The sequence below is a fragment of the Streptomyces sp. NPDC015345 genome (assembly GCF_043078805.1).
GTDB lineage: Bacteria > Actinomycetota > Actinomycetes > Streptomycetales > Streptomycetaceae > Streptomyces.
Genome location: NZ_JBIBTX010000004.1, coordinates 564,157 through 679,499 on the forward strand (window position 1 = coordinate 564,157; position 115,343 = coordinate 679,499).

The 115,343-nt window shown below is 72.0% G+C and carries 82 protein-coding genes and 1 tRNA gene (2 of these 83 only partly in view); 42 read left to right on the plus strand and 41 right to left on the minus strand.

The genetic code is table 11. From position 1 onward, the window contains the following. Nucleotides 1-157, plus strand: the 3' end of a protein-coding gene (locus tag ACF062_RS19790) for a class I SAM-dependent methyltransferase (RefSeq protein WP_392139769.1). The gene continues 695 nt to the left of window position 1, outside the view; the window shows 157 of its 852 coding nt (coding positions 696-852); its start codon lies off the left edge, out of view; its stop codon occupies nt 155-157. Nucleotides 158-166: 9 nt separating this feature from the next. Here ACF062_RS19790 and ACF062_RS19795 read toward each other — a convergent pair whose 3' ends face one another. Continuing rightward, a complete protein-coding gene (locus ACF062_RS19795) occupies nt 167-1,513 on the minus strand; it encodes an erythromycin esterase family protein (protein ID WP_392139771.1) in 1,347 nt (448 codons plus the stop codon). Between the two features lie 220 nt (nt 1,514-1,733). On the opposite strand from ACF062_RS19795, the gene ACF062_RS19800 reads away from it, so the two are divergent. Beyond that, entirely contained in the window at nt 1,734-2,906 is a 1,173-nt protein-coding gene (locus ACF062_RS19800; RefSeq protein ID WP_392139773.1) for a serine hydrolase domain-containing protein, read from the plus strand. A gap of 224 nt (nt 2,907-3,130) precedes the next feature. Here ACF062_RS19800 and ACF062_RS19805 read toward each other — a convergent pair whose 3' ends face one another. The 3 genes from ACF062_RS19805 to ACF062_RS19815 all read right to left on the minus strand — a co-directional run bounded on the left by ACF062_RS19805 (nt 3,131) and on the right by ACF062_RS19815 (nt 6,117). Continuing rightward, nucleotides 3,131-4,396: a cytochrome P450 gene (locus tag ACF062_RS19805; RefSeq protein WP_392139775.1), complete on the minus strand. Its 1,266-nt coding sequence runs from the start codon at nt 4,394-4,396 to the stop codon at nt 3,131-3,133. 44 nt (nt 4,397-4,440) lie between these two features. Then, nucleotides 4,441-4,950, minus strand: a complete 510-nt coding sequence (locus ACF062_RS19810; RefSeq protein ID WP_392139777.1) for a flavin reductase family protein — start codon at nt 4,948-4,950, stop codon at nt 4,441-4,443. A gap of 63 nt (nt 4,951-5,013) precedes the next feature. Then, nucleotides 5,014-6,117 carry a DUF6421 family protein gene (locus tag ACF062_RS19815; RefSeq protein WP_392139779.1) on the minus strand — a complete coding sequence of 368 codons (1,104 nt, stop codon included), beginning with the start codon at nt 6,115-6,117 and terminating at the stop codon, nt 5,014-5,016. A 298-nt stretch (nt 6,118-6,415) separates the two neighbouring features. Between ACF062_RS19815 and ACF062_RS19820 the strand changes: the two genes are divergently transcribed. Beyond that, complete coding sequence (locus tag ACF062_RS19820; protein ID WP_392139781.1) at nt 6,416-6,616, plus strand: MbtH family protein; 201 nt, start codon at nt 6,416-6,418, stop codon at nt 6,614-6,616. A gap of 4 nt (nt 6,617-6,620) precedes the next feature. Continuing rightward, complete coding sequence (locus ACF062_RS19825) at nt 6,621-7,415, plus strand: thioesterase II family protein (protein WP_392139783.1); 795 nt, start codon at nt 6,621-6,623, stop codon at nt 7,413-7,415. A 64-nt stretch (nt 7,416-7,479) separates the two neighbouring features. On the opposite strand, the gene ACF062_RS19830 is transcribed toward ACF062_RS19825, so the two are convergent. From ACF062_RS19830 to ACF062_RS19850, 5 genes are read right to left on the minus strand one after another with little or no spacing between them, the layout of a single operon-like run. Next, a complete protein-coding gene (locus tag ACF062_RS19830; protein ID WP_392139785.1) occupies nt 7,480-12,198 on the minus strand; it encodes an amino acid adenylation domain-containing protein in 4,719 nt (1,572 codons plus the stop codon). Nucleotides 12,199-12,209: 11 nt separating this feature from the next. Then, nucleotides 12,210-14,858: a MupA/Atu3671 family FMN-dependent luciferase-like monooxygenase gene (locus ACF062_RS19835; protein ID WP_392139787.1), complete on the minus strand. Its 2,649-nt coding sequence runs from the start codon at nt 14,856-14,858 to the stop codon at nt 12,210-12,212. Beyond that, entirely contained in the window at nt 14,855-17,950 is a 3,096-nt protein-coding gene (locus ACF062_RS19840; RefSeq protein WP_392139789.1) for a type I polyketide synthase, read from the minus strand. The genes ACF062_RS19835 and ACF062_RS19840 overlap by 4 nt, the downstream gene beginning before the upstream one ends. Before the next feature lie 28 nt (nt 17,951-17,978). Next, nucleotides 17,979-23,057, minus strand: coding sequence for a MupA/Atu3671 family FMN-dependent luciferase-like monooxygenase (locus ACF062_RS19845; protein ID WP_392139790.1), 5,079 nt, complete (start codon nt 23,055-23,057; stop codon nt 17,979-17,981). A 3-nt stretch (nt 23,058-23,060) separates the two neighbouring features. Further along, nucleotides 23,061-28,112: an amino acid adenylation domain-containing protein gene (locus tag ACF062_RS19850; RefSeq protein ID WP_392139792.1), complete on the minus strand. Its 5,052-nt coding sequence runs from the start codon at nt 28,110-28,112 to the stop codon at nt 23,061-23,063. A gap of 248 nt (nt 28,113-28,360) precedes the next feature. On the opposite strand from ACF062_RS19850, the gene ACF062_RS19855 reads away from it, so the two are divergent. The 3 genes from ACF062_RS19855 (at nt 28,361) to ACF062_RS19865 (ending at nt 31,554) form a co-directional block, all read left to right on the plus strand. After that, the gene (locus ACF062_RS19855; protein ID WP_392140249.1) at nt 28,361-29,707 is read left to right on the plus strand and encodes a DHA2 family efflux MFS transporter permease subunit; all 1,347 of its coding nucleotides are present in this window, start codon (nt 28,361-28,363) and stop codon (nt 29,705-29,707) included. A 117-nt stretch (nt 29,708-29,824) separates the two neighbouring features. Next, the gene (locus ACF062_RS19860) at nt 29,825-29,974 is read left to right on the plus strand and encodes a hypothetical protein (protein WP_392139794.1); all 150 of its coding nucleotides are present in this window, start codon (nt 29,825-29,827) and stop codon (nt 29,972-29,974) included. Between the two features lie 146 nt (nt 29,975-30,120). After that, nucleotides 30,121-31,554: an FG-GAP repeat domain-containing protein gene (locus ACF062_RS19865; RefSeq protein ID WP_392139796.1), complete on the plus strand. Its 1,434-nt coding sequence runs from the start codon at nt 30,121-30,123 to the stop codon at nt 31,552-31,554. A 21-nt stretch (nt 31,555-31,575) separates the two neighbouring features. On the opposite strand, the gene ACF062_RS19870 is transcribed toward ACF062_RS19865, so the two are convergent. Next, the gene (locus tag ACF062_RS19870) at nt 31,576-31,956 is read right to left on the minus strand and encodes a DUF664 domain-containing protein (RefSeq protein WP_392139798.1); all 381 of its coding nucleotides are present in this window, start codon (nt 31,954-31,956) and stop codon (nt 31,576-31,578) included. Nucleotides 31,957-32,033: 77 nt separating this feature from the next. Between ACF062_RS19870 and ACF062_RS19875 the strand changes: the two genes are divergently transcribed. The 3 genes from ACF062_RS19875 (at nt 32,034) to ACF062_RS19885 (ending at nt 35,069) form a co-directional block, all read left to right on the plus strand. Beyond that, nucleotides 32,034-32,615, plus strand: coding sequence for a helix-turn-helix domain-containing protein (locus ACF062_RS19875; protein ID WP_392139800.1), 582 nt, complete (start codon nt 32,034-32,036; stop codon nt 32,613-32,615). 148 nt (nt 32,616-32,763) lie between these two features. Further along, nucleotides 32,764-33,621: an alpha/beta fold hydrolase gene (locus ACF062_RS19880; protein WP_392139802.1), complete on the plus strand. Its 858-nt coding sequence runs from the start codon at nt 32,764-32,766 to the stop codon at nt 33,619-33,621. Nucleotides 33,622-34,097: 476 nt separating this feature from the next. After that, nucleotides 34,098-35,069, plus strand: coding sequence for an RICIN domain-containing protein (locus tag ACF062_RS19885; RefSeq protein ID WP_392139803.1), 972 nt, complete (start codon nt 34,098-34,100; stop codon nt 35,067-35,069). A gap of 45 nt (nt 35,070-35,114) precedes the next feature. Here the strand turns inward: ACF062_RS19885 and proP are convergent, their stop codons facing one another. Both proP and ACF062_RS19895 read right to left on the minus strand, forming a co-directional pair. Continuing rightward, on the minus strand, nt 35,115-36,659 hold the full coding sequence (gene proP / locus ACF062_RS19890; protein ID WP_392139805.1) for a glycine betaine/L-proline transporter ProP: 1,545 nt from the start codon (nt 36,657-36,659) through the stop codon (nt 35,115-35,117). A gap of 397 nt (nt 36,660-37,056) precedes the next feature. Further along, complete coding sequence (locus tag ACF062_RS19895; RefSeq protein WP_392139807.1) at nt 37,057-37,509, minus strand: SRPBCC family protein; 453 nt, start codon at nt 37,507-37,509, stop codon at nt 37,057-37,059. 226 nt (nt 37,510-37,735) lie between these two features. Between ACF062_RS19895 and ACF062_RS19900 the strand changes: the two genes are divergently transcribed. Further along, entirely contained in the window at nt 37,736-38,944 is a 1,209-nt protein-coding gene (locus tag ACF062_RS19900; protein ID WP_392139809.1) for an ABC transporter substrate-binding protein, read from the plus strand. A gap of 84 nt (nt 38,945-39,028) precedes the next feature. Here the strand turns inward: ACF062_RS19900 and ACF062_RS19905 are convergent, their stop codons facing one another. The 4 genes from ACF062_RS19905 to ACF062_RS19920 all read right to left on the minus strand — a co-directional run bounded on the left by ACF062_RS19905 (nt 39,029) and on the right by ACF062_RS19920 (nt 42,515). Further along, nucleotides 39,029-39,775, minus strand: a complete 747-nt coding sequence (locus tag ACF062_RS19905; protein ID WP_392139811.1) for a DUF1838 family protein — start codon at nt 39,773-39,775, stop codon at nt 39,029-39,031. Nucleotides 39,776-39,850: 75 nt separating this feature from the next. After that, entirely contained in the window at nt 39,851-40,246 is a 396-nt protein-coding gene (locus tag ACF062_RS19910) for a hypothetical protein (RefSeq protein WP_392139813.1), read from the minus strand. 136 nt (nt 40,247-40,382) lie between these two features. Next, a complete protein-coding gene (locus tag ACF062_RS19915; protein ID WP_392139815.1) occupies nt 40,383-40,940 on the minus strand; it encodes a carboxymuconolactone decarboxylase family protein in 558 nt (185 codons plus the stop codon). Nucleotides 40,941-41,060: 120 nt separating this feature from the next. Next, complete coding sequence (locus ACF062_RS19920) at nt 41,061-42,515, minus strand: CoA transferase (protein WP_320592298.1); 1,455 nt, start codon at nt 42,513-42,515, stop codon at nt 41,061-41,063. 174 nt (nt 42,516-42,689) lie between these two features. On the opposite strand from ACF062_RS19920, the gene ACF062_RS19925 reads away from it, so the two are divergent. The 3 genes from ACF062_RS19925 to ACF062_RS19935 are packed head-to-tail and all read left to right on the plus strand — an operon-like array spanning nt 42,690 to nt 49,195. Further along, entirely contained in the window at nt 42,690-42,953 is a 264-nt protein-coding gene (locus ACF062_RS19925) for an acyl carrier protein (protein WP_392139817.1), read from the plus strand. Nucleotides 42,954-42,980: 27 nt separating this feature from the next. Continuing rightward, a complete protein-coding gene (locus ACF062_RS19930; protein ID WP_392139819.1) occupies nt 42,981-47,576 on the plus strand; it encodes a beta-ketoacyl synthase N-terminal-like domain-containing protein in 4,596 nt (1,531 codons plus the stop codon). 38 nt (nt 47,577-47,614) lie between these two features. Further along, nucleotides 47,615-49,195 (plus strand): long-chain-fatty-acid--CoA ligase, encoded by a 1,581-nt coding sequence (locus ACF062_RS19935; protein WP_392140251.1) that lies wholly within the window; start codon nt 47,615-47,617, stop codon nt 49,193-49,195. A gap of 96 nt (nt 49,196-49,291) precedes the next feature. On the opposite strand, the gene ACF062_RS19940 is transcribed toward ACF062_RS19935, so the two are convergent. After that, entirely contained in the window at nt 49,292-50,764 is a 1,473-nt protein-coding gene (locus tag ACF062_RS19940) for a flavin-containing monooxygenase (RefSeq protein ID WP_392139821.1), read from the minus strand. Nucleotides 50,765-51,200: 436 nt separating this feature from the next. Next, nucleotides 51,201-52,070, minus strand: coding sequence for an AfsR/SARP family transcriptional regulator (locus ACF062_RS19945; RefSeq protein ID WP_223772672.1), 870 nt, complete (start codon nt 52,068-52,070; stop codon nt 51,201-51,203). Nucleotides 52,071-52,455: 385 nt separating this feature from the next. Between ACF062_RS19945 and ACF062_RS19950 the strand changes: the two genes are divergently transcribed. Both ACF062_RS19950 and ACF062_RS19955 read left to right on the plus strand, forming a co-directional pair. Then, nucleotides 52,456-53,469, plus strand: coding sequence for an LLM class flavin-dependent oxidoreductase (locus tag ACF062_RS19950; RefSeq protein ID WP_392139823.1), 1,014 nt, complete (start codon nt 52,456-52,458; stop codon nt 53,467-53,469). Continuing rightward, nucleotides 53,466-54,242: a thioesterase II family protein gene (locus ACF062_RS19955; RefSeq protein ID WP_392139825.1), complete on the plus strand. Its 777-nt coding sequence runs from the start codon at nt 53,466-53,468 to the stop codon at nt 54,240-54,242. The genes ACF062_RS19950 and ACF062_RS19955 overlap by 4 nt, the downstream gene beginning before the upstream one ends. An 8-nt stretch (nt 54,243-54,250) precedes the next feature. On the opposite strand, the gene ACF062_RS19960 is transcribed toward ACF062_RS19955, so the two are convergent. After that, on the minus strand, nt 54,251-55,099 hold the full coding sequence (locus ACF062_RS19960; protein WP_392139827.1) for an alpha/beta fold hydrolase: 849 nt from the start codon (nt 55,097-55,099) through the stop codon (nt 54,251-54,253). Continuing rightward, entirely contained in the window at nt 55,096-55,689 is a 594-nt protein-coding gene (locus ACF062_RS19965; RefSeq protein WP_392139829.1) for a TetR/AcrR family transcriptional regulator, read from the minus strand. The genes ACF062_RS19960 and ACF062_RS19965 overlap by 4 nt, the downstream gene beginning before the upstream one ends. A 191-nt stretch (nt 55,690-55,880) precedes the next feature. Between ACF062_RS19965 and ACF062_RS19970 the strand changes: the two genes are divergently transcribed. Next, entirely contained in the window at nt 55,881-57,107 is a 1,227-nt protein-coding gene (locus tag ACF062_RS19970; RefSeq protein ID WP_392139831.1) for a cytochrome P450, read from the plus strand. Between the two features lie 48 nt (nt 57,108-57,155). Here the strand turns inward: ACF062_RS19970 and ACF062_RS19975 are convergent, their stop codons facing one another. The 6 genes from ACF062_RS19975 to ACF062_RS20000 form a co-directional block, all read right to left on the minus strand. Then, nucleotides 57,156-58,424: a cytochrome P450 gene (locus ACF062_RS19975; RefSeq protein ID WP_356570618.1), complete on the minus strand. Its 1,269-nt coding sequence runs from the start codon at nt 58,422-58,424 to the stop codon at nt 57,156-57,158. Further along, nucleotides 58,421-59,035: an ATP/GTP-binding protein gene (locus ACF062_RS19980; RefSeq protein WP_223772665.1), complete on the minus strand. Its 615-nt coding sequence runs from the start codon at nt 59,033-59,035 to the stop codon at nt 58,421-58,423. Before ACF062_RS19980 ends, ACF062_RS19975 begins: the two co-directional genes overlap by 4 nt. Then, a complete protein-coding gene (locus tag ACF062_RS19985) occupies nt 59,016-59,378 on the minus strand; it encodes a DUF742 domain-containing protein (protein WP_392139833.1) in 363 nt (120 codons plus the stop codon). Before ACF062_RS19985 ends, ACF062_RS19980 begins: the two co-directional genes overlap by 20 nt. After that, nucleotides 59,375-59,794 carry a roadblock/LC7 domain-containing protein gene (locus tag ACF062_RS19990; RefSeq protein ID WP_392139835.1) on the minus strand — a complete coding sequence of 140 codons (420 nt, stop codon included), beginning with the start codon at nt 59,792-59,794 and terminating at the stop codon, nt 59,375-59,377. The genes ACF062_RS19985 and ACF062_RS19990 overlap by 4 nt, the downstream gene beginning before the upstream one ends. A gap of 118 nt (nt 59,795-59,912) precedes the next feature. Continuing rightward, nucleotides 59,913-61,736, minus strand: a complete 1,824-nt coding sequence (locus ACF062_RS19995) for an ATP-binding protein (RefSeq protein WP_392139836.1) — start codon at nt 61,734-61,736, stop codon at nt 59,913-59,915. Between the two features lie 425 nt (nt 61,737-62,161). Then, nucleotides 62,162-62,383, minus strand: coding sequence for a hypothetical protein (locus ACF062_RS20000; protein WP_392139838.1), 222 nt, complete (start codon nt 62,381-62,383; stop codon nt 62,162-62,164). Nucleotides 62,384-62,550: 167 nt separating this feature from the next. On the opposite strand from ACF062_RS20000, the gene ACF062_RS20005 reads away from it, so the two are divergent. Further along, a complete protein-coding gene (locus ACF062_RS20005; RefSeq protein ID WP_392139840.1) occupies nt 62,551-63,462 on the plus strand; it encodes a glutaminase in 912 nt (303 codons plus the stop codon). A 190-nt stretch (nt 63,463-63,652) separates the two neighbouring features. On the opposite strand, the gene ACF062_RS20010 is transcribed toward ACF062_RS20005, so the two are convergent. Then, nucleotides 63,653-66,619 (minus strand): ABC transporter substrate-binding protein, encoded by a 2,967-nt coding sequence (locus ACF062_RS20010; protein ID WP_392139842.1) that lies wholly within the window; start codon nt 66,617-66,619, stop codon nt 63,653-63,655. A 267-nt stretch (nt 66,620-66,886) separates the two neighbouring features. Here ACF062_RS20010 and ACF062_RS20015 point away from each other — a divergent pair, with 267 nt between their 5' ends. The 6 genes from ACF062_RS20015 to ACF062_RS20040 all read left to right on the plus strand — a co-directional run bounded on the left by ACF062_RS20015 (nt 66,887) and on the right by ACF062_RS20040 (nt 72,416). Continuing rightward, entirely contained in the window at nt 66,887-68,164 is a 1,278-nt protein-coding gene (locus tag ACF062_RS20015) for a wax ester/triacylglycerol synthase domain-containing protein (RefSeq protein ID WP_392139844.1), read from the plus strand. A gap of 37 nt (nt 68,165-68,201) precedes the next feature. Then, nucleotides 68,202-68,483 carry an acyl carrier protein gene (locus ACF062_RS20020; protein WP_392139846.1) on the plus strand — a complete coding sequence of 94 codons (282 nt, stop codon included), beginning with the start codon at nt 68,202-68,204 and terminating at the stop codon, nt 68,481-68,483. Further along, the gene (locus ACF062_RS20025) at nt 68,480-69,688 is read left to right on the plus strand and encodes a beta-ketoacyl-[acyl-carrier-protein] synthase family protein (RefSeq protein WP_392139848.1); all 1,209 of its coding nucleotides are present in this window, start codon (nt 68,480-68,482) and stop codon (nt 69,686-69,688) included. The genes ACF062_RS20020 and ACF062_RS20025 overlap by 4 nt, the downstream gene beginning before the upstream one ends. Nucleotides 69,689-69,710: 22 nt before the next feature. Then, nucleotides 69,711-70,961: a wax ester/triacylglycerol synthase domain-containing protein gene (locus ACF062_RS20030; RefSeq protein ID WP_392139850.1), complete on the plus strand. Its 1,251-nt coding sequence runs from the start codon at nt 69,711-69,713 to the stop codon at nt 70,959-70,961. Nucleotides 70,962-71,163: 202 nt separating this feature from the next. After that, the gene (locus ACF062_RS20035) at nt 71,164-71,916 is read left to right on the plus strand and encodes an alpha/beta fold hydrolase (protein WP_392139851.1); all 753 of its coding nucleotides are present in this window, start codon (nt 71,164-71,166) and stop codon (nt 71,914-71,916) included. After that, nucleotides 71,913-72,416, plus strand: coding sequence for a hypothetical protein (locus tag ACF062_RS20040; RefSeq protein ID WP_392139853.1), 504 nt, complete (start codon nt 71,913-71,915; stop codon nt 72,414-72,416). Before ACF062_RS20035 ends, ACF062_RS20040 begins: the two co-directional genes overlap by 4 nt. Nucleotides 72,417-72,442: 26 nt before the next feature. Here ACF062_RS20040 and ACF062_RS20045 read toward each other — a convergent pair whose 3' ends face one another. Further along, a complete protein-coding gene (locus tag ACF062_RS20045; protein ID WP_392139855.1) occupies nt 72,443-73,060 on the minus strand; it encodes a TetR/AcrR family transcriptional regulator in 618 nt (205 codons plus the stop codon). Between the two features lie 138 nt (nt 73,061-73,198). On the opposite strand from ACF062_RS20045, the gene ACF062_RS20050 reads away from it, so the two are divergent. Next, nucleotides 73,199-74,650, plus strand: a complete 1,452-nt coding sequence (locus tag ACF062_RS20050) for an amidase (protein WP_392139857.1) — start codon at nt 73,199-73,201, stop codon at nt 74,648-74,650. 58 nt (nt 74,651-74,708) lie between these two features. On the opposite strand, the gene ACF062_RS20055 is transcribed toward ACF062_RS20050, so the two are convergent. Then, nucleotides 74,709-74,782: transfer RNA gene (locus ACF062_RS20055), tRNA-Met, on the minus strand. Between the two features lie 76 nt (nt 74,783-74,858). Continuing rightward, the gene (locus ACF062_RS20060) at nt 74,859-75,458 is read right to left on the minus strand and encodes a TetR family transcriptional regulator (RefSeq protein WP_392139859.1); all 600 of its coding nucleotides are present in this window, start codon (nt 75,456-75,458) and stop codon (nt 74,859-74,861) included. 62 nt (nt 75,459-75,520) lie between these two features. Between ACF062_RS20060 and ACF062_RS20065 the strand changes: the two genes are divergently transcribed. Next, the gene (locus tag ACF062_RS20065; protein WP_392139861.1) at nt 75,521-76,381 is read left to right on the plus strand and encodes a class I SAM-dependent methyltransferase; all 861 of its coding nucleotides are present in this window, start codon (nt 75,521-75,523) and stop codon (nt 76,379-76,381) included. Between the two features lie 14 nt (nt 76,382-76,395). Here ACF062_RS20065 and ACF062_RS20070 read toward each other — a convergent pair whose 3' ends face one another. Next, entirely contained in the window at nt 76,396-78,093 is a 1,698-nt protein-coding gene (locus tag ACF062_RS20070) for a carboxylesterase/lipase family protein (RefSeq protein ID WP_392139862.1), read from the minus strand. A gap of 202 nt (nt 78,094-78,295) precedes the next feature. Here ACF062_RS20070 and ACF062_RS20075 point away from each other — a divergent pair, with 202 nt between their 5' ends. Then, entirely contained in the window at nt 78,296-79,732 is a 1,437-nt protein-coding gene (locus ACF062_RS20075) for a hypothetical protein (protein ID WP_392139863.1), read from the plus strand. Nucleotides 79,733-79,803: 71 nt separating this feature from the next. Here ACF062_RS20075 and ACF062_RS20080 read toward each other — a convergent pair whose 3' ends face one another. Then, a complete protein-coding gene (locus ACF062_RS20080; protein ID WP_392139865.1) occupies nt 79,804-83,070 on the minus strand; it encodes an AAA family ATPase in 3,267 nt (1,088 codons plus the stop codon). 217 nt (nt 83,071-83,287) lie between these two features. Continuing rightward, a complete protein-coding gene (locus ACF062_RS20085) occupies nt 83,288-84,166 on the minus strand; it encodes an alpha/beta fold hydrolase (RefSeq protein WP_392139866.1) in 879 nt (292 codons plus the stop codon). A gap of 144 nt (nt 84,167-84,310) precedes the next feature. Between ACF062_RS20085 and ACF062_RS20090 the strand changes: the two genes are divergently transcribed. The 4 genes from ACF062_RS20090 (at nt 84,311) to ACF062_RS20105 (ending at nt 88,728) form a co-directional block, all read left to right on the plus strand. Beyond that, a complete protein-coding gene (locus ACF062_RS20090; RefSeq protein WP_392139868.1) occupies nt 84,311-86,284 on the plus strand; it encodes a BTAD domain-containing putative transcriptional regulator in 1,974 nt (657 codons plus the stop codon). A gap of 69 nt (nt 86,285-86,353) precedes the next feature. Then, a complete protein-coding gene (locus ACF062_RS20095; RefSeq protein ID WP_392139870.1) occupies nt 86,354-87,304 on the plus strand; it encodes an ABC transporter ATP-binding protein in 951 nt (316 codons plus the stop codon). After that, the gene (locus tag ACF062_RS20100; protein ID WP_392139871.1) at nt 87,301-88,275 is read left to right on the plus strand and encodes an ABC transporter permease; all 975 of its coding nucleotides are present in this window, start codon (nt 87,301-87,303) and stop codon (nt 88,273-88,275) included. The genes ACF062_RS20095 and ACF062_RS20100 overlap by 4 nt, the downstream gene beginning before the upstream one ends. Nucleotides 88,276-88,299: 24 nt before the next feature. Beyond that, nucleotides 88,300-88,728, plus strand: coding sequence for a GntR family transcriptional regulator (locus ACF062_RS20105; protein ID WP_392139873.1), 429 nt, complete (start codon nt 88,300-88,302; stop codon nt 88,726-88,728). Nucleotides 88,729-88,746: 18 nt separating this feature from the next. Here ACF062_RS20105 and ACF062_RS20110 read toward each other — a convergent pair whose 3' ends face one another. Further along, nucleotides 88,747-89,376: a DUF6629 family protein gene (locus tag ACF062_RS20110; RefSeq protein ID WP_392139875.1), complete on the minus strand. Its 630-nt coding sequence runs from the start codon at nt 89,374-89,376 to the stop codon at nt 88,747-88,749. A gap of 265 nt (nt 89,377-89,641) precedes the next feature. Between ACF062_RS20110 and ACF062_RS20115 the strand changes: the two genes are divergently transcribed. Further along, a complete protein-coding gene (locus tag ACF062_RS20115; protein ID WP_392139880.1) occupies nt 89,642-91,213 on the plus strand; it encodes an MFS transporter in 1,572 nt (523 codons plus the stop codon). Here ACF062_RS20115 and ACF062_RS20120 read toward each other — a convergent pair. The 3 genes from ACF062_RS20120 to ACF062_RS20130 form a co-directional block, all read right to left on the minus strand. Next, nucleotides 91,152-91,673, minus strand: a complete 522-nt coding sequence (locus tag ACF062_RS20120; protein WP_392139882.1) for a hypothetical protein — start codon at nt 91,671-91,673, stop codon at nt 91,152-91,154. The genes ACF062_RS20115 and ACF062_RS20120 overlap by 62 nt on opposite strands. A gap of 154 nt (nt 91,674-91,827) precedes the next feature. Continuing rightward, on the minus strand, nt 91,828-93,432 hold the full coding sequence (locus ACF062_RS20125; protein WP_392139884.1) for an FG-GAP-like repeat-containing protein: 1,605 nt from the start codon (nt 93,430-93,432) through the stop codon (nt 91,828-91,830). Between the two features lie 121 nt (nt 93,433-93,553). Next, nucleotides 93,554-94,327 (minus strand): polysaccharide deacetylase family protein, encoded by a 774-nt coding sequence (locus ACF062_RS20130; RefSeq protein WP_392139885.1) that lies wholly within the window; start codon nt 94,325-94,327, stop codon nt 93,554-93,556. A 323-nt stretch (nt 94,328-94,650) separates the two neighbouring features. Here ACF062_RS20130 and ACF062_RS20135 point away from each other — a divergent pair, with 323 nt between their 5' ends. Continuing rightward, entirely contained in the window at nt 94,651-94,923 is a 273-nt protein-coding gene (locus tag ACF062_RS20135) for a hypothetical protein (RefSeq protein ID WP_392139887.1), read from the plus strand. A 178-nt stretch (nt 94,924-95,101) separates the two neighbouring features. On the opposite strand, the gene thpR is transcribed toward ACF062_RS20135, so the two are convergent. Both thpR and ACF062_RS20145 read right to left on the minus strand, forming a co-directional pair. Then, nucleotides 95,102-95,725 (minus strand): RNA 2',3'-cyclic phosphodiesterase, encoded by a 624-nt coding sequence (gene thpR / locus ACF062_RS20140; protein ID WP_392139889.1) that lies wholly within the window; start codon nt 95,723-95,725, stop codon nt 95,102-95,104. Between the two features lie 66 nt (nt 95,726-95,791). Then, nucleotides 95,792-96,766, minus strand: coding sequence for a TIGR03557 family F420-dependent LLM class oxidoreductase (locus tag ACF062_RS20145; RefSeq protein WP_392139891.1), 975 nt, complete (start codon nt 96,764-96,766; stop codon nt 95,792-95,794). 219 nt (nt 96,767-96,985) lie between these two features. Between ACF062_RS20145 and ACF062_RS20150 the strand changes: the two genes are divergently transcribed. The 3 genes from ACF062_RS20150 to ACF062_RS20160 all read left to right on the plus strand — a co-directional run bounded on the left by ACF062_RS20150 (nt 96,986) and on the right by ACF062_RS20160 (nt 99,009). Beyond that, complete coding sequence (locus tag ACF062_RS20150; protein WP_392139893.1) at nt 96,986-98,011, plus strand: YncE family protein; 1,026 nt, start codon at nt 96,986-96,988, stop codon at nt 98,009-98,011. A 153-nt stretch (nt 98,012-98,164) separates the two neighbouring features. Further along, nucleotides 98,165-98,680 (plus strand): lytic polysaccharide monooxygenase auxiliary activity family 9 protein, encoded by a 516-nt coding sequence (locus ACF062_RS20155; RefSeq protein WP_392139895.1) that lies wholly within the window; start codon nt 98,165-98,167, stop codon nt 98,678-98,680. Nucleotides 98,681-98,799: 119 nt separating this feature from the next. Next, complete coding sequence (locus ACF062_RS20160) at nt 98,800-99,009, plus strand: hypothetical protein (protein WP_223772635.1); 210 nt, start codon at nt 98,800-98,802, stop codon at nt 99,007-99,009. 117 nt (nt 99,010-99,126) lie between these two features. On the opposite strand, the gene ACF062_RS20165 is transcribed toward ACF062_RS20160, so the two are convergent. Further along, nucleotides 99,127-99,591 (minus strand): DUF2199 domain-containing protein, encoded by a 465-nt coding sequence (locus tag ACF062_RS20165; protein ID WP_392140253.1) that lies wholly within the window; start codon nt 99,589-99,591, stop codon nt 99,127-99,129. A gap of 191 nt (nt 99,592-99,782) precedes the next feature. On the opposite strand from ACF062_RS20165, the gene ACF062_RS20170 reads away from it, so the two are divergent. Continuing rightward, nucleotides 99,783-100,688, plus strand: a complete 906-nt coding sequence (locus ACF062_RS20170) for a virginiamycin B lyase (protein WP_392139898.1) — start codon at nt 99,783-99,785, stop codon at nt 100,686-100,688. Between the two features lie 224 nt (nt 100,689-100,912). Continuing rightward, nucleotides 100,913-102,055: an FAD-dependent oxidoreductase gene (locus tag ACF062_RS20175; RefSeq protein WP_392139900.1), complete on the plus strand. Its 1,143-nt coding sequence runs from the start codon at nt 100,913-100,915 to the stop codon at nt 102,053-102,055. Between the two features lie 38 nt (nt 102,056-102,093). Here ACF062_RS20175 and ACF062_RS20180 read toward each other — a convergent pair whose 3' ends face one another. Next, on the minus strand, nt 102,094-102,501 hold the full coding sequence (locus ACF062_RS20180; RefSeq protein ID WP_392140255.1) for an ATP-binding protein: 408 nt from the start codon (nt 102,499-102,501) through the stop codon (nt 102,094-102,096). A gap of 176 nt (nt 102,502-102,677) precedes the next feature. Between ACF062_RS20180 and ACF062_RS20185 the strand changes: the two genes are divergently transcribed. The 4 genes from ACF062_RS20185 to ACF062_RS20200 form a co-directional block, all read left to right on the plus strand. Then, nucleotides 102,678-110,927, plus strand: a complete 8,250-nt coding sequence (locus ACF062_RS20185) for a type I polyketide synthase (protein WP_392139902.1) — start codon at nt 102,678-102,680, stop codon at nt 110,925-110,927. A 495-nt stretch (nt 110,928-111,422) separates the two neighbouring features. Then, the gene (locus ACF062_RS20190; RefSeq protein WP_392139903.1) at nt 111,423-112,901 is read left to right on the plus strand and encodes a sugar transferase; all 1,479 of its coding nucleotides are present in this window, start codon (nt 111,423-111,425) and stop codon (nt 112,899-112,901) included. A 73-nt stretch (nt 112,902-112,974) separates the two neighbouring features. Next, entirely contained in the window at nt 112,975-114,300 is a 1,326-nt protein-coding gene (locus ACF062_RS20195) for a nucleotide sugar dehydrogenase (RefSeq protein ID WP_392139905.1), read from the plus strand. After that, a protein-coding gene (locus ACF062_RS20200; protein ID WP_392139907.1) for a glycosyltransferase family 4 protein crosses the window boundary here: on the plus strand, nt 114,290-115,343 show its 5' portion. Its footprint extends 224 nt past the window's final position; the window shows 1,054 of its 1,278 coding nt (coding positions 1-1,054); its start codon is at nt 114,290-114,292; the stop codon falls past the right edge of the window. Before ACF062_RS20195 ends, ACF062_RS20200 begins: the two co-directional genes overlap by 11 nt.

The following is a 115,343-nucleotide window of genomic DNA, read 5'->3' on the forward strand; positions in this document are numbered from 1 at the left end:
GTTCTCGGCCCCGCACCTCTTCGGCCCGCACCGCGACGCGTTCGAGGCCGCCCTGCGCGAACTGCTGCGGCAGGCCTCACCGCGGGGCCGGTTCTCCGAACGCGGGCCGAGCACCGAAGTCTCCGTCTGGCGGACGGCGCCCGCCTCCCCGCCGTGAGGCCGCCGCTCAGAGCTTCTCGGCCTCGCGCACGCGGTGCAGGTGGACAAGGACGTCGTAGGCCCGGCCGAGGGCGAGCGTGGGCAGCGGATCCGCCTCGAAGACCGAGCCGGCGTCGTAGGTGGGGCGGGCGGTGTCCAGCCAGGCGCGGGCCGCGGGCGGGGCGGTGCGCAGATCGACGTAGTAGTCCCGGTGGCGGACCCGGTCGAGGGTGTGTTCGTTCATGCCCCGCGTGGCGGGCGGCACGGTGGTCTTCGTCCACTCGCCGCCGAGGGAGGTGTCCTTGGTGAGGAAGGAGCCGCCGGCGAAGGTGAAACCGATGGCCAGGTACGCCCGGCCGAGGGCGTCGCGCAGGTAGGACCCCTGCGTCTTGGGGTACATCCGCGGGTGCGTGGAGAGAAAGCCGACGTGGCCGTTGTGCGCGGACAGCAGCACCTTGCCGCCCGTCCGGCGGTGCCACCAGGCGACGTTGTCGGCCATCGCCCGGTCCCGCAGGTGCTCCGCGGCGGTCACCGACGCCGGGTCGGTGACATCCAAGGCGGCGAAGGCGAAGGTCTGCGCGATGTTCCGGGCGTGCTGCACCGCCCACTCGTACGCCTCGCCGTCCGTACCCGTGGCGGCGGTCACCGTCTCCAGCGCCCGCTCGGCCCTGACGGCGTTCTGCCGACGCTCCGCGAGCGGCTTCCCCAGGTACGCGAAGATGTCGTCCAGGGGGCGCAGGCCCGCGTACAGCTCGACCAGCCGCGGCAGCGACCGCGGGTGGGCCTCGCGTACGTAGGAGGTCACTCGCTCGAAGATCCGGTCGCCGAGCCCGGGGGCGCCGATGTCGTCACCCATGAAGCGGACCCTGTGCCGGGGCCGGCGGTGGTTGTGCTCCCGCATCCAGGCGATCAGGCTCACGAACTCCTCCCGCTCCCACGGCGATCCGGCGAGCGTCTCCTCGGCGATCTGCCGGGCCGTGCCCTCGCCGCCCCGGACGTACTCGTCGATCCGGAGACCCGCCGTCCAGCTCATCTCCAGGGCGAAGGTGGTGAAGCCCTTCTCCTCGACGAGGTGGCGGAAGACCCGCTCCTTCATGGCGAAGAACTCATGCGAGCCATGCGTGGCCTCACCGAGCCCGACCACCTCGGCAGCGCCGACCATCCTGCCCAGTGCGCGAAGGTCGGTGGTGCGGCCACCAGGGTCGGTGGCGCGCAGTGGGTGGGCGACCCGCTCAAGTGCCTTTACGACGGAGGGGCGTTGGCCGTCCGTCGGCGTGGCCGCTCCCGCCTTCGGCGCCCACAGGGCCGTCGCGGCTCCCGCCGCCGTGACCATCAACAGCTCCCGTCGGCCGGTCAGTTTCTTCTGCGCCGCCATCGTGATCGCTCCTCCACTCGGTTTCCGGGTCGGTGCAGCGATCATGGTCTGCGGGGGCACGGCGGCGCGCTGCGGTGCGCCTCCGACTTGACCGGGGGATAACCCCCCGCCCGGCCCGGCGGGAGGCCCTCCGCGAACACGAGCACACCCGGGAATGCCTGCTCAGGGACGGCTGTTGTGATGTCTCGACCAACACATGATCAAGGAATGGGGGCAGCGCATGTCAAGCGACGACGGCCGGGTTCAGGGGACTGTGGCGGAAGGGTTCGAGGGCGTTCGGGAGGCGTTCGCCGCGGTGCTCGACGAGGCGAGGGACGCGCCCGAGGCACAACTCGCCGTCGATGTCGACGGCCGCCGGGTGGTCGACCTGTGGGGCGGCCCCGGCACCGCCGCGGACACGCTGACCGGCCTCTACTCCATCACCAAGGGCGCCGCCCACCTCGTGGTCGCGCTCCTGGTGCAGGACGGCGTCCTCGACCTGGACCGCGAAGTGGCCGCCTACTGGCCGGAGTTCGCGGCGCACGGCAAGGACCGGCTGACGCTGCGCGAGCTGCTCGCGCACCGCTCCGGGGTCGTCGGCGTCGACGGCGGGTTCACCACCGAGGAGTTGGCCGACGACCGGCTGATAGCCGCGCGGCTCGCGGGGCAGCGGCCGTTCTGGGAGCCGGGCACCGCGTACGGCTACCACGGCTTCGTGATCGGCGCGCTGACCGGTGAGGTCGTGCGGCGGGTGACCGGCCGCTCCATCCAGGAGATCTACGAGGAGCGGATCAGGGCGCCCTACGGGCTCGACTTCCACCTGGGGCTGCCCGAGTCGCTCGAAGCGCGCCGTGCCGACGTGCTGCCGTTGGTGCCCACCCCGGAGGAGGCCGAACGGCTCGCGGCCGGTGCCGCTGCCCCACAGAGCGTCACAGGCGTCGCCTTCAACCAGAACGCGACGCCGCCGACCGACCTGGTGGCGTTCGCCAACACCCGTGCCGTACGGGCGCTCGGCCCCACCTCGGCCGGCGGGGTCGGCACCGCGCGGGGCGTGGCCGGAATGTACGCGGCGGCGATCAGCGAGGTGGACGGCCGGGCGCCGCTCCTGAAGCCGGAGACGATCACCGAGTTCGCCCGGGTCCAGTACCGCGGAACCGACCGGGTCACCGGCAACGAGGACGTCTTCGGCCTGGGCTTCGAGGAACTGAGCGGCCGCTACCCGTTCCTCGGACCGGACGCCTTCGGCCACAGCGGGGCGACAGGCTCACTCGGCTTCGCGGACCCGGACAGCGGCGTGGCCTACGCGTACACCCGCCGGCGCTTCGGCTTCCCGTCGGGCTACGGGGCGGGCCCCGAGAACCACCGGCTGGCCGAGGCCGCGGTACGGGCGGCCCTCGCACGCCGGGAGCGGTAGGGCCTGTCTGACAATTCCCGCCTGCCTCGCGACGCCATGCACGCACTCTCGCCGCACCGGGCGCAGAGCCAAGTACAGCCAGTACGAGGCCCTACGCCCGGCACGCCGAGAGCACGCACCTGACGCCGCGAGGCCGCCCTCCGGGCGACGACGGGAATTGTCAGACAGGCCCTAGCCCGCGGGGCGAGCGCGGCCGCCGGACCCCGGCGCCGATGACGCGCCCGTCACGGCTGGGCGCCCGCCACCACCAGGCGTTCCAGAGCGGTGATCCCGAAATGGGAGCGCGTCCTCGGCGGCTCCAGGAAGCGGAGTGTCTCCCACTTGTCGCGCAGCCCCTCCAGGGCCACCTGGGCCTCCAGCCGCGCGAGGCCCGCGCCCAGGCAGTAGTGGGCGCCGAAGCCGAAGCCGAGGTGGCGCTTGATCCGGCGGTCGTAGTCGAGATGGTCGGGCCGGTCGAAGACCTCGCCGTCGCGGTTGGCGGTGCCCAGCATGATGAGGACCAGGTCGCCGGCCGCGATCTTCTGGTCGGCGACATCGAACGTCTCCGTCGCGATCCTCGCCACCTGCTGGACCGAGGTGTCGAAGCGCAGCAGCTCCTCCACGGCGGGACCGAGGTCGGCCGTGCGCAGCCGCTCCCAGGAGCCCGTGTGCAGGATCGACCGCACGGCCTTGCCGATGAAGGTGGACGTCGTCTCGAAGCCGGCGTAGATGAGGAACGTCGCTGTGGCCCAGACGTCCTGCAGCTCGATCTCGCCGTCGCGGTGGGCCTGCCGGAGGAGGTACAGCGCCGAGTCCTCGGGCGGTTCGCCTTCGAGGGCCCGGTCGATGAGGGCGGTCATGTCCTGGAGGGCGGTGTGTCCCCTGGTGACCACCTCGGGGAGGTAGTCCGCCACCAGCAGGGCCGCGACGTCCAGGGCCCACGGTTCGAGGTGGGGTGCGACGGTCGCGTCCAGACCGAGGACGCGGCAGATGACCCGGCCCGAGAGAGGGATGGCGAGGCCTTCCATGATCTCCAGGCAATCGCCGCCCCCGGACAGCAGCTCGGCGACCAGTTCCTCGATGAACGGCCGGTGCGCGGCGACGCGTTCGGCGGAGAAGAGCGGGGCCACCAGCTTCCGGGCACGGTGGTGGGCCGGATTGTCGTTGAACATGAACCACTTGCGTACGAGTCCCGAGGTGCGTGCCCCGTCACCGCCCGCGCCGCCCGCCGCCGCGTGGAGAGGGGTGCTCGCCCGTTCCGGCCACGCGGAGGACAGCGCGGGGTGGCGCAGGAGCTCGGTCGCCGCACTGAAGCCGGTGACGAACCACAGTTCGAGATCCTCGTCCCAGCGGACCGGTTCCTCCTCCCGCAACCCCAGATAGTCACGGCACGGGTCGGTCGTCGTCCCGGAACCGCTCTGGTACGGACACCCGGTGGCGGGCGCGGGAGGCCCTGCCGGGTGCCGGTCGTTCGGGGCCGCCGCGCGGCTCACATGACTCGCTTGACTCACTGGGACTACCTCTGCTCGGAGTTCGTGCCGGCGCCGGGGCCGGCTCAGTCGTACGGTTCGAGATGGTGGAACGCGCGGCGGTACCAGGCCAGCGGGCGTGCCGCCGTGCGGAGCCGGGTGTCCGTCAGCTCGCCGATCAGCAGGTCGTGGTCGCCCACCGCGACGACTTCCTGCCGGGTGCACCGGTAGAGGGCGCTCGCGTCGGTGACCACGGGGAGCTCCGTGCCGGGGAGGGTGGAGACCTCGCCGCCCGCGAAGCGGTCGATGTCCCTGGTGGAGAAGCGCGTGGCGAGATGGCGCTGGTGGTCGCCGAGAACGTTGATCACGAACTCCGGGGCCCGGGACAGGGCTCCGTGGCAACTGGCCGATCTGGCCACGGAGACCGAGACGAGCGGCGGATCGAGCGAGACCCCCGTGACGGTGCTCGTCGTGAGGCCCCAGTCCTGTCCGTCGTGGCGCGTGGTGACGACACAGACCGGCACCGCGAGCAGCGACATGGCCTCCCGGTAGTCCTGTGCGCTCACCGGTGTGCGTCGCTGTGCGGGCACCGTCACGAAACAGCCTCCGACTCGGTCGCGTGGGGGTCCGGGGTGGGCGCGGGGGGCCCGCCCAGCCGGTCAGACACCGAGCCGCTGCTTGATCTCGGCGAAGTACGGGATGTGCTGGTAGTCGCGCACCTCGTGGTCGAAGACCGTGTAGGCGTTGGTGAATTCGAGCAGCTGCTTCTTGACCGCGTCCACCGGTTCCGTGCGGATGTGGCTCTCGATGGCCTGGATCTCGCCGAGGAAGGCCGCGAGGACGACGGGCAGGTCGGCGGAGAGCCTGATCCGCCCGCCGTCGAGGCGGATCCCCTTGTGCTCCGTGAGGTAGTTGAAGAGCAGCTGGGAGGCCACCGCGTCGTAGTTGGGGCGGGGGATTCCCTCCACGGCGTAGCGCAGCAGCCGCTCGGCGAGGATGAACTCGTAGGCCGTCATGGCCTCGTCCCGCGGCAGATTGTCGTCATGGATGCAGGCCAGCATTCCGGATACATCGACCCGCAGCTCCTCCAGGCCCGCCAGCGGCTTCATCTTCTTCGAGGAGAGGAAATCGGGGATGGGCATGTCGCCCTGCTGGTGGTGGTATTCATGCAGCCTGACCCACCATGAGGCGGCCTGCTCGACCTTCTTGTCCGACGCGCCCTGGATTCTCGGGAAACTGCCCGGTTCCATGACTGCGTCAATCATTTTCCGGGTTATTCGATTGTGCCGCTCGACGAATTTGTCAACGAAATAGAAGATGAGATCATCGGGCTTCTGGATGCCGTCGATATGGTTCTCCGGGAAGAGCGCCACCACGACCCGCGAGTGGAATCCCTTGGTGGCGCCGATGATGTTCACCGGCATGGTGTTGCTCGCGTACCTGTCGGCGAGATACGGGTCCGTGGGAAGCGTCTCGTAGGTGAGGTAGTCCAGGCTCAGCTTCGGGAAGTACGAGGCGTCGAAGAGCGAGAATATGTGGTTGTCCCTGCGGGTGTTGATGTGCTCCTTGACGGCTTCCAGGCGGTTGCCCTCCTTGAAGGAGCGCATGTCCTCCAGGAGTGCCTGAACGGCCGGCAGGCCCCGCATCGAGCCGCTGCTCCCAAGCTTCTTGGAGAGATGCGCGAGCGTCGCTCCATCCCGGAACAGGGCCCGCTCCGGAAGGGTTTGCCGGATCTCGTGGACCTCCGCGAATACCTCGTCCATTTCGTCCATCCCTTCACGCGTGAAGTGTGCGGCGCACGGAATCCGTACTTGAATGAGGTATTCCGCTTCGCCGCCGATCTGGCCCGTCGCGACATGGGTCGCAACGGGGGTGGAACAGCGGTGCAAGTCTAAAGATTCGACTGCGCGTTCTCAATGAATCCAGGCCCCGGGATTTCGATGGCCGACCCATGCTTCCCGCTGTCCGCGGAGCCTTGCCGTCCGAGGGTCGCGCTGTTAGCTTCTAGGTCAAGATCGGCTGTCCGCGACGGCTGCATTCATGCGTCATCTGGAGGTTCGTATGAGCGAGCAAGGTCTTTTTTCCGTGGTCCTCAACGAAGAGGAGCAGTACTCGATCTGGCCGCAGGGCAAGGATATACCGGACGGCTGGCGTGCGGACGGGATAACCGGCACCAAGGAAGAGTGCCTCCGTCATATCGACGAGGTGTGGACCGATATGCGGCCGCTGAGCCTTCGCCGCGAGATGGAGACGCAGAGCTAGCGATATGACCGGCACCGCGAAAGACAGGAAAGGCAAGAAGGACAAGTGGCTCGCCTACCGGCGGCCCGGGGACGAGACGGCCACCCGGCTGTTCTTCCTCCCCTACGCCGGCAAGGGAGCCTCCGGTTACCGGGAGCTCGCGGACAGCTTCGGCCCCGAGGTCGAACCCGTCCTGGTGCAGACCCCGGGACGGGAGGGCCGGCTCGCCGAGCCGGCCGTGCCCGACATCGACGAACTGGTGGGGCAGTTGGCCACAGCGCTGCGGGACCACCTGGACGTGCCGTTCGCCTTCTTCGGGCACAGCATGGGATCGCTGATCGCTTTCGAGTTGGCGGCCCACCTGGAGCGGACCGAGCCGGGACTTCCCGGCCCGGTCGGCCTGTTCGTCTCGGCCGAGAGTGCCCCGCATCTGCTTGTCCCTCCCGAGGTGACCGATGAGCAGCTCACCGACGAGCAGTTCCTCGCCGATCCGACACGAGTGCGGGACAACAGCCCGCTCAAGTCCGACCCGCTGTTCCTGGAGTTGATGCTGCCGAGCTACCGGGCGGACTGCCGGCTCGTCGAGCGCTACGCGGCCAGGGACACCTACTCCTCGGTGCGTTGCCCGATCTCCGCGTTCACCGGCGAGTACGACGAGGTCGTACCGCCGGAGTCCGTGGCCGCCTGGAAGCAGCACACCGAGGACCGGTTCCGGCTCCGAATGCTGCCCAGCGGCGAGGAGGCGTTCTTCGAGCCGGAGTCCTTCCCGCTGATCACGGCGGCGGTCGAGAGCGACCTGCGGGCCGCCCGGCAGTCCTGACACCTCCACCGGGGCCGGTGGGGGAGGCGAGCCGCCTCTCCCACCGGCTTCGGCCTTGCCGGGGCTAGCCGAGGAGATCACCGACCTTGCGGTCCCCGCCCGCCGTCATCCGCTCCAGCACCTCGGACAGTTCGGCCGCCAGCTCCCGCACCACCGGCTCCTCGGCCCTGGCCTCGTCATAGATCATGGCGAGCCGCAGCGGCCTGACGTCCACCGAGACGATCAGCGCGGCGCCGACCCGGGAGAAGCCCGCCGTATCCACCACCCTGAGCCCGCCCGCCGGCACGTCCTGGAAGTTGTGCGGGTAGTTGTGGATGATCAGCAGCGTGTCCCACAGGGCCCCGGCCGTCCCCGCCCGTTCCTGGAGGACCCCGAAGTCGGCCGTGGACAGCTCCTTCAGCCGGGCACCGCGCTGATGAAGCCCCTTCAACCAGTCGGCCACCGTCTCCCCGGCGTCGATCCGCAGGCCGGACGGCAGCGTGTTGATCATCAGGCCCAGCATCCGCTCCACGTCATGGACCTCCGCCTCACGGGCGGAGAAGACCAGGCCGTACCGGACGTCGGACGTGCCCGTGCGCCGGGCGAGCACGACCGCCCAGGCCGCCTCGATCAACGTACTGAGCGTCAGCCCGTGCTCCCGCACGAAAGCCTCCGTCGCCTGGGGGAGCGGGAAGCGGAGCTCCCCGTAGGGCAGGGGCGAGGGCTCCACTTCGGCAGAGAAGACCGTCCGCGGGGAGAGGCCACGCAGATGCTCCTCCCAGAACCGCTCCGCCGACGCCCGCTGCCGCGCGCCGAGCCACTCCACGTAGCTGCTGAAGCACTCGCGCGGCTCCGCCGCCGGCTCGGGGCCGCCGGCCCGCACCGCCGCGTGCAGCTCCAGCAGTTCGTCGTAGAGCTGGGCGAAGCTCCAGCCGTCGAGCAGCACGTTGTGCCGGGTCCACACCATGGCCCAGCGGCGCTCCCCGAGCCGCAGCAGGACCATGCGGCTCAGCTGTGTGGCCCCCGCCGGGAAGCCGGTGCGCCACTCCTCCTCCAACAGCTCGCGCCGCCTGCTCTCCTGCTCCTCGGGCGGGTACGCGCTCCAGTCCTCGTGGCGGAAGGACGGCTCGGTGGGCGGATGCACCGTCTGCTCGCTCAGCTCCGGCCGCTCGTGCAGCGCGACCGAGGTGCGCAACACAGGATTGCGCTCGACCAGGCGGCGGAAAGCGGTCCGCATCGCCTCCGGATCGATCTCGCCCTCGAGCAGCAGCTCGGCGGGCACGATGTACATCCCCCGGCCGGGAGCCGCCGCGGCCTCCCGCAGCATCTCCCGCTGGAGCGGTGTCAGCGGGAAGCGGGTGCGGCTCCCGGCGGGCACCTGGACCGCGCCGCTCCCGGCCCGCTCGCCGCCGTCGCCCTTCGTGCCGCCCTCGTCCTTCTCGGCGGCCGCGGCGAGCGCGGCGAGGGTCGGGTGCCTGAAGAGCACGGGAACCGTCACCTCGAAGCCCGCTTTGCGCGCCCTTGCGACCATCTGGATGCCCAGGATGGAATCGCCGCCCAGCTGGAAGAAGTCGTCCTCCCGGCCGATCCGGTCGACCTCAAGCACCTCGGCCCACAGAGCCGCGAGCATCAACTCGCGCGCCCCGAGCGGCGGCGTGCCACCGGTGGCCTCGACGGCGACGGGCTCCGGCCGCCCGGGAGCGGGCAGCGCACCGCGGTCCAGCTTTCCGCTGGCGAGCGTCGGCAGCCCGTCGGGCAGTTCCACGAACACCGCGGGCAGGGCGAACTCGGGCAGCCGCGCGGCGAGATGATCCCGCAGCTCCTGCTCGCCCCCCGCCGGGGTCCCGCAGTGGTAGGCGACGAGCCGGAGCCCACCGCTGCCCTCCGCCGCCACGACCGCCGCCTCACGGACCGCGGGGTGGGCGAGCAGAGCGGCCTCCGCCTCGCCCGGCTCCACCCGCACGCCACGGATCTTGACCTGCCGGTCGACGCGGTCCACGTACTCCAGCGCCCCGTCGGCACGCCAGCGCGCCCGGTCCCCGGTGCGGTAGAGCCGCCCGCCGGACGGGCCGAACGGGTCGGGGACGAACCGCTCGGCGGTCGTACCGGGCCGCCCGCGGTAGCCGCGGGCCAGCTGCACGCCGCCGAGATACAACTCGCCCGGGACGCCGATCGGCTGCGGGCGCATGCGCTCGTCCAGCACATAGCAGACCGTATTGGCCACGGGCCCGCCGATGGCCACCGAGGCGGGCCGCTCCGGCACCGCCCAGCAGGTGACGTCCACGGCGGCCTCCGTCGGACCGTACGCGTTGAACAGACGCGCGCCCGGCAGCGCTTCCCGCGCCCTGGCCGCCAGCGCCGGGTCCAACGGCTCCCCACCGCTGAACAGCACCCGCAGCCCCGTGCACCGCGCGACTTCCGGCTCCTCGACGAAGTGCCTCAGCAGCGACGGGACGAAGTGCGCCACGGTGACCCCGTGCTCGACGATGAGCCGGGTCAACTCGCTGAAGTCACGGTGGCCTTCTGAGCTGGGCAGCACCACCGTCGCACCCATGTGCAGCGGGCCGAAGAGCTCCCACACCGCGTAGTCGAAGGTGGGGACGGCGTTGTGGAGCACCACGTCCCGGGCGCCGAGCCCGCAGTCCTCGCGCATCCAGCGCAGGCGGTTGACGACGGCGCGGTGCGAGACCATGACGCCCTTGGGAGTGCCGGTGGAGCCCGAGGTGTAGAGCACGTAGGCGAGATTGCCGGGCCCGGGCCGGCCCTCCGTTGAGGCGGGCGCCCCGGCCGGCCGCTCGTCGAGGCGGCGGACGCCCGAGGTGTCCACCAGCAACTCGGCGCCCGCGTCGGACACCATGAGCTCCCGGCGCGCGGCGGGCCAGTCGGGGCCGAGCGGCAGGTACGCGCCGCCCGCCTTCAGCACGGCGAGCAGCGTGACCAGCAGCCGCACCGAACGCTCCAGGCAGACCGCGACCACCGTCTCGGGCCCGGTGCCCAGCTCGCGCAGCCGGGCCGCCAGTTCCTCGGCCTCCGCGTTCAGCTCGGCATAGCTGAGCCCGCGTTCCGCGCTGATCACGGCGGTGCGGTCCGGGGCCGCCCGCGCCTGCTCCTCGAACAGTTCGTGGACGCAGCGGTCGGGGCCGAGGTCCGCCGAGGTGTCGTTCCACTCGTGCAGCACCTGCCGCAGCTCCGCCGCGGGGACCGTTTCCAGCGCGGACAGCGGCCGGTCGGGGGCGGCCGTCACGGCCTCGAGCAGCGCGCCGAACCGGTCGGCGAAGCGGCGTACCGTCGTCTCGTCGAAAAGTGCCGTGGCGTACTCGACGTCGACGAGCAACTCCTGCGGCGCCTCCCAGACGTACAGGCTGAAGTCGTACGTCGCGTGCGGACGCGGCACCGGGAAGAAGACGGCCGAGACCTCGCCCAGGTCGGCGCTGATGGCGGGCGGGGTCGGCTGGGAGACCAGGGTGGTCGAGAACAGCGGCGGCCGCGATCCGTCCCGCTCCAGCTCCAGTTCGGCCAGCACGCGGCCGAACGGCACGTCGCTGTGGGCCATCGCGCCGAACCCGGCCTGCCGGGTCCGGTCGAGCAGCTCACGGAAGGTCGGATCGCCGCCGAGATCGCCGCGGAAGGCGACCATGTTGACCAGCGCGCCCACCATCCGCTCCAGGCCGGGCCGCGACCGCGAGGTCACCGGGGCCCCGACCACCACGTCCTCGCTGCCCGCCCAACGGCCAAGCAGCACCTGGAACGCCGCGAGCAGCACCATGAAGCGCGTCGCCCGCTGCTCGCGCGCCAGCGCGTCGAGGCCGTCCCTGACCGTGCCCGGCACGGCGAAGCGGAACCTGCGCCCCGCCGTGTCGCGCACCTCGGGGCGGGGCCGGTCAAGCGGCAGCTCCAGCTCGGCTGCGTCCGTCAACCGCTCTCGCCAGTAGAGAAGTTGCGCCTCCAGATCCTTGGACTGCTGCTGAAGGGTGTACTGCGCGTACGAGGGGGCGGGCCCGGGCAGCTCGCGGCCCGCGTAGAGAGCGGCCAGCTCCGCGCACAGCACCTCCATCGTCGGCCCGTCGGCGACGATGTGGTGGGAGTACAGCAGGAAGACGTGGTCGGTGGGGGAGAGCCGCACGAGATGCGGCCGCAGCAGCGGGCCCGCGCCCAGGTCGAAGGGCTCGGCCAGCCGGTCGAGGGCGTACGCGCGTGCCTCGTCCTCGCTCTTGGCGTCCCGCCGCACCAGCGTCAGCCGGGGCGCGGCGTCGGCCGGCCGGATCTCCTGCACCGGCCGCCCGTCCGGGCCGGCCGGGAAGCGGGTGCGCAGCGCCTCATGGCGCACCACGAGCGCGTCGACGGCCGACTGCAACCGCTCGGGGTCCAGCGGGCCGCTCAGACGCAGCGAGAGCAGTTCGATGTACGCGAGGTTGCCGGGGGCGACCTGCTCGGCGACCCACTGGGCCTCCTGCTCGGGAGAGAGCGGCAGTTCGTCCGGCACCGGCACCGGCTCCGCACGGCCGGTGGCCGCGGCGGGCTCCGGGGGCGGGGGCAGCTTCCGCACGGCCTCGACCAGGGCCTCGGTGAACTCCTCCAGCTCGGGGTGGAAGAAGAGCAGCGTGAGCGGCAGCCCGTCGCCGAACTGACCGCGCAGCGACGCCATCAGGCGGGCCCCGCCGATCGAGTCGCCGCCCAGCTCGAAGAAGTCCGCGTCGGCGTCGAGGTCCGTCCTGCCGAGCGCGGCCTCCCAGGCGCCGACGGCGGCGGCCCGGATGTCATCGGTGCGTCGGACGAGGTCCGCGGGTGTGGTCTGCGTGTCCATGGTCTCTCTCCTCATCGCCGGTCCTGCGAGGGTCCCTCGGAGCCGAGATGAGCCTCCAGCTCGTCGACGTCCACGTGGTAGCGGTGGGCGGAAGCGCCCGGCAGATCCCCGATGCGCGTCTCCGGGTCGGCGACGGCCGCCGAGAGCATCGTGGCGAAGGTCTCGATGGCCTGGACGACTGTGTCGTGGTCGAACAGGTCCAGCGCGTACTCGAACCGGCCGAAGGCGCCGAGTCTGCTGTCCCAGAGCGTCAGCGTGCTGTCGTAGAGGGACGTCTGCGGGTCGGTGTCGATGGGGTTCAGCTGGAGCCCCGACATCTCGAACGGGTCGTTCCAGGGCAGGAAGAGGTAACGGAGCCGGAACAGCGGCGTCCAGGAGATGTCGCGCTCCGGGGCCAGCCGGTCCACCAGCGACTGGTAGGGCGCCTCCGCGTGGGAGAGCGCGCCCGACACCGTCCGGCGCACGTCGGCGAGGGCGCCGCGGAAGGTCTGCTCGGGGCGCAGCCGGGTGCGCAGCAGCATCGGCCGCAGCAGCAGGCCCAGCAGATTGTCCGGCGAGCGGTCACGGTTGGCGGTCGGGGAGCCGAGCACCAGGTCGCTCTCGCCGGTGGTCCGGCCCAGCGAGGCGGCCAGCGCGGTGTAGGCCGTCATGAACGGCGTGACGCGCTCGGCCCTGCTCAGCGCGTTCAGCTGGGCGGTGGTCCGGTCAGGGAACAGCATCCAGGCCCGGTGCCCGGCGAAGGACGGCACGGCCGGGCGCTCGCCGCCCAGCGACTCCTTCAGCGGGAAGGTCGCCGGGTCCGGTGCGCCCGCCAACTCCCGCTCCCAGTACGCCAGCTGGTCGTCCAGCAGTCCGTCGCGCAGCCGGGCGCGCTCCTGCTCCGCGAAGACCCGGTAGGGCACGGACGGCGGCAGGTCGGCGCTGCGGCCATGCAGCAACGCCCCGTAGACGGTGAAGAGTTCCTTCAGGAAGACGGTGAAGGACACCCAGTCGGTGATCATATGGTTCTTGACGGCCGCGAGCTGGAACTCCTCGGCGCCCAGCGTGATCAGCGCGAGCCGCATCGGCGGCAGGCCGGCGGGGAAGGGCCGCCGGGCCAGCTCCGTACGGATGGCGCGCGCCGCGCGGACCCGCTCGGCCGGGGCGACATCCGTGACGTCGAAGCGCTCAAGGGCCACGGGGAACTCGTCGGGCGCACCGATCCTCTGGAAGGGCTCGCCCGTCGCCGACTCGCCGAAGGCGGTGCGCAGCACCTCGTGCCTGCCCACCACCGTCCGCAGCGCCTTCTCCAGCAGCTCGGGCCGGAGCGGGCCGCGGATCCGCAGTCCGGTGGTGACGTAGTTGGCGGGGCCCGGCGGCAGCGCCTTCTGCACCCGGAACATCCGCTCCTGGTCGATGCCGAGCGGGGCGGTGGTGACGGGCGAGGTGACGGCGGGCGCCACGAGGGAAGCGCTGCCCGAAGCGGTGGAGTCGGCGGGCTCGGCCCGGTACGACTCCTGCACACCCGCCAGCAGGTCGATGCTCCGCTGCGCCTGCTCCAGCGTGACACCGAAGTCCACGAGGCAGGCCGCCTCGTCGACGCCCGCCTCCGCGAGCCGGTCCAGCAGGCCGCGCACCGTTCGCGGCGAGCCGATCAGCGCCGTCTGGTGCGCGTAACGCTCGTAGGCGAAGTCGAGCTGCGCCTCGATGTCGGCGCCCCTGGCGTCCGTACCGGAGCCCTCGACCATGTCGCTCTGCTGCCCGAGGTAGCCGCGCAGGTACTCGCGCAGCGGCTCGCGACAGCGTTCGCGCGCGGCGGTCGCGTCCTCCTCCAGGTAGGTGTGCAGCATCACGCTGACGATGCCGGTGGCGGGATCGTGGCCGCCTGCGGCGCGCTCCTTGCGGTACAGCGTGATGTTGGCGGCGAGCTGCTCCGTCTCCGTGCCGATCAGCCCGGTCAGGATGTTCGCGCCCAGCCGGCCGGCCTGCACATAGGTGTCCGGGTTGCCGGAAGCGGTGATCCAGATGGGCAGTTCCGGGGTCACCGGCCGGGGATAGAGCGTCGGGGTGATCTCCGTGCCCTTGGGGCCGGGGAGGGTGACCTCCTCGCCCCGCCACAGCTTCCGCACCACGGGGATGGTGTCCCAGGTGTACTGGCGGCGGTCCTCGTACTTCTCCGGGGCGATGACGAAGTCGGTGCCGTGCCAGCCGGTGGCGAAGGAGATGCCGACCCGGCCGCCGGAGAGGTTGTCGATGACGGACCAGTCCTCCACCACCCGCACCGGGTGGTGCAGCGGCAGCACCAGGCTGCCCGCGCGGATCTGGACCCGTTCGGTGACGGCCGCCAGCGCGGAGCCGAGAACGGACGGGTTCGGGTAGATGCCGCCGAAGTCGTGGAAGTGCCGCTCGGGCGTCCACACCGCGGCGAACCCGAGGCGGTCGGCCTGACGGGCCGTCTCCATCAGGAAGCGGTACGGCCTGCCCGTGTCCCCGGCCGTGTTGGCGAAGTAGAAGAGGCTGAACTTCAGCGGCCGCCGGGGTGGCCTGGCGGCAGCGGCGCGCACACCGAGCCGTTCGGTGAGCGCGGCACGCTGCGCGGGGGAGAGGGCGGCCAGCCGGTCCCGCAGCGACGGGGTGAGCGCGCCCTTCGCGTCGTCGTGCAGGGGCGGGGTCGGGGTCATGCCTTCGCTCCTTCTGCTCCGCCGGTGCCGAGCAGCCGGACGAGTTCGTCCTCCGGAAGCCCTGCCAGCTGGGCCATCAGTTCGTCGAGCTCATCGGGCCCATCGGGTTCGGGGGGACCGGCGTGCGCGGTGCCCTCGCCGCCGCCGTCGATCAGCGCGGCGAGCTCCGACACCTGCGGCGCCTCGAAGAGGTAGCGCACGGGGAAGTCGGTGCCCAGCTGCTTGCGCAGCCGGTGCACGAGCTCGGCCGCGAGCAGCGAGGTCCCGCCGAGCCCGAAGAAGTCGTCCTCGGGGCTGACGTCGTCGATGCCGAAGGCCTCGGCGAAAGCGGCCAGCACGATCGCCTCGGTACGGCTGCCGGATCCGGCAGGGACAGGGGCGGCGGACGCCTCCCGCGCGGCCGTGGTGGCCTCCGCCTCGTCGGCGGCGGCCACGCCGCCCGCCTGCACGCGGGCCGGCGCGTCGAGCCAGTAGCGGTCCCGGGCGAAGGGGTAACCGGGCAGCTCCGCGTGCGAGCGCCGCTCCCCGGCGTAGTACGCGGCCCAGTCGATCTCGGCCCCGGCCTCCCACGCCTGGCCCAGCGCGCCCAGCAGTTGGGCGTCCGGCGCCTGGCCGCCGGTCAGCGGAAGCGACGCCACGGGCGCGTGCCGCAGCGCGCGCAGATGCCTGCGGGCCAGCTCCGACATGCCCTTGCCCGCGCCGACCTCCACGAAGAGGGTGTCCCGCCGCGCCGCCAGCAGATCCACCCCGGCGCCGAAGCGGACCGTGCCGCGCGCCTGCGCCGACCAGTACGCCGGGTCGCAGGCCTGCTCCGCGGTGATCGGCTGCCCCGTCAGACAAGAGATGAACGGCAGCGACGGCTCCCGCAGCCGCACGGCGCGCAGCTCCCGCTCGAACGCCGCCAGCATGGGGTCCAGCATCGCCGAGTGGAAGGCGTGCGAGGTGTGCAGCACCCGGCACTGCACGCCCTTCGCGGCCAGGCCGGCGCGCAGCTCCTCGACCGTCTCCACGGGCCCGGACAGCACGCACTGACGCGGGCCGTTCACCGCCGCGAGGTCCAGCTTCGCGTCCCGCGCGTGGGCGGCGGCCTCCTCCTCGGGCAGCGCCACGGCGAGCATGCTCCCGTGCGGCAGCGCGGCCATCAGGCGGCCGCGGGCGGCCACCAGGCGCAGCGCGTCCGGCAGCTCGAAAACCCCGGCCAGGCAGGCGGCGACGTACTCGCCGATGCTGTGCCCGGCCATCGCCCGCGGGAGGAGCCCCCACTCCTGCCACTGCCGGGCCAGCGCGTACGAGAACGCGAACAGCGCGGGCTGGGCCTTGTCGGTGCTGTCGAGCGCCTCGGCGTCGGCGCCGGGGTCGAGCAGCAGGCCCCGCAGCTCCACGCCCTCGCCCCGCAGCAGCTCCAGGCAGGTGTCGAGCTCCTCGCGGAACCGGGGCGCCACCTCGTGCAGTCCGGCGGCCATGCCCGGACGCTGCGCACCCTGCCCGGGGAAGAGGAACACCGGGGAGGGCGGCTCGCCGGCCACCCTGATCCGCCGCGTGTCCACGTCCCGCAGCCGGGCCCTCGCCTCCTTCGCGTCGGCGGCGACCACCGCGAGCCGGTGCGGCAGCAGCCGCCGGCCGGTGGCCAGCGTGTGGGCCGCGTCCGCCACCAGGTCGGCGGGGGCGTCCGGGAGGTCGAGCGCGTCGGCGACACGCAGCCGCCAACGCTCCAGCGCGTCCTCGTCGACGGCCGAGAGGACCAGCAGCTCACGCCCGCGCGGGCTCGGCGTCCCCGGGGCCTCGGCGGGGGCCTGCTCAAGCACCACGTGCGCGTTGGTCCCACCGACTCCGAACGAGCTGACCGCGGCGCGCCGGGGCGTGTCCCCGGACGGCCAGACCGCGCTCTTCACGGGTACGTAGAAGGGCGAATCCTCCAGCTCCAGCAGCGGGTTGGGCTTCTCGAAGTACGGGCTCGGCGGGATGATGCCGTCCCGCACGGCCAGCGCCGCGCGCATCAGCCCGGCCACGCCGGCCGCGGCGTCCAGGTGCCCGATGCCGGCCTTCGCCGAGCCGAGCGCGACACGCCGGTCCGCCCAGGCCTTCTCGTCACCCGTCCCATAGGCACTGCGCAGCGCCTCGATCTCGATGGGGTCGCCGATCCGCGTGCCGGTGCCGTGCGTCTCGACGTACCCGATGGTGTGCGGGGCCACGTCGCCGAGCGACATCGCGTCGCGGACGACGGCCGCCTGCCCCTCGACGCTGGGCGCCGTGAAGCCGACCTTGGCCGCGCCGTCGTTGTTGATCGCCGAGCCGCGGATCACGGCGTACACCCTGCGGCCCTCGGCCACGGCGTCGTCGTACCGCTGGAGGAGCACGGCGCCCGCGCCGCTGCCGCCCACGGTCCCCTCCGCGCGGTGGTCGAACGGACGGCAGTGGCCGTCCCGCGAGGAGATGCCGCCTTCCTTGTAGAGGTGGCCGACGCGGTGCGGCAGTTCGATGGTGGAGCCGCCCGCCAGCGCGATGTCGCTCTCGTGGGAGAGCAGGCTCTGTACGGCCATGTGGACGGCGACCAGCGACGCGGAGCAGGCGGTCTGCACGCTCACCGCGGGCCCGCGCAGGCCCAGGCGGTAGCTGGCCGCGGTGGCGAGGAAGTCCTTGTCGTTGAGGATCCGCCCTTCGAGCATATTGATCGAACCGCCCAGCGCGGGCACCGCGTTGAGCCACAGATAGCGGGTCATCCCGGCCGCGGCGAACACGGCGGCACGCTCGGCGTAGCGGTCGGGGTCGCAGCCGGCGTCCTCCAGCGCCTGCCAGGCGCACTCCAGGAAGATCCGCACCTGCGGGTCCATCAGCCGGGCCTCGCGCGCCGTGTAGCCGAACGCCTTGGCGTCGAACCGGTCGTAATCCGCGAGCGGCATGCCCGACCGGACGTAATCCGGGTCGTCCACCAGCGCCGGGTCCTCGCCCGCGGCGATCAGCTCGTCGCGGCCGTACTCCACGAGCGCCTCGGTGCCCGCCACCGCGTTCCGCCAGAACGCGGGGACGCTGTCGCTGCCGGGAAAGCGCCCGGCCATCCCCACGATCGCGATGAGATCCTCGGTGTCCGTCATGTCCGTACGCTCCGCCATGTGTCCCCCGTCAGCCATCCGTCCCCGCCTTTCTGCGCCGGTGGAACCGGCCCCGGGCCTTGCGTCGTTGGTCCTGGTCCGCGTAGTCCGCCGGGCCCGGGCCGCTCGCCTCTTCGGCCGGCCCGGTGTCTCCCATGTGCGCGGCGAGCGCGGCGATGGTCGGGTACGCGAACAGCTCCACCAGGCGGGGCGGGGTGATCCCGGCGCCCAGCTCGGCGAGGCGCGCGTGCACCCGGATGAGCAGCAGGGAGTTGCCTCCCGCGTCGAAGAAGTTCTCGTGGATCCCGATCCGGTCCACCCCGAGCACCGAGCACCACACCGCGGCCAGCCGCTGTTCCAGCTCGCTGCGCGGAAGCACCTGGGCGGCGGGCTCGGGCGCCGCGCTCTCCGGCCGCGCCGGGGCGGCGGCCAGCGCCCTGCGGTCCACCTTGCCGTTGGGAGTCAGCGGGAAGGCGGCCAGCGTGGAGAGGCGGTCCGGGACCATGTAGCCGGGCAGGCCGCGCGCCAGGTGCTCGCGGAGCCGGTCCAGGTCCGGCGGATCGCCGACCGGGGTGGCGGCCGGCAGCTCGGCGTCCGGCAGACCGGGCCTGCGGCCGTAGACGATGCCCACTTCCAGCTCGTCGAGGATGGTGCGGCTCGCGGTCTCGAAACCGTGCCGCTCCAGCACGGCCAGGACCTCGTCCCGCCGGTCGTCGCCCTCGATCTCGACGGCGACCTGCCGTACGCGCCGCCAGTCGGCGTCGCCGAGCCCCGCGAGCACGTCCAGCTCGGCCCGCTCCACATCGACCTTCAACAGCCCTACGTCCGCCAGCCCGTGCTCGGCCATCAGTTCGTGCAGCGTGGTGAGCCGGCAGGTGAACCGTTCGTTGCGGTACTGGTCGGCGAGGAAGTCCTCGACGTCCGCGGCGTCGGCCGTGGGCATCAGCACCGCCGCTCGCCTGCGGTCGGCCTCGGGGTCGGCGTAGCGCCCGGAGAGCCCGGTCAGCGCCGGGTAGTACGTGAACTCCGCCGTGCCGGGGGAGTCCGCGAGGCCCGCGTTGACCAGCACCGCGTCGATGCCGTTGGCCCGTACGGTACGGCTCAGCCGGTCGAAGGTCGGCGGGATCGGCTCCACGGAGACGATCCGCGCGGGCCGGCAACTGCGGTGCACCCACAGCGTGGTGCCGCCGACGTTGGCCCCCGCGTCGAGCACGGTCATGCCGTCCCACAGCCGCAGGAAGCCGTCGCCCAGGTAGTCGCCGTCCTCGAAGATCTCCTTGTGGATCTCGGCCGCGGCCCGGTGGTCCCCCGTGGCGACCACTCCGCCGGACGGCAGCGGGATCAGCTCCGGATCGTCGCCCTCCACGGCGTCGAGCACGGCGCCGCGAGGGCGTATCCACGCGGCGAGCGCCGCGCGGTCCCCCTCGCCGACCACACCGACGACCGCCCGGTCCACTCCCGGGAACGCCTCGATGTGCGCCTCGATCTCCCCGAGTTCGATGCGCCGCCCGCGCAGCTTGACCTGGTCGTCCAGGCGGCCCCGGTACTCAAGGACCCCGTCGGGGCGCAGCACCGCGAGGTCGCCCGTGCGGTACAGCCTGGCGCCGGGCGGCCCGAACGGATCGGGGACGAAGCGCTCCGCGGTCAGGTCCGGGCGCCGCCAGTAGCCGCGCACCACGCTGTCCCCGCCGATGAGCAGTTCGCCCGGGGTGCCCACCGGCACCGGCTCGCCCTCCGGGTCGACCAGGTGGAAGCGGGTGTTGGCCACCGGGCGCCCGATCGGCGGCGGGCCCTCACCCGTCACCGGGTGCGTGCTGGACCAGATGGTGGTCTCGGTGGGGCCGTACATGTTGAGCACCCGGCCGAGGAGCGCTTCGGAGAGACGGCCGGCGAGCGCGGCCGGGAAGGCCTCGCCGCCGATCACCAGCTGCTCCAGCTTCCCCAGCGCGGCGAGGCCGCCGTCCGTCTCGGCCAGCGCGAGCGCCAGCGACGGCGTGCACTGGAGGTGCGTCGCGCCGTGCCGGGCCAGCTGGGCGAGGACCGACTGGTCCTCCTGCGGTTCCCCGGCGCCGGCCGCCGTCGCCCACTGGGCGCGCAGGGCGTCGAGTTGGGGCAGCGAGGACAGGACCTGCTCCGGGTCGATGCCGAAGTCGATGAGACAGGCGATCTCGTCGACCCCGGAGGCCGCGATGCGCTCCACCATCGGCCCGCACGACTGCGGCGAGCCGATGAGCCCCGCCTCGTCGGCGAACCGGTCGTAGTAGCGCTCCAGGAGCACATCAAGCTCCTCCCGCGCCAGCGCCTCGATGTCCGCCGCGTCCGCACTGCTCAGGAGCCGCTTCACCAGCCCCAGCGAGCTGCGCAGGTAGTCGACGAACGGCTTCTTCGCCAGCTCCCGCACCGCCTGGGCGTCGCTGCCCACCGCCGTGTGCACCATCAGCGCCACCCGGCCCCGGCCGGGGTGTCCCGCCTCGTCCCAGGCCTTGCGGTAGCGGGCCACCTTCTCGGCCAGCTCCTCCAGGCTCTGGCCGAGCAGGTGGGTGAGGAGGTTGACGCCCGCGCGGCCCGCCGCCTCGAAGGTGGCCACATCACCGGAGGAGGTGAGCCAGGCGGGCAGTTCGCCGCGGGCCGGGCGCGGATACGACCCCACCTCGATGGTGGCGCCCGCTCCGTTGACCCGCTCGACCTTCTCGCCGCGCCACAGCGCGCGCACGGTGTCCATGCCCTCCATGAGGACCCGCTTGCGGTCGGCGTGCCGGTCGGGGGCGAGCACGAAGTCGTCGGCCAGCCAGCCGGAGGCGAAGGACACCTCGGCCCGGCCGCCCGAGATCCCGTCCACCACCGCCCACTCCTCGGCGACCCGCAACGGGTCCTGGAGCGGCAGCACCACACTGCCCGCGCGGACGGCGATCCGCCGGGTCACCGAGGCGACGGCGGCGCCGGTCACGGACGGGTTCGGGTAGAGCCCGCCGAAGGGGTTGAAGTGCCGCTCGGGCGTCCACACCCCGGCGAAGCCGTGCTCGTCCGCGAACTTGGCGCCCTCCAGGAGCAGCCGGTACGGCTCGGGGCCCTGCTCGCCCTCCGCGCTGGCGAAGTAGAACAGGCTGAAGTCCACCGAGGGGCGCGGCGCCCCCCGCTCCTCGCCCTGGAGGACGACGGTGACGCCGCGGGCCAGCGTCCAGAGCAGTTCGAGGCCGGCGATGTCGAACGAGATGCTGGTGGTCGCCAGCCACACCGAGCCCTCGGCCGCGGTGATGTGCTCGTCCATCGCGTACAGGAAGTTGGTCAGGGCCCGGTGCGGCACCGTGACGCCCTTGGGGGTGCCGGTGGAACCGGAGGTGTAGATGACGTACGCGGGGTTCTCCGGCAGCACCCCGGAGCCGGCGGCGCCGTCCACGGCGACGGCTTCGCCACCGGAGCCGTCCCCGTCGAGCGGCTCCGCTCCTGTCAGGACGATCGAGGCCCCGGAGTCACCGAGCATCTGCTGCCTGCGCCGCTCGGGGTAGTCCGGGTCCACCGGCACATAGGCGGCCCCCGACTTGAGTACGGCGAGCAGCGCGACCGGCAGCTCCTCGGTACGGCGCATCGCCACGGCGACCAGCTGCTCGGGACCGGCGCCCCTGGCGATCAGCGAGCGGGCCAGCCGGTCGGAGCGGGAGTCCAGTTCGGCGTAGGAGAGCCGGACGTCGCCGTGGACCACGGCGGTCGCCTCCGGGGTGCGCCGGGCCTGCTCGGCGATCCGCTCGTGCACGAGCTCGGCGCGAGGGTACTCCCGCGCGGTGTCGTTGAGCCGGCGGACGGCCTCGGCGTCGGCCCCGGTCGCCAGCGGCAACCGCGCGATCGGCGTCCCGGGCTCAGCGAGGGCGCCGGTCAGCAGGGTCGTCAACTGCTCGGCGTAGCGCCCGATCGTGCCCGCGTCGAACAGATCGGTGTTGTACTCCAGGACCCCGGTGGCACCGGAGGCGTGCCGCTCCACGGTCAGGATCAGATCGAGGGGCACCGTGCCGATGTCGAGCGGCACCTGCTCGGCGTCCAGACCCGGCAGCCGCAGGGTGCGGCCCTCGCTCTCGTACCACGCGAACATCAGCTGGACGATGGGGGAGTGGCTGAGCTGGCGGGACGGCTGGAGCTCGTCGACCAGCTTCTCGAAGGGCACGTCGGCGTACGGATAACAGGCGAGGGCATCGGCCCGCACCCGGTCGACGAGCTCACCGAACGAGAGGGCGCCGTCCACCTGACTGCGGATCGGCAGCGTGTTCGTGAAGGAGCCCACCACCCGCTCCAGGGCGGGGTCGGGCCGGTCCGTCACCGGGGTTCCCACGACCAGGTCGCCGCGCCCGGTGCCGCGGTGCACGAACGCCAGGAACGCGGCGAGCATCGTCATGAAGGGGGTGGCCCCGCGCTCCGCGCCGAACCGGACGAGCGCCGAGGCCAGCTCCTCGCTCAGCTCGAACCGGTGCGTGGCCCCCGCGTAGCTCTGCATGGCGGGGCGGGTGCGGTCGGCCGGGAGCTCAAGCAGTTCGGGCGCGCCCGCGAGGTACTCGCGCCAGAAACCGAGCCCCTCCTCCAGCGCCTGTGCCGTCAGCCGCTCGCGCTGCCACGTCGAGTAGTCCGCGTAGTGCAGGGCGGGCTCCTCGGCGGGCTCGCCACCGCCGTAGTGAGCGCTCACCTCCTCGGCGACGAGCTCCATCGACGCCCCGTCGGCGACGATGTGATGCACCGCCAGGAGCAGGACGTGATCCTCGGCGCCGAGCCGGACGAGCACCGCTCGCAGCAGCGGCGCACGGCTCAGATCGAACGGCCGTGCGACCGCGGCGCGCAGCAGGGAAGGCAACTCCTCCTCGGTGCCTTCCAGCCGCTCGAGCACCACGTCGACGGAGTCCTCCACCACCTGGAAGGCGGTCCCGGACACCTCGGCGAAGCGGGTGCGAAGCGCCTCGTGGCGGGCCACGACGGCCGCGATGGCCGACGTCAGCGCGGCCTCGTCCAGCGCGCCGCGCAGCCGTACCGCCACGTGCACCAGGGGGGACGCCTCGTCGGGCGCCATCTGGGCCAGGAACCAGAAGCGTTCCTGGGAGAAGGACATGCGGGCACTGCGTATTTCCGACATGCGTCAGCTCTCCTCTGCTCTGTCTTCGTCGAGCAGCTCGGCCAGGGTGCGTCGCGCCGCGGGGCGCAGCGGCGCGACGCCGGAAGACGGTCTGTCCTGCCCCGCACTCGCGGTGGCGGTGGCCAGGGCCGTGTCCACGGCCGCCGCCAGGTCGCCGATCGTCCCCGGCCGCAGGACCAGCGGGAGCAAGGTCGGCACGGGCAGCGCGCGGGCCTTGGAGAGCCTGCGGGCGAGCCGCGCCGCCTTCAGGGAATCGCCGCCCAGCTCGAAGAACTTGTCCTCCACGGTCAGTTCACGGATGTCGAGCAGCTCACCGAGGAGCTCCGCCACGAGCCGCTCGGTCCCGGTCCGCGGTGCCCGGCCGCGAGTGGCGCCCGGCTGTGCGGGGTCGGGCAGCCGGTCGGCGTCGAGCTTGCCGTTCGGCGACAGCGGCAGCTCGGGCAGGACCACGAACCGGCCCGGAACCAAGGACTGCGGCAACGTTTCGGCCAGGAAGGCGCGCAGCCCTTCGAGGTCGAAGCCGTCCGCGTCCGGGACCGCCACGTACGCGACCAGGCCGCCGTCGCGCACCCGGACATGGGCGGCGCTCACCGCGGGGTGCCGCTCGGCCACGGCCTCGATCTCGCCCGGCTCCACCCGCAGCCCGTTCAGCTTGATCTGCTTGTCGGCGCGGCCCGCGAAGACCAGATCGCCGTCGGCACGGCGGTACGCCAGATCCCCGGTGCGGTACATCCGGCTGCCGGGCGGGCCCAGCGGGTCGGGGCGGAACCTGTCGGCGGTCTGCGCGGGATCGCCGAGATAGCCGCGGGCAAGGCCGTCCCCGGCGATCCACAGCTCTCCCGTGACGCCCGCGGGGACAGGGGCGCCCGCCGCGTCCAGTACGTGCAGCCGTACGTTCTGAAGGGCCCGGCCGATCGGCAGGCTCTTGGCCTCGGCCAGCTCCTCGGGCAGGGGGACCGGCACGGCGTACATGCTGGCGCTGACGCTCGCCTCGGTCGGGCCGTAGGCGTTGACGACCAGGCAGTCCTGCCGCAGGCGTCCGGCCAGCCGGCGGTAGGCCTCGACGGAGACCGCCTCGGCGCCGACACTGATGCCGCGCAGCTCGAGGCCGGGCCGCCGGGCCGCCTCCGGCACCATGTACGGCGCGAGGAACGTGCTCTCGATGCGGTGCTCGGCCAGCCAGTCCAGATGGTCCTCGGGCGTGGTGCGGGCCCGGTCGGGCGCCAGATGCACCTCGGCGCCGCGCGCGAGCGCGGGGAACATCGCGTACACCGAGGCGTCGAAGCTGAAGCTCGCCCACACCGCGGCCCGGCAGCCACGGGGCACCAGCGCGTCGTAGTGCGGGTCGGTGACCAGGTTCACGACCCCGGCGTGCGGGATGACGACGCCCTTGGGCCGGCCGGTGGAGCCCGAGGTGTAGATCACGTACGCGGGATGGCGGGGATCGACCGGCGTGCGCAGGTCGTCGCCGGGCAGCTCGCGGGTGTCCGGCAGCCCTCCGGAGAGCACCACGGCCGCCTTGGAGTGCGACAGCATGAACTCCCGCCGCTCCCGCGGGTAGGTGGGGTCCACCGGAAGGTAGGCGCCGCCCGCCTTGAGCGTGGCGAGGATCGCGACCGGCACGTCCAGGCCGCGTTCGAGCGACAGGGCGACGATGCGCTCCGGGCCGACGCCGAGGGACTTGAGGTGGCGGGCGAGCCGGTTGGCCCGGGTGTTCAGTTCGGCATAGCTCAGCCGGTCGCCCTCGTGGACGAGCGCGGTGGCCCGCGGGGTGCGCCGGGCCTGCTCCTCGACGACCTCGTGCAGCAGCCGCGGGGCGTCCGGCGCCAGGTCCTTCGCGGTGGCGTTGAGTCGCCGCAGCTCCTCGTGCTCCGGTGCGGTGAGCAGCGGCAGCGCGGAGAGCGGGGTGCGCGGCGCCGAGACCGCGCCGCGCACCAGCGTGGTCAGGTGCCCGGTCAGCCGGTCGATGCTCTGTTCGTCGAAGAGGTCCGTGCCGTAGATCACGGCTCCCGCGATGCCGCCGTCGGGCCGGCGCTCCAGGGTGAAGGTCAGGTCGAACTGCGTGGCGCTGAAGCCCGAGGGGAGCGGCTCGCGCTCCACTCCGGGCAGGTCGAGCCCCTCGCCGGGCATGGTGTGCAGCGAGAACAGGACCTGGACCAGCGGGCTGTGGCTGAGGCTGCGGGACGGAGCCAGCTCCGCCGTCAGCCGCTCGAACGGCACCTCCTGGTGGGTGAACGCCGACAGCGAGGTCTCCCGCACCCGGCCGAGCAGCTCGGCGAAGGTCGGGTCGCCGCCCAGCGAGGTGCGCAGCGCCAGCGTGTTGACCAGGAAGCCGACGACTCGGTCCAGCTCCGGCCGCAGCCGGCCCGCGACGGGCGAGCCGACGACGAGGTCGTCGATCCCGGTGTACCGGTGCAGTACCGCCTTGACGCCGCTGAGCAGCACCATGAACAGGCTGGCCTCGTGCTCCCTGGCCAGCGCGTCGAGATCGGTGACCAGTTCGGCGGGCAGCGTGAAGTGGTGCGTGGCGCCGCGGAAGGACTGCACCGCGGGGCGCGGCCGGTCGGTGGGCAGCGGCAGCAGATCGGGCGCGCCCGCCAACTGCTCGCGCCAGTAGGCCATTTGATCGGCCAGGTCGCCGTCGCCGGAGCCCGTGCTCCCGCCGGGCGCCCCGGCCGCTCCCGCGCCCTCAAGCCGCCGGCGCTGCCACTCGGCGAAGTCGCGGTAGCTGAACGGGGGCTCAGCGGGCAGCGGGCGCCCCGCGTACAGCGCGCTCAGGTCCTCGAAGAGGATCCGCAGCGACCCGGCGTCCGCGATGATCTCGTGCACGGTGAGCTGGAGTACGTGGTCGTCCTCGCCCAACGGCACCAGGAGGGCCCGAAGCAGCGGCGCGCTGCCCAGGTCGAAGGGCCGGTACGCCTCCTCGTCCAGCGTGCTCCGCAGCCCGGTCTCGTCCTCGGGCAGGTGTGCCTCGGCCGTACGCAGCTCCAGCCGGACCTCGTCGGCCACGACCGCGAGCCGCGTCTCCCCGGAGCTGTCGAAGGAGGTGCGCAGCGCGTCGTGCCGTGCCGCGAGGGCGGTCAGCGCGCGGCGCAGCGCCTCGATGTCGAGCGGGCCGCGCAACCGGTAGGCGAAGGCGTTGTTGTAGGCCGTGTTGCCCGGCTTCAGCTCGTCCAGGAAGAGGAACTGCTCCTCGCCGAACGAGGGCAGGCCCCGCGTCGGGTCCGCGCGCCGGGGCACCGCCGCGGCCATCGCGGGGGCCTCGCCGTCGCCCTGGGCCTGCCGGACGGCCTCGGCCAGCTGCGCCACGGTCCGGCCTTCGAACATCAGCCGCATCGGGAGCTCGATGCCGTACGTCTCCCGGATGCGCGCGACGACTTGGGTGGCGATCAGGGAGTGGCCGCCCAGGTCGAAGAAGTTGCGGTCGGTGGCCACCTCGTCGACGCCCAGGGCCTCGGCCCACATCCCCGCGATCACCTCCTCGACGGAGTCGCGCGCCGCCCGCGCGCCGTCCGCGGCGGTGCGCGCCGAGGGCGCGGGCAGCGCGGCACGGTCGGCCTTGCCGTTGGGCGTAAGCGGAATGCGGTCCAGTACGACCAGGGAGCTCGGTACCAGCTGAGCGGGCAGCCTGCCACGTACGAACTCGCGTACGGCGTCGGGCAGTTCACCGGCGGCTTCGTCCGTCGTCTGCTCGGCAGGCACCACATAGCCGACAAGGCGCCGGTCGCCCGGCCGGTCCTCGCGCACGGTGGCGACGGCCGCGACCACCGCGGGGTGCGCCCGCAGCGCCTCCTCGACCTCGCCGAGCTCGATGCGGAAGCCGCGGATCTTCAGCTGGCCGTCCAGCCGCCCGCCGAACTCCAGGACTCCGTCCGGCCGCCTGGTCGCGCGGTCCCCGCTGCGGTACATCCGTGCCCCGCCACCCGCGAAGGGGTCGGGCAGGAAGGAGGCGGCGGTGCGGTCGGGCCGGCGCCAGTACCCGTAACTCAGGCCGGTACCGCCGATGTACAGCTCGCCCGGTGTGCCGTCGGGGACCGGCTCCAACCGCTCGTCCAGCACGTACAACCGCGTCTGGTCGATCTTGGTGCCGATCGGGACGGCGTCAGCCTCGGCCGGCAGCGCGGCCGTGTCGTAGACGGCGGAGAAGGTGCTGGCCTCGGTGGGGCCGTAGCCGCTGAGCAGGCGGCCGCCGGCCGGCAGGTGCTCACGGGCCGCCCGGACGCTGCCGGGGTCGGCCGCCTCGCCTCCGATGATCAGCTGGGGCACGGTGGCGAAGGCGCTCGGCTCGTTCCTGATCACCTCGTTGAACAGGGAGGTGGTGACGAACACCGTGCTGAGCCGCTGCTTTTGGACGAACTCCTTCAGGTGGCGCGGGGAGATCATCACCTCCCGGTCGATGGCCACCAGGCAGGCGCCGTTGAGCAGCCCCATCCAGATCTCAAGGACACTGGCGTCGAAGGAGAGGTTGCCGCCGAAGCCGACCCGGTCCTCGGGCGTGAGCCGCAGGTAGCAGGTGTCCACCACCAGCCTGATGACGGCCTTCTGGGTGGTGAGCACCCCCTTGGGGCGGCCCGTGGAGCCGGAGGTGTACATCATGCAGGCGGGCTGGGCCGCCGACTGCCGGCCGGGGCGCTCCCCGGTACCCGCCGCGATCAGCTCGGCGTCGCCGTCCAGCCGCACCACGGGGGTGGCGTCCCAGGGCAGCAGCTTGTCGTGCGGCTGACGCGTGACGACGAGGTCGAGCACGGCGTCCTCGGCCATCCAGGCGAGCCGCTCGGCCGGGTACGAAACGTCCAACGGGACACAGACCGCACCGCACTTGAGCGCGGCCAGCGTGGCCAGCACCATGTCGGACCGCCGGTCGGTGCAGACACCGACGAAGGCCCCCGGCCGCACTCCCCGATCGATCAAATGGGCGGCCAGCCGATTCGCGCGGACGTCGAGCTCCGCGTAACTCCACTCGTGCGTATCGAAGATGATGGCCGGCCGCGCGGGCGCGGAATCGACGTGTTTCTCGAAAAGCCCCGCGAGAGTGGGCAGGTGAGCCCGAAACATAACATCCGTCCGATCGTGGGGTGTTGAAGCAGTCGGTGTTTGAAGCCAGATGCTTACAGGGGCCGTTCGCCAGATCAAGATCTGGACTTCCCGGCTTGAACACTGCATGATCTCGGTCGAGACGGGGGTGGGGTGACAGCTCCACTCGCCGTAGTTCCGACCAATGGAGGACGCGTGTGACCAGTGCGGACAGTTCCGAGCAGGTCGATGCGCGACTGGACCGGCCGCTGCTGGTGCTGGGCGCTCTCATGGCCGCGGGCACGTTCGCGGCCGCCCTGGACGCGACCATCGTTTCGCTGGCACTGGACAGTATTCGTTCGGAATTCAACACTCCGATTGAGACGATCCAATGGATTATCACCGGTTATCTCCTGGGAATCGCGACAATAATCCCGGTAACTGGCTGGGCTGTCGACCGTTTCGGCGCACGGACCATGTGGTTGACGGCGATGGGGCTTTTTCTCGCCGCCTCACTGCTTTGCGGAATTGCTTGGTCCGCTCCCTCTCTGATCGTTTCCCGCGTGCTCCAGGGATTCGGCGGCGGAATGATCGTGCCGATAGCCCAGGCCGTCCTGGCCCGCGCGGCAGGGCCGTCCCGGGTGGGCCGGATCATGGCCCTGGTGACCATTCCCACCCAGTTCGCCTCCGTGATCGGCCCGACCCTGGGCGGCCTGCTGGTGGAGACGACGACCTGGCGCTGGATCTTCTTCCTCAACCTGCCCATCTGCCTGATCGCCGGTGTACTGGCGGCCAGGCTCCTGCCGCCCGACGAGCCCCAGCGCGAGGCACGCCTCGACCTCAGGGGCCTGCTGATGCTCTCCCCGGGCCTCGCCCTGCTGGTCTTCGGCGTCTCCCGGGTGGCCGACGGCACGACGGCGGTGCTCGTCCCGGTCGCCACGGGCGCCGTACTGCTGGCGGGCTACGTGGTGCACGCCCGCAGCACCCCGCATCCTCCGGTCATCGACCTGCGGCTCTTCTCCACCCGCTGGTTCCGGACACTGGCCGCGATCATGCTGGTGTACGGAGCCTTCTTCTTCGGCGCGGTCTATCTCTTCCCGCTCTACTTCCAACAGGCCAGGGGCCATTCGGCGCTCCAGGCCGGCCTTGAGGTGGCGCCCCAGGGCATCGGTCTGCTGCTGATGGTGTTCCTGGGCGGCTCCCTGGCCGACAAGCTGGGCCCCCGGCCGGCCATGCTGGGCGGCCTCGGCCTGCTGGCACTGGGGACGCTCGTGTACACGCAGCTGCCCGCCGACCCGCCGATGTGGCTCCTGCTGACCGCGCTGGCGGTACGCGGCGCGGGCGTGGGCCTGTGCGTCGGCCCGCTGATGGCCGCCGTCTTCCAGGGCGGTTTGCCGAAGGCGTCGATACCGCGGGCCACGACGGCCGTGAACATCCTGCAACGCGTGGGCGGTTCGTTCGGCACGGCCCTGTTCGCCGTGGTGCTGACGAGCCAGGCGGGTGACCAGCACGACGCCACGCCCGCGGACTTCAGCCACACCTTCTGGTGGGTGGCGGGCCTGATCGTCCTGGCCCTGGCGCTCACGCTGACGCTGCGGCGCGGGCATCCGGCCGGGGCGGCGGCGGGGGACGACTGAGCGGAGGCTTCGTGCGCTCGGAGGATGACGCCGCACGGAGCCAGTCGTTCAACCTCACGTGGTTGACGGGGTGAGGATGGGTCGGGCGAGTCCACACGGGTTCCCCGCCGACTCCCCGTGACCGTCGTCATCGACGATGATGAGGAGATCGTGGACACGGTCTTCCTCCCGCTCGTCCGCCAGAAGTCGGTTCCCGGTGCGGAAGGTCGGTGGTCGGTGTCCCGCCGGGGAGGTGACGCGGTCGGCCGCGGGCCGATTCGCTTCTGACGGCAACCTTTCCGCCCCGCCGGTGGTCAAGTGTGTGTTTTGGCGTCGGTGATGTGCGAGGTCCCGTGAAGCGGCTGGAGCAAGGGCAACGGAAGGCGCAGACGTCGCGGCCGGTGGCGGCGTCGAGGGCCGGGCGGGACAGAGCCATGGCCCGCGGACCTCGGACGCCGGCGCCCACGGCGGTGCGCGTCGCCGGGCGTCCGCTGGCGTACGCCGCCGCGGCGCTGGCCACCGTACTGCTGGCGTCAGGGTGCGGCAGCGCGGATCGTCCGGCCGAAGGCGGCGGCGACAAGGAGGGGCAGCACGCCGCCCGGTCGCGGGCCGAGCGGCCGCCGGCCGGGAAGCCATCGGCGCGCCCACGCCCCGGTGACCTCAACGGCGACGGCTACGACGACTTCGCGGCGATGGTGGCGGGCCGGAGCCTGGTGGTGGTGTACGGCTCGGCGGCCGGACTGGACCCGCGCCTGCGCACCGTGGTTCCACAGCAGGCCTCGAAGACGGGGCCAAAGGAGACGCGGCTGTTCCGCGCCGATCTGGACCACGACGGCTACACCGACCTCGTCCAGGCACCCGAGCACCGCGGAACGACCGTGCTCTGGGGCGGTCCGCGCGGCGTGGGAGATCCGCAGCCGCTCGCCGGGGCGCCGAGAAGCCCCACGGCCACCGGTGACTTCGACGGGGACGGCAACGCCGACCTGTTCGTCCCGGGCGGCGCCACGGGCCCGGAGGGCACGGTCTGGTACGGCCCCCTCAAGCGCGACGGCGCGCCCGCCCGCCGCCAGAATCTGGCCGACGGCCGTTGGCCGGACTCGATCCCGGCCCGCTCGCTGGCCGGTGACTTCGACGGGGACAAGGCCACCGACCTGGCACTGTGGTTCCACGGGAGCGACCCGCAGATGGAGGGCGACGGCGATGTGACGGTCAGAGGTCTGCACTATCTGCGCGGCGGGCCCCGAGGGCTGACGGCGCCCGAGCGCCGGGAGCGGCCGGACCTGGGCATGGAAGGACAGCCGGGCGACGTGGACGGCGACGGCATCGACGACCTGTACGGGGCGAGCTTCCTCGCGTCGAAGAAGAAGCTGAGCGCCGGGTACCGGCTCAGCACCCGCTCCGGACCCGAGAGCGGCGAGCGGGACTGGGTGAGCACCGGCCCCGCGCCGGGGCTGACCGACACGACGCAGTACGGCGGCATGGGCGGCACCGCCCTCGGCGACGTCACCGGTGACGGCAGGACCGATCTGGTCACTTCGGCGACCGGCGCCAACGACAGCAACGGCGTCGTCTGGCTGGTCCCCGACCTGCTCGCGGCGGACGCCGGGGCCGTGCGGGCGACCAGCCTGGACAGCCCGGGCGTACCGGGCAGCGACACCCCCGCCCCCGGCCGGGGCCCCACCCGCAACCGCATCACCGTCGTCGGCCCACTCCTGGACACCGACGGGGACGAGCACCTGGACGTGGTGGTCGGCGCCCCCGGCTTCCTGGACGCGAAGAAGCGGGGCCTGGACGCCTTCTGGGTGCTGCGCGGCACGGGGGAGGGGCTGCGGTACCAACGCCACTTCACCGCCCGGGAATTGGGATGAGCGACGGCGCCGTCGCAGGTCTCAGCGCCCGGCCGTGCCGTCGGCCAGTTCCCGCAGGACGTCGGCGTGGCCCGCGTGGCGTGCCGTCTCCTCGATGAGGTGGGTCAGTGTCCAGCGACGGGACGGGGGCTTGTCTGCCGTGTCCGGCCGGACGGGGGCCCGCTGCTCCGAGGTCGTCCCAGGACGCGATCTGTTCGTTCGTCGCGGCGTTGGTCTCCCGGCAGGCGGCGAGGACGGTCTCGGCGGTGTCACCCGGGGCGGTCCGGAACGTCGCCTGCCAGTCCCGGACGTGCTCACCGAGCAGCCAGTGGCGCTCCACGTAGGTGGGGTGCCTGACGAGCCCGAGCATCTCTTCTGCCTCCCTCTCTTCTCTCTCCTTCGCAAGGACTGTCGAGCCCCCACGGACTGTCAAGCGCCCAAGCTGGCGCGGGCCTTGGTGGGCCGCACGAAAAATTGCCGTCATGGCATGATCGGGCGGCGTGGCGGACGAGACGGATCAGGTGCTGGACGCGGTCGGGCCCCGCCTGCGCGCCCTGCGGAAGCAGCGTGGGCTGACCCTGGCCGACCTGTCGACGGCGACGGGGACTTCGGAGAGCACCCTGTCCCGGCTGGAGAGCGGCGGGCGACGGCCGACCCTGGAACTGCTGCTGCCGCTGGCACGCGTGTACGGGGTGCCCCTCGACGACCTCGTCGGCGCCCCTCGGACCGGCGACCCGCGCATCCACCTGCGGCCGGTGCACCGCCACGGCATGACGTACATCCCGCTCACGCGCCGGGCGGGCGGGGTGCAGGCGTTCAAGATGCTGATCCCGAGCCGCCCGGAACCGGCGTTCCCGACGCCGCAGACCCACGGTGGCCACGAATGGGTGTACGTCCTCAACGGACGGCTGCGGCTCCTGGTCGGCGACCGCGACGTCGTCCTGTCGCCCGGCGAGGCCGCGGAGTTCGACACGGCGCTGCCGCACTGGCTCGGCTCGGCCGACGGGCACGCGGTCGAAACGCTCGTCCTGTTCGGCCCGCAGGGCGAGCGGGCACACGTACGCGCGCACCCCACCCGGTAGCCGGGTACCGGGACGCCGCCGCAGGCTTCCGCGGTCCGAAGTCCGGCCGACGGTTGTCTCCGCCGGACGCATGGTTGTCGGCCGCCGGGGCAGGAGGAGGAACCTGCGGCAAGCAGCGGTGTGCTGGCCATGGCTGGAGGAGGCCGAGGTGTTCGAGGGGTTCCAGGAGACGCGGGTCGAAGTCGGTGAGGCGTCCCTCTTCGTCCGGTACGGCGGAGACGGCCCGCCGGTGGTGCTGCTGCACGGGCATCCCCGTACGTCGGCCACGTGGCACCGGGTCGCGCCGCGGCTCGTGGCGGCCGGTCACACGGTCGTCTGCCCGGACCTGCGCGGCTACGGACGCTCCAAAGGGCCGCGGTTCACGGCGGATCACGCGGGCTACTCCAAGCGCGCCGTGGCCGGTGACGTGGTGGCCGTCATGCGCCGCCTCGGGCACCCGCGGTTCGCGCTGGCCGGACACGACCGCGGAGGCAGCGTGGCGCTGCGCCTCGTGCTCGACCACCCCGACGCCGTCTCGCGAGTGGCGTTCCTGGACTGTCTGCCGCTGACGGAGCATCTGTCGCGCATCACCGCCGAGTTCGCCACGCAGTGGTGGCATTGGTTCTTCTTCGCGCAGCCGGACATCCCCGAACGGGTCATCACCGCCGATCCCGACAGCTGGTACCGCGGCGACCCCGAGGTCATGGGGGTGGAGAACCACGACGAGTGGCGGCGGGCCACCCGCGACCCCGACGTGGTGCGGGCGATGCTCGAGGACTACCGCGCCGGTCTCACCATCGACCGGCGGCACGAGGAAGCCGACCGGGAGGCCGGCACACGCGTCGACTGCCCGGCGCTGGTCCTCTGGTCGCTCAAGGACGACCTGGAGGACCTCTACGGCGATCCCCTCGCGATCTGGCGCCGGTGGGCGACGGACGTCCGCGGGCACGGCATCGACTCCGGGCACCATGTCGCCGAACAGGCACCCGAAGCCCTGGCATCCGCACTCGCCGATTTCCTTCGGTGAGGGCCAAAATCGCGACCCGGCGAAGGGGGTACTCGTCCCTGCGCCTCAGGGACCACCACCGGCGCAAGCACCGCCGTGCCCGCCCACAGCGCCGTCACCCCGAGACCCGCCCAGGGCGCGAGGTCGCTCGGAGGGTCCACGTACAGCACCTGCCGGCCGGCACGGTCGGGGAGGTGGTCGGCGAGGGAACCCGATGTCTCACACGACCGCACTGCACGGAAGCCGGAGCCGGCAGACCACTGGTCCTGATCCGCCGCCGGACGGTCACGGCCTTTCACACCGGTCACCGCGGCGAGACCTGAGCACGGTGCCGCCCGCCGCACAGACGGTGTCAGCGGCCCGTCAACGCCCTCCTCTACGCTCCGCGTCCGTCCGGGATAGTTCCGGGCCGACGAAGCCGACGGAGCCGAGGAAGGGACGTACAGATGCGCCGACAGACGTACGAGCACGGGAGGACGCCGTCCAGGTGGGCTTCCATGGCCGCCTGGATCGCCTGCGTCATACTGGCGGCCTCCACCGTGTCGGCGGGCCCGGCGGCCGCCGGGGACCGTGCCGCGCCCGCGGCCGACGGCGGCGCCGACATCAACATCGTCGCGCTGCACAGCGGGATGTGCCTGGAGGTCGGCTCGGCGGAGAGCGGCGAACCGGTGCGCCAGCGCAACTGCGCTGGAAAGCGCGGGGCCCTGTGGACCCTGCGACAGTCGCCCATGGGGTCGGACCTAGTGCACGTCGTCAATGGTTCCAGCGGACTGTGCATGACCGTCGCGGACTCCGGCCCCGCTGACGGCGCGCCGGTCCGGCAGGGCAGGTGCGGGGACCAACCCGGTGCCAGTTTCCGCATGGTGGACAGCGGGGAGGGCGCCTGGCTCCAGCCGGTGACGGCGAGCCCGCGCGCGTGCGCGGGCATCGCGGACGCGTCGACGGCCGACCGTGCGGAGCTGCGGCAGTTGACCTGCGCGGGCGCGGCGGGCATCCGGTTCCAGCAGCGCCGGCCACCGCACGAGTGGCGTACCACGATCGTGAACTCCGCGAGCGGGAAATGCCTGGGGATGCGCGACGCGGGCCACGCGGAACTGGAATGGGCCGTGCAGCGGACCTGTTCGGGCAGCACCGACGAGACCTGGCGCATCGTGGTGCTGGGCGGCGGAAGCGTCGCGATCGTCAACGTGAACAGCGACAAGTGCCTGATGGCGACGCGGGACACGAACGGGGCGGGCGGAAGCCAGGCCAAACAGGCCACGTGTGACGGCTACCCGTACCAGAGGTGGTCCATGGAGGAACAGAGCCCGGGCGTGTACGCGCTCAGCAACCACTTCCTGCGCCAGTACGTGGGGATCCGCCCGCCGGTCACGGCCGACGGGGCCCTCGCGGAGTTCTGGGAGCGCAGCCCCGAACGCGGTCAGGAATGGCGGATCGGCGGGGGAGGGGAGGGCAGGGCCACCGCGTAGGTGTGAGGGCGCGTCGGCGAGCGTGAGGGGCGAGGCCACTCCCCGTCAGTCCTCACGCCCGCCGGAACCCTTGCCGTGGTGCCGCCCGCCACGCGGATGCCACAGGCGCAGCCACACGTCACGCGCGTGACGCCCCGCCTCCGCCCGGCTGCGCGCCACCATCTCGCGGGCCTCGCCGTGCGTCTCCACCATGGGCCCGGAGCCGCGCAGCGGCCGTCCGGCCGTCTCGTGCAGGAAGAACGTGGACAGCAGGCCGATCGCGCCCGCAACCATCAGGTAGAAGGCGGGCACCAGCGTGTTGCCGGTGGAGTCGACCAGGTAGGAGGCGAGCAGCGGGGTGGTGCCGCCGAAGAGGGAGACGGAGATGTTGTACGAGATCGACAGAGCGCCGTAGCGCAGACGGGTGGGGAACAGGGCGGGCAGCGTGGCCGCGGCCGTGCCCGCGAAGCAGACCAGGAGCAGACCGAGGATCGCGCAGCCGAAGGCGGGCATCAGGATGCCGCCCTTCCGGATCAGCAGGAACGCCGGGACGGCGAGCACGATCAGGGCGATGCTGCCGGCCATGAACATCGGGCGTCTGCCCCACCGGTCCGAACTGCGGCCCACGGTGGTGATGGCGAGCGCCACCAGCAGCATGGTGCCGAGCACCAGCAGCTGCGCGGTCGAGTCGCTCTCTCCCAACGTCACCGTCATGAAGGTGGGGAGATACGACGTCACCATGTAGTTCGTGACGTTGTAGAGCAGTACCAGTCCCATGCAGATCAGGACCGCCTGCCAGTGGCGCGTGAAGATCTCCTTGAGGCGGCCCTTGCCGGACTGGCGGGCCTGCTCGACCGGGTCGTTCTCCCCGCGCTCGTGGACGGCTTCCCGCTCGGCCGCGGCGGACGCCGCCTCCTGCTGGAACGCGGGCGTCTCCTCCAGCTTCACGCGCATGTACAGGCCGATGAGTCCGAGCGGCCCCGCGACGAAGAAGGGAATGCGCCAGCCCCAGCTCTCGAGGCCATCCGTCCCGAGCGTCAGCGTGAGGACGGTGACCAGGCCGGAGCCCAGCGAATAGCCGATGAAGGTGCCGAAGTCGAGCCAGCTGCCGAGGAATCCGCGCCGCTGGTCGGGCGCGTACTCGGCGATGTAGGTGGTGGCGCCGGCGTACTCGCCGCCGGTGGAGAAGCCCTGGACCAGTCGGCATAGGAGGAGCAGCAGCGGGGCGGCGAACCCGATCGAGGCGTACGTGGGCAGCAAGCCGACCGCGAAGGTGCTCACGGCCATCATGATCATGGTGGCGGCGAGCACCCGCTGCCGGCCGATGCGGTCACCGAGCGGCCCGAACACGAGGCCGCCGAGGGGCCGGACGAGAAACGCCGCGGCGAACGTGGCGAAGGTGGCGACGACTTGGGCGCCCGGCGAGCTGGAGGGAAAGAAGACCTTGCCGATCGTGCCCGCCAGGTAGGCGTAGACGCCGAAGTCGAACCACTCCATGGTGTTGCCGAGCGCGGCGGCTGTCACCGCGCGCCGCACCTTGGGACGGTCCGAGACCATCACGTCCTCGGCACTGAGCGCCTTCTTCCGGCGGCGCAGCAACGTACGGGCCATACGGTCCGTCGCCGCACGTGACGAGCGCGCGGTGTCCGCCTCCGGCCCACGAGGCTGCCGGGCCTTTCCACGCGGAAGGCCTTTCACCATGGAGCTTTTCTCCTCTTGTCCGCCGAGAAAAAGCTGTATCCACGCAAAATTAGGCCGCACCGGAAAAACCGGCAAATCCGACGCTTCGGGCGGGCGGGTCCGTGTGGACCCGTGGCCGCGCTATAGTGGATCTTGAACTGGTCGCCGCGGCTCGCGGTGGCCGGCGATGCGTCGGTGGTCCAAGGAAAGACGCCCCGCTTCCTGCGGGGAAATGCAGGTGCAAGGCCTGCCCGGCGCTCGACTGAGGGGCCCGTCCGCGTACAGCGCGGACGGGCCCCTCACATGTGCGGCCGACAGGCGCGGGCGGTCAGACCTGGCCGCGCCAGGCTCCGGTCTCCACACCGCCTCGCTGCTCGATGAACTTCTTGAACCGCCCGAGGTCACCGGCGACCTGACGCTTGACGAAGCCGAGCTTGTCCCCGACCGTCTCGGCCAGGCCCTCGGGTGCGTACTCCATTTGCAGCATGACCTTCGTACGCGCGTCGTCCAGGCGGTGGAAGGTGACGACGCCCGCCTGCCTGGCCTGCCCGTCGACCGTGGTCCATGCCACGCGCTCGTCCGGGATCTGCTCGGTGACCGTGGCGTCGAATTCCCGCTCCACACCGTCGATCTTCGTCACCCAGTGGGTGAGCGTGTCGGTGCGCTGTTCGATCCGCTGCACGCCTTCCATGAACTCGGGGAACGTCTCGAACTGGGTCCACTGGTTGTACGCCGTACGGACCGGCACGTCGACTTCGATGGATTCCTCGACCTTCGACACGGATGACACCTTTCCTCGTGGAACTCGCCCGGCCGCTTCTCCGCCGGGCCGGGGTGTGCGTCGTTTCCTCTCCCCGCGAGTGCCCAGGGCCCGCGCTTTCACTCCCGTCGCGCCCGATCGGCCACCGCGTCGGGGCACCGCCTCGCGTCACTCGTTCGGCCCTCTTGCGCTCGCCGATCGCTGGGGAGTGTCGGCTCGGACGGTTCGTACACAGCGAGGACACAGGATGAGCGACAGCGATATCAACGGCGGGCGAGAGCGGGTCCTCACAGTAGGGGTCGTCGTCGCCCGCACCGGACGGCTGACCAGCCTTGGCGACCCCTTGGACTTCGTCATGACCTTGCTGGAACCAGAACTGGCGGCGGCGGGCCCCCGCGGCTTCCGGATCCGGCTGGTGGGCCGGGACAGCCGTTCGTCCGCCGACGGCGCACGGCAGGCGGTGAAAGAACTCGTCCAGGACGAGAACGCCGCGATCATCGTGACCCTGGCCGGAACCCAGGTCCTGCCGGCCGTCGCGGACACCTGCGAGATCATCGGGGTGCCGTGCCTGTCGAGCACCTTTCCCTGGCAGGTCTACTACTACGGGCGAGGAGCGGACCCGGCGCGCCCCTTCGACTGGACGTACCACTTCTGCTGGGGGCTGGACGACATCGCCGAGACCTTCGCAGACCTGTGGGCACAGGCCGGCGGCGCAGGACGGCAGACGGTGGGCTGCCTGTGGAACGACGGCCCGCAGGGCGCCTGGTCACGCCACCCCCAGCACGGATTCGCGCCGGCCGCCCGCGCGCGGGGACACCGGCTGGTGGAGCCCGGGCCCTACCAGGAGCCGGCCGTGGACCTCGACCGGCACATCACCGCGTTCCGGGACGCCGGCGCCACCCTCGTCACCAGCGCGGCCACGGGCCAGGACCTGGCGCTCTTCCGCGCCCAGGCCGCCGAGAGCGGCTGGCAGCCCCGTCTGATCACCTGCTCACGATGGCTGGCCTACCCGCCGTCCCCCGCCGTCAGCGGCCGCCAGTCCGCCCAGGCCGACGTGGCCACCCTCGTGTACTGGACCCCGGCCCACCCCTACCGCTCGTCCCTCGACGGAACCACCGCGGCCCAACTCGCCGAGACGTACGAGCAGACGACAGGACGACAGTGGTCGCAGCCTCTCGGCCTCGCCCACGCCCTGTTCGAGGTCGCCGCGCACGCGCTGACGACCGCCGACGACCCCACCGACCGCCGGTCCGTGGCCGCCGCCCTGAGCCGCGGCCACCTGGACACCATCGCCGGCCCTCTCGACTGGACCAGCGGGCCCGTACCCAACGTCGCCACCGTGTCCCTGGCCGGCGGCCAGTGGCAGCCCGGCACCCGGCACGACTACGAACTCGTCGTCGTCACCTCCGGCAGGACGGAGGGCGTCCGCGTCAACGGTGACCTCAGGACGGCCTGAACCGGGGGCGGGTGACACAGTGTCCGACACCACAACGGCGCGCCCGCGAAGAAGGTGTACGACCGGGCCCAGCGCGCCCAGCGGCTACTTCGGCGGGTGGAGCTTGCGGAAGTACGTCCAGCTGGTCTCGTTCGGCTCGCTCCACTTCTCCGGTGCCCGGGCGAACTCCGGGTGGCGCCCGGCGACGTAGGCCCTGGTCCGCTCGGGCACCTCGGCGTACGAGCCGAGCTTGCGGCCCCGGCAGTGGAAGGTGAGGCCGCCGGGCCGCTGGCCGCGGGCCATCCACGGGAGCCACGGCGACATCCGGCTCCACGACATGGTGGCCGGCACGCTCGGCGCCGGGCCGGCCAGGTCGGCGCGCTCGGCGAAGAACTGGAAGAGCTCAAGGGCCTTGTACGTGTCACCGGCCGAGTGCACGGGATACTGCGCCACCGGCAGCGGCGAAGGATAGGCGAGCGGGATCTCCAGGCTGAAGCAGACCTGTCCGCCGAGCTCGGTCGTCGGGATCGGGAAGGGGCGCCACTTCTGGTTCGCCGGGTCGTTCCATATGTGCACCACGGGCAGGTCCCGCCAGGTCTCCAGGATCTCGCGGCTGGTGGGGTCCAGATAGAAGCCGGCCTCGCGGGTGAGCAGTTGGTAGGCATCGGGGCCGGCTTCGGCGTCCTGGACCAGACGCGCGACGTTCAGCCCTTCGAAGCCGAAGACGTGCTGGTAGGGCTCGTCGGGGGCCCAGGAGTACACGTCTCCGGACCACCAGTACGTGACCTCCTCCCCATCGAGCGAGGCGCGGGTGCGGGCGAAGGAGCGGAGCAGCTCCGAGGGTGTCGTCATACGGAGTACTCTGCGCGATCAGCGCCCGGCCGGGCGGCCCGCGCCCGGCAAGGGCCGAAAAGCGACGGCCCGGACTCAGGCGCGCACGAAGTCCGCCCGGCCGAGCATGTCGAACCGGCTGACGCGAGCGGGCGCCTGCCGGGAGTCGCACCGGGGGACGAGGTCGGCCAGGCGCCTGCCGTTGTCGGCGAACGAGAGGCGGGCGCGCCAGTCGTCGTTCGCGTACTCGACCACCCGGAACGTGAAGGCGCGTACCTCTCCGCTGCGTGAGGTGAGGGTGGCCGTGCCGTTCTTCCGGAACTCGAAGGTGCCGCGCTGCGTCGCGTGCTTGTAGGTGCCGACCCAGGCGGCCTTGTGGCTTCCGCACTGCGCGGCCCTGGGGGCCGCCTGTGCCCGGTCCACAGCGGTGGCCGGCACCGCGGCCGCGAATGCCGACAGAACGGCGCAGGCGCTTACGAGAGTGCGACGCATGAGGATTTCCTTCGGAAGAGGCCGACGAGAGGGGCCCGGCCGGGATACTGACGGCAAGTCAGAGTACTACGCAAAGTCATTGGCTCGTCACTTCACGTATCGGCCCGGTCGGCGGCCGTCGTTTCGCCGCCCCGGATCAGTGGCTGTGCATCGTCTGTGCCATGCGCACCAGCTCGTCGGTCTCCGGTGCGTCGATCTCGACGTCCAGGACGGTGCAGACGCGGGCCAACAGGTAGTAGAAACCCGCCAGGACGAGGGTCTCGACGATCTGTTCCTCCGTGTAGTGGGCGGCCACGGCCGCGTGGCGGGCGTCGTCCACTAGGGGGGAGGCGGCCGCGGCCGCGGCGAAACCCAGGAGCGCCTGCTGGGCCGGGGTGAAGACCTCGGCGTCGTACCGCCTGTGGCGCACGGCCTCGCGCTGTGCGTCCGTGACGCCCACGGCACGGGAGATGGGGACGTGCTGTGCCCACTCGTACTCGGCCTCGAAGACGGTGGCGTAAGTGAGGATGAGCAGTTCGCGGTCCGTCGCGCTGAGGCTGGCGTCGGCGAAGAGCGCGGCGCCTAGGCGGGCTATCTGCGTGACGGACCGGGGCGCGTGACCGAGCATCCGGTACACGTTGATGATGCGTCCCTGGCTGAGAGAGCGCAGGGCTTCGGGCAGGGCCTCGGTGTCGAGGCAGGGGATGCGGGACATGTGAGGGCTCCTTGGCCGGGGTCGACGGGGGTGCGGGGTCGGCGCGGGGTGGGTGAGGCATGGACGGGCTGGGCGGGGACGGGGGGCGAGGAGGGGTGTGGCGGTCGCGGGCGCGGGGTGTCAGGCCGCCCGGTCGTCGTACCAGCGCGGCTGGGATGAGCCGCGGGGTACCAGGAGTTGGCCGCGCCAGGCAGGCGGGGTCTCGCTCAGGCTGACCGGCGGGGCGACCAGGGACAGGTCACCGAGCGGGGTGGTCCGGGTGAGGCGGCGGGGCGGCGGCAGCGGAGTCGGGGGCAGCAGCCGCTCGGACTCCGTGCGCGTGAAGGTACCCAGCTGCCAGGCCCAGTTGGCGACACCGGCAAGGGAGACCCGGACCCGGTAGCTGCCGCCTTCGCGGGCGCGGCGCAGCACCGCGCTCATCACGCCGGCGGCGGCGAGATAGGCGGCCAGGTAGTCGTTGAGCATGCGGCCGGGCGGCAGTTGGGGGCGTCCGTCCTGCCGTTCGCTCCAGTTGACGCCGGTCAGCGCCTGGGCGTGCTGGTCGAAGCCGCCGCGGTCCTGCCAGGGTCCGCTGTGGCCGTAGCAGCGTACGGATACGTGGATGATGCCCGGGGAGATCTCGGCGCACTCCTCGGGGGTCAGACCGAGCCGGGCCATCTTGGCGGGCCGGTGGTTGTGCACGAAGACGTCCGCGCCACGCAGCAGTTCGTCGAAGGCGCGGCGGCCGTCGCCGCCGGCGTCAAGGGCGAGCCGCGCCGAGCGCAGCCCGACGCCCGTCTCGTTCCAGCACAGGTCGTGGTCGAAGGCGTTCGGCTCGCACACGTGCAGGACGTCGGCGCCCTGTTCGGCGAGGACCCGGCCGGCCGCGGTGCCCGCGAAGACATGGGTGAACTGCAAGGAACGCAGACCGGACAGCGGCTGGTCACCGGCCGGCAGTGGACGCGGCGGGGCGTCGCCCACCCGCTCGACGGCCACTAGGGGTTCGCTGAGAACCGCCCGGCCCTGGGGGTGCGCGAGGAACTCCTCCCTGCTGCGGACGATCGCCAGGGGCACCCCACGAGCGGCCGCCTCCTCCTCCAGCTCCCAGGAGACCCGGCCCGCGATGGCCGCGCCGATGTGCTCGCGGGTGTGCGCGGTGCCGAGCAGGTCGAGGAAGGTGTCGCGGGTGTGCGGGTAGCAGGCGATCGGGATCGCCCAGCGGTCGTCCGCGGTGCGGTACAGGTCCCACAGGGCGGGGGCGGGGGCGCCGTCGAGGCCGAGGACGCTGCCCATGTTCGAGCCGTAGCCGTTCAGGGTGTTGCCGCCGCCTAGGTAGGGCGTGAGCTGGTGCAGCGCCTGCCCGAGGTCCAGGCCAAGGCGCTGGCGACGCCCTGTCGCGGCCTGCCAGATCTGTGCGGCGCCGACGGCGGAGGACAGCAGGGCTATGCCCATGGCCGAGCCCAGCCGGATCGTGGACGGCACCAGTGGGTCCTGTCCGCGCACGACGAGGTCGCTGACCGCGTCATGGCGCGAGAGGCCCAGCGTCTTGAGTGTCCTGTCTAATTCATCGACCAGATCGAATTCATTTTCGTTCATGCCGGAAACATAACACCGATTCGGCGTGGATAAACCAACCCGCAGAGATGCGTCGGCCGTCATCGGGAGTCATCAGTCGGCTATCAGGCCACTATCAGGAACGGCTGTTTCGATTTCGGTCAGCAGTCGATTCGCAGAGAGGCGGTGACGTGGGTGTCGCATGATTTTCCCGCCATGGAGGAGCTGAGGCTCCTGCCGGAGCACGAGCGTCGGGAGCTCGTGGAGACCTTGGTCGTGGGGGAGTTCAGAAGCGCTCTCTTCATGACCCCGCAGGACGAGTTCCCCCTGGACACGGGCTTCCTCGACCTGGGGATGACCTCGCTGAGACTGAGTGAGGTGAAGCTTTCCCTGGAGAAGAAACTGGAGTGCGAGATTTCGACGGCCGCTCTTTTCGGTCACCCGACCGCCGGTCAGTTGATAGACCACCTCTGCGCGTGAACCACACTTCCTGACCGGAGGGAATAAATGTCGGACGCATTGAACCCGACGGCGGCCGAGCTGGCTGCCGTACTCGCCGATCTGCGACGGAAGGAGGAAGCGCTCGCCGCACTCGAACGCGAGAAATACGAACCCATAGCCATCGTCGGCATGGGGCTGCGTATTCCGGGCGGGAACAATGACGCCGACACGTTCGCGCAATTCCTGCGCGAGGGACGCTCGGGCATCGGGCCCCTGCCGGCCGGTGAGCGTCGCCAGATGGCCCCGGACGGGTCTGCCCCGGACGGGTCTGCCCTGGAGGGGGAGAACTCCGGCGGCGGAGGCGGCGGAGGCGGCGGAGAGGACGGCGGCGACTGGCCGCGCGGCGGCTTCCTGCGCGACGTCGACCGCTTCGACGCCGCCTTCTTCTCGGTCTCGCCCAAAGAGGCCCCCTACATCGACCCGCAGCAGCGGCTGGCCCTCCAGACGGCCTGGGAGGCGCTGGAGCACGCGGGCATCGATCCCACCTCGCTGCGGCACGGCGACACCGGCGTGTTCATGGGCGTCACCACGCTCGACTACATCTTCGAGTCCACCGACCTCGCCCCCGCCGACGTCGACGGCTACCTCGCGCCCGGACTCACCCACAGCGCGGTCTCGGGCCGCCTGTCGTACTTCCTCGGGCTGCGCGGACCGTGCATGACCGTCGACACCACCTGCTCCTCGTCGCTGACCGCCACCCACCTGGCCGTGCAGGCCCTGCGCGGCGGCGAGTGCGGGGTCGCGCTCAGCGGGGGTGTCAACGTCATCCACAACGCGCACAACCACACCATCCTGTCCCTGGGCGGCGTGCTCTCCGCCGACGGGCAGTGCAAGACCTTCGACGAGCGGGCCGACGGCTACGCCCGCGCCGAGGGCTGCGGCGTACTCGTCCTCAAGCGGCTGTCCGACGCACGGCGGGACGGCGACACCGTCCACGCCCTGATCCGCGGCTCCGCGGTCGGCCAGGACGGCGAGAGCGCGGGCCTCGTGGCCCCCAACGGCGCCGCCCAGGAACAGGTGATGCGCTCCGCCCTGGCCCGCTGCCGCCTCGAACCAGGAGACATCCAGTACGTGGAGGCGCACGGCACCGGCACCGCGCTCGGCGACCCCACCGAGATGGACGCGATCAGCGACGTGTTCGCCCTCTCGCACACCAGCGCCCGGCCCGTGGTGGTGGGGTCGCTGAAGACGAACATCGGTCACATGGAAGGCGCGGCCGGTGTCGGCTCGATCATCAAGGCGGCGCTCCAACTGCGGGAGCGCACGGTCTTCCCGCACCTGAACCTCGTCACCCCCTCCCGGCGCATCGCCTGGGACGACGCGCCCGTCACCGTCCCGACCGAGTGCCGCCCCTGGCCCGGCACGGGCACCGGGCGCGCCATGGTGAACGGATTCGGGGTGACGGGCACGATCGCCTCCGTCGTCCTGGAGGAGGCGCCGGCCGAGACCGGCGGGGACGACGGCGCGGCAGATGCCGACGGGCGCCCCAGCGCCGTACTCACCCTGTCCGCCAAGAGCCGCACCTCGCTGCGGCGGCTCGCCGAGCGCTACCTCGACCACCTGGACCGGCACCCCGACACCCCGCTCGCCGATCTGTGCCGGACCTCCAACACCGGGCGCGCGCACTTCCGTTACCGGATCGCCGAGGTGGTGGGCGACCGGGACGACGCGGTCCGGGCGCTGGGCAGGCGCGCCGCCTCGCTGGCGGCCGGCACCACCCGCGGCGGCGGCTCGGCGAGCGTCCCTAAGGTGGCGTTCCTCTTCTCCGGCACGGGCACGCAGTACCCCGGCATGGGCGCCGCGCTCCACCGCCAGTACCCGGTCTTCCGCGCCGCCCTCGACGAGTGCGACGGCATCCTGACCCCGCTGCTCGGCGTGCCCCTCGGCGAGCTGGTCCGCGGCGAGTGCGAGGCGCCCGAGCGCGTCCACGAACCCCGGTATCTCCAGCCCGCGCTGTTCAGCCTCGAATACGCGATGGCCCGGCTGTGGCTGTCCTGGGGTGTGCGCCCCTCGGTGCTGATGGGCCACAGCCTGGGCGAGTTCGCCGCGGCCGCGGTGGCCGGTCTCTTCTCGCTCGAAGACGGGGCCCGGCTGGTGGCCGCCCGCGGACGGCTGAGCGAGGCGCTGCGCGACAAGGGCGGCATGGCGGCGGTCGGCGCACCGGCCACCGAAGTCGCCCCGCTCATCGAGCGTTACCCCGACCTGTCGATCGGCGCCGTCAACGGCCCCGGCCAGTGCCTGCTCACCGGCGGCGACGCGTCGCTGGCCGACGCGGGCCGCCGCCTGACCGAACGCGGCATCAAGGTCACCCCGCTGCGGGGTGCGGTGCCCTACCACTCGCCGCTGATGACCGAGATCGTCGACGAGTTCCGCGAGGTGCTCGACACCGTCGAGTTCCGCACGCCGACCATGGCCGTCGTATCCAATGTGACCGGACGCGTGGCGCGCGGACGGCAGATGGCGGACCCGGAGTACTGGATCCGGCATCTGCTCGAACCCGTGCGGTTCGAGGCCGGTGTGCAGGCGGTCGACCAGCGCGGGCGCCACGTCTTCGTCGAGCTCGGCCCCTCGGCCGCCCTCACCGCGCTGGCCAGGACGTCGGCCGGTGAGGCCGACCACGTCTGGCTGAGCAGCACCTTCCGCGACGACCACGACGGCGACATGATCCGCCGGTCCCTGGCCAAGGCGTACGAGGCGGGCGTACCGGTCTCCTGGGCCGGCTACCACGAGGGCGCGCCGCAGCGCCGGATCCCCCTGCCGTCGTACACCTTCGACGGCAAGCGGTACTGGCTGCCCACCCCGCAGCGCCGGGCCGCCGAGGCCGCCTGGCAGGCGGAGCGGACCCCCGAGGGCGAACGGGGCGCGAGCGGTGGCCTGTTCTACGAGCAGCACTGGATCTCCCAGGCCCTGCCCGACACCCGACGCGAAGGGCGGCGCGTGCTCGTCGTGGGGGACACGGCACGGCTGCCGCGCGGGCTCACCGAGACGGCCGCCTTTGAAGGTGTCGCGCTCGCCGTCGCCGCCGACCCGGCAGCCCTGGCCGACGCGCTGGACGGCGAACCGCCCACCGACGTGTGCTGGCTGTGGCGTACCGGCACGGCCGAGCGGGGCACGGAAAGCGGTGCGGCACGGCTGCGTGCCGAATGCGAGGCCAATTACCGGGAGTTGCTCGCCGTACTGGACACCCTGGCCCGCAAGGGCTTCGGCCGTGGCCAGCGGCTGTGGCTGGTCAGCGAGGGCGCGCAGCACCTGCCCGGAGACAAGGGCACCGAACCGGCACCCGCCGCCACCCTGTGGGGCTTCGGCCGGGCCCTCGCCATGGAGTACCCGGGATACCGGGCGACCCTCGTGGACCTGCAACCCGGCACCGGCAGCGGCACCGACGGCGCCGCCGGGCTGGTGGGGGAGTGGCTGGCCGCCGGAGAGAGCGAACCGGAGATCGTCCACCGCGACGGCGAGCGCTGGGTACGCCGACTACGCACGGCCGACCCCGTGCCCGCGGACTCCCGACCCCTCACCGTCCGCCCTGACCGCACCTACGTGGTGGCAGGCGCCACCGGCATGGTCGGCCGGGCTCTCGCGCGCTGCCTCGCCGCCCTGGGCGCCCGCCACTTGGTGCTGCTGAGCCGCACCGGCGGCCCGGCCCCCGCCCTCGGGGACGGCGTCACGGCGAGTGTCCACGCCTGCGACCTCGGCTCCGAGCGGGACGTGACCCGCGTCCTGGCCGAACTCGCCGACACCGCGCCCCCGGTGGGCGGCGTGATCCACGCCGCGCAGGAGGCCGCGCGGGACCTGCCGCTTGCCGAACTGACCTGGGAGAGCCTGGACGCCGTCTTCCGGACGAAGGTCTACGGCGCCTGGCTGCTGCACGAGGCGACCGCCCACCTGCCGGAGCTCGACTTCTTCCTCGGCTGCTCCACGGCCGGCGCCCTGCTCGGCGCCGCCACCCAGACCGGCGCCGGAGCGGGCAACGCCTTCCTCGACCACCTGATGGCACAGCGCGCCGGCGCGGGCCTGCCCGCAACCGCCGTCAACTGGGGGCCCTGGGCGCCCCGGCAGCCAGGACGGCAGCTCAGCTCCTCCCTGATCCGCAGCTGGGAGGGCCAGGGCATCACGCTCCTGGACGAGGACGAGGCCACCGGCGCACTGCCCCAACTCCTGGACGCCGGGCGCACCCACATCCTCATGGGCCACTGCGACTGGCACCGCTTCGTGGCCCGCAGGGCGCCGAGCGCGCTCTTCGCGGAGCTGGTCGCCGGCCCCGCCACGGACGGGGCACGGACCGACATCGGCGCGCTGACCGACACCTCCGGAGCCACCCGCTCGGCCAGGATCAACGCGATCGTACGCACCCGGCTCGCGGACGTCCTGCGCTTCGAGTCGGCCGACGACCTCGAACCCGACGCCGAACTGGCCGCCCTCGGCATGGACTCGCTCAACGCGGTCGAGATCCGCAGCTCGCTGGAGGCCGCCTTCAGGGTCACGCTGCCCGCCTCCGTCACCTTCGACCGGCCCAGCGTTGACCTCCTCACCGAATACATCGAACAGCTGCTGTCCGGGGCCGAGGCACCGGCGCACGAGGCAGGAACGGGAGCACCCTGATGACCGACGGAACCCGGACGACCAACGGCGGAACCCCGATGACCACGTCACCGCGATCGCGGACCCTTCAGGAAGTGATCGCACGGCAGGCCGCACTCCGGCCGGACCAGCCCGCCGTCGTCTGCTCCGGCCGGACGCTCACCTACCGGGAGCTGGACCGGGAGAGCGAGCGCACGGCCCGGGTGCTGCGCGCGTCCGGCGTCGGACCCGGCTCCCGCGTGGGCTACCTCGGCAAAGAGGCCGTGGAGTACTGGGAGCTGGCCTTCGCCTGCGCCCGGACGGGCGCGGTCCTCGTCCCCGTCAACTGGCGCCTGACCGCGCAGGAGGTGGACCACATCCTGCGCGACTCCACCACGGAGATGCTCCTGGTGGACGAGGAACACCTGCCCGTGGCCGCCCAAGTGCGCAAGGGGCTGTCCACCTTGCGGACCGTGCTGTGCCTGGACGCCGACGCCGCCGACGCCGAGTCCCTGGCCGCCCGCAAGAACGCGCTGTCGGCCAGGGCCGCCCCGGAGGCGCCCGGGAGCGGGGCGGACGACGACACGAACAGCCCCGTCGTGCAGATCTACACCAGCGGCACCAGCGGTCTGCCCAAGGGCGTCGTCCTCGCCCACCGCAGTTTCTTCAACGTCGCCGAGGCGATGGAGGACCACGGCCTCGACTGGCTCGACTGGCGGCCCGGCGACCGCAGCCTGATCGGCCTGCCCGGCTTCCACATCGGCGGCCTCTCCTATGGCATGCAGGCGTTCAACGCCGGCGCCACGGTGGTCTCCCTGCCCGCCTTCATCAGCTCCGACGCGGTACGGGTCGTCGAGGAGGAGCGGGTCACCACCGCCATCGTGGCCCCGGCCATGCTGGAACTGATGCTCGCCGAACCGGCCGCGGCCCGGGGCGCCCTCGCCTCCCTGCGCAAGGTGGTCTACGGCGGCTCCCCGATCGGCGAGGAGCTGCTGGGCCGGGCGATCGCCGTCCTGGACTGCGACTTCCTCCAGATCTACGGCAGCAGTGAGACCGGCAACTTCGCCGTCTGCCTGCCGCCCGCCGACCACGTCCCCGGCAGCCCCCTGCTGCGCGCCGCCGGCCGGCCGTACCCGGGTATCGAGGTGCGCGTCGAGGACCCCGAGGGCAACGAACTGCCGACCGGAGCGATCGGGGAGATCTGCGTGCGCACCCCTGCCCGGATGCTCGGCTACTGGCGGCTGCCCGAGGCCACCGAGCGCACCGTGGTCGACGGCTGGGTGCACATGGGGGACGCCGGCTACCTCGACGAGGACGGGTATGTCCACGTCCGTGACCGGGTCAACGACATGATCATCGTGGCGGGGGAGAACGTCTACCCGGCCGAGATCGAGGACGCCCTCGCACGGCACCCCGCCGTGGCCGGTGCCGCCGTGGTGGGTCTGCCGCACGAGCGGTGGGGGGAGTCCGTGCACGCCCGGGTGGTCCTGGCGGCGGGGCAGCAGGCCGGGGCCAGGGACCTGCTGCTGTTCCTGCGCGGCCGCCTCGCGGACTTCAAGATGCCCACGTCGTACGACTTCGCCGAGGCGCTGCCCCGCAACCCCAGCGGCAAGGTCCTGCGGCGCGCGGTGCGCGACGAACTCGCCGCCGCGAAGGGCTGACCGGCTCACGTAGGACATGGCGCGCATGGCGGTGGCCCGCCCCCTCGCCGAGGGGACGGGCCACCGCCATGCGCGGCCTCCGCGGCCGCAGGGGACTTATCCCTCGTAGGCTTCGTAGCCCTCGTAGTCCTGCGGAGCGAAGACCGCGGTGCGCTCCCGGTAACTCTCGATGCTGGAGGGCCAGTTGTTGACCACGCGGCCCTCGCTCGTCGTGTACCAGCTCCCACAGCCGGCGGCGAAGGCCGTGCCCGCCAGGTCCCGCTGGAGCTCCTCGTTGTAGCGCCGCTGCACCTGCGCGGCGACGTCCAGGGTGCGGTCCTGGCCGCCGTCCAGGGCTCCGAGCGCCTGGAGCACGTAGTCGATCTGGCACTCCACCATGAACAGGATCGAGTGATGGCCCAGGTTGGTGTTCGGGCCGTAGAGCATGAACATGTTGGGGAAGCCGCTGACCGCCACGCCGAGATACGCCTCGGGCCCCTCCTTCCACGCCTCGCGCAGCGTCAGCAGGTTCCGCCCGACGATCTCCACGCCGCCGGTGCGGTCGAGCGGCTGGAAGCCGGTGGCGTGCACGATCACGTCGACGTCGTGCCGCCGTCCGTCCGTGGTCCGGACGCCCTCCGGTTCGATCCCGGCGATGGGCTCCGTCACCAGCTCGACGTTGTCGCGGGACAGCGCCGGGTAATAGTCGTCGCTGATCAGCACCCGCTTGCAGCCGAAGGCGTAGTCGGGGGCCAGCCGATCGCGGAGCCCGTCGTCGGCGACCTGCGCGGCCAGGTGCTCGCCCGCCACCCGCTGGAACTCGTCCCGCACCGGATTGCCGTCGTCGCGCAGGCCGGCGGCCCAGCCGTCGCGCTCGCGGTACATGTCCTCGCGCAGAGCGGCGTAGCGGTGCGGTTCGGCGAGCAGCGCGGCACGCTCGTCGTCCGCCAGCGCCCGGTCCCGGCGCGGGAGCAGGTAGTTGGCGGACCGCTGGAACACCGTGAGGCGCTCGGCGGCCTCCGCGATGGCGGGCACCAACTGGACGGCGCTGGCCGCGCTGCCGATACAGGCGACCCGCTTGCCCGTCACCTCCAGGTCGTGGGGCCAGCGTGCCGTGTGCACCTGTGTCCCGGTGAAGCGGTCCGCGCCCTCGACCCGCGCCCACGCCGGCCGGTCGAGCTGCCCCCACGCCGTGATCAGCACGCGGGCCCGCAGCCGCTCACCGCGCGAGGTGCCCAGCAGCCAGCGGCCGGCCTCGTCCGACCACGTGGCCTGGGTGACTTCCACGCCGAAGCGGATGTGCTCGTCCAACCGGTGGCTCCTGGCGAACCGTTCGAGGTTGCGCAGGATCTCCGGCTGCCCGGCGTAGGTACGGCTCCAGTCGGGCTGCTCGCCGAAGGAGTACCAGTACAGGTGGGACTGCACGTCGCAGGCCGCGCCCGGGTACGTGTTGTCGCGCCAGGTCCCGCCGATCGAGTCGGCCTTCTCCAGCACCGTGAACGCGTTCCGCCCCGCCTCCTTGAGACGGGCGGCCATGCCGAGGCCCGACATCCCGGCGCCGATGATGACGACCTCAAAGTCCTCGTCCATAGTCGTTCGCCTTTCCCTCACAGTTGCTCTTCTGCTGTTGTCGCCCCACCCTGGCCAGCGGTGCTGATCGACGGCTGAAGAGCGGCTGATGGACGGCGGAGGTCGTGCGGAGAGGAATACGACACAGATGTCGACCAGGGCGTGAGGCAGGGATAACGCGCAGGGCGGGCAGCAATAAACGCCTTCAGTGCGTTTGCTGGAGAAAAGGTGACGAGAAAAGGTGGCGGAAAAAATCCTTCTCGTCCTGCCTTTGTTCTCGGGTCCGACTTCCTGCGTGGGAGTTTGTCCTTGGAATATTCTGACGCGGCGCGCTGACGCGCGGCTGACACGGCACAGGAAGCTGACACGGCATAGGAAGAGGCTGCGGCGGTACGCCCCCGGTGGTTTCCGGGCGTACCGCCGCAGCCTCGTGGTGCGGCGCGGCTCCTGGCCGTCTCTACGCCGGCACGGCCGCGTCCAGCGAAGGGGCCTGGTTGAGGATCTCCCGCAGCCGCTCGCGCAGCCTCAGCGAGGGCTCCACACCCAGCTCGTTCGAGAGCCTGTGCCGCGTGCTGTTGTACGTCTCCACCGCCTCGGCCTGCCGCCCGGTCCGGTACAGGGCCAGCATGAGCATCTCGGTGAGGCGCTCCCGCCAGGGGTGGATGGTGCGCATGCGTTTCAGCTCGCTGATGGTGTTCACCGGGTCCGCCAGCTGTATCTCCAGCCAGAGCTTGTCCTCGACGGCGGACAGCTGCTCCTCCTCCAGCGCCAGCGCCACGCTCTGCGACATCGGCCCCCGGGCGACGTCCTGGAAGGGCGCGCCGCGCCACAGGGCCAGCGCCTCGTCGAGCAGCCGGCGTGCCTGGGCGGGACTGTCCCGCGTGCAGGTGCGGGCCCGGGCGGTCAGCCGGCGGAAGGCCGCCGCGTCGGTCTCGGCGCCGCCCAGGTGCAGGACGTACCCCGACGAGCGTGTGAGCAGCTCGGGCGCCGGCGCGTCCGGGCCCGCCGCCTGCTGCAAGGTCCGGCGTAACCGGTACACGTGCGCCTGAAGCGAGTTCTCGAAGGTGGGCGGCGGGTTCTCCCCCCACAGTTCGTCGTACAGCTGCTCGGCGGAGAGCGGGCGGCCGGGGGTCACGAGCAGCGCCGCCAGCAGGGTGCGCTGCCGGTTCCCGCCGACGGTGTGGGCGCGGCCGCCCGCGCGCACTTCCAGGGGGCCCAGAAACGCGAAGACGGGACCGGTCCCGGAAGCGGCCGGTGCCTCGGGCTCGGACGGCTGCCGCCGGCCGTTCTTCCGGCGCGCATCCTCGAACTGTGAATAGGCGATCATTTTTCCTCCTGCTGGCGCGGTTCCTTTAATTGACTACGGCATCCTTCTCGGCCGCAAGTGCCCATGGGTGGCGGGCGTCGCTTCCACGCCAATGCGTGTTCCTGGTGGCAAAGCTGAATTCCTGGCGGTGATGTCGGGGTGGATGGGTGCATATCGGACGGCAAATGTGCGCGTTTCCTATCTCTGCGCACGGGTCATTCGGTTCCACTCATGGCTGGTTCGGTTGCGGTATCAACTGTTTTTCAATAACCCGGCGGGCTGCCACCCTCCTTTCATCGGACGATCAGGAACCTGTCAGGCGCGAGTGCTTGCATCGCAGAACCCCTGGAAACCCGAGAACCCGAGAAGCCCGAGAACCTGAGAAACCCGAGAGAGAAGGTGTGCGATGGGGGCTGCCCGTCAGCCGCTCCGCGTGGGCGTCCTGTTACCGACCCGGGAGCAGGCGATCCTCGGCGAGTACAGCGTGTCGGCCCTGCTGGACTTCGCGCGACGGGCCGAGCGGCTCGGCTTCGACTCCTTGTGGACGGGCGACTCGCTCACCGCGCGCCCCCGGCTCGACCCCCTCGTGGTGCTGTCCGCCGTGGGCACGGTGACCCGGCGGCTGCTCCTCGGCACCGCCACCCTCACCCCGGCGCTGCGCCACCCGCTCGTCGCCGCGAGCATGGTCAGCAGCCTGGACCACGTGAGCTCCGGCCGGCTCGTCCTCGGGGTGGGATCCGGTTTCCCGGGGCCGGAGACCGACGAGGAACTGGCCGCCGTGGGCGCCCCAACGGCCGACCGGGGCGACCCCGCCGACCGGGCCCACCAGCTGGACGAGACCACGGCGCTGTGGCGGACGGCCTGGAGCAGCACCCGGCCCGGCGCGCCGAACCGCTTCGCGGGCCGACACTGGCAGGCGGCGGGCCTGGACCGGCTGGTCCGCCCCGCGGCGCCCGACGGACCGCCGCTGTGGCTCGCCGCCGACGCCACCGCTCCGGTGCTCGAACGGACGGCCCGCCTCTACGACGGCTGGCTGCCGTTCCTCGCCTCGGCCGAGGCCTACGGCCGTGCCCGGCGCCGCCTGGAGGACCTGTGCCGGCGTGCCGGACGCCAGGCCGGGGCGGTGACCCCGGCCCTGTGCCTGACGGTCACGGTCGGTCCGGACGAGCGACGGGCCAGGGTCGAGCTGGACGACTACCTGGAGCACTGCCACGGCCGCGGCCTGGGGGAGATGTCGGCGACCCGGGCCTGCGCCTGGGGGCCGAGCGAGTACTGCGCGCAACGCCTCGCCGACTATGTGCGCGCGGGCGCCCGCCACATCGTGCTCCGCATCGGATCACTGCGACCGGAGACACACCTGCGGGAGATCGCGGACGTACTCGTGTCCAAGGCCCGCCAGACGGATCAGGAGAGCGCATGACGACCACCGGCAGCACCCGACGGGCCCGCTGGTTCACCACCGCCGGGGCGGACCCGAACGCCGACCACCAGGTGTTCCTGTTACCGCACGCCGGCGGCACGGCCCCCGCCTACCAGGCCTGGGCCGCCACCCTGCCCTCCACCATGGAGGTGCGCACGCTCCAGTTGCCCGGACGTCAGGAGCGGCTGGCCGAGGAGCCGTTCAGCGACGTGGAACCGCTGCTGGACGCGCTCCTGGAGGCGTTCGAGGCCGAACTCGACGGGCGGCCCTACGTGCTCTTCGGCCACAGCTTCGGAGGGCTGCTCGCCTACCGGCTGTCCGTGGCCGCCGTGTGGAACGGCCTGCCGGCGCCCGCGCTCCTCGCCGTCTCCGCCTGGGCCCCCGGGCTGGCACCGGCCGCCGAACTGGCCCAGGTCTCCGGCATGTCGGACGACGAACTCCTCGCCCGCGTGGCGCAGCTCGGCCTGATGTCGGAGGGCACGTCACTCGACCCGGCCACCCTGGCCTCGATCATGCCCGCGCTGCGCGGCGACTTCCTGGCCGCCGGGAGTCTGCGCGAGGACGGCGAACCGGCGCCCTGCCCGGTCGCCGCGTACTGCGGCGCCGCCGACCCGATCGCGCCGCCCTCCGGCATGGCCACCTGGGAGGACCACTGCGCGGACTTCCTCGGCACGGCCCAGTTCCCCGGCGGCCACTTCTACCTCTTCGAGCACGCCGCTGCGGTCCAGCACAGCCTCAACCGCCACCTGCGCCGACTCGCCGCGCGCCGCTGAGTACTCCCTCAAGCCCGGATCGGCGTACGGAAGCTCGCTTCGATGACCTCGCCGTACTCGACGGGGTGCGTGGTCAGGCCGACGTGTCCGCCCGGGAAGTGCTGGAGCGGGACGCCGAGACGTCCGGCGAGGAAAGCGGCCGCGCGGCACGGCAGTTCACCCGCCGAGTCCCGGCCACGGGCGAGCACGAGCCGGTCCGTGAGGGAGCTCAGCCGGTGGACGTCCGGGACGTACGCCATGAAGCTCGGCACGATGCGCCCGACGAAGTACGGCAGGCCGGCCATCGTCCGCTCGGCGCGCGCCGCCGCCCGCGGCGGAAGCCGCAGCTCGGCTTCCGCCGCGGTGGCCTCGCCGTCCTCCTTCAGCCCCGCGGCGAACACGCTCATCGCCGGCATGAGCCCCTGCGTAAGGAACGTCTCCCGCACACGCGTGAGCCACACCCGATGTGCGGCGACGTCCGGCAGGACCTCCACCACCGGCGGCTCGTGCGCCACGACGCGTTCGACGCGTTCGGGCCGGGTGGAGAGCAGATGCAGGGCCACTATCGCGCCGGAGCTGGTGCCGAACACCCTCGCGGGGGCATCGGGTGACAGCAGGTCCAGGAGGCGCAGGGCGTCGTCGGCGTGCTCGGCCACATGTTGCTCGGCCGCCGGGTCGTCCAACGTGCTTCGGGCCATGCCGCGCGGGTCATACGTCACCACCGTGTGCGTGGCGGCCAGGTGGTCCACGACGCCGTCGAAGGCGGCCGCGCCGCCCGTTCCTCCGGGGATCAGCAGCAGCAGCGGGCCGTCACCCCGTACTTCGTGGTGCAGGGTCGCGCCGTTCACACGCAGGCTGTCGGCGACAGGGGCGGTCATGAGGAGTCTCCGTCTCGGGACGTGGGCCAGTGCTCCAGGAGGGTGTGCAGTGCGTCGAGGGCGCGGACCCACGAGCGCTGCGGCGCGCGCTGGTGGGCGAACCCGCCGGCGGCTTCCAGGGCGACGAACCCGTGGAACGTGCTGCGCAGCAACCGGACCGCGTCGGTCAGGTCCGGCTCGGACAGTCCGTAGCCGCGCAACACGCCGTAGGTCAGCTCCACCGCACGTCGCGGACCGGGTGCCGCCGCGGCCAGTTCGGGGTCGATCCGGATCGCGGCCTGCGTCGCCGCGTAGCGCCCCGGGTGCCGATGGGCGTACTCCCGCCAGGCGTTCGCGTACGCGACCAGCGCGTCCTTGCCCGCGCGCCCGGCGGTCGCCTCCGCGATGCGGAGGGTCTTCTCGTCCGCGGCCAGCAGCGCGATCCGCCCGCGCAGGTCCTCCAGGCCGCGGACGTGCGTGTAGAGACTCGCGTCCTTCACGCCCAGCCTTCGCGCCACCTGAGACATGCTCAGTCGCTCCAGGCCGACCTCGTCCGCCAGTTCGGCGCCCGCGATCGTCACCCGCTCCGCCGTCAGCCCGGCCCGCACCATGCGCCCTCCACTTTCCTAGGGGACCTAGGAATAGCCTAGGACCCCTAGGAGCGGCAAACCGGTGGCACAGGAAAGGGGCGATTTTCGGCCAACGTTAGTGCAGTGCTCAACAGTCGGCCAGGACAAGGCTGGTTGGCCCTCGGGGTGATCAATAGCCTGGTGCGCGTTGCCTGTATCGACCAAGGAGCTCTATGTCCGCCGCGCAGCAGGTCCCCGACATCCTCTCGCCCGAGTTCGCCCGGGACCCCTACCCCGCCTACCGCGAGATGCGGGAGAGCGCGCCGCTCCTCTGGCACGAGGCGACCCAGAGCTGGATCATCTCGCGGTACGAGGACGTCGAGCGCGTGTTCAAGGACAAGGGCTCGCAATTCACCACCGACAACTACGACTGGCAGATCGAGCCCGTCCACGGCAAGACGATCCTCCAGCTCAGCGGCCGGGAACACGCCGTACGCCGTGCCCTCGTCGCGCCCGCCTTCCGCGGCAGCGATCTACAGGAGAAGTTCCTGCCCGTCATCGAGCGCAACTCCCGCGAACTCATCGACACCTTCCGGCACACCGGCACCGTGGACCTCGTCGAGGGGTACGCCACCCGCTTCCCCGTCAACGTCATCGCGGACATGCTCGGCCTCGACAAGGCCGACCACGCGCGGTTCCACCGCTGGTACACCACCGTCATCGCCTTCCTCGGCAACCTGGCGGGCGATCCCGAGGTCGCGGCGGCAGGCGAACGGACCCGGGCGGAGTTCGCGGAGTACATGATCCCGATCATCCGGGAGCGCCGTGACCACCTCGGGGACGACCTGCTGTCCACGCTGTGCGCCGCCGAGGTCGACGGCGTCCGCATGAGCGACGAGGACATCAAGGCCTTCTGCAGTCTGCTGCTCGCCGCCGGCGGCGAGACCACCGACAAGGCGATCGCCAGCATCTTCGCCAACCTCCTGCGCCACCCCGAACAGCTCGAAGCCGTCCGGCGGGACCACACGCTGATCGCCCGCGCGTTCGCCGAGACCCTGCGGTACACGCCGCCCGTCCACATGATCATGCGGCAGTCGGCGGCCGACGTGGAGCTGTCCGGTGGCACCGTCCCCGCCGGGGCCACCGTCACGTGCCTGATCGGCTCGGCCAACCGTGACGAGCGGCGCTACGCGGACCCGGACCGCTTCGACATCTTCCGGGACGACCTCACCACCACGACGGCGTTCTCCGCCGCCGCCGACCATCTCGCCTTCGCGCTCGGCCGGCACTTCTGCGTGGGCGCCCTGCTGGCCAAGGCCGAAGTGGAGATTGGCGTAGGCCAACTCCTCGACGCGATGCCCGATGTCCGGCTGGCCGACGGCTTCGACCCGGAGGAGCAGGGGGTGTTCACGCGGGGCCCGCAGTCCCTGCCGGTGCGGTTCACCCCCGCCGCCACCTGACCCCGGGCGGGGCGCCGACCACCTCCACAGGCGGCGCCCCGCCCGGACTCAGTGCGTCACAGGTGTGAACCGTACCGGCAGCGACGTCAGACCGCGCATCCAGATGGACGGGCGCCACCGCAGCTCCTCCGGCTCCACCGCGAGGACCAGATCGGGCAGCCGCTCCAGCAGCGTCTCGACCGCGGTCCGGGCGATGACATCGGCAAGCAGCGGCGCCGGATAGGGACAGCGGTGCTCTCCGTGGCTGAAGGAGAGGTGCGCGGAGTTCTCGGGGCCGACGTGTGACTCGGGCCAGATCTGCGGGTCCGTGTTGGCGGCGGCGAGACCGAGCACCAGGCAGTCACCCGCCCGGATCTGCCGCCCGCCGAGCTGCGTGTCGCGCACCGCCCAGCGGCCGATGAAGTTCTGGGTCGGCGTGTCGAGCCACAGCACTTCGTTGAGGGCCTCGCCGACGCTCAGCCGCCCGCCGGACACGTTCAGGGCGAACCGGTCGTCGGTCAGCATCAGCCGCAGCGTGTTGCAGATCCAGTTGGCCGTCGGCTGCTGGGCCGCCGCGATGACGGAGATCAGGTCCTGGACGATCTCCTCGTCGGTGAGGCCCGCCGGATGCAGCAGCATCCGCGAGGTGACGTCCGCGCCGGGCCTCTCCCGCTTCTCCTTGACCAGCCGCTGGATGCGCTCACCCACCCGCATGTACGCCGCCACGGGGTCGTCGCCCTCCGCCGCGTCGAGTGAGATCCGCAGGTCCTCCACGAGTTGCTGCGTATCGGTGCCCGTCTCCGGCATGCCGCACATCTGCACCGCGGCCCGCATCGGCAGGGCATGCGCGTACGCGCTCATCAGCTCCGCCTGGCCGCTGCCGGCGAACTCCCCGATCAGCCGGTCGGCGATCCGCCCGCTGTCCCGGGCCAGCTCGAACTGGTCAACCCCCTCCAGCGCCTCCGTGATCACCCCGGCCCGCCGCCGGTGCTCCTCGCCCTCGGTGAAAAGCACCGACGGCTGATAGCCGACGAACGGCATCAGCGGCCAGTCGGCGGGGATGTTCTCCCACTGGTTCCAGCGCCGCGAGTCACGGGCGAACAGCTCGTCATGGCTGGTCACATAGCTGACCTCGGAGTAGCCGAGCACCAGCCACGCGGGCACGTCCCCGTCCAGCAGCACCGGCGCCACCGCGCCGTGCTCACGGCGCAGGGCGCGGTACAACTGCGCGGGCGTCTGCTGGTACTCCAGTCCGCCCAGGCGTACGGCGCCCGCGTGAGCGGGGCACCCCGGCGGCGGGGCGCTCTGCTCGAAAGAGGATCCGGTCGGCTCGGTCACGGTGTCATCTCCTGGGCCATGGCCAGTTCATAGAGGTGGTCCACGAGGGTGATCAGGACGTCCTTGCCCGACGACCTCACCCGCGCGTCACAGTCGATCAGCGGCACATGGTCCGGCAGCGCGAGAGCCTGGCGGATCTCCTCCAGCGAGTGCGTGAAGGGATCGTCGTCGAACCGGTTCACGGCCACCAGGAACGGCGTCTTGTGGTGTTCGAGCCGGTCGATCGCGTACCAGGAATCGTCCATCCGCCGCGTGTCGACCAGGACGACCGCGCCGAGCGTGCCCGAGAAGAGCCGGTCCCACAGGAACCAGAACCGTTCCTGGCCCGGAGCGCCGAACAGGTAGAGGACCACCCGCTCGTTGAGGCTGATCCGGCCGAAGTCGAAGGCCACCGTCGTCGTGGTCTTGCCCGCCACCTCGGACGTCTCGTCGACGCCGACGCCGGCCTGCGTCATCACTTCCTCGGTGTTCAGCGGACGGATCTCGCTGACGGACCGGACCAGCGTGGTCTTGCCCACCCCGAACCCGCCTACGACGACGATCTTCAAGCCGGTCTCGGCCGTGTCGGACAGAGGGGTACGGGAGGGCAGCTCAGAGATTGCGGAGTCCATGGAGCACCTCCTTGAGAAGGGCGGAATCGGGCATCGAGGCGACCGAGTCGGCCGCGCGGGGGTGACGAGCGGTGATCCGGCCCATCGCGAGCAGGTCACCGAGGAGAATCCGCACCACGGTGATCGGCAGCTTGAGCTCCGCGGCGATCTCGACCACGGCCGACGGGTGCCGGCACAGTTCGAGGATCCGTACATGCTCCGACTGCATCCCGGCGGCGGGCTCGCACTCGCTCACCACCAGCGTGACCAGGTCGAAGGAGTCGTCGTCGGCACGACTGCGGCCACCGGTGACCGTGTAGAGCCGGTCCGGATCACCGGTGTCCACGGGCCTGCGCGGCGTCACGAGGCCCCGCTGTCCGTGTCCTGGGCGCGCGGCTCGGCGCGCAAGTGCTCCCCGATCTGCTCGACGAGCTCGGTCATCTGGTGGCCCACCACTCCCGGGTCGGCGTTCTCGTCCGCCACGACCGCCAGGTGCGCGCCGAGACCCGCCTCGACGATGAAGAGCAGCCCCCCGTGGAACTCGGTCATGGAGTGCCGGACGCCACCGGTTCCGTCGCCGAACTCCACGGACGCGCCCTGGGCCAGGGCCTGGATGCCGGAGCAGATGGCCGAGAGCTGGTCGGCCTGGTCGAGCGTCAGGTGATCGCTCCAGCACAGCTTCAGGCCGTCCCGGGAGAGCACCAGGGCGTGCCGCGTACCGGGAGTGCGCTTGAGGAGGTTCTGCAGGAGCCAGGTCAGGCTGTTGTCGGTGGTCTGCATGGTAGGTGGGGGCGCGGTGCGGCGGGCATGCCCGGGCACCGGCCCGTGCCTCCAATCTTACGATCTTGAGCGGGGGAAGAGGCGGCGCCGGACCCGGGCGCCGTGCGGGGGCTTGGCTCTACTCGGCGGGCGAAGGACCGGGCCCGGTGGGGGAGCCGGGCTCGGCGGGAGGTTCAGGCGCCGTCGGGAAGCCCGGCGCTCCGCCACCGGCACGCCGCGCGCGGTGGAAGGCGCCGAAGCGGGAGCCGGCGTCCCGGGGCTGCTGCCCGGCCTCGCCGGTCTCCGGCGCCGCGGCCGCGTCGGAAGCCGCCCTGCGCTGCCGGCGTTCGAGGTCCGCCTCGGCCATGGTGCGGCCGGGGGCGCGTACGGGCAGTCCGTTCGGGGTGGCGGCGGGGGCGGCCTGCGGCGGCTGCGGGGCGGCCTGAGCGGTGGTGGGCCGCACGGGAGGCGCCGCCGCGTCGGCCTGCGGCAGCTCGGCGGCGGCGGGGGCCTGCGGGTACACGGGGATCTCCTCGGCCGCCGGGGCGGGCTCGGCGGGGAGCGGCGCGGGCGTCGGGCCGGGGACCCGGCCCGCGGGCTGCTGCGGAGCGGGGTCACGCTGCTGGGCGAGGAGCTGCGGGGGCAGCAGGACCACCACGCCCGTACCGCCGCGCGAGGACGGGCGGAAGTTGACGCTCATGCCGTACTTGGCGGCGAGACGGCCGACCACGGCGAGACCGAGGCGGGTGCCCTGGAGCGAGGCCAGGTCCGTCACCTTCCCGGAGACGGCCTCCTCCGCCCGGCGCATCGCCGCGTCGGCCATCTTCAGACCGCTGTCCTCGATGGTCACGACGATCCCGGCGCTGCGCTCCTCCACATAGACATGCACCTCATCGATGGGCGGGGAGAAGTTCGCCGCGTTGTCCATGAGCTCGGCGAGCAGGTGCATGACGCTCTCGGCGGCGAATCCGGCGACCGCCACGGTCGTGGAGCAGTGCAGCCGCACCCGCTGGTAGGCGGAGATCCGGCCGACGGCGCCGCGCAGGATGCTCTCCATGACGATCGGCTTGTTCCACGCGCGACTGGACCGACCGCCCATCAGCAGCGCCAACCGGTCGGTCATGAGCCCCAGTTGGGACGTGCTGTGGTCCAGCCTCAGCAGATCGCCGAAGACCTCGACGCCGTGGCGCTCCTGCATGTCCCGCAGATCGGCGAGCATGCTCACGGACTTGGCCTGTACGCGGCTCAGCGCCTTGGCGGAGGCGGCCTGCGCGGCGGCGGCGCGGCGCTCGCTGTGGGCGAGTTCGCGGACGAACGATTCGGCGGGCACGCGCAGCAGGGGGTTTCGCGGCCACTGGAGCCCGGCCAGGACGGTGTCGGCGGAGGCCCCCTCGCGCAGCTGCGCGATCGCGGCGGGCAGCGTGACCGCGGTGAGTTCCTCGAACTCCTCGGTGGCCTGGGACAGCTGCCTCTGCGCCTCGTCCCGCTGCGACCGCACGGCGTCGGCCTGCCGCACCGACTCCTCCACCACCGACGCGAACACGTGGGTGAGCTGGCGCAGTTGGGCATCCGACGGCGGAGCCGTGTGCGCCAGGGCCTCGGTCGCGCCCGCACCGTCACGAAGCTGCTTCACGAGCATCGGGAGGGTGACGTTCACCAGATGCGCGGACTCGGCGCCCTGGCGCCCCAGTTGCGCCTTGAGGGCCTCGATGTCGGCGTGCTCGGCGTCGGCCGTCCGCCGGATCCGCCGGACGGCCGAGGAGCTGACGAGCAGACAGACGGCCAGGCACAGCCAGCCGACCAGGATCGAGGCCACGGTCCAGCCACGGGCCTCGGCGGGCGCCGCGACGCCCGCGACGGCACCGGCCCCACCGGTCACGGCCAGCACGACCAGGGGCACGGTCCACGCGGGGCGCCGCGCCTTCGCTATTCGGCGTGGGCTGGGAGGAGCAGGCACTGACATTCAGCGGTCCCTCGGTCCTTGAGTGCAGGAGAACAACGGGCCGACCGACTGCGCGTCGGTCGCAGGACCGGAGAGGAACGCCAAGAGGACGTCGATCTTCCGGACCACACAGCACGCCATGCTAGCGATGTCGGGGAGCGTGAAAGCCGGGGAGGTGGAACAGTGCGCTCCGGTGGCGAGTTCGTCGTGATCTCGCCCCCTCGAACATGGCTCGGTGGTAGAGGAGTTCGACTCATCATTCGACTCATCAGGGGCGCTCCCACGGCGATTCAGCTCCCGTGAGAGGGCGATAGCCGCCCCCTCCGCACACGTGAACGGTTCATCAAAGAAGCACTCTTTCTCCACGTGGCCCCAGCCGCGGATGCCCGGGACGCACGCGGGGCGCGTCCCGCCGGGCCGAGCCGCCGGTACCGCGGATGCTGCGCCTAGCCGTCTTCCGGCAAGTGGAAATAGACGGTCCCGGACCACCAGGGGCCGTGCTCGGTCGCCTCCGACTCGATCACCACGTCCTGGACCTCGGCGGGTCCCAACGCCTCGATGGCATCGGCCAGCCGCCGCAAGAGGGCGGGAACGCTGTCGCAGCCCGGGCCGGCGGGGTTGGCCTGAGAGAAATGCCGCACGGTCCAATGCCTCGGTGTCTCGATCACGGATAGATCGTAAGGCCGGTGACGGCACCCGCGGCCGCGCATGACGAGGCGCCGATCACCCGGGCCGCCCGAGGCGCTATCCTGTGGCCGCGGCCGCCGACATAGCCCCGTAACCTGCGGCTTTTCCGGTCGAAACGGCCGCGTCGCAGAGGCAGAAAGTACAGGTTGTGGACTACCAGGCCGTTCTCGAAGAAGTCGCCGCCTTCGCCCGGCCGCTGGTGGGCCGCGGCCAGGTGGCCCAGTACATCCCGGCGCTCGCGGACGTGGACGCCGAGCGCTTCGGCATGGCGGTCGCCGACGTCAACGGCGAGGTGCACGGGGTGGGCGACTGGGAGGAGCCGTTCTCCGTCCAGTCCATCTCGAAGGCCTTCAGCCTCGCCCTCGTCCTCGCGGAGGGCGGCGAGCGGATCTGGGACCGGGTCGGCACGGAGCCGTCCGGCAACCCCTTCAACTCGCTGGTCCAGCTCGAGTACGAGAACGGCATCCCGCGCAACCCCTTCATCAACGCCGGCGCCCTGGTCGTCACCGACCGGCTGCAGAGCCTCACCGGAGACGCCGGCACGACGATGCTGGAGTTCCTGCGCGCGGAGAGCGGCAACCCGCATGTCGCCTTCGATCCGGTGGTGGCGGCCTCCGAGGCAGAGCACGGCGACCGCAACGCGGCTCTCGCGCACTTCATGGCGAGCTACGGCAACCTCGACAATCCCGTGACCACGGTCCTTGAGCACTACTTCCGGCAGTGCGCGATCCGGATGAGCTGTCGCGACCTCGCGCTCGCGGCGGCCTTCCTGGCCCGGCACGGGCTGCGCCGCGACGGCACGCGCCTGCTGCCGGCGCGCGAGGCGAAGCAGGTCAACGCGGTCATGCTCACCTGCGGTACCTACGACGCGGCGGGCAGCTTCGCCTACCGCGTCGGCCTGCCGGGCAAGAGCGGCGTGGGCGGCGGCATCGTCGCGGTGATCCCGGGCCGCTGCACCCTGTGCGTCTGGAGCCCGGGCCTGGACACGTACGGCAACTCCGTGGCGGGCGTGGCGGCACTCGACCACTTCACCACGGTGACGGGCTGGTCGGTGTTCTAGGGCCTGTCTGACAATTCCCGCCTGCCTCGCGACGCCATGCACGCACTCTCGCCGCACCGGGCGCAGAGCCAAGTACATCCAGTACGAGGACCTACGCCCGGCACGCCGAGAGCACGCACCTGACGCCGCGAGGCCGCCCTCCGGGCGACGACGCGAATTGTCAGACAGGCCCTAGCCGGCGTCCCGCCGCTCATCGGATGCGGCAGTCCTCCTCCGTGAGCCGTGCGGTGTCGCCCGCCCTGCGGCTGCACACCTCCGCGGAGCGGTACGTGTCGCCGCCCTCCTGGCGCCGCACCTCCACCAGCGCGATGCTGTGCCCCGCGCGTGCCTCGTACAGTGGGGCCCTGGTGAAGTCGATGGTGCCCGTGGCCAGCGACTTCACGCTGACGTTGCGCAGATTCACCCAGGTCGACGCGCGGTTGTGCGGGGCTTTGCCTGCCGCGGTGTGCAGCGCTTTGGTCGCGTCGTGCGAGAGGGCCGCCTGTCCGCTGGCGAGTTGGGGACTGTCCGGGCCGATCGTGCCGGGGAAGGACTCGGGAAAAGCCTTCTGGGCGTCCGCGTAGAAGTCCGTGTCCCCCGGACCGCTCATCTTCGCCAGGGTCACGTGGTACAGCGTCACGTTGGGACCCACCCGCTCCTTGTCGGGAGCGAACCGCGCCTTGGAGAGGTCGTCCCCGGTGAGGATCGTCATGTCCTCCTTGCAGCCCTTCTCCTCGCCCAGCTCGCTCATCAGGGACCGGAGATCCTCGACACGCCCCGCGAAGTAGATGACCGCGGGAACGTCCTCGCGTTTGCAGATGGTTTCGGCCTGCTCGCCCATCTGCGGGGTGCCGTTCGGCACGTCGTACGCGAGGAGGTCCTGCATGGTGAAACCCTCTCGCGCCAGCATCCGCCCCCCGAACCTGGCCTGCGCCTGTGTGTAGGCGTCCGTACGCCCCTCCCTCTCCTTCTGCGTCCCCGTTCCCTTGTCGGGCTGCTTCCGCGCCAGGACGAGCGCGGACTGATCACTGCCGGGCGTACGCAACTGCCTGGCGATCAGCCCGAGTTGCTCCGCCTGCCAGTCGTCGGGTGCGGCGAGGCTGAACCAGTTCGCGAGCTTCTTCGGCAGCTCGGAGGAGGAATTGGTGCCCGACACCACGGGAAGCCCGGCTTCCGCGAGGCGTTCCACGGTCTCCTTGCCGGAGCGCAGATTCCGGCCGATGCCGACCACCCCGATCAGGGTGGGATCGGTGTCAGCGTAGGCGGCGATCTTGTCGGCCATCGTGACCTGGTGCTGCATGTCCACGCCGCCGTTGGCCACCAGCACGCGCAGCTTCCGCGACGACGTGTCGTTGATCGCCTTCTGGGCCACATGAACCCCGGCCAGTTCCTCGATGCCCTTCACGGGCGAGGGAGCGCCGTCCGGATCGGAACTCAGCGGGCCCGCGTACACCACCGTCACGAACGGGCCCGAGCCTTCCCGTACCTCCATGTTCTCGTCGTGTACGGCTTCCTCCAGTTCCGCGACGGTCCACGAGGAGGGCTCGGCCCCGGCGCTCATGGGCCGCTTCTCGTCCCGCTTGTCCGAGAGCCAGTCGGAGAAGCGCACACCGCCGGTGGCCAGCCCGATGCACTCCATCTGATCGCCCCGCCCGGACTCCTTCTTCTCCGTGTACGTGTTCGCCGTGAGGACTCCGGAGGCGCAGTGCTCCCTGTCAAGCGACAGGGCCCGCCAGCCCATCAGAGCCGCGGCAAGACACGCGACCAGCACCAGCGAATGCAGCGCCCAGACCACCCGGGCCACCGTGGGGCGGTTCGACGCCTTGACGCAGTGCCGGTCGCGTTCGCGCAGTGTCGTCAGCTCGTGCGACGGCAACGGCAGCGTCAGAACCCACGGCAGCGTGCTCTCCCCGCTCGGCGACTGCGTGCTCCGCAGGCTCCCCGCCCAGTCCCTGTACCGCATGCGCATCCGGCTCAGTCCCTCGGCCCGCGCCGGTCCGCGCCCCGGAGCCGCCGCGCTGCCCGCACGGGGCTTGAGGCGCTCGACGTCGCGGGCCGCGACCCCGGCCAGGACCAACAGGGGGTCCAGCTCGCTGCGCCTGCTGCGTACGTCGCTGATGGCGCGGATCAGTTCGATGCCACCGTTGGAGTTGCTGATCCGCGGCAGGAACAGCAGCGGCGGGCGCGAGCGCTTGAATCCGCGCAGGTCCCAGCTCCACCGGGTGTGACTGTCACGCAGGTCTTCCAGCATGGCAAGTACGTAGAGCTGAATCCTGGAACCCTCGCGCTCGTCGAGGAGCCACCCCGCGACGTCGTAGGCGCGCGACGCGATGGCCTTCCAGGAGCGGATCGGCCTCAGGATCGAGGTGTCGGTGGGCTGTTCACGCGAAGCGACCGAGAGGAAGGTGGTCGTCAGGAACCACTTGCTCTCCCTGCGCAGCCAGAGGAACAGCGGCGCACGGCCGGGCATGTGGTTGAGCAGGATCAGCGCCAGCAGGATGCCGAGGCCCCAGCCCAGCGAGGCGTACCACTCACTACGCGCGAACAGCGCCCCGAGCCCGGCCACCACGCTCGCCGGCAGAACGTTCCCCATGTCCACGAAGCGCAGCCCGAAGCCGGTGCGCAGGCCGGTCCGGGAACCGGGCACGGCGGCCGGGCGCCAACGCTGCTTCGCCAGTTGCTTGAGCAGCTTGCGCTGCGTCTCTTCCGCTTCGGTGTGCTGACGGCCGTCGTCGGTGCGCGGCCACGCGCCGCCCTCGCTCCGGGCGGCGTCCTCGATGGCCTGGATGAGGCCGAGCCGGGGGAAGGCGTAGCGGCGGTAGAGGGATGAGCGGCGACGCCCGGATGAGCGGGTGCCGTCCCAGCCGCTCAGGTCGCGCAGCAGCGAGGCCGCGCGTGCCGTCGGGTCGTCGCCCTCCCCGCACACCTCGGCGTCGACCACGGCACACCAGCTCCGGTGCTCGCGCTGCACCTCCGCCAGCTCTTTGACCAGGGCGAATACGGCACCGTCGGCCGCGTCGTCCTCGGCATGCACGACGACGACCGGCATGGGCGGCGCGCTGGTCCGGAACTCGTGGATCCGGTCCTCCAGCTCCTGCTGGACGTCGATACCGGCCTCGGTCGACATGGCATGCCCCGCCCGGCACTCCAGCGGTCTGTCGTTCTGCCCCCTGCTCATCTCAACCCTCCGTCAGAACGGACGAATTGTGAGAATAGCGGCTGGGGCACGAGGTGCGGCCCACGTCACCACGCGAGGCGCCGACGATCAGGGCGGGCCACTCGCCGAACGCACGTTCTGAGCCAACCGCGATACCCGGGGCCTGGCGCCGTCGTTGACGGCAGCCCTGCTCAACTGCCGTACCGCCGGGGAAGTTACTCCATGGATAAGCTCGGTAACGGTGCGTGTAGGGTGCTCTCGTTACCAGGAAGGAGGGCGACCTCTCGCATGAGACTGTCCTGTGCCGACGAGATGTTGTTGCTCAACGGATGCCCGGGCGTCATCGGGCTGGCGGTGGTCTTCTCCGGTGGGCAGCCCGACGTGGAACAGGTGCGGGCGCGCGTCGCCGAGAGATGGACCGGCCTGGAGCGGATGAACTGCGTGCTCGACCGCGCGCCGGGCGACGCCGGGACGCGGCGCGGAAGACTGTTCGCACGCCGTGGCCGCCTGCGGTGGACCGTGCCGGGGTCGTTCGATCCCGCCGTCCATGTGACTGTCGCCCGGAGCAAGTTGGACGACTTGTGGGCGCAGAGCGTGGACCGGCCGCTCGACGGCGAGGCCCCGCCCTGGCGGCTCTTCGTGGTTCCGGACGCGGCGCACGGCGGCGGTTTCGCCCTGGCGCTCGTGGCCCAGCACGAGCTGCTCGACGGACGTTCCCTGGCGACGCTGATGCGCTCGCTCATGGACAGCCCCGCGACGACGAGGGTGTCGGCGCGTCCGGCGCCGCTCACCCGTACCGGACTGCGCGCGGCGGGCAGGGAGCTCAGGGTGATGGCGGCCGCCGGACAGGCCCTCCCGATGCGGTCGCCCCGGGAGACGTACTCCTCGATCGCGGTGTGTGAACTGCCCGCGCAGACAGTGCGGTCCGCCCGTCGGCAGCCCCCCGACGGCCGCGGCGCCACCCTGAACGAACTGCTGGTCGGTGCGGTGGCCGGGGCGCTGCGCGCTGAGTACGGGCCGGTGCCGGGGTGGCGGCAGCGGGCGGAACCGGTGTACACGGCCGTCCCGTGCGACCTGCGTACCCGGGCGAACCCGAGGGAACTGGGCAACACCCTCACGGCGGTCCGGGTTCCGTTGCCCGTCGAGGTGGAAGGACCCGTGGCACGGCTGCGGGCGTGCCAGGCCGCGATGGCCACGGTCCCCGAGAGGGCCGCCGTCCACGCCGGTGTGCTGTTCCCCGCCGCGGAAGCGGTTCGGCGGACAGGGCCGTGGGTGACCAGGCTCCTGGCAGGCCGCGGCCGCCGCTCGTGCTTCGCGGCGGCCGCGACCACAGCCATGAAGTGGCCCGGCGGGGCGAGCACGTTCGAGGGTCGCCGACTCGTGCGCACCGTGGGGCTGCCGCCCTTGCGGTACCCGGGCACCGTCAGCTTCGCCCTGGCCCAGGCGGGGGACGCGTTCACGCTCACCGCGGTGGGCAACGCCCGCCCGGACGACGCGAGACGGCTCGCCGACGCGGTCCTCACGGAATTCGAGACATGGGCTCGGGCGGCGACGCCATCACTCTGAGCCGGCCCTGACAGCACCAGGAGATGGAGGCAGTTGCATGGATGTGGAACACGGCGACGCAGACGTATGGGAGACGCTGCGCCCGCTCTGCGCGCGGGTGATGTCGGTGCCGCCGGAGGCTGTTGTGCCGCAGGCCCGGCTCGTTGCCGACCTGGGTGCCGACAGCCTCGACATCACCGAACTGGAAGCGGCGTCCGAGGACGTATTCGGCGTCTCCCTCAAAGGCGCCGACAAGTCCGGGGTGTCCACCGCGGGTGACGTCGCCGACCTCATCGTGCGGCTGCGCGCCCACGAGGCCCACAGCCCTCTCGCCCGATGAGCGGCCGACCGGCCGTCGCCGTCACAGGGATGGGTGTCCGCTGCGCCGCCGGGGCGACTCCGGCGGCACTGTGGGAGAGCCTGATCACGCGCCGCCCCGCGATCTCGCCGCACGCCTTCGACGACGAAGGCACCGTCGTGGGCCCGGCGTCCGTCATGACCGGCTTCGACCCGACCGGCTACCTCTCGCCCAAGGAGGTGCGGCGGGCCGACCGGTCGGCACAGCTGGCGGTGTGCGCGGCCATGGACGCCGTGGAGGACGCAGGCGGGCTCCAAGTCCCGCCCGGGCGGCGGGCGGTGATCACCGGCACCGCCTACGGAGGGCTGGTCAGCCAGGAGAACGGCATCGGACATCCCGACGTGCTCTATGTGCCCCGGCTGATGAACAACGCGGGCGCGTACTGGGTCGGCGCCCGGCTCGGTATCACGGGCCCCAGCCTGACGGTCTCCACCGCCTGCGCGGCCGGTACCCACGCGGTGGGTGAGGCGATGCAGATGATCCGGTCCGGGTGCGCGGACGTGGTGGTGGCGGGAGGACACGAGAGCCCCCTGACCCCCACGACGGCACTCGCCTTCGGGCGGTCCGGCGCGATGGCCACCGACTTCGACGAGTCCGGCGCCGCGTCACGGCCGTTCGACGCCGCACGGCACGGATTCGTCCTCGCCGAAGGGGCCGGGTTCCTGGTCATCGAGCGGCTGGACCTCGCCCGGGCGCGGGGCGCCCGGATCCACGCCACACTGACCGGCTACGGGCGCAACTCCGACGCCCACCACCTCACGGCACCGCACCCCGACGGCGAGGGCGCCCGGGCGTGCATGGAGCAGGCGCTCGCCGACGCCGGTACGACGGCGCGCGCCGTCACCCACGTCGACGCGCACGGTACCGGCACCGAGCTGAACGACCTGGCGGAGGCGCGGGCCATCGCCGCGCTGTTCGGCCCCGGCGCGGTGCCGGTCACCGCTCCGAAGTCGGTGATCGGGCATGCCCTGGGGGCGGCTGGGGCACTGGAAGCCGTGATCACGGTCTTGTCCGTACGGGAAGGACTCGCGCCGCCGACCGCGTCCCTCACCCAGCTGGACCCCCGGTGCGACATCGACGTCGTCACCACCGAACCACGCAAGATCTCGAACGGGCCGGTGATCAGCAACAGCTTCGCCTTCGGCGGCCACAACGCCTGCGTCGTGTTCGACTCATCCCACGACTGAGTACTGAAGGAGGCTTCGGAGCATGAGGCTGACGGCCGTCGAAGAGGGGCACCTGCGCAATGGGCTGCCGGGGACGATCGGCATCGCCGCGGTGTTTCCCGGAGCGCGGTTCGACCTGGCGGAGGTGCGCTCCCGTGTCCGTGACCGGTGGGGCGGACTCGACCGGATGAAGTTGGTCGTCGAGGCCCCCACCGGGCCGACGGCACTGTTCGGCCACCGGTGGGCAGTGGGCCGGGCGTTCGATCCCGCCGCGCACGTCACCGCCACGGACCAGGAACTGGAATCCGTGTTCGCCGACGGCGTCGGTCACCCCCTGCCGCCCGGACGGCCCCCCTGGCGGCTCCTTGTCACGCCGCAGTCCCTCGTGCTGCTCGCCCATCACGCGCTGCTGGACGGCCGCTCCCTGGAGACCCTCTTCCGGCTGCTGATGGACGACGCGGCACCGCCGCCCCCTTCCGGACCGGCCGCGGCACACTCGCCCGCGATCGCCCGACAGCGCCCCGGCCTCCGCCCCGGCGGCATCGGCAGGGAGCTGCGCCGCATCGGGGCCCAGGGCCGGCGCCTCCCCGCGGTGCCTCACAGTGGAGCGCGGCCGTCGGTGGCCGTGGTCGAACTGGACCCGGAGATGATGCGTGCCGCTCGCCGCCGGCCGGCCGACGGACGCGGGGCGACGCTCAACGAACTGCTGCTCGGCTCGTACGCCGGTGCCCTCCGCGCCTGCTACGGCCCGCTGCCCTCCTGGCCCGCTGGACCGGCCCCCTTCTACGCCACCGTGCCGGTCGACCTGCGGACCCGCGCCGACGCCCAGCGGCTCGGCAACGGAGTGACCGCGCTGCGCATCCCGCTGCCCATCGACAGCGAGTCCCCGGTCACCCGGCTGAAGGTGTGCCAGGACCTGGTCGCGGCGTTCGACCACCGCAGCGACGCCCACCGCGCGATCCTTCCCGCGCTCAAGGCCGTCGCCCACGCCGTGCCGTGGCTGGCGGGGGTGATGGCCAGGAACCTGGCCCGCCCCGAGGCGACCACGAGTCTGTGCACCGCCTTCAAGTGGCGGGGCAGCCCCAGCCACTTCCTCGGCAGTCCCTTGGCGCGCGTCGTACCGATGCCCCAACTCGCCCCGCCGGGCACGGCGAACCTCTGCCTCGTCCACACCGCCGACGCCTACACCCTCACCGTCGTGAGCCACCTGGGGCCGGGGGACGCCGGGATGCTCGGCGAGGCCGTGGCCCAAGACCTCAAGGCGGTCGCGGCGTCCGGCACGTCCGCCGGTTAGCGTTGCCGCCGCGCGGCGCCGGTAGCGGTGCGCGGCCGGGGCCGGCGGATGAAGAGCGAGCTGGTCCCGCCGGATGCCGGCCCCGGAACGCCCAGCACACGCTCGGCTGGGCCGCTACGGTTGGGCATCAGCTCCGGTGCCGACCACGCCGACGCGTTCGGCGGTGCGGCGCACACGGGGCGGTACGGGTGATGGTGGGGGAGTGGAGCAGAGGACAGACACCGGGATTTTCACCCGCGGGTTCGGGGCGCCGCCGCGTGACGGCGCCCCGAACGCCGTACTCGTACACGGGCTCGGGCTCTCGGGGCGGTACCTCGTGCCCCTGGCGCGGCGGCTGGCCGCGAGCGGCACGACCGTCCTGGTACCCGACCTGCCGGGCAACGCGCGATCCCGCGCCGCCGCGCGCCGCGCACTCGACGTAGGGCAGCTCGCTGACGCCTTGGCGCACTGGCACCGGCAGCTGTCCCTGGGGCCGAGCTGCCTCGTGGCCAACTCGGTCGGCTGCCAGGTGACCGCGGCCCTCACCGCCCGCCACCCGGACCTGGTGAGCCGGATGGTCCTGGTCGGCCCGGCCCTCGAACCGAGGACATTCGGCCCGCGCCAGTTCGCACGGCTGCTCGCGGACGTGCCCCGGGAGCCCTTCTCACTGCTCCCGCTGGCCGCGGCGGACTATCTGGTGACCGGGCTGCCGCGCTGCGCCGCGTCCTTCCGCAGCGCCCTGCGCGACGCGGCCGAGTCGTTCGAGGGGAACCTGGCCCGGGTCCACGCGCCGACGCTCGTCGTACGGGGATCGGGTGACACCATCGCCTCCGCCGCCTGGATCAGGCACGTGGCGCGGGTCGTCGGCGACGGACGAACGGCCGAGATGCCAGGCGTGGCCCACGCGGCCCACTACAGCGCGCCGGACGCCATGGCGGCGCTCATCGAAAAGTTCACGGAGGGAGAGCTGTCATGAAGCGGCCGAGTACGACCGACTCCTCACGGCAGCCCCGGCACACGGAACGACCGTCGCCCTGGCTGCGCCTGCTGCCCGGCATCTCGCCGAAGCGCCGCGGCTTCGTGCTGGCCTGGTGGGGATTCGCGCTCACCTTCGGCGGGATGCGGCTGCTCACCTGGCTCATCCACATCGATGTGGCCGGGGTGGGCGACGTCCAGGCCGGTGGGCTGCACATCCACCACTACGTGTGGGGCATCCTGCTGCTCGCGGCGGTGGGCGCGGCGGGCCTCGCGGAGCGCTCGGCGCGGGCACGCGCCTGGATGGGGCTCGCCTACGGGGTGGGCCTCGCCCTCATCGTCGACGAGGCCGCGCTGCTGATCAGTCTGGAAGACGTGTACTGGGACACCGAGGGCGGCATCAGTATCGCCCTGGCCATCGCCGTGATCGCCGTCGCGGGCAGTGTGCTGGCGATGACGCGGGGGCGGCGCGCCTCCAGGCGGGACCGGGGCGAGAGCTGAGCCGGTGAAGCCCGGTCGCCCGGTGGTCAGGTAACCGGCGCGTCGGGGGCCGGGCGGCGCCGGTCCAGGATTCCCTCGACGATTCGCATCAGCCGATCCGGCACCTGATCGATGCTTCCGTTCTGCGTGCTGACCTGCGCGCCTTCGAGTACGAAGGTGATCTCGGCCGCGGCCTGTTCGGGATCGGGCAAGCCGGCCTCGGCGCACATGCCCACGAGTCTGCGGGTCTGCTCGGCCTTGTGCTTCTCGATCACTTGCCGTGCGGGATGGGAGCGGTCGGGCAGTTCGGCGAGGGAGTTGATGAACGGACAGCCCCGGTGCGAGATCGTCGGCAGTCCCTCGGCGATGAAGCGGGCCAGGCCGCGGATCTGTTCCCTGGGCCGGCCTGGATGGTCGGCCTCGACCCGGTCGAAGGCGGCCTGGTAATCGGCGGCGAGGATCCGCAACCACTCCGCCACCAGCGCGTCCTTGGTCTCGAAGTGCCGGTAGATGGCCATTTTGGTGGTCTCGGCCTTCTCAGCGATCGCCTGGACGCCTACCCGCCGGATCCCCTCGCTCTGGAAGAGCTCTTCCGCCGCGTCGAGGATGCGCTCACGAGGCGGCAGTTTCGCCACCCTGCCCGGCCTGCTGGTGGTCGATGCCATGACTGCTCCGTGACGTCCGTTCCGTCGTGGGCGGCTCCTGCCCGGCCACCGCCTGTTACGGTACCAGCCCAACCCATTCGATACCGCTCGGTATCGTCAGGGACTCAACGGTATCGACTTGCCCTTCTGGGAGTGACAGTGAGAATCACCGAGTACGTGAGCTTCGACGCGGTCGGACTCGCCGAGCTGGTGGCCCGGGGCGAAGTGACCCCCGCCGAACTGGAGGCCACCGCACGCGAGGCCGCGCGGGCGGTCAACCCGCGGATCAACGCCATCGTCGAGACCTGGCCGGCCGACGACGAACCCATACCCGGCAGCTCACCGCTGGCCGGGGTCCCTTTCCTGATCAAGGACATCGGAGTCTCCATGGCCGGGAGGCGGATGGAGCTGGGCAGCCGTCTCGCGGCAGGCAACGTCGCCGCCGCCGACTCCTCCCTGATGCTGCGCTTCCGCCGCGCCGGCCTCGTGACGTTCGGACGTACGTCGACACCGGAGATGGCCTACAGCAACACGACGGAACCCGTGCTGTACGGCGCGACCCGCAACCCGTGGGACCCGGCGCGCGGCGCGGGCGGATCCAGCGGGGGTGCGGGCGCGGCAGTCGCCGCCGGGGTGGTGCCGATCGCACACGCCACCGACGCCGCGGGCTCGATCCGCATCCCCGCGGCCTGCAACGGCCTCTTCGGGTTGAAGCCGACCCGTGGCCGGGTCTCCGCGGGCCCCTTCTTCGACGAGGTCTTCAACGGTCTCGCCGTGCAGGGCAGCGTCAGCCGCACGGTACGAGACAGCGCGGCGCTGCTCGACCAGATCCGCGGCCCGGAACCGGGCGACCCCTACTTCGCACAGGAGCCGTCCCGGCCGTACGCGGAGGAAGTCACCCGCCCTCCGGGCACGCTGCGGATCGGTGTCCTCGGCCAGGCATGGGGTGGACACCGCACCACCGCGCCCGTGGTCGACGCCCTCTCCCGCACCGTGCGCCTGCTCGAATCCCTCGGCCATCAGGTGGAGGAGGTCAAGGTCGACCTCGGGGTCGACTGGGAGGAGTTCGTCCTGGCGAGCTCCCACCAGTGGACGGCGAATCTCACGGCTTCGATCGACGAACTGGCTGCCGCCTTCGGCCGGCCCATCGACGACTCGACCCTTGAGCCGCCCATTCTCGCCAGCTACCACTACGGGCAGCGGGTGAGCGGCGCCCAGTTCGTCACCGCGCTCGCCGTCCGGAACCGGGTGGCTCGCAGCCTGGCACGGTACTTCGCCGCTCACGACATGCTGCTCACGCCGACCCTGCCGGAGCTCCCCGTTCCCCTGGGCACTCATGCCGAGGGCGCGGAGGCACTGGACGGCCTTGGCTGGCTTCGCCGCCTCTTCGACCTCTCGCCGTTCACCGTGGCGTTCAATGTGGCGGGCACGCCCGCGATGTCGGTGCCTGTGACGGCCGACGCCGAGACAGGGCTGCCGGTCGGCATGCAGTTCGCCGCCGGTTACGGACTCGAAAGCCGCCTCTTCCGTCTCGCCGGCCAACTCGAACAGGCCGGCCCGTGGTCGGACCGGACCCCCAAGGTCTGGGCAGGGAACCACAGGGGCCACTGAGGGCGCCCCGAACGGCTCCGGCCCCTCCCGATGTCATATCGGAAGGGGCCGGTTCTCGTAGCGGGGACAGGATTTGAACCTGCGACCTCTGGGTTATGAGCCCAGCGAGCTACCGAGCTGCTCCACCCCGCGTCGGTGAACCCCACTCTACGTCAGGTGAACGGCTGCGAATGACCACTCCGGGCTGTCAGCCGACCAGCGGCCCGGCCTACGACTGAGCTGGTCGCAAGGCGCCTGCGATGACGGTGGTCACCATCTTGCGGACGGCGGCGATCTGCGGCGGGGCGCTCCCCCGGTCGGCGAACAGCAGGTGCCCGGCCCCGACGAGAGTGGGGGCGAGCGTGTCGATGTCGGCGTCACCGGCCAGGCGCCCCGACTCCCGCTCGGCAGTGAGATAGGCGGCGATCATGGCGGCGCCTTGCACGGCCGGCGGGATACCGGTCAGACCGGCCTCGCGCAGCCGGGCGCGGAGGCCGTCACGGAAGGTGATGAGCGCGACGATTGCCACCGTGACCGGCTCGAACAGGTCCTGAAGCGCGTCGGCGAGATTGTCCACCACGCTGCCGGTGCCGGCGGCCGCACGCAGAGTCGTGGTCCGCTCCTCGATGCCGCGGACGCGGTCGAGGACCAGTTCCGCCAGGAAGGCGTCGAAGTCGGTGAAGTGCCGGTGCAGCACACCCTTGGCACAGTTCGCCTCCTCCGTGACCGCCCTGCTGGTCAACGCGCCGGGCCCGTCCCGAAGCAGGACGCGCTCGGCGGCTTCGAACAACTGGCCGCGCACGTTGTGGATGTGCACCCCTGACGGCATTGTGCTCCCTTTCCGCGCCGCCCCGCCTTAACAAGTGGGCAAGCGCCCATTAAAGTGGGCGCATGCCCATTTTACCGCAGGGCCAGCCGGACGAGTCCGGACCCGAGCCCCACCACCACCGGCGGACAGCCGAGTCGTTCGGAGTGGACGCCGAACGCTACGACCGCGCCCGACCGCCGTATCCCCAGGCCCTGGTGGACGGAATCGTCGCGGCAAGCCCCGGCCGACATGTCCTCGACGTCGGAGCCGGGACCGGCATCGAGGCCCGGCAATTCCAGGCGGCCGGCTGCACGGTGCTCGGTGTCGAGCCGGACGAGCGGATGGCCGCCTTCGCGCGCCGCAGCCGGGTCGAGGTCGAGGTCGCCAGGTTCGAGGACTGGCAGCCGGCCGGACGGCAGTTCGACGCGGTCATCGCCGGCACCGCCTGGCACTGGGTGGACCCCGTCGCCGGCGCGGCCAAGGCGGCCCAGGTGCTCCGGCCCGGCGGCCGACTCGCCCCCTTCCACCACGTCCCCCAACTCCCGGCCGAGGTGATCGACGCCCTCGCCGAAGCGCTCCAACGTGTCGCCCCCGATTGCCCGTTCAACCCCGGCCTGCTGAGAGGCTCGGCCGTGGACGCGTACCAGCCGCTGTTCGCGAAAATCGCCGACGGGATCCGCCGGACCGGCGACTTCAGCGAGCCCGAACAGTGGCGCTTCGCCTGGGAGCGCACCTACTCCCGGGAAGAGTGGCTCGACCAGCTCCCCACCTTCGGCGGCCTCACCCAACTCCCCCCAGACGAAATGGCCGAGGTCCTGGACAGCGCCGGGACCGCGATCGACAAGCTCGGCGGCCACGCCACCATGCCCTGCACATCCGTCGTGATCACCTCGACCCGCTCCAGCCACACGATTGCCGAGGATCAGCCCTCGGCCCACCGCTGACGCACTCCGATCTGTCAGCGCTCGCGGTTCCAGAAGCCGAGGTTGTGTTCGCGGTAGTAGTCGACGGGGCCGATCCGGTGCGGTGCCAGTGACTGTGTGTACGGCCGTCCGACGTGGCCCGGCCGGTAAGGCGGCCAGGCGGGCAGCCCGGCGCCGCGCGGTGTGCCGGTGCGGGCGAAGGCGGCCCAGTAGCCGCTCATCGTGGCCGACAGGCGGCGTTGCGCCGGGGTGAACTTCGGCTCCGCCGTCTCGTCCTCGAACAGGTACGGGATGTCGCCCGCGTGGAAGGCGCCGAAGTCGAAGTCGCCGGGCAGCGGCAGGAACATCGGTGCGTCTCGGTCGGCGAACTCGTAGGCGTATACGGGGGCATGTCGCGCGAGCGCCTCGTGCTGGTCGTGTGTGCCACGCGCCCACATGCGGTCGGTGATGACGGTGGCCCACGCCAGCGCGGGAGACGGGTACGCGGACGTGGGGTACTCGGCGCGCACCCGCTTCGCCGGCCGCTCGCCGAACGCCGTGTGCAGCGCCCGCACGTAGTCGGCCTCGGTGAACTCTCTGCCCACCGCGTCGTACGTCATCCCGACGAACGTGCGGTGTTCGTCGCGGGTCGCGCCGGACAGGACGGGCACGCGGTGGAACCGTCCGGCGCGCAGGGCCGTCGGCGGCAGCTCGGGCAGGGTGGCGTTGCCGTATCCGAAGGCCTGGAAGGCGTTCATGATGTACGGCACCTTGAGGATCGTCTTCACGGGCAGGGTGCGCAGGCAGGCGAGCGTACGCTGCGGGCGGCGATCCCGGCAGCCCAGGGACGAGGTCATCTCGGTGGTGATGTCCTCCATCTCCCGCCCCGTCCGCCATACGTACCAGGGATATCCCGGCACGCCAGGCCCCATCGCGCCGGCCGGCATGTCCATCACGGCCTCGCCGCTCGCCATGACGGCACGGTGGAACAGCCCCCGGGAAGCGGGTGACGTCAGGTGTCCGGCCACGGCGGATGCGCCGAACGACACACCGGCCACGGTGACATTGCCGGGGTCGCCGCCAAAGGCGCGCGCGTTGTTCCGTACCCAGGTGAGGGCGGCCCGCTGGTCCTGGAGGCCGAAGGTGCCGGACCCTTGGAGACCCGGCAGGGCGAGGCCGCCGAAGACGCCGAGGCGGTAGTTGACGGTGACGACCACCAGGCCCCGCTCGGCCAGGCGGCGCCCGTCGAAGAAGGAGCCCCCGCCGACGGAGCCGTCGCCGTGGATCCATACGAGTACGGGGGCGGCCCGCCGTCGGGTCGTGGCCGGCGGCGTCGTGACGTTCAGGGCCAGGCAGTCCTCCTCCGTGCTGGAGATCTGCGCGTAGGCGGAGGGCACCTGCGGGCACAGCGGCCCGGGCTTCGTGGCGTCCCTCACCCCCTTCCACGGCCGCACCGGGCGGGGCGGCGCCCACCGGTGGCGTCCCTTGGGCGCACCCGCGTAAGGGATGCCCTGGAAGATCCGGTGCGCGCCCGACCGGGCGCCGCGGACCAGGCCCGCGTCGGTGCGCACCGTCATGTCGGTGGCGACACCGGCCGTTGCGCCGTGCCGGACCTCGGCGACCGGTGCCGGGCCGGGTTTCGCCGTGGAAGCGAACGGTGCGGAGGCCGGCGGTGCGGAGGCCAGCACGGTGAACGTCAGGGCGGTGGCCGTCGCCGCGACGGCCGCCCGATGGGGAGTTCTGCGATGGGTCACGACGAAAACCTTCCTCGCGGGCGCCTCTTCCGGCGCGGGAACGCACCGGAGACGACCTGATCGAGGCACGAGCCCAGCCGGATGGGCCCCCGCCACGGGGCAGGCGCGTGATCGCGTCTGGCGGCCGCGCGTTCCGATCACGCGCCCTACGGGTACGACGCCTCTCGCACCGGGCGAGGGGCCCAGCCCGAAGGAGCCGGACATGGCACCCACCGCACCTGATTTCGGACGCGGAATCGACCCCTACGCGCCCTACGAACCGCAGCGTGACTGCGACCCCGACGCCAAACCCGGCCTGATCGACTTCCGTGACCTGGTGCTTGCCGCCTATCCCGGTACGACCAACATGGGCATCAGCCGGGCGTGCGGCAGCGGAGGCCAGAGCGAGCACAAGGAAGGCCGCGCCTGGGACTGGGGCGTGAACGTGCAGGGCCAGGGACACCTGGCCGACGACCTGATCAACTGGCTGCACGCCACGGACCGGCACGGCAACCCGCACGCCCTCGCGCGCCGCTTCGGAATCATGTACATGATCTGGAACCGGCGCATCTGGATGGCCAATCGCCCCGACGCCGGCTGGCAGCCCTACCGAGGCGCCAACCCGCACACCAACCACATCCACTTCAGCTTCTCCTGGGCCGGTGCCCGCAGGGAGACGAGCTGGTGGAAGGGGCCTGTGGTGCCGGATCGGCGGCAGCGGCTGGCGGTGGGGATGTCGGCGGATGGTCGTGTGGAGGTGTTCCATGCGGCGGTTGACCAGATCTATCACACGTATCAGCATCAGCCGGGGGGTGAGTGGTCGGGGTGGCGGGCTTTTGGCGGGCCCGCGTCGGCGACGATCGCGTTGTCCGCGGCCCCGGATGGGCGGTTGGAGCTGTTCGCGATGAGCGGGGAGACGTTCGTGCACCGGTATCAGGCGAAGGTGTCGGGGGAGTGGGCGGACTGGTACGCGTTCGGTGGCGGTGGGGATCATCTGGCGGTGGGGCGCAATCATGACGGCCGGTTGGAGGTCTTCGCGTCCAACGCTGAGGGTGTGCATCATCGTTGGCACAACACGCCGGGTGGGACGTGGCATGACTGGCGGCCGTTGGGTGGTCCGGCGAGCGCGCGGCTCGCGGTGGCTCCCGCTTCGGACGGGCGTATCGAGGTGTTCGCTCTGACGGATGACATTTTCCGTCATACGTGTCAGACAGATCTGTCGGGGACGTGGCGGCAGTGGGTGGACTTCGGTCTGGGTGGTGAGCATCTGGCGGTGGCGAAGAACCGTGACGGGCGGCTGGAGGTGTTCGCCTCCAACTCCACCGGTGTGCATCACCGTTGGCAAAATGTGCCGGGTGGTGACTGGCATGAGTGGCGGCCGTTGGGTGGTCCTGTGGGTGCGCGGCTTGCGGTGGTGGAGTCGCATGATGAGCGCATCGAGGCGTTCGCCATGAATGACGACGTCGTGCAGCACAACTACCAGGTGGATGCTTCCGGCGCCTGGCGCACGTGGCAGGACTTCGGTGGCGGGGGCTACTTCATCCGGGCCCTGCGCAACCGCGACGGGCGCCTGGAGATCTTCGCGAACAACCCCGGTGGTGTCCATCACCGCTGGCAGCACCAGCCCGGCAGCACCTGGCACGACTGGCAGCCGATGTGACCCGGCCTCCTTCCGCAGGCCTGGCCGTCGCGGACACCGCATACCGGTGTCCGCGACGGCCGACGGGGCTGTCACAGCCTCCAGCGCAGATCCTGCTCGGGGGTGTAGCGGCACATCGTCCCGGTGGAGACGGCGCGGCGCAGGTGGGCCGCCAGCTCAGGGTGCCGCTGGTCCAGCTTGCGCAACGTGTCACGGATGCGGGCGGTGACATTCTTCCGGGCACGCTCGCGCGAGTCGCCCAGGCGGCGCGCCCGGCCTCCCAGGCCCGCGTAACGGCGCAGCTCCTCCAGCAGGTCGGCGCGCTCCTGGTCATAAGCGGCCGCGCGCCGGTCGTCCCCCTGCTCGACCGCCCGGTCGATCTCCGCCTCCAGCCGCTCCAGATGACGTCGGTACCGACTGCGCGCCTCGTCGTCCAGCACTTCGTCGGCCCCCATGCCCTGCACGGTGGCCACGGTCTCGTCGTCCGGGTTCAGGAGGCGCACGGCCGCGATGTCCTGGCCGGGCAGGCTCAGCAGGCAGTGCAGGTCACGCAGACCTTTCGCGTCGGGCATGTGCACGGTGCGACCCCCGTACGTCAGCCGCCACACCTCGCCGTTGCGGCGGAACTCGTACGCGGGGGCCGAACCGCCCTGGCCGGGCCGTGCGCCGCGGCCGTGCGGGGCCACGTGCTCGACCCGGGCGAGCAGATGCGTCATGCCGAGTTCGCGCGCCTGCGACGCCGCCTCGCCGAGCAGCGCGGCCACGTGGCGCTCGTCGTGAGCGCCCTGCGCCGAGACCGCGGCCGCCAGTTCGATACGGGCCCGCAGCGACCACGGCAGCGCGTGCAGCCGGTCGGCCGACTCGCGGGCCTCGGTGAGGTGGCGCACCGCGGAGTCCCACCGCTGCTGCGCGGCGTCGAGGACGCCCATCCAGAGCGCCGCCGGGCCGCTGATGTCCCACCCGAAGAGGGAGACCAGCCACTGGCCGGTGTACGGGGCCAGCGCGGCACGCACGTTGTCGCACCACGCCGGGTCGCCCGAAGCGGCGGCCGCCTGGGCCTGGTGGCGTAGCCACAGCGGGGTGACGCTGCGGTGGAGCACCGTGTCACCGCCGGCGCCCGCCCCCGGCCGGGGCACGGGCACTCCCCGGCCTTCGCCGGCTTCCACATCGGTGAGGGCCTCGACGAGGTCGACGTACGGGTGCTGCTGGGCCCGCAGCGTATCCAGCAGCTGCCTCGCCTCGGTGAACCTGCCCCGCAGGACGAGCAGGCTCCAGCGGTGGTGGGAGGCGAAGTACCGGTAGTAGTTGGCGCCGGGGGTGTTCATGGACTCCGAGGCGTCGAGCAGCTCCGTCGCCTCGGTGAGCCTGCCGGTCAGGGCGTGGACGATGCTGCGGTCGATCACGGTGTGCAGCCGCAGGCGGGCCGAGCCGTCGGCGGCGCCCAGGGCCACCATGGCGTGGAAGTCGTCCATGAACCGCGGGTCGCCCGCTTCGAGTGCGGCGACCCACCGCATCGACATCGCCACGTGCTCCGTCCACAGGTCGCCGCGCCGCCGGGAGACCGCGACGAGCTCTCCCGCCAGAGCCCGCCGGTCGCCCGCCGCCCGCGGCCCACACTCCGACTGGAGCCGCGCCCACAGCCCGATGTGCAACGTGTCGTCATCGCCCGCCGCGCGGGCCCCGGCGACCACCGCGGCCGCCACCCGCCGGGCCATGGAGGACTGTGACAGCGTCGGTTCGGTTGCCGATGCCGACGCCGATACCGTTGCCGATGCAAGTGACGTACGCGGTGCGGGTGTTGGTGATCGTGGCGTCGAATCGTCGGAAGCGGCGGCGCTCTGTTGTTCGTACGCCCAGCGCAGGGCGCGCGGCTTCAGCAGCGCGGTGTCGCCTCGCCCGTCGGCGCCGTACAGGGTCAGCGCGGTCCGCCCCATCAGCAGCGGGTCCCCGAGGCTCCTCGCCGAAGTGGCCGCGTCGGCGAACACCTGCCAGGAACGCTCGTGTTCACCGAACATCTGGAGCGCCGTCCCGAAGTGGAGGGCCAGCAGCACCCGTCGCGCGGGGACCTCTTCACCGAGGCGGTCCAAGGCGCGCTCGTAGTGACCCGCAGCTTCCTCATGCGCCATACGGCTCTCCGCGTGACGCGCCGCCGAGAGCAGCAGTTCCACGGCCTCGTCGCGGTCCAGCTCCTCGAACGCGAGATGGGCATGGCGGGCCAGCTCCACCGGAAGCGTCGCGTCCTGCGCAACCGCCGTGCTCCCCAGCGCCCGTACGGCGGCCGCGTGCAGTCGGCGTACGTGCCGCGCGTCCAGACCGCCGTACAGCGTCTCGCGTACGAGGTCATGCTTGAAGAGCACCTCCCCGGATCGTTCGTGTGCCACCAGCTGGGCGTCCGCGGCCTGGGCCAGCCACCGGCGCACCTCTTCGGGCGAGGCGGCCATCACGCTCGCCAGCGTGTCGGTGCGGAACCGTCGCCCCAGCACGGACGCGGCGCCCAGGCACTCCGCCACGGCGTCGTCCAGCAGGCGCAACCGCTGCTGGAGGGAGGCGTGCAGGCCCGGCGACATCCCGCTCACTTCATGGCCGCCCGCCCACAGGCGCGCCGTCTCCTGGACGAAGAAGGGATTGCCGCCCGTCCGGCGCAGCACATCGCCCACGAGTCTGGCGTCCGGCGCGCACCCCACCGTACGGCGCATCAGTTCGGCGACGTGGGAGGCCCCGAGTCCCGTCAGAGTGAGCGTCGTGGCCCGGGTCTCCAGCGATCGGAGCCGGTCGCGCAGTGGATGGTCGGGCCGCTCGACCTCCACGGGCCTGTACGTCGCCATGATCAGCACCCGCTCCAGCGACATGTGCTGGGCCGCGAACTCCAGGAGGGCGACCGACGCCGTGTCGGCCCAGTGCACGTCTTCCAGTACGACCAGCACCGGCTGGTGCTGCGCGGCGGTCACCAGCATGGTCGTGACCGCGTCGAACAGCTCGAACTGCCCCGCTTCCTCCGCCTTGCCGCCACCGCCCAGCAGCACCTGCCACACCACACCGGCGGCCTCCGACGCGGCCTCCCACGCCCGCGCCCCCAGGGACCTGCGCAGACCCCGTATGACCTGCGTCCACGGCCAGTACCCGGGGGTGCCGTCGGCGCCCCAGCACGACCCGCGCGGCACGGCCATGCCCATGCGCCCCGCCTCGCGGACCGCGCAACCGGTGAGGGTCGTCTTGCCGATGCCCGCCTCGCCGGTGATCAGCAGCAGACCGCCGTGGCCCCCGCGGGCCCGTTCCAACTGTTCGCGCACCGAGCGCAGAAAGTCGTCCCGCCCGAGCAACGGCTGCCCGGCACCGTCCTCGGACGGCGGCACGGTCACCGCCGGCACCGGCCCCGACCGGCGTGCGCCGCACAGGCCATGCCCTCACCACCCCCGCAGCGTCCGTGTCCGGCGACAGCCGTCGTTCCGCCCGGAAGCGTAGAGCCTGTTCGAAAACCGGATCAACTCCACCAAAAGCGTGAACGGTACGGCGCGTCGGCCGGTCTCGGCACGCCGCGGAGACGTACGTGTGCGCGGAACCGCTGATGACCTGCCGTCAGCGCGCCAGGAGCTCCTGGACCGCTGCCGCGATCTCGTCGGGAGCCTCCTCAGCCATGAAGTGACCCGCGCGGCTGAGCCGGTGGTCGAGGTCCGGCGCCCACGCCTTCCACACCTGAGCGGCGTCGTAACCGAGCTGGGAGCCCCAGTCCTGTTGGACGACCGTGACCGGCATCGCCAACTGGGAACCGGCGTCGAGGTCCGCCTGGTCGTGCGCGATGTCGACACCCGCGGAGGCGCGGTAGTCGGCCACGATCGAGGGCACGGCCGCGGCGCTCGCCCGCAGGTACGCGGCGCGCACCGGGTCCGGTATCGCGGCCGGATCGCCCGCCCAGGCATCGATGAACGAGCCGAAGAACGCGTCCGCGCTGTTGGCGATCAGGGTCTCCGGCAGCCCGGGCGGCTGCGCCATGAGGAAGAGGTGGTAGCCCACCGCGGCGGAGACGCCGTGCAGCACGTTCCACATGTCCAGCGTCGGTATGACATCCAGGATGCCGAGGTGCGTGACGGTCTCCGGGTGGTCGAGTCCGGCCCGGAAGGCGACGAGGGCCCCGCGGTCGTGGCCGACGAGAGCGAAGCGGTCGTGCCCGAGCGCCGCCGCGAGCGACACGACGTCGGCGGCCATGGCGCGCTTCGCGTACACGTCGGGACTCGTGGCCGCCGGTTTGTCGCTCGCACCGTACCCGCGCAGGTCAGGGCAGATGACCGTGTGTTCGGTGGCCAGACGTCGCGCGACGTGCCGCCACATGAGGTGTGTCTGGGGAAAGCCGTGCAGCAGGACGACCGGGCTGCCGGTGCCGCCGATCGCGGCGGACAGCTCCACGCCGTCCGCGCCGGGCAGCCGGGCGTGGTCGAAGCCGGGAATGCCGAGAGTCATGTGGGGTCCTTTCCCCGAGCCGGGTGACTGACGGGTTCAGGATGTGCGGCGCCGATGAGCAGCCGATCAGTACGATGCGGCGTCGCTGAGCAGTCGATCAGCACGGCTGGGGCGGCGCGGACCGGATGCCCGAGGATGGGGGGCATGCGGATCGATGTACTTGGTGCGGTACGGGCGTGCGACGACGACGGCGGCCCGATCGCCCTGGGCGGCCCCCGGCACCGCGAGGTGCTCGCCCGGCTCGTCGCCGCGGAGGGCAGGATGGTCACCGCGGACACCCTCGTCGGCGACCTGTGGCCCGAGCCCCCGGCCCGCGCCCTCGGCGCACTGCGTACGTTCGTCGCCGCGCTCCGCCGCGCCATCGAACCTGGCAGGCCGCCCCGGACCCCGCCGCGCGTCCTCGTCACGGAAGGCACCGGCTATGCGCTGCGCCTGCCCCGCGCGGCCGTGGACGCCCACCGGTTCCAGGACGCCCTGGCACAGGCGCGCCGTTCTCCCCCTTCCCCCGAGGGTGCGGCCGCCCTCGGTGAGGCGCTCTCCTCGTGGCGCGGGCCCGCCTACGCCGATCTACCGGACGCCGCATGGGCCCAGCGGGAGAGGGCCCGGCTCGACGAACTGCGGCTGCAAGCCGTGGAACTCCGCGCCGGCCTCCTCCTTGACGCAGGCCAGGACTCCGGCGACGCAGGCGACGCAGGTCAGGGGCACGGCCTCGTCGCCGAACTGGGCGCGCACGTCGCCGAGCACCCGTGGCGCGAACCGGCCTGGGGACTGCTCGCCCGCGCCCTCTACCGCGACGGACGCCAGGCCGACGCGCTGGCCACGCTCCGCCGCGCCCGCACGATGCTCGTGGAACAGCTCGGCCTCGACCCCGGCCCCGCCCTCCAGCGCCTCGAGACGGACATCCTCAACCGGTCCGCGACCCTCGAAGCGGCACCTCGCGCCTGGCCGGGCACCGACGTCCGGCTTGGCCCCCGCACGACGGTGGAACTGGCCCGCACCCTCGCGCTCGCGGGCAGCGACGCCCTCGTCCTGTCCCGGCGCAACCGCCTCGCGGCCATCGAGGCGGCCGAACACACGGGGGACGTGGCGCTGACCGCCCGCGTCATCGGCGCCTACGACGTGCCCGCGATCTGGAGCCGGGCCGACGACCCCGGGCAGTCCCGCGCCGTCGTGTCGGCCGCCGAGCGCACGCTCACCGCGCTCGGCCCCGGCGGCCCTCCCGACCTGAGGGCCCGGCTCCTCGCCACCGTCGCCGTCGAGAGCCGCAGCGCGGACACATGCGGATCCGCCGCACAGAACGCACACCGGGCCGCGCGTCAGGCCGAAGCCCTGGCACGGAAGCTGGGGGACCCCGCGCTGCTGGCCTTCGCGCTCAACGGCGTGTTCCTGCACTCCTTCTCGCGGCCCGGGCTCGCACCGGAACGGGACGGGATCGGGGCCGAACTCGTCACGCTGTCCACCCGGCACGGCCTGCCGACCTTCGCGATACTCGGCCGACTCGTACGGATGCAGTCCGCGTCGGCTCGCGGCGACCTCACGGCCGCCGACGAGCACGCGACCGCCGCGGAGGGGATCGCCTCCGTCCACGAGTCGCCCCTCGTGTCCGTCCTCACCCTGTGGTTCCGGGCCCGCGTCACCGCCGCCCGGAGCACCGAGGAGGGCGGACCGACCGCCGCGGCGGCCGCGGCGGCCTACCGCGCCGCCGACGAAGCCCTCAAGACGGCGGGCATGCCGGGGCTGCGGCATGGCCTGCTGCCGCTCGCCCTGCTCGGCCTGCGCCTGCTGCACGACCGCCCCGCCCCCACAGGACCCCAGTACGACTGGGGGCCTCACCTGCCCTGGGCGGCACCGCTCGTACTCCTCGCCCAGCACAGGCCGGAGGAGGCGCGCGCCGCCCTCGCCGCGACGCCCGAGCCGCCGCGCGACCACCTCCAGGAGGCCCTCTGGTGCCTCACCGCCCATGCCGCCACGCGCCTCGGCGACCGCGAGAGCGCCGCGCGTGCGGCGACGGCCCTGCGTGACGCCCGGGACGAGGACGCGGGCGGCGCCAGTGGCCTGCTCACCCTCGGCCCGGTGGAGCGCTATCTCACGGAGGCCGAAGCCGTCGGCGCTGTTTGACAGACTCAGCATGCGCAGAACATCATTCCATTAATTGTTTAATGGAATCGAGAGAGGCGCTTGGTGCACATGACCCCTGCCGACAACACCGAGGCCGGCGACCCCTCGAGCGCCACCGCGCTGGAGGCCCGCGGCCTGGGCAAGCGCTACCGACGCGGCTGGGCGCTGCGCGACTGCTCCTTCCGGCTGCCCGCCGGGCGGATCTGCGGCCTCGTCGGCCCCAACGGCGCTGGAAAGAGCACCCTGTTGGGGTTGGCGACCCGCCTGGTGACCCCGACCGAGGGCGAACTGCGCGTCTTCGGCGTGCCGGTGGAAGACCCGGCCGCGATGCCCCGGTACGCGTTCCTCTCGCAGGACAAGCCGCTGTTCAAGCGGTTCACCGTGGCGGAGACCCTGCGGATGGGCGCCGAGCTCAACCCCGGCTGGGACATGGCCGCGGCGGAGCGGATCGTCCGGGCGGGGCCGGTGCCCATGGACGCCAAGGTCGGCACGCTCTCCGGTGGTCAGCGCACCCGCGTCGCGTTCGCCCTCGCCTTCGGCAAGCGGCCCGATCTCCTGCTGCTCGACGAGCCGATGGCCGACCTCGACCCGCTGGCCCGCGACGAGATGAGTTCCCTGCTGCTGTCCGAGGCCGTCGAGCGCGGCACGACGGTGGTGATGTCCTCCCACGTGCTGGCCGAGCTGGAGGACATGTGCGACTACCTCCTGGTCATCGCGGACGGCCGGCTCCGGATGGCGGGCGACACCGACGAACTGGTCCCGGCTCACGCCCTGGTGACCGGACTCGCGCCCGACGGCAAGCCGCCCGCGGACCTCACCCCGCACACGGTGGTCGAATTCCGGGCCTCCGGACGCCAGTTCCGTGCCCTCCTGCGCCCCCACGGCCCGCTCGCCCCGGACTGGGAGGTCTCCGAGCCCAGCCTGGAGGAAGTCCTGCTCGCCCACCTGCGCTCGCCGGGCACGGAACCGCTGTTCACCCAAGCCGCCCGTATCGAGGCCGAAGGAATCAACGCCGCATGAGCACCACCCTGGCCGACAGGCCGCGCACCGGAAAGCCCGCCAGGAAGCCCGGTCTGCTGCACGGCCTCACCTGGCTCGTCGTACGCCAGCACCGCACCGCCCTGTGGCTGATCGGCGCCGCGACCCTGCTCGGCGCGGCCATGATCCTCTACCGGCGCGGCGAGATGGTCTCGATGCTGGACCGGCTCGGCTGGCCCGGCAAGGACGTCGACCTGCCCAACAACCCCGAGGGATTCCAGTACGTCTCCGAGGCCATCGGCGCCCTGCCCGTCATCCTCGGTGTCTTCCTGGGCGCGCCGCTGATCGCGGGCGACCAGGAGCACGGAACCGCCCAGCTGGTCACCACCCAGTCGGTGCCCCGCCGCCGCTGGCTGGCGGCCAAGCTGATCGGCTGCCTCTCCGTGGTGCTGCTGTCCACGGCGGTGCTCGGCGCGCTGTTCACCTGGTGGTGGGAGCCGTACCGCGAGGCCCTCCCCGCGGAGTGGATGCAGGGCGAGATCTTCGACGCCACGGGTCCGATGCCGGCGGCGTTCTCCCTCTTCCTCACCTCCTGCGGCATCGCGATCGGCATGGTCCTGCGCCGGGCCCTGCCGGCGATGACGGTGACCTTCTTCTTCTCCGTGGCCGTCGAGCTCGCCTGGGGCGAGTTCCGCGACCGGCTGGCCACTCCTCGCCTGTTCACCTACCCGCTGAACGCCGACAGCCCCGCCTTCCTCGACCAGGCGGTCGAGCACGACCGGTGGATCGGCACCGCGGACGGACAGCTCTTCGGCTGGGGCACCTGCGCCGAGCAGACCGAGCGGGCCACCAACGCCTGCATCAAGGAGCACGGCATCGTCAACAACGTCGTGGAGTACTTCGGTTACGACCAGATGCCCGGCATGCAGTGGACCGGCGCGGGCCTGCTGCTCGGCGGCACCGCCGTCGTGGCCGTCTTTATCCTGTGGTGGGCGACGCGGCGGCCGCTCTAGGGCGAGCCGAGGCAGCAGGTACGTATGGTGTCGGCAGGCGAGCAGAGAGTGGGGACAGTGGTCGAATTCCGTATCGACCGGCGCAGCGGCGTGGCCACGTATCTGCAAATCGTGCGGCAGGTCGAACAGGCCCTGCGCATGGGCGCCTTGGTGGAGGGCGACCGGCTGCCCACCGCGGCCCAGGTCGCGGCGGCGACCAAGGTCAACCCGAATACGACGCTCAAGGCGTACCGCGAGCTGGAGCGCGCCGGCCTCGCCGAGGTCCGCCAGGGAGCGGGCACGTTCATCACCCGCTCCCTCGCCAGCCCCCAGGCCGGACCCGACTCACCGCTGCAGACCGCGCTGGCGGAATGGATGCGTCAGGCGCGGTCGGAGGGGCTCACCGGCCAGGACGTGACGGCGCTGTTCGAGGCGGTCCGCGCGGCGACGTTCGAAGCCGCCACCCAGGACTGATCCGGCGCTGCCGAGCCGCTACCGCTTCCGATCCGGCGGACGACGCCTTGCGGCCCAGCGCAGCAGGAGCACCGACGACACGGCGGCGAACGCGCACCACGTGGAGATGTACTCCTGGCGCCACAGTGCCACGCACACCACGGCCCCGGCCGCGACCAGCACGCCGAACAGGACGAGGCCGCGGTCGCCGGACACGAGCAGCGAGCCGATGGTGGCGAGCAGGTAGGCGACGACGATCAGTTCCGGCCGCGGCAGCCCCAGGGCGTATCCGACCGTGTGGCCACGGATGTCGGCCGTCACGGTGCGAGTCGCCAGTGCGTACGAGAGCACCGCCGCCGCCCCGGCCCCCGCGGCGAGCGGAATCAGCAGACGGCGGCGGGCGGCTCGCGGCGCCGCGCACAGCACACCCGCCGGAACCCACAGCGCGAGCAGCGGGAGCGCGATCGCCGCCCAGGCGACGGTGGCGGGCCCCGTGCCGCCGTCGTTGCGCCAGACCGCGGACTCGATGATCTGGTGGGCTCCGAGGAGCAGCGGAAGCGCCGCCAACGGCAGGTCACGGGGTCGCCGGGCCGCGAGGGCCGCACTGACGACCCCCACGGCGGCGATGCCCGTACCCGCCACGAGATCGGCCGTCGCGCTCCAGCACATGGCAGAAACCCTATGGCCGACGCGGCGCAAGGGCGCGCCGGGCGGGCCCGATAAACAATCGACCAAGAAATTGACAGAGGTGCGGCGGTATGCCCCGGAGGCTTTTTGGAGAAGCGTTTCGAATCCGCATGCTCAGAATTGACAAGGGTGCTTGAATATGGCTTCCGCGACTCGCTGAAAGAGGATTTTTGTTCAATTGACAGGGGCGTGACGATTGCCTACGGTCCAGGTCGTCAGTTTTTACCGATCGCTTCCGAAGGTATTCATGACCGCGTCCCTGACGCCGCCGAAGTCCAGGCGGCAGTTGATCCTTGCCGTTCTCATGTTGTGCTCGCTGGTGATCTGGCTGGACAACACCGTCCTGAGTACCACCCTGGAGACCCTCGCGGATCCCGTCCGCGGGCTGAATGCCGATCCGGCCGAACTCCAGTGGGCCACGGGCTCGTACACTCTGGCCTTCGCCACCTTGATGTTCACCGCCGGCGCGCTGGGTGACCGCTTCGGCCATCGGACCGTGCTCGTGACGGGACTGGTCGTCTTCGCCGGGTCCTCGCTGTGGGCGGCGTACGCGGGCGACGCAGGTCAGCTGATCGCCGCTCGAGCCGCGATGGGTCTGGGCAGCGCGCTGATCATGCCCGCCAATTTGGCCATTCTCATGTGGACGTTCAGCGGGCCCGCGCGGACAACCGCGATCGCCGTTTCCTCGACATCCGCCGGTGTCGGAATGGCCGCGGGCCCGGTGCTGGCGGGATTGCTTCTCGACCATTTCTGGTGGGGTTCGGTCTTTCTGGTCAATGTCCCGGTCGTGGCCCTTGCGCTGATCGGTATCGCCATGCTGGTCCCCAATTTCCGCAGCCCCGTCCGGCGGCCGCTGGACCCGGCCGGGATGTTGCTGTCGATCAGCGGCCTCGCGGCCCTGGCCTACGGGCTGATCCGCGCGGGGCAGGTGGCCGCCTGGAGCCACGCGGATGTCTGGGCGCCGATCGCCGCCGGACTGGTCCTGCTGACCGCTTTCGTACTCGTCGAACTCCGGATCAAGTCGCCGAGCTTCGATCCCCGCCTGCTCGCGCAACGCGCATTCGGTGGCGGCAACGCGGCCCTTGGACTGCTCCTCTTCGCCATGGCCGCCATCACCTTCTACAGCGCGTTCTATCTGCAGGGCGCACGCGGCTTCTCGCCGATGGAGGCGGGCCTGGCCACTCTCCCCACCGCCCTCGGCGCGGTCCTGGGGGCGACCCTCGGCGCGCGTCTGGTCCGCCGCTGGTCGCTACGCCCCGTCTGCGTACCCGCCCTCACCGTGGCGGCGCTGAGCATGGGCGCGTACGGGCTGCTCGGACTGCGGACCCCACTCGTCTGGATCGAGATCGTGCTGTTGGTCCAGGGTCTCTCGATCGGCATGGTGATCGGTCCGGTGACGGCAGCGATGATCAGCTCACTGCCGTTGGCGCAGGCAGGGGCCGGGTCGGCCGTCACCAACACCGTGCGACAGACCGGCAGCGTGGTCGGGATCGCGGTGGGCGGCACGATCATGTCGATCGTGTACCGGCGCGCGATCGATCCCTCGCTGAGCGAGGTACCCGGGCCGGTACGGGACCGGGCGCGGGTCTCCGCCGAACAGGCCCGGCATGTCGCCACCGCGACGGACCGGCCCACCCTCGTGCACGCCGCCGATGACGCGTTCGTCCACGCCATGCACGTCGGCGCGGTCTGGGTCATGCTCGTCGCACTCGTCGGAGCGGCGGTGCTCGTGACGGCCCTTCGCCCCACCGGAAAGCCTACGGAAGCCGCGCAGGAGCCGACCATGAGCGAGTCCGGCGCCGGTAGTAATGCACTGTGACCGCGCCCAGCAGCGGACCCCACAACAGCAACGGCGCGTACGCGATGTTGAGCAACCAGATGCCCCAGGTGGTGGCTTCGATGTCCGCGTTCAGCGACGTGAGGACGAACAGCGCGCCGAAGACACTTGTGGCCAGCGCGCCGAGTCCCGCCACGCCGGTCCCCAGCCAGACCGGAACCCGACGCCCGCGCAGACAGGGGACCCAACGCGGCCACCTCTCGCCCCAGTTCTGCACCAGCCCGAGCGTGAGGAACGCGAGGGCCTCGGAGACCAGGCTGAGGGCGACGAGGGCCAACGATCCCAGGCCAGGAGCCCCCATTTGATCGTATTCGGATTGCGCCAGCCCGACCGGGACACCTACGGCGATGGCCACCCGCCAAAGCGCCGACGGCACGTTGGTCAACGCGGCGCCCGCCGCGGCGAGTCGGGCCCAGCGCGGCACATCGGGCAGTACCTTCATTCTCGTTCTCGGCATGTGAGCCACGCTCGTCGAAGGGGCGCCGACACACATCGGCCTGCGGGCCCATGCCACCTCACATGTCTCACCCGTGAGGCGCAGCCACCCGTACGACCGGGCCTCCGACGCGAGGCCGGTGGCGCGGCGGCTGCTCGGCTCAGGTCAGTCTCACGTGGTCTCCCCACCAGTTGCCCGGTGGCCGCTGCCAGGAGGTGTGGGGTCCGGCGAGTCTGCCGTCGGCGGTACCGGAGAGGGTGAGCAGCGTGGCCGCCCCGTCCGCCGTGCCCTTGAACAGCGCGATGTCCCGCCGCCCGTCCGTGTCGTAGTCGCCGGAGACGAGGTGGCTGTGGGAGAACGTCCAGGTGCCGGGCGGGGCGCTCCAGGGCACGGTGGGTGTCTGGAAACCGCCGTCGGGGGTGGTCGCGAAGCGGAACAGGGAGACCGACCCGTCGTCGTACCCGTACATCGCGACCAACTCGTCGCTGCCATTGCCGTCGTAGTCCCCGGCGGTCAGCTTCGTGTGGCTGCCCCACCAGTTGCCCGGTGGCCGCTGCCAGGACTTGAGCGGTGCGCCGAGGCCGCCGTCCGCCGTGCCGGTGAGGGTGAGCAGTTCGGCGGCGCCGTCCGCGGTGCCTTTGAACAGGACGACGTCCTGGCGCCCGTCCGCGTCGAAGTCGCCCGTGGCGAGCCGGCTCTGGGCGAAGTTCCAGGTGCCGGCCGGCGCCTTCCAGGGGGTCGAGGGGACCTGGAAGGCGCCCTCGGCGGTGGTGCGGAAGCGGAACAGGGCGGCGCTGCCGTCGTCGTAGCCGTACAGGGCCATGACCTCGTCGCGGCCGTCACCGTCGTAGTCGCCCGCGGTCAGTTGCACGGCGGCGCCCCACCAGTTGCCGGGCGGTCGTTCCCACGACTTGAACGGGGCGGCGTACCCGCCGCCGGCGGTGCCGAGCATCGTCAACAGCGCGATGGATGCGTCGGCTTGGCCGCGCAGCAGTGCCACGTCGCGGCGGCCGTCTCCGTTGAAGTCCCCGGCGGTGACATGGCTCAGGGCGGAGTTCCAGGTGTCGGCGGGGGAGTGCCAGGCCACGTCGGGGGTCTCGAACCCGCCCGCGCTGTTCGCGGGGAAGCGGAACAGCGAGGCCGCCGAGTTGTCGTACCCGTACAGGGCGAAGAGGTCGTCGCGCCGGATGTCGTTGCCGGTGCGGGCCGGCCGTTGCTGGAAGGCGATCCCTTTCTGGTTCGCGCACGTCGACAGCACGATGGGGGCGCCCCGGCGCTCGGAGGAGTTCTCCACTTCCAGGCAGCGTGTCGGCGTGGTCGCCATGGAGAGGATCCACGCGAACTCCGCACGGCTGTCGAGCACGAAGTCGACCCCCGGCGAGCCGGCGCAGCCCCACTGCTCGACACGCGGAGCCGATGTGCCGCCCGGGGGTGCGTCCGTGCGTACCGCCAGGCATTTGCCGCTGTGCGCGTTCACGATGTTGACCGCGTCGGAGGAGGCGGCCGAGGGGCGGAGCAGCCACCGTGCGCCGGGCTGGCCGTCACAGTCCCACTGCCGGATCCTCGCCCCGTCGGCGCTGGAGGAGTTCTCCACCTCCATGCACCTGCCGCTGTGGACGTTGAGGAGGTTGACCGGTGTCTCGGCCCCCGAAGCCGCGGCCGTCGCGGTCCTCGGCGCTGCCAGCAGGGCGGCCATGACGGACAGAGCGGTGACGAGGAACCACGCGAGCGGCCATCGGCGTGTACGGACACTCCCACTTCGCATGCGGACCACCTCTGGGCGTCGGACGAACCGGGCCGGATCCTCGCAGCCCGTCCTGACGGGCTGCTGATACGTGCCGGGGATCCGGCCGAGCAGAGGGGGGAGCGACGATCAGGTACGGAGCTCAGCGCACCGGGAAGCCGAAGGTGTGGCCCTGCTCCTTGAGCCGGGGGAGGAGCCGGCGCAGGGCCTCGACGGTCTGCGTACGGTCACCGCCCGCGTCGTGGAAGAGGAGCGTCGGCCCGTTGGGCAGCTCCCGCTCGACGGTGGCGACGATGGCGTCCGTACCCGGACGCTCGAAGTCCTTGGTGTCCACGTTCCAGCCCAGCGGGCGCATGCCACGGGACGCGGCGAGCTTGCGGCTGTACGGGGTGAACGCCCCGCCGGGCGCCCGGTAGTACATCGGCCGCACGCCCCCGGACGCCTTGGTGATCATGCGCTCGGCGTCGAGTATCTGCCGTGACTGGTAGGCCCGGGAGTCCTTGTCCATGGCGGTGTCGTGCGACACCGTGTGGTCGCACAGCCGGTGCCCGGCCGCGACCACCTTCTTCACCAGGTCCGGGTGGGCCTGCGCCTGTGTCCCCACCATGCAGAACGTGGCCTTCACGTCGTACTCCCGCAGCACGTCGAGCACTTGAGGGGTCCATACCGGGTCGGGGCCGTCGTCGATGGTGAGGTTGATGCCGCGCGTCCCCTTCTCCGAGGCGTGCGCGATGGTCGCCGCGACCCGCTTGACGTCACTGCCGGGCGCGGCCGGTGCACTCGCCTTCGGTGACGAATCGTCCGTGACACCGGCCTGCGCGGTCCACACCGAGGCACCGGTGGCGAGCACCGTCACCCCGAGCGCCGCGCCGATCATCTTGCCGTACCAGCTCCGCCCGCCACCGTGCCGTGCCATGTCCGCCCCTCTCACGCAAATTCCTCGCCGATCCCCGGTCGCCCTGCGACCACCTGGCAGGACGAGGCGCGCGGGCCAGGGGATGCGTCCGTTACCGTTCGCGGACAAATCCGGGATGGTTCGCGGACAACTGGCGGCGTTGATTCCCGGAGGTACGTGTGTTCTGCCTCTGGAGCGGGGTCTGCGGGGTCTGCGGGGTCTGCGGGGTCTGCGGGGTCTGCGGGGTTCGTGGGGCCAAGCCGTGCAGCTGGCCCCGTTGCCGGAGCACCGGCCGGCAGGGCAGGCCCGGGCGCGCTGTCAGTGGCGGCTGCGAGGCTGGACGGATGGAGCGTGATGATGAGCAACTGCTGCGCCGCCGGGTCTACGGCGCCGACCACGACCACCCGGGCCCGCGGCCGGACCGGCGCTACGTCGAGTTGGTCGGCGGACCGCTGGACGGCCTGCTCCTCGATATAACCGGCTGGACGGAGGCCGAAGTCGACACCGGCGTGGCGCTCCCCACCGAGCTGGGCCAGTTCGGCCCCGGCGGCCGGGTGATGTACGACCCGCGCCCCGGCGATCCGTCCCGCTTCGACTGGACCGGCGACACACCTTGACCACGGGCCCCCGGCCGACGCGCCACGACCACGACTCGGTCGTGTTCCTGACAGGCGTCGGCATTGCCGGCCCGGGGCCCGGTGGACGAGCCGCAGTGTGTGGAGCAGGGCGCGGTGGCCATGCCCGCTCGTGCGGCGCCGTCTGACCTCGCTGTTCATCCGCCCCGCGGATCGCCGGTCACAGATCGGGGGAGGCAGCGCCCTGGCCGGCGGAACGGCCGGAGCCGCCGCCGAACTCCCAGGCGTCGACATCGCGGTAGCGGATCGGTGCCGGACCGCGGCCGAAGTTGCTGGCGACCAGATGCAGACGTTCGGCCCGCCATGGGCGGCCGGCGAACCCGGCGAGGCCTTCGGCCGCCCGCACGGCGCACGACGGGGTGTCCCGCCGTGCCCGCGCCAGCGTCAGATGCGGGCGCAGCTCCCGCTCCACGAACCGGACCCCGCACTCCTTCACCACGGCACGCACGTCGGCGGCCAGCAGGCGCAACCCTTCGAGGTCCCCGTCGATCCCGCTCCACAGCACACGCCCGTCGAAGTGCCCGGCACCGCTCAGTGACAGGGTGAGCGGACGGCGCGCCGCCGCGAGGCCCGCGAGCGGCGGGCACAGCAACGGCACGACCGCCCTCGGGACCTCGCCGAGGAACGCCAGGGTGATGTGCCAGTCCTCGATACGGTTCCACCGCATCCGCGGATGGTCGTCCCACGCGGGCCCGAGCTCCCGCGCCAGTTCCTGCTTCGCCTCGTCCGGTGGGGCCAGGGCGATGAACACACGAACGGTCGCGGGCTGAATCTTCTCGTTCACGAAGGACTTCGTACCGCATCCACGTGACGCGCCGCCCGGCGCCCCCTGACCCGCCGGGCTTCAGCGCTATGTGCCGTTCGCCTTCAGCTGCCGCATGGGCCCGTCGAGCGCGCGCTGGTAGAAGTCGATGAAGCCCTCAGGATCGGGCCCCGCGTTCTGCATGACCAGCCTGTCGAAGCCCGCGTCGACGAACTTCTGCGCCACTTCCAGATACCGGGCGGGGTCCGTGCCGCAGGCGAACTTCTCCAGGATGTCCTCCTCCCGCACCGTCGTGGTCGCGGCGTCGAAGTTGACCGGATTGGGCAACTCGCTCATGACCTTCCAGCCGGTCACCGCCCACCGGGACGTGTCCAGGGCCGCCCTCGCCGCGGTGTGCTCATCGGCCGCCCAGGCCATCGGCACCTCCGCGTAGCGCGGGCCGCTGCCACCGGCCTCACGGTAGTCCCGGACGATCTCCGGCTTGTCCTCCGTGGCGAACAGCCCGTCGCCCAGCTCCGCGGCGATCCGCGTGGACGCCTTGCCGCTGGCGGCCACCGCGATCAGCGGCAGCTCCTCGGGCAGGTCGAACACCCGAGCGTCCTCCAGCCGCAGGTGCTTGCCCTCGTACGACCGGTAGCCCCCGCTCCACAGCAGCCGGATGATCTCCAGGGCCTCCCTGAACATCTCGTGCCGGATACGCACCGAGTCCGGGAAGCCCTGCCCGACCACGTGCTCGTTCAGCCGCTCGCCCGAACCGACACCCAGCACGAACCGGCCCTCCGACAACAGGGCGAGGGTCGCGGCCGCCTGGGCGATGATCGCCGGGTGGTAGCGCACGGTCGGGCACGTCACGCCGGTCGCCAGCCCGATCCGGGAGGTCTTGGCCGCGATGCTGCCCAGCACCGTCCACGCGAAGGGCGAATGTCCCTGGTTGTCGAGCCAGGGGTGATAGTGGTCGCTGATCTCGACGAAGTCGAAGCCCGCCTCCTCGGCGAGCACCGCCTGCCTCACCAGCTCCGCCGGACCGAACGCCTCGGCGGCCAGCTTGTAACCGATCTCCACGCTGCTCCTCGTCTCCTCACACCGGCGCCGTCGTCATCCGCACAGGGGTACCCACCGACGCCGGGGCACAACGCGACGCCTGTCGACGCCGGCCCCGCCCTCCCTATTCTTTTCACCCGGCCCGCTCCACCGCACCCCGAGGCGAGGGGCATGGCGGAGCCCCGGGCTGTCACGGCCAGCTGTCGAGAAACCGACCGGGTGAAAAGAAGGTGTGGGACTGTGGCGACGCGTCGAACGGTGCTCAAAGCGGCAGGTGCGGGACCCCTGGCAGGCGGCCTGACCGCGCCCTCCGCGGACGCGTCACGGGCGGCGGAGGCCGACGTCCTGGTCGTGGTGGAGAAGAGCGGCCACGCGGTCGGCTTCTACGACATCACGTCGGGGCAGCGCCTGCGGACCGTCCCCCTGCCCGACCACCCGCACGAGATGGTCGTCGACTCGCGCCGACGGTTCGCCTATGTGGGGCATTACGGCGTGCGCATGTCCTCCACCATCGGCGAGGGCGGCGCCGCGGTGTTCGTCATCGACCTGGCCGAGCGCTCCCTGGCCCGCACCATCGACGTCCGGCCGTTCAACCGCATCCACGGCATGGGCATCGACCGACACGACCGGCTGTACGCCCTGAGCGAGGAGAAGGCGGTGCTGCTCGGTTTCGACGACCCGGCCACCGACGTGGCACCGACCCGGGCGGTGCCCACGAACGGAGTGAAGACCCATCTGTTCACACTCAGCCGCGACGGCGAACGCGCCTACGTCACCGGCCTCCTGTCACACACGGTCAGCCTCGTGCGCCCCCACGACGCCTCCGTGCCGCCGCTGCTCGCGACCCCTGGCCAACTGCCCGAGAGCAGTTGCCTGAGCCGGGACGAGAAGACCCTGTTCGTCGGAGCCCGCAAGAGTTCCTCACTGGTGGCCCTCGACGCCCGCACCCTGAAAGTCCGGCGGCGCCACGACGTCGGCGGAGACCCCCTGCGCGTCTACACCCTCGACGACGAGCGGCTGCTGGTGACGGACATCGCCGCCAACACCCTCACCGTATGGAGCACCGACCTGCGCCGGATCCGCTCCCTGGAACTCGACGGAACCCCGGCCGCCGTCTCACTGCACCCGACCAGTTCCGTGGCCTACGTATCTCTGCTGGGCGCCAATCGGATCGCCGTCGTCGACCTGGAGCGGCTCGCCGTCGTCGGGGGCTTCAAGACAGGGCTGGAGCCCGACTCCTCCGTGCTCCTGCCGGGCACGCCGTGAGGGCGGTTGTGCCACCCCCGGCCGCGGTGGCGGACGTGGCCGGAATGCAATCTTGACCGTGGCATGCCGAAGTCTATGGTCTGGACTAATCGCCCCACGAGAGCACTTCACGCCGCACGCCCCCACGTAGCACCGCTCGTGAAGGAGTCACGCATGGACAAGAAGCGGAAGATGGCCGCGGCGATCGGTGCCGCAATGGCACCGGTCCTCGCCCTCACCCTGCCGACCGGTTCGGCCAGCGCACACGGGTACGTCAACGCTCCCGCGAGCCGTCAGGCGCAGTGTGCCGCGCGCACGGTGCCCTGCGGTGACATCAAGTACGAACCGCAGAGCGTCGAGGGGCCCAAGGGGCTGCGCAGTTGCAGCGGCGGCAACGCCCGGTTCGCGGAACTGGACAATGACGCCAAGGGCTGGAAGGTCAGCGACGTCAGCAGGACGCAGACCTTCACCTGGACGTTCACCGCCCGGCACCGCACCGCGAACTACGAGTACTTCGTCGACGGCACCAAGGTCGCCACCATCGACGGCGGCAACCAGCAGCCACCGGCGACCGTCTCGCACCAGGTCAACCTCGGCGGTTTCACCGGCAGGCACAAGGTCCTCGCGGTGTGGAACATCGGCGACACGTCCAACGCCTTCTACGCGTGCATCGACGTCAACATCCGCTGAAACCGGGCTCGACACCCCGCCGCATCGAGGCACGCCCGGGCACGGAACGGGCGCCCTTTCCGGTCGGCGAATCCGCGCGGCGGAACATCGGATGGGGCGGGCCGGGGTAGATGGGTGCCATGGCCGATGTCGTGGACTCAGACGAACTGCTGCGGCGCATTCAGCGCGCGAAAGCCTATGCGGGGGAGGAGGAGCGGGAGTGGCGGAAGCGGGGCGAAAGCCTGCGGGCGACCGATCCGGAGGCGGCGCGTGAGGCGAACGTACGGGTCATCGCCTACGAGGCAGTCCTCACGGTGCTGGACGAGATCCTCGCCCCAGGACGTCATTGACGCCGCCGAGGCCGACTCCGTCCGCAGGGCCTGCTGTCCACCTCGCCGGGCCTCTGCCGGCCGACGGCTCAGGCCGGCAGGTGCGGCCGCGGTCGGCGATGCGGGGGTCGCCCGCCATCACCACCGCTGACCACCGCCTGCGTGGAGTACGGCCGCCGCGATGTCGCGCACGCGGTCGAGAGTGATCCCCGTGCGCTGTTCGACGGCGAGGGGATGGTCGGTGGGCTCAAGCTCGACGTAGGGGCGTTCACCGACCGGGCGGGTGTGGACATGCGTCTTCAGGTTGAGGGTCGTGGGCGAGTAGACCGGCAGGTCGGTGGTGAGCCAGCCGAAGTACGGCTGCTCCGCCTCGCGGCCGGGCCTGTCCCACAGATCCGCGGCTCGGGCGAAGTTCTCACGGCTGAGCGAGACCCATACACCCCAGGAAAACACCTCGCCGCTGTCGACGACCGGTATCTCGATCAGCCCCTTGACGAAGTAGTGCTGCCCGTGGACCACGCACTGGTCCGATGAGAGCAGGCAGTCACCGGCGCCGACGAAGGCCGGATCCCACACGGCCGGGGCCTCGGCCGTGTGGTTCATCGGCAGTTCAAGGTGCTCGGCCCCGCAGCACGTGCAGGTGAATCCGGGATCACTGGTCATGGCGCTGGAGCCTAGCGACAGGCGCCGGAACCACCTCGGGCGGGGAAGCTCCCCACGTCTACCTCTGACTGCGCGCGGCTGCGAAGCTGGGGCGGTGATCTTCGAGAGCCCGATCCTTGAAAGGAACCGCCGTGCCTGACAGTTGTGCCCCGCGTGTCAGTGAGGTCCGGATCGCCGAGGAAGGGGCGGGCCCGTACGGCATCGCTGCCGGTGCCGACGGCGCCCTGTGGCTCACCCTCAACGGCAGCGGTGAGATCGCGCGCCTCACGGTGGAGGGGGAGTTCACCCGGTACGACCTGGGCGCGCCGGAGTGCGGCCCGTCCGTCATCACCGCCGGGCCCGACGGCGCGCTCTGGTTCTCCCGTCTGAAGGACCACCACATCGGCCGCGTCACCGTCGACGGGAAGGCCGAGGCGTACCCCGTGCCGACGCCCGGGAGCGGGCCCTACGGCATCGCCGCCGGGCCGGACGGTGCCCTGTGGTTCACGGAGTTGAACAGTGACCGCATCGGTCGTATCGGCGTGGACGGCGAGACCACCGAGTTCGGACTGCCGGTCGAGGGCGGGTTCCCCTCGATGATCACGGCGGGCCCCGACGGCGCGCTGTGGTTCACCCTCAATCAGGCCAACGCGGTCGGCCGCATAGGTGTCGACGGCACCGTGAACCTGCATCCGCTGCCCATCGAAGGCGCCGGGCCGGTGGGCATCGCCTGTGACGGCGAGGCCCTGTGGTTCGTCGAGATCATGGCCGGACAGATCGGCAGGATCTCCGTGGACGGCCGGATCGAGGAGTTCCCGCTCCCCGACCGCACCGCCAAGCCGCACGCAATCGTCGCGGCGGCGACCGGGGACTGCTGGTTCACCGAATGGGGTGCCAACCGCGTCGGCCGCATCACGGCGACGGCATCCGGGGCGTACGAGATCAGCGAGTACGACCTGCCCTCACCCGCGTCCGAACCGCACGGCATCACAGTGGGCCCGGACGGCGCGCTCTGGACGGCCCTGGAAACGGGCGCGGTCGCCCGCATCACCCCCTAAAAAAGCGGCGCCGCCGGCGTGGGGCGGCTGTCGGTGGTCGTGGGGGGGCGTCGGTGATCTGTCGGTGATTTGTCGATGCGTGCCGGGACATTGGAGTCCGCGGTCGCGCCGGGCCCCCAGGGCGCCGGCCGCCGGCTCGCATCGCACGACCACTGGAACGACGCTCCCGGCGTGACCTGCCGGGTGCCCGTCCAGCGGTTCACGTCCAGGAAGGAACCCCCCTCATGACCACTGACGTCACGATCGTCGGCGCCGGACTCGGCGGCCTCACGCTCGCCCGCGTACTGCACCTCCACGGCATACCGGTCACGGTCTACGAGGCGGAGGCGTCCCCGGTCGCGCGCTCGCAGGGCGGGATGCTCGACATCCACGACTACAACGGACAACTCGCCATCGAGGCAGCGGACTTGATGGACGAGTTCCGTGGGCTCATCCTTGAGGGCCGCCAGGCGATGCGGGTCCTCGACCCGGACGGGACCGTCCTGTTCGACAAGGCCGACGACGGCACGGGCGGACGCCCCGAGGTGCAACGCGGCGAGCTGCGGCGGCTCCTGCTCGACTCGGTCCCGGCCGGCACCGTCCGGTGGGGGCACAAGGTCAGCGGCGCCCGCACCCTCGGCGAGGGACGCCATGAAGTGACGTTCGCCGACGGCCGCGCCGTCGTCACCGGCCTGCTGGTCGGCGCGGACGGCGCCTGGTCACGGGTCCGGCCGCTGCTCTCCGCCGCCACGCCCGAGTACACCGGCAGGTCGATCGTGGAGACTTACCTGTTCGAGGCCGACACCCGGCACCCGGCCACCGCGAAAGCGGTCGGCGGCGGGTCGATGATGGCACTCACGCCGCGCAGGGAGATCTTCGCCCACCGGGAGGCGGGCGACACGCTGCACGCCTATGTCGGGCTGGCCGAGGCGCAGGACTGGTTCGCCGCCATCGACTTCGCCGACGGCCCCGCCGCGGCCGCGCGGATCGCGAAGGAGTTCGCCGGCTGGGCACCGGAACTCACCGCGCTGATCACCGACGGCGACACCGCCCCGGTCCTGCGGCCCCTCTACGCGCTGCCGACCGGACACCGGTGGGACCGCGTGCCGGGGGTGACCCTGCTCGGCGACGCCGCCCACCTCGCGCCTCCGAACGGCGAAGGCGCCAACCTGGCCATGCTCGACGGAGCCGACCTCGGCCGGGCTCTGGCGACGTACCCCCACGACATCGAGGCCGCCCTCGGCGAGTTCGAGCAGGCCATGTTCGGCCGCGGCGCCGAGGCTCCCCTCCTGGAAGGCGCCGACGCCCACGTGGCCGCCACCGGCTCCGGCAACGATCCGGTCCACGACCTGATCACCACCTTCACCCGGCACGAGCCTTCCCGGTAGGCCCGGGGCCCGGCGGGGCCGTCGGCACGTAGCGCCTGTCACGTGGGGGGCCGGAAGCAGGCGATGACGGCCTTGCCCTTGGCGCAGGGCCTGACCTGCCAGTCGTCGGCCACCGCGTCGACCAGCATCAGGCCGCGCCCGCCCAGGGCGTCGCCCGCGGGATCGCGCGGCTGCGGCAGGCCGGGGGCCGGGTCGTGCACGGTCACGTGCAGACATTCGTGATCCCAGGTGAGGACGAGCTGCGCGTCGGCGCGGGTGTGCACATGGGCGTTGGTGACCAGTTCCGACACGGTCAGCAGGACGGCGTCCACCATGTCGGGCGCCGTCTGCGACCAGTGCAGCGACCGCAGATGCTCACGGGTCCAGTCACGAGCGGCCTTCACACCGCTGCTCACCGGCAGCGATCGCGCCCAGCCCACGGCGGTGAGCGAGACTTGCTCCTCCATCATCCCTCCTTCGTCCTCGTGGCGTTCGTCTTCGTCGCGGTACCTGTCCCTGTGCCCCGCAGAGCGGCAGGCACGCCGGGCGGAAGCGGACAGGAGGGAGGCCCGGTTGATACTGGACGTGCTGCGCGCCGCTCCGCCGCCCTCAACGAGGCGTAGAGAGAGAAGAGTTCGATCCAGTGAGTACAGGCGAGGACGTCATCAGGCCGATCGCGGAGATCCTTCGGGACCATGCCGCGCGCCGCGGGGAGAAGGTCGCCTTCGAGGACCGCCGAGCGCGCAGGACCTACCGGGACCTGGAGCGGCGGACCGGACGGCTGGCCGGCCACCTGGCCGGGCTCGGACTGGCGCGGGGCGACCGGGCCGCCGTCCTGCTCGGCAACCGCGTCGAGGCGGTCGAGAGCCTGCTGGCCGTGACCCGGGCGAGCGGAGTGGGCGTACCGCTGGACGCGGGCGTCCCGGAGGCGGAACTCGACCGCCTGCTGGAGGACTGCGGTGCGCGGGTGCTCGTCACCGACGAGGCGCGGCTGAACCGGCAGCCGGGGCTGCTGTCCCGCCCCGGACTCACCCTGGTGGTCGCCGGGGGCGGCGGTGAGGAGAGCGGTGACGGGAGGCCCGCCGTCGGGGATCCGGTCGTGCCGACGCACCCGTCCGGTGCGCCGGACGGCGTCGTGCGGTACGAGGACCTGGCGGGCACGGAGGCGGTCACGCCCGCCCGGGACGATCTGGGGCTGGACGAGGTGGCGTGGACGCTGTACACCTCCGGCTCCTCGGGCACCCCCAAGGGCGTGCTGTCCACGCAGCGCAACCGCCTGGCGCCGGTCGAGACGGGCCTCGTCGGCGTGCTCGGCCTGTCGGCGCGGGACCGGCTGCTGTGGCCGCTGCCGCTGCACCACGCCATGAGTCAGGTCGTCTGCGTCCTCGGGGTGACGGTGACCGGGGCGAGCGCCATGCTGCTGCCCCGGTTCTCGGTACGGGACGTCCTCGCCGAGCTGCGCCGCGAGGACGCTCCGTGCACACTCCTCGGCGGGGTACCGACCACGTACTCGGCCCTGCTCGACGAGGTGCGGGGCACCGGCCACGGGGTGCCGGCCATGGACGGCGAGCGCGACGCCGAGGGGCTCGGCGCGCCCGCGCTGCGCGGCTGCATCAGCGGGGGCGCCTCCGCGGGGCCCGAGTTCCGCGGCTCCTTCGAGGCGATCTGCCGCGTCCCCTACCTGGAGCACTACGGCAGCACCGAGGCAGGACCGGTCACCATGACGGCGCCCGGCGAGACGTCGGCGGGAAAGTCCTGCGGCCGCGCGCTGCCCGGCACCCGGCTCCGGGTCGGCGGCGGCGCGGACGGACAGGACGTCGGCGAGGGCGAGTTGTGGGTGCACGGGCCCGGTGTCATGACCGGCTACCACGGTGCGCCGGAGGCCACCGCGGAGGTGCTGCGCGACGGCTGGTTCCGTACCGGCGACCTGGCGAGGATCGAGCCGTCCGGCGAACTCGTGATCACCGGCCGGGCGAGCGACCTGATCATCCGGGGTGGCACGAACGTCCATCCCTCGGAGGTGGAGGCGGTGCTGCGGCGGCTGCCCGGGGTGGCGGACGCCGCCGTGCGGGGACGCCCGCACCCCGTCCTCGGCGAGGTGCCGGTCGGTTACCTGGTACCCGGGGCCGACGGCGGCGCCCTGGACAGAGGCGCCCTGCTCGCCGCGTGTCGCGCGGAACTGTCCGCCCACAAGGTGCCCGCTGAGCTGTACGAGGTGGACCACATCCCCCGTACCGCCTCCGGGAAGGTCCAGCGGTACGCCCTGAACGACCTGAACGCGCGTGCGTTGGGTGCCGGGACGGCGACCGGACCCACGGATGACCTGCTGGCCCTGGTGCGCAGCGAGACGGCGGCGCTGGTCGGCTGCTCGGTGGCGGAGGTCGAACCCGAGACCGCCCTGCGGGACCTGGGCATGGACTCGCTGACGGCGACGGCGCTCCGGGAGCGCTTGTCGGCGGCCACCGGGCTTCCCCTCTCCGAGGCCGTCGCCTTCGACTTCCCCACGGCCGCGGCGCTGGCCGCCCACCTCCGCTCGCGCGGCGCCGCCGGCCGGCCCGCCACCGCCACCGGCGCCGCGCACGCGGGCACGGACCGGCCGGACGACGACCCCGTGGTGATCGTGGGCATGGCCTGCCGCTACCCCGGAGGCGTCACCTCCCCCGAGGAGCTGTGGGAGCTGGTGGCCGAAGGGCGGGACGCCATCGGCCCGTTCCCCGCCGACCGCGGCTGGGACACGGAGGCGTTGTACGACCCCGACCCCGGGCGCCCAGGGCGGACGTACGCGCGTGAGGGCGGCTTCCTCTCCGGCGTGGACCGCTTCGACCCCGGCTTCTTCGGCATATCGCCCCGCGAGGCCGTGGCCATGGACCCGCAGCACCGGCTGCTCCTCGAAGTGGCCTGGGAAGCCTTCGAACACGCCGGTCTCGTACCCCGCACCCTGCGCGGCACGCCGACCGGTGTGTACGTCGGGATGATGTACAGCGACTACGCGAACCGTCTCGCCGAGACGCCCGAACAGATGGAGGGCTACCTCAGCCTGGGCAACGCGGGCAGCGTCGCCTCCGGCCGCATCGCCTACACCTTCGGTCTCGAGGGGCCGGCCCTCACGGTGGACACGGCCTGTTCGTCGTCCCTGGTGGCCCTGCACCTGGCGGCCCAGGCGCTGGACCGAGGGGAGTGCTCGTACGCGCTGGCCGGCGGGGTCACGGTGATGTCCGGACCGTCGTCGTTCGTGGAGTTCAGCCGGCAGCGGGCGCTGGCTCCGGACGGCCGCTGCAAGGCTTTCGGCGCCTCGGCGGACGGCACCGGCTGGGCCGAGGGCGCCGGCATGCTGCTGCTGACCCGGCTGTCCGAGGCGCGCCGCGCGGGGCTCCCGGTCCTGGCGGTGGTGCGCGGTTCGGCGGTCAACCAGGACGGGGCGAGCAACGGACTGACGGCACCCCACGGACCGGCGCAGCGGCGAGTGATCCGGCAGGCCCTCGCACAGGCGCGGCTGACGCCCGAGGACATCGACGCGGTGGAGGCGCACGGCACCGGCACCCGGCTCGGTGACGTCATCGAGGCGGAGGCGTTCCTGGCGACGTACGGGCGCGAACCGCGGAAGCGTCCGCTCTGGCTGGGCTCGGTGAAGTCGAACATCGGTCACACCCAGGCCGCCGCGGGAGTGGCCGGAGTGATCAAGACGGTGCAGGCGATGGCGCACGACCTGCTGCCGCGCACGCTGCACGCCGACGTACCGACCGACCGGGTCGACTGGTCATCGGGGCGGGTGACGCTCCTGTCCCGGCCGGTACCGTGGCCGAGGACGGACCGCCCGCGCCGGGCCGGAGTGTCCTCGTTCGGCATCAGCGGCACCAACGCCCATGTCGTGATCGAGGAAGCGCCGACGGACGCGGGTGACGACACCTTGTCGCCGGTCCCCGTGGCGGGTGGCCGTCGGGGAGCCGGGGCCGGGTGCGGCCGGTCCGACGAAGACGGCGGCGGCGTGGTGGCGGCGGCGTCCATCGCCGTGCCGGTGCCGGTGTCGGCGAGGAGCGCGTCCGAGCTGCGGGCCCAGGCACGACGGCTGCACACGCGGGTGGCCGCCGACCCGCATGCGACCCCTCTGGACATCGGATACGCGCTCGCCACCACCCGGACCGCCTTCGAGCACCGGGCCGTGAGCGTGGTCCGCGACCGCGCCCAACTGCTCACCTCCCTCCAGGGAGTGGCCGAGGGGGCGAGCCCACCCGGAACATGGACGGGCACGTCCCGCAGTCGGGGCCCGCTGGCCTTCGTCTTCACCGGCCAGGGGAGTCAACGTCCGGGAATGGGGAGGGAGTTGTACGCGTCGCCGGACCTGTACCCGGGCTTCGCCCGCTCCTTCGACGAGACGTGCTCCCTGCTCGATCCTTGGCTGCCGGTGCCCCTGCGGGACGTCGTGTTCGCCGATCCCGGCACGGAGACAGGCGCGCTCCTCGCGACGGCCCGGTTCGCGCAGCCCGCTCTCTTCGCCCTGGAGACGGCCCTGTTCCGGCAGTTGGGGGAGTGGGGTGTGCGCCCGGACCTGGTGGCCGGGCACTCGCTCGGCGAGGTGACCGCGGCGCACGTCGCGGGAGTGCTGTCCATCGAGGACGCCTGCGCGCTGGTGGCGGCCCGTGGCCGGCTCATGGACGCGCTGCCTCCGGGCGGTGCGATGGCCTCCCTGGACGCGACCGCGGAGGACGTGGCGCGCCACCTCACCGAGACGCCGGGCCGGACCGTGGAGATCGCCGCCGTCAACGGCCCCTCCTCGGTCGTCGTCTCCGGGGACGAGGCGGCGGTGGCGCGGACCGTCGCGGACTTCCGGGAGCGGGGCCGGTCCGCGACACACCTGCGGGTGAGCCATGCCTTCCACTCCGCGAGGATGGAGCCCATGCTGGCCGACTTCGCGGCGGCGGTACGCGGTCTGACCTTCGCCGCGCCACAACTCCCCCTGGTCACGGCCGTGTCGGGGCGAGTGGCCACCGAGGAAGAACTGCGCTCACCGGATTTCTGGGTGGACCACGTCCGCCGCCCGGTCCTCTTCGCCGATACGGTGACCCACCTGCAAGGCCGTGGCGCGGCACACTTCGTGGAGGTGGGCCCGGACGGGGTGCTGTCCGGCCTGGTACGGGACTGCCTTGCCGGGCCGGTGCCGTTGATCCTGCCGACACTGCGCAAAGCGCGGCCGGAAGCGGACGCGCTCACCGAGACCGTGGCGGCCCTGCACAGCCATGGGGTGCCCGTCGACTGGGAAGCCGTCTTCGCCGGGCACGACCCTCGGCGCGTCCCCCTGCCCACCTACGCCTTCGAGCGCCGCCGGTACTGGCTCGACGCCGCCTCTCCACGACACCGGACCGCGCCCGCGCCTGTGCTCGCGCCTGCGCCCGCGTACGGCGAACCGGCCCATCCGTTCCTGACCCACCGGACAGCGACGGCCGACGGCGGGCTGCTGCTGGGCGGGCCGCTCTCGGTCCACGACCACCCCTGGCTGGCCGACCATACGGTGGCCGGGGCGGTACTGCTGCCGGGGACGGCCTTCGTGGAGATGGCCCTGCATGCCGGTGCGTCGGTCGGCGCGCCCTGCCTTGGCGAACTGACCCTGACGACACCGCTGTTGCTGCCTCCGGATGAAATGGTCGACCTTCGGGTGACGGTGTCGGGCCCGGACGCCGCGGGCCGCCGAACCGTCCTCTTCCACGGTCGGCCGGCCGCGCGGGCGGATGGTCACCACCCCTGGTGCCTGCACGCCTCCGGGACGCTCGTACCGGAGCGGAAACCGGAGCAACAGCCGAAGGTCGCCGTCGCGGTCCGTACCGGTTCCTGGCCGCCTTCGGGCGCCATCCCGCTGTACGCCGACGGCACGGCCGGCGATCCGTACGAGCTCTTGGCCGAGGCCGGGCTGGACTACGGCCCCTCCTTCCGCGGTCTGCGGGGCGCCTGGCGGCACGGAGAGGAGCTGTACGCCGAAGTCGCGCTGCCCGAGACCGCGCAGGCCCTGCTCACGCCGGACCGTGGCTCGGACTTCCTCCTCCACCCCGCGCTGCTCGACGCGGCCCTGCACGTCCTCGCCCTCGACGGCCGCTCGCCGGACCGTGCCGGGGCGGGCGAGACCCACGGTGAGGGGGTGCGCCTGCCGTTCGCCTTCGAAGGAGTGACGCTGTGCGCCGCCGCCGCAGTCGGGCAGCGGCTGCGGGTGCGGATCTCGCCGGGCGCGAACGGCCGGGCCCTGGTGGAACTGTCGGACGCGGGAGGGGAGTTGGTCACGGCGGTGCGCTCGCTCGCGCTGCGGCCGCTCCCGCAGGCCGGGCTGAGCGCGGCGGAACCGGATGCCGGGCTGCTCCACCGGATGGTCTGGGTGCCCTCGCCCCAGCCGCCCGCCCCCGGGGCGGCGCCCTCCTGGGGCGTACTGGGGCGGGCCGGCACACCGCTGGTCGATGTCCTGGCTCCCCGGGGCTCCGGCATCCCGGTCCTCCGCGACCCGGCATCGGCGGGCGACGTGCCGCCGGCCGTCGTCGTCGCCCCGTGTCCGTCATCTGCCCCGTGTCCATCACCTGCAAGGACACGACTGGGCGCACAGGACCCGGCGCGGATGCTGGAGACGACGAGCCGCGCTCTGCGGCTCATTCAGGACTGGCTCGCCGAGCCACGGCTTGCCGACTCCCACCTCGTCCTCGTCACTTCCGGCGCTGTCTCCCCGCTCGGCCCTGACGCCGACACCAAGAACTGGGCGCCGGCCCACGCCGCGGTGTGGGGTCTGGTCCGCTCGGCCCTGCGTGAGCACCCGGGCCGGCTGGCCCTGCTCGACGTGGACGATCACCCCGACTCCTGGCAGCTCGTCCCCACCCTCCTGGCCGCACCGGCGCCGGAAACAGCTGTGCGGAACGGGCAAGCATACGTACCCGAGCTCGTCCGCCTGGACGGTCGCGAGGAACCGCGGCGGCGACTCGACCCCGAGGGCACCGTACTGATCACCGGCGGCACCGGTTCGCTCGGCATGCTGGTCGCCCGGCACCTGGTCACCGACCATGGCGTACGGCATCTGCTCCTCGCGGGCCGACGCGGACCGCACGCCCCGGGAGCGGAGGCGCTGGTCGCCGAACTCACCGCGGCAGGCGCTGAAGTGAGCGTACGGGCCTGCGACCTCACGGACCGGGAACAGCTCGCCGCCCTGCTCGACTCCGTTCCGGCGGCCCATCCGCTGACCGGAGTCGTCCACAGCGCGGCGGTGCTGGACGACGGCATCGTCTCCACGCTCACCCCCGACCGCCTGGAACGCGTACTGAGGCCCAAGGCGGGCACGGCCCTCGCGCTGCACGAACTGACCCAGGGGCACGACCTGGCGATGTTCGCCCTCTTCTCCTCCGTGGCGGGCGTCTTCGGCTCCCCGGGGCAGGCCAACTACGCATCGGCCAACCACGTCCTGGACGCCCTCGCGAGGCACCGGAGAGGACGCGGCCTGCCGGGCACCGCCATCGCCTGGGGGCCATGGCAGCAGAGCGACGGCATGACGGCGCACCTCACCGAAGTGGACCTGCGCAGGATGGCCCGCTCCGGATTCGTCCCGCTCACCCCGGAGGAGGGCCTGGCCCTCTTCGACGCCGCCGTGGCCGGTGACGACGCCGAAGTGGTCGCGGCCCGCATCACCCCGGCCGCCTTCAGCGACGCCCCGCCGGACGCGGGTGGTCACCGGACTCCCGTACCCGGCGCCGTGGAAGCGCGGGGCGGCAGTGAGACCGGTATCGCCGAGCGATGGAAGGCCGCTTCCCCGGTCGAGCGGACCGACCTGCTGCTCACCGAAGTGCGGTCACAGGCGGCCGCCGTCCTCGGCCACCCGGAGGGAGCGAGCGCGATCGAAGCGAGCGACCGGTTGGCGGACCTGGGACTCGACTCCCTGGCCGCGGTGGAGCTGCGTAACCAGCTCTCGGCATCGACGGGGCTCACACTCCCGTCCACATTGCTGTTCGACTTCCCGACGGCACAGGCGGTGGCCGTCGAGCTGGCGGAGCGGTACGCACGGGACGGCGTCCCGGACAGTTCACCCGGCGTCCCGGTACAGGCCGCGGGTGTACCGGACAGCGAGGGCGCGCCGGATTCGCTGAGCGCACTCTTTCGCGGCGCCTGTCTCCGGGGCCGCGTCTGGGACAGCATGGCGCTGCTCACCATCGCGGCGCGCCTGCGGCCGGTCTTCGACGTCACCGGGGCAGGCCGTGCGGCACTCGAACCCGTCACCCTCACATCGGGCGGCGCGGGCGCCCCGCTGATCTGCTTCCCGTCCCTCAGCGCGCTCTCCGGACCTCACGAGTACGGTCAACTCGCCGCCGCCCTACGGGAGTTGCGCCCGGCATCGGCGGTGCGGAACCCCGGCTTCGCGCCCGGCGAGGACCTGCCGGCCACGCTGGACGCGCTGGTCACCGCCCACGTCGCCACGGTCCGCGCCGTCGTCGGGCAGGCACCGCCGGTGCTGCTCGGCCGGTCAGCCGGTGGCTGGGTGGCCCAGGCCGTGGCCGAGCGGCTGGCGGCCGAGGGCACCGCCCCGGCCGCCGTCGTGCTGGTGGACACCTATCCGCACGATGCGGACGCCGCCGGACAGTCGTTCTCGGCGATGACGTCGGACATGCTGCGACGAGCCGCGAGGTCGTCCGCGGCCGACCCCGACCGGCTCACCGCCATGGCCGGCTACTTCGAACTCTTCGCCGACTGGAAACCCGCGCGGCTCGCCGCCCCCACCCTGTACCTACGGGCCCGGGACCCGCTGCCCGGCGCGGAACCCGCCCCGCCCTGGAGCCTTGCGCACGCCGAAGTCACCGTGCCTGGCGACCACTTCACCGTCCTGGAGGAACACGCCCGAACGACGGCACTCGCCGCCCACGACTGGCTCGCCGGGCTCTGAGGCGCCGCTCTGTCGGCCAGCATGGCCTGAACCGGTCGAAACACCAGGAAGGCAGGCTCGGCCGGCAGGGCCGGGTATGCCTCGGGCCTGCCGGTTCCGGCAGGCCGGAGAACCCTCGTCAGCGCAGGTCACGCGCGTGTCTTCGGCGTCGAGACATCCGTGGAAGGCCCTGGTCGTTCGGTTCGCCTTCAAAGTTTGAGCACAAGTTGCACACATCCCCTCTTCAGGCGGGCCCCGATGGTCTAGATTGACCGTGCTTCGCATGCGGACACCAGGCGACAAACCCGTGCACATCGGGAGCCTGGCGGTACATGCGAGTCCGCCGCCGCCAGGGCGGGTTGCTCGACCAGCGCTGAAACAGCAGGAATGTCATGCCCGGGAGGCGGGGGCCTCCCGAGGGGGAAGAACAGCGCGGCGCGGGGGGCTGGGGAGCCTCCCGGGGAGAGAAAACAGTGTGGGGCGAAGACGTCGAACCACTGGCGACCTGGGGGTTCTGTGGAGCAGGGGGAATTAGTCAGCCCTTTTCCGTCGGCGCACGGGCATCTGACGGACGAGGTGATCAGTCGGCCCGCGACCGACTGGGAGCAGCGGTACCGCCGTACCGTGATCACCAGCGATACCGTGGCCACCGCCTGCGTGGTGGCGGCGATCGGCATCTTCTTCGGGGCCAGGGACGCGGCCAACTGGCATGAGAAGTGGGGCATTCTCGCGTTCGGAACCGAATTGCTGGTGCTGGGAGCGCTCGCGGTGAGCCGGGCGTGGGCTCCGGCCGTGCTCGGCCAGGGGGCCGAGGAATTCCGCCGGCTCGGACGCTCGCTGTTCGCGGCGGTCGTCGTACTGGCGCTCGGCGGGATCGCCCTCACCTCGCGCAACATCAAACTCTGGATCTTTGTCGCGATACCCGCGATCGCGCTGACCACCATGATCGCTCGGTATCTGCTGCGCCTGCGGCTGCACCGGCAGCGGAAGGACGGACGGTGCCTGCGACCGGTTCTCGCCGCCGGAAGCCCGGCCACCGTGCGCGACCTCATCGCCCGGGCCCGCAAGTTGCCGCACCTCGGCTGGCGGGTGGACGCGGTGTGCACGGCGGACGGCCACGGGCTCGACGGTGACCAACTGGACGGAGTCCCGGTCGTCGGCCGGCTGACGGACGTCGCGGGCCACGTCCGCCGCGACGGCTACCGGGTCGTCGCCATCACACCGGACCCGCACTGGTCACCGGACCGGCTCCAGCGGCTGGCCTGGAACCTCGAGGGCAGCGACGCCGAGATGGTCGTGGCCCCCGTGCTGATGGAGGTGGCCGGCCCGCGGCTGCACGTCGACGCGGTGCTCGGGATCCCGCTGCTGCGGGTCAGCATGCCGACCTTCACCGGGGGCCGCCGGGCGGTCAAAGGGATCGTCGACCGGATGGCCGCCGCGATCCTGCTGATCCTGTTCGCGCCGCTCATGGTGCTCGTCGGGCTGCTCGTCCTGGTGGACAGCCGGGGCGGGCCGTTCTACCGCCAGCGCAGAGTCGGCAAGGACGGCCGCGAGTTCACCATCCTCAAGTTCCGCACCATGGTCGCCGGGGCCCACGAGGCGCGTGCCGCGCTGGCCGATCGCAACGAAGGCGCGGGCCTGCTGTTCAAGCTCCGCCGGGACCCGCGGGTGACCAGGGTGGGGGCGGTGCTGCGCCGGTACTCGATCGACGAGCTCCCGCAGCTCTTCAACGTACTCACCGGCTCGATGTCGCTCGTCGGCCCGCGGCCTCCCCTGCCGGAGGAGTCCGCCGCGTACGGACCGGACATCCGGCGGCGGTTGCTCGTCAAGCCCGGCCTCACCGGCCTGTGGCAGATCAGCGGACGCAGCGACCTGCCGTGGGAGGAGGCGGTCCGGCTCGACCTGCGCTATGTGGAGGACTGGTCGCTCGCCCTCGACACGGTGATCTTGTGGAAGACGCTGCGTGCGGTGATCCACGGGCACGGAGCCTACTGATGCGCGGGGGGCGTCGTCCGATCGGCGCACGGACGGCAGGCCGCAAGGGCCTGCCCGGGGGGAGGAACCGGTCATGAGAGTAAGCGTCTTAGGGCTCGGCTATGTGGGCTGCGTGTCGGCCGCATGCCTGGCCGGCCTGGGGCACGAGGTCATCGGGGTGGACGTGAACCAGGTGAAGGTCGACCTGGTCAACGACGGCAAGGCCCCGGTGGTCGAGGAAAGGATCGGCGAACTCGTCACCGAGGCCGTGGCGGCGGGAACACTCCGCGCCACCGGCGACGTCCGAGAAGCGATCCTCAACAGCGACGTGTCGCTGGTCTGCGTGGGCACGCCGTCGGAGCCCAACGGCAGCCTGTGCACCACGTACTTGGAGAGGGTCACCGAGCAGATCGGTGCCGCGCTGGCGGATCGCGGTGCGGGCAGCGGGCGGCACACCGTCGTGTTCCGCAGCACCATGCTCCCGGGCACCTGTCTGAACCTGCTGGTACCGATCCTGGAGAAGTACGTCGGCGGCACGGCCGGAGTGGAGTTCGGGGTCGCGGTCAACCCGGAGTTCCTGCGCGAGGGCACCAGCGTGCGGGACTTCTTCGACCCGCCCAAGACCGTCATCGGCGAACTGGAACCGGTGAGCGGTGACGCGGTGGCGGCGCTGTACGACGGCCTGCCCGGCGAGGTGTTCCGGGTACCGGTCCCGACGGCCGAGGCGATCAAGTACGCGGACAACGCCTTCCACGGCCTCAAGATCGGCTTCGCGAACGAGCTGGGCGCCGTGTGCCAGGCGCTGGGGGTGGACTCGCACCAGGTGATGGACGTGTTCCTGGCCGACCGCAAGCTGAACATCAGCCCCGCCTATCTGCGGCCCGGCTTCGCCTTCGGCGGCTCCTGCCTGCCCAAGGACCTGCGCAGCCTGGTCCACGCGGCGAAGCGGGCCGATGTCTCCGTACCCATCCTGTCCCACGTGCTGCCGTCCAACTCCGACCACTTGCAGCGTGCGGTCGAGCTGGTCGAGCGCACCGGCAAACGCCGGGCCGGACTGTTCGGGCTTTCCTTCAAACCCGGCACCGACGACCTCCGCGAGAGCCCGCTCGTCGAACTGGCGGAGAGGCTCTTCGGCAAGGGGTACGACCTGCGGATCTACGACGCCAACGTGAGCCTGTCCCGGTTGCTCGGCGCCAACCGCGAGTACATCGAGACCCGGCTGCCGCACCTCGCGCAACTGCTCGCGGGCTCCGTCGAGGAAGTGCTCGAACACGCCGAGGTGTGCCTGGTCGGGACCAGCGACCCGGCCGTGCTGTCGGCACTGCCCCACGGCGAGAGCCCGGTGATCGTCGACCTCATCCACCTCCCCGACGCCGAGGCGCGCCGGGCCGAACCGGGGTATGTGGGCCTTGCTTGGTGACACGTCGTTCGATGACACAGCCGGCGGCCACAAGCCCGACCGGCGCGCGCTGATCCTGGTCGAGAACCTGTCGGTGCCGTTCGACCGGCGGGTGTGGCAGGAGTGCACGACGCTGCGTGACGCGGGGTGGGAGGTGCACGTCATCTGCCCCCGGGGCGCGAAGCGGGACACGGAGCCGGAGGCGGAGATCGACGGGGTGCGGATCCACCGCTACCCCTTGCGTGCCGCCACCGGAGGGCCTGCCGGCTACCTGCGGGAGTACGGATCGGCGCTGTGGCACACGGTCCGCCTCGCCCGGAAGGTCGGCCCGGTCGACGTGGTCCACGCCTGCAACCCGCCCGACCTGCTGTTCCTGCCCGCACTGTGGCTGAAGCGGCGCGGCGCGCGGTTCGTCTTCGACCAGCACGACCTGGTGCCCGAGCTGTACCTCTCCCGGTTCCACCGCGGCAAGGATTTGCTCTACCGCGGTGTGTGCGCGCTCGAGCGGATGACCTACCGGGCCGCGGACGTCGTCCTCGCCACGAACGAGAGCTACCGGGACGTCGCGGTGCGCCGAGGCGGCCGGCGGCCGCAGGACGTCTTCGTGGTGCGCAGCGCGCCTGACGCCGACCGGTTCCACCCCGTACCGCCCGAGCCCGAGCTGAAGCGCGGCAAGCCCCATCTGCTGTGCTACCTCGGCGTCATGGGCCCGCAGGACGGCGTCGACTACGCCTTGCGGGCCCTCGCGAAGCTGCGCGACGAGCTCGGGCGGAGCGACTGGCACGCGGTGTTCGTCGGCGCGGGTGACACCTTCGACGCGATGGGGGAGCTGTCCCGGCGGCTCGGGCTCGCGGAGCAGGTTCAGTTCACCGGGCGCATCCCGGACGCCGACCTGGCGCGCTACCTGTCCACCGCGGACGTGTGCCTCTCCCCGGACCCGCACAATCCGCTCAACGACGTGTCGACCATGAACAAGGTCCTGGAGTACATGGTGATGGGCCGGCCCATCGTCTCCTTCGACCTGCGGGAGGCCAGAGTCTCCGCCGGTGACGCCGCCCTCTACG

What these genes read in the sequence shown, in the direction of transcription:
- ACF062_RS20015 (WP_392139844.1), top strand. Translation starts at nt 66,887, where the DNA reads ATGAGACTGTCCTGTGCCGACGAGATGTTGTTGCTCAACGGATGCCCG.
- ACF062_RS19795 (WP_392139771.1), bottom strand. Translation starts at nt 1,513, where the DNA reads ATGGCGGCGCAGAAGAAACTGACCGGCCGACGGGAGCTGTTGATGGTC.
- ACF062_RS19925 (WP_392139817.1), top strand. Translation starts at nt 42,690, where the DNA reads ATGGAGGAGCTGAGGCTCCTGCCGGAGCACGAGCGTCGGGAGCTCGTG.
- ACF062_RS20130 (WP_392139885.1), bottom strand. Translation starts at nt 94,327, where the DNA reads ATGGCACGGCACGGTGGCGGGCGGAGCTGGTACGGCAAGATGATCGGC.
- ACF062_RS19905 (WP_392139811.1), bottom strand. Translation starts at nt 39,775, where the DNA reads ATGACGACACCCTCGGAGCTGCTCCGCTCCTTCGCCCGCACCCGCGCC.
- ACF062_RS20125 (WP_392139884.1), bottom strand. Translation starts at nt 93,432, where the DNA reads ATGCGAAGTGGGAGTGTCCGTACACGCCGATGGCCGCTCGCGTGGTTC.
- ACF062_RS20010 (WP_392139842.1), bottom strand. Translation starts at nt 66,619, where the DNA reads ATGAGCAGGGGGCAGAACGACAGACCGCTGGAGTGCCGGGCGGGGCAT.
- ACF062_RS19885 (WP_392139803.1), top strand. Translation starts at nt 34,098, where the DNA reads ATGGCCGCCTGGATCGCCTGCGTCATACTGGCGGCCTCCACCGTGTCG.
- ACF062_RS19800 (WP_392139773.1), top strand. Translation starts at nt 1,734, where the DNA reads ATGTCAAGCGACGACGGCCGGGTTCAGGGGACTGTGGCGGAAGGGTTC.
- ACF062_RS19815 (WP_392139779.1), bottom strand. Translation starts at nt 6,117, where the DNA reads ATGGACGAGGTATTCGCGGAGGTCCACGAGATCCGGCAAACCCTTCCG.
- ACF062_RS20045 (WP_392139855.1), bottom strand. Translation starts at nt 73,060, where the DNA reads ATGGCATCGACCACCAGCAGGCCGGGCAGGGTGGCGAAACTGCCGCCT.
- ACF062_RS20085 (WP_392139866.1), bottom strand. Translation starts at nt 84,166, where the DNA reads ATGACTCTCGGCATTCCCGGCTTCGACCACGCCCGGCTGCCCGGCGCG.
- ACF062_RS19950 (WP_392139823.1), top strand. Translation starts at nt 52,456, where the DNA reads ATGGGGGCTGCCCGTCAGCCGCTCCGCGTGGGCGTCCTGTTACCGACC.
- ACF062_RS20020 (WP_392139846.1), top strand. Translation starts at nt 68,202, where the DNA reads ATGGATGTGGAACACGGCGACGCAGACGTATGGGAGACGCTGCGCCCG.
- ACF062_RS20100 (WP_392139871.1), top strand. Translation starts at nt 87,301, where the DNA reads ATGAGCACCACCCTGGCCGACAGGCCGCGCACCGGAAAGCCCGCCAGG.
- ACF062_RS19940 (WP_392139821.1), bottom strand. Translation starts at nt 50,764, where the DNA reads ATGGACGAGGACTTTGAGGTCGTCATCATCGGCGCCGGGATGTCGGGC.
- ACF062_RS20060 (WP_392139859.1), bottom strand. Translation starts at nt 75,458, where the DNA reads ATGCCGTCAGGGGTGCACATCCACAACGTGCGCGGCCAGTTGTTCGAA.
- ACF062_RS19995 (WP_392139836.1), bottom strand. Translation starts at nt 61,736, where the DNA reads ATGTCAGTGCCTGCTCCTCCCAGCCCACGCCGAATAGCGAAGGCGCGG.
- ACF062_RS19855 (WP_392140249.1), top strand. Translation starts at nt 28,361, where the DNA reads ATGGCCGCGGGCACGTTCGCGGCCGCCCTGGACGCGACCATCGTTTCG.
- ACF062_RS19825 (WP_392139783.1), top strand. Translation starts at nt 6,621, where the DNA reads ATGACCGGCACCGCGAAAGACAGGAAAGGCAAGAAGGACAAGTGGCTC.
- ACF062_RS20090 (WP_392139868.1), top strand. Translation starts at nt 84,311, where the DNA reads ATGCGGATCGATGTACTTGGTGCGGTACGGGCGTGCGACGACGACGGC.
- ACF062_RS19840 (WP_392139789.1), bottom strand. Translation starts at nt 17,950, where the DNA reads ATGACGGACACCGAGGATCTCATCGCGATCGTGGGGATGGCCGGGCGC.
- ACF062_RS20165 (WP_392140253.1), bottom strand. Translation starts at nt 99,591, where the DNA reads ATGAACCACACGGCCGAGGCCCCGGCCGTGTGGGATCCGGCCTTCGTC.
- ACF062_RS19830 (WP_392139785.1), bottom strand. Translation starts at nt 12,198, where the DNA reads ATGGACACGCAGACCACACCCGCGGACCTCGTCCGACGCACCGATGAC.
- proP (WP_392139805.1), bottom strand. Translation starts at nt 36,659, where the DNA reads ATGGCCCGTACGTTGCTGCGCCGCCGGAAGAAGGCGCTCAGTGCCGAG.
- ACF062_RS19980 (WP_223772665.1), bottom strand. Translation starts at nt 59,035, where the DNA reads ATGGACTCCGCAATCTCTGAGCTGCCCTCCCGTACCCCTCTGTCCGAC.
- ACF062_RS19970 (WP_392139831.1), top strand. Translation starts at nt 55,881, where the DNA reads ATGTCCGCCGCGCAGCAGGTCCCCGACATCCTCTCGCCCGAGTTCGCC.
- ACF062_RS19910 (WP_392139813.1), bottom strand. Translation starts at nt 40,246, where the DNA reads ATGCGTCGCACTCTCGTAAGCGCCTGCGCCGTTCTGTCGGCATTCGCG.
- ACF062_RS20180 (WP_392140255.1), bottom strand. Translation starts at nt 102,501, where the DNA reads ATGGAGGAGCAAGTCTCGCTCACCGCCGTGGGCTGGGCGCGATCGCTG.
- ACF062_RS20155 (WP_392139895.1), top strand. Translation starts at nt 98,165, where the DNA reads ATGGACAAGAAGCGGAAGATGGCCGCGGCGATCGGTGCCGCAATGGCA.
- ACF062_RS20110 (WP_392139875.1), bottom strand. Translation starts at nt 89,376, where the DNA reads ATGTGCTGGAGCGCGACGGCCGATCTCGTGGCGGGTACGGGCATCGCC.
- ACF062_RS19960 (WP_392139827.1), bottom strand. Translation starts at nt 55,099, where the DNA reads ATGACCGCCCCTGTCGCCGACAGCCTGCGTGTGAACGGCGCGACCCTG.
- ACF062_RS19965 (WP_392139829.1), bottom strand. Translation starts at nt 55,689, where the DNA reads ATGGTGCGGGCCGGGCTGACGGCGGAGCGGGTGACGATCGCGGGCGCC.
- ACF062_RS19955 (WP_392139825.1), top strand. Translation starts at nt 53,466, where the DNA reads ATGACGACCACCGGCAGCACCCGACGGGCCCGCTGGTTCACCACCGCC.
- ACF062_RS20025 (WP_392139848.1), top strand. Translation starts at nt 68,480, where the DNA reads ATGAGCGGCCGACCGGCCGTCGCCGTCACAGGGATGGGTGTCCGCTGC.
- ACF062_RS19845 (WP_392139790.1), bottom strand. Translation starts at nt 23,057, where the DNA reads ATGTCGGAAATACGCAGTGCCCGCATGTCCTTCTCCCAGGAACGCTTC.
- ACF062_RS19850 (WP_392139792.1), bottom strand. Translation starts at nt 28,112, where the DNA reads ATGTTTCGGGCTCACCTGCCCACTCTCGCGGGGCTTTTCGAGAAACAC.
- ACF062_RS20120 (WP_392139882.1), bottom strand. Translation starts at nt 91,673, where the DNA reads ATGAAGGTACTGCCCGATGTGCCGCGCTGGGCCCGACTCGCCGCGGCG.
- ACF062_RS19915 (WP_392139815.1), bottom strand. Translation starts at nt 40,940, where the DNA reads ATGTCCCGCATCCCCTGCCTCGACACCGAGGCCCTGCCCGAAGCCCTG.
- ACF062_RS19865 (WP_392139796.1), top strand. Translation starts at nt 30,121, where the DNA reads ATGGCCCGCGGACCTCGGACGCCGGCGCCCACGGCGGTGCGCGTCGCC.
- ACF062_RS19920 (WP_320592298.1), bottom strand. Translation starts at nt 42,515, where the DNA reads ATGAACGAAAATGAATTCGATCTGGTCGATGAATTAGACAGGACACTC.
- ACF062_RS20175 (WP_392139900.1), top strand. Translation starts at nt 100,913, where the DNA reads ATGACCACTGACGTCACGATCGTCGGCGCCGGACTCGGCGGCCTCACG.
- ACF062_RS20105 (WP_392139873.1), top strand. Translation starts at nt 88,300, where the DNA reads ATGGTGTCGGCAGGCGAGCAGAGAGTGGGGACAGTGGTCGAATTCCGT.
- ACF062_RS20195 (WP_392139905.1), top strand. Translation starts at nt 112,975, where the DNA reads ATGAGAGTAAGCGTCTTAGGGCTCGGCTATGTGGGCTGCGTGTCGGCC.
- ACF062_RS19990 (WP_392139835.1), bottom strand. Translation starts at nt 59,794, where the DNA reads ATGCAGACCACCGACAACAGCCTGACCTGGCTCCTGCAGAACCTCCTC.
- ACF062_RS19945 (WP_223772672.1), bottom strand. Translation starts at nt 52,070, where the DNA reads ATGATCGCCTATTCACAGTTCGAGGATGCGCGCCGGAAGAACGGCCGG.
- ACF062_RS20040 (WP_392139853.1), top strand. Translation starts at nt 71,913, where the DNA reads ATGAAGCGGCCGAGTACGACCGACTCCTCACGGCAGCCCCGGCACACG.
- ACF062_RS20065 (WP_392139861.1), top strand. Translation starts at nt 75,521, where the DNA reads ATGCCCATTTTACCGCAGGGCCAGCCGGACGAGTCCGGACCCGAGCCC.
- ACF062_RS20115 (WP_392139880.1), top strand. Translation starts at nt 89,642, where the DNA reads ATGACCGCGTCCCTGACGCCGCCGAAGTCCAGGCGGCAGTTGATCCTT.
- ACF062_RS19835 (WP_392139787.1), bottom strand. Translation starts at nt 14,858, where the DNA reads ATGACCCCGACCCCGCCCCTGCACGACGACGCGAAGGGCGCGCTCACC.
- ACF062_RS20135 (WP_392139887.1), top strand. Translation starts at nt 94,651, where the DNA reads ATGGAGCGTGATGATGAGCAACTGCTGCGCCGCCGGGTCTACGGCGCC.
- ACF062_RS19935 (WP_392140251.1), top strand. Translation starts at nt 47,615, where the DNA reads ATGACCACGTCACCGCGATCGCGGACCCTTCAGGAAGTGATCGCACGG.
- ACF062_RS19900 (WP_392139809.1), top strand. Translation starts at nt 37,736, where the DNA reads ATGAGCGACAGCGATATCAACGGCGGGCGAGAGCGGGTCCTCACAGTA.
- ACF062_RS20075 (WP_392139863.1), top strand. Translation starts at nt 78,296, where the DNA reads ATGGCACCCACCGCACCTGATTTCGGACGCGGAATCGACCCCTACGCG.
- ACF062_RS19930 (WP_392139819.1), top strand. Translation starts at nt 42,981, where the DNA reads ATGTCGGACGCATTGAACCCGACGGCGGCCGAGCTGGCTGCCGTACTC.
- ACF062_RS19820 (WP_392139781.1), top strand. Translation starts at nt 6,416, where the DNA reads ATGAGCGAGCAAGGTCTTTTTTCCGTGGTCCTCAACGAAGAGGAGCAG.
- ACF062_RS20160 (WP_223772635.1), top strand. Translation starts at nt 98,800, where the DNA reads ATGGCCGATGTCGTGGACTCAGACGAACTGCTGCGGCGCATTCAGCGC.
- ACF062_RS20030 (WP_392139850.1), top strand. Translation starts at nt 69,711, where the DNA reads ATGAGGCTGACGGCCGTCGAAGAGGGGCACCTGCGCAATGGGCTGCCG.
- ACF062_RS20095 (WP_392139870.1), top strand. Translation starts at nt 86,354, where the DNA reads ATGACCCCTGCCGACAACACCGAGGCCGGCGACCCCTCGAGCGCCACC.